Origin of the sequence: Microbacterium sp. KKR3/1, assembly GCF_021272365.1 — a bacterium.
GTDB classification, from domain to species: Bacteria; Actinomycetota; Actinomycetes; order Actinomycetales; family Microbacteriaceae; genus Microbacterium; species Microbacterium aurugineum.
In genome coordinates this window covers 505163-616351 of the sequence record NZ_JAJSDW010000002.1, presented here as the reverse complement: position 1 = coordinate 616351, position 111189 = coordinate 505163, and the positions used below count along the sequence as shown (strand labels likewise).

At 68.3% G+C, this 111189-nt stretch carries 120 protein-coding genes, 2 tRNA genes and 1 other RNA gene (1 of these 123 running past the window's edge); 20 read left to right on the top strand and 103 right to left on the bottom strand.

Translation table 11 applies throughout. The features are described 5' to 3' along the window. Positions 1-80: 80 nt before the first annotated feature. From LVJ59_RS14705 to ffs, 5 genes are all read right to left on the bottom strand, one after another. A complete protein-coding gene (locus tag LVJ59_RS14705) occupies positions 81-1301 on the bottom strand; it encodes an acetate/propionate family kinase (protein WP_131491391.1) in 1221 nt (406 codons plus the stop codon). After that, positions 1298-3415 carry a phosphate acetyltransferase gene (pta, locus tag LVJ59_RS14700; protein ID WP_232763588.1) on the bottom strand — a complete coding sequence of 706 codons (2118 nt, stop codon included), beginning with the start codon at positions 3413-3415 and terminating at the stop codon, positions 1298-1300. Before pta ends, LVJ59_RS14705 begins: the two co-directional genes overlap by 4 nt. A gap of 64 nt (positions 3416-3479) precedes the next feature. Then, a complete protein-coding gene (locus LVJ59_RS14695; protein ID WP_232763587.1) occupies positions 3480-4178 on the bottom strand; it encodes a hypothetical protein in 699 nt (232 codons plus the stop codon). After that, entirely contained in the window at positions 4175-4783 is a 609-nt protein-coding gene (locus tag LVJ59_RS14690) for a rhomboid family intramembrane serine protease (RefSeq protein ID WP_047522167.1), read from the bottom strand. Before LVJ59_RS14690 ends, LVJ59_RS14695 begins: the two co-directional genes overlap by 4 nt. 62 nt (positions 4784-4845) lie before the next feature. After that, positions 4846-4942: signal recognition particle sRNA small type (ffs, locus tag LVJ59_RS14685), an RNA gene on the bottom strand. A 173-nt stretch (positions 4943-5115) separates the two neighbouring features. On the opposite strand from ffs, the gene LVJ59_RS14680 reads away from it, so the two are divergent. The 3 genes from LVJ59_RS14680 to LVJ59_RS14670 are packed head-to-tail and all read left to right on the top strand — an operon-like array spanning position 5116 to position 9561. Further along, entirely contained in the window at positions 5116-6105 is a 990-nt protein-coding gene (locus tag LVJ59_RS14680; RefSeq protein ID WP_047522165.1) for a MoxR family ATPase, read from the top strand. Between the two features lie 11 nt (positions 6106-6116). After that, positions 6117-7307 carry a DUF58 domain-containing protein gene (locus LVJ59_RS14675; protein ID WP_232763586.1) on the top strand — a complete coding sequence of 397 codons (1191 nt, stop codon included), beginning with the start codon at positions 6117-6119 and terminating at the stop codon, positions 7305-7307. Then, entirely contained in the window at positions 7294-9561 is a 2268-nt protein-coding gene (locus LVJ59_RS14670; protein WP_232763585.1) for a DUF3488 and transglutaminase-like domain-containing protein, read from the top strand. Before LVJ59_RS14675 ends, LVJ59_RS14670 begins: the two co-directional genes overlap by 14 nt. A 33-nt stretch (positions 9562-9594) precedes the next feature. On the opposite strand, the gene LVJ59_RS14665 is transcribed toward LVJ59_RS14670, so the two are convergent. From LVJ59_RS14665 to LVJ59_RS14620, 13 genes are all read right to left on the bottom strand, one after another. Further along, the gene (locus LVJ59_RS14665; protein WP_232763584.1) at positions 9595-10485 is read right to left on the bottom strand and encodes a rhodanese-related sulfurtransferase; all 891 of its coding nucleotides are present in this window, start codon (positions 10483-10485) and stop codon (positions 9595-9597) included. A 58-nt stretch (positions 10486-10543) separates the two neighbouring features. After that, entirely contained in the window at positions 10544-11272 is a 729-nt protein-coding gene (locus LVJ59_RS14660) for a hypothetical protein (RefSeq protein ID WP_232763583.1), read from the bottom strand. Continuing rightward, positions 11269-11997: an ABC transporter permease gene (locus LVJ59_RS14655; RefSeq protein WP_232763582.1), complete on the bottom strand. Its 729-nt coding sequence runs from the start codon at positions 11995-11997 to the stop codon at positions 11269-11271. The genes LVJ59_RS14660 and LVJ59_RS14655 overlap by 4 nt, the downstream gene beginning before the upstream one ends. Then, positions 11994-12710, bottom strand: a complete 717-nt coding sequence (locus LVJ59_RS14650; RefSeq protein ID WP_131491384.1) for an ATP-binding cassette domain-containing protein — start codon at positions 12708-12710, stop codon at positions 11994-11996. The genes LVJ59_RS14655 and LVJ59_RS14650 overlap by 4 nt, the downstream gene beginning before the upstream one ends. After that, entirely contained in the window at positions 12703-14352 is a 1650-nt protein-coding gene (gene mpaP / locus LVJ59_RS14645) for a daptide biosynthesis intramembrane metalloprotease (RefSeq protein ID WP_232763581.1), read from the bottom strand. Before mpaP ends, LVJ59_RS14650 begins: the two co-directional genes overlap by 8 nt. Before the next feature lie 31 nt (positions 14353-14383). Continuing rightward, positions 14384-15223: a daptide-type RiPP biosynthesis methyltransferase gene (mpaM, locus tag LVJ59_RS14640; RefSeq protein ID WP_232763580.1), complete on the bottom strand. Its 840-nt coding sequence runs from the start codon at positions 15221-15223 to the stop codon at positions 14384-14386. Between the two features lie 64 nt (positions 15224-15287). Further along, a complete protein-coding gene (gene mpaA3, locus LVJ59_RS18135) occupies positions 15288-15407 on the bottom strand; it encodes an MpaA3 family daptide-type RiPP (RefSeq protein ID WP_308191516.1) in 120 nt (39 codons plus the stop codon). A 34-nt stretch (positions 15408-15441) separates the two neighbouring features. Then, the gene (gene mpaA2 / locus LVJ59_RS18000) at positions 15442-15567 is read right to left on the bottom strand and encodes an MpaA2 family daptide-type RiPP (protein WP_261812218.1); all 126 of its coding nucleotides are present in this window, start codon (positions 15565-15567) and stop codon (positions 15442-15444) included. Between the two features lie 42 nt (positions 15568-15609). After that, positions 15610-15744: an MpaA1 family daptide-type RiPP gene (gene mpaA1, locus LVJ59_RS17995; RefSeq protein WP_261812217.1), complete on the bottom strand. Its 135-nt coding sequence runs from the start codon at positions 15742-15744 to the stop codon at positions 15610-15612. Positions 15745-15748: 4 nt separating this feature from the next. Further along, entirely contained in the window at positions 15749-16933 is a 1185-nt protein-coding gene (gene mpaC, locus LVJ59_RS14635) for a daptide-type RiPP biosynthesis dehydogenase (protein WP_232763579.1), read from the bottom strand. Then, the gene (gene mpaD, locus LVJ59_RS14630; RefSeq protein WP_232763619.1) at positions 16930-18183 is read right to left on the bottom strand and encodes a daptide-type RiPP biosynthesis aminotransferase; all 1254 of its coding nucleotides are present in this window, start codon (positions 18181-18183) and stop codon (positions 16930-16932) included. Before mpaD ends, mpaC begins: the two co-directional genes overlap by 4 nt. 2 nt (positions 18184-18185) lie before the next feature. Further along, positions 18186-19235, bottom strand: coding sequence for a daptide biosynthesis RiPP recognition protein (mpaB, locus tag LVJ59_RS14625; RefSeq protein ID WP_269816950.1), 1050 nt, complete (start codon positions 19233-19235; stop codon positions 18186-18188). Then, entirely contained in the window at positions 19235-19957 is a 723-nt protein-coding gene (locus LVJ59_RS14620; protein ID WP_153242748.1) for a hypothetical protein, read from the bottom strand. Before LVJ59_RS14620 ends, mpaB begins: the two co-directional genes overlap by 1 nt. A 192-nt stretch (positions 19958-20149) precedes the next feature. Here LVJ59_RS14620 and LVJ59_RS14615 point away from each other — a divergent pair. Then, positions 20150-20237, top strand: a tRNA-Ser gene (locus tag LVJ59_RS14615). Between the two features lie 164 nt (positions 20238-20401). Here LVJ59_RS14615 and LVJ59_RS14610 read toward each other — a convergent pair. From LVJ59_RS14610 to LVJ59_RS14575, 8 genes are all read right to left on the bottom strand, one after another. After that, entirely contained in the window at positions 20402-21004 is a 603-nt protein-coding gene (locus LVJ59_RS14610; protein WP_232763577.1) for a GNAT family N-acetyltransferase, read from the bottom strand. A 28-nt stretch (positions 21005-21032) separates the two neighbouring features. Next, the gene (locus tag LVJ59_RS14605) at positions 21033-21662 is read right to left on the bottom strand and encodes a phosphatase PAP2 family protein (RefSeq protein WP_232763576.1); all 630 of its coding nucleotides are present in this window, start codon (positions 21660-21662) and stop codon (positions 21033-21035) included. A gap of 31 nt (positions 21663-21693) precedes the next feature. Then, positions 21694-23082 (bottom strand): multidrug effflux MFS transporter, encoded by a 1389-nt coding sequence (locus LVJ59_RS14600; protein WP_232763575.1) that lies wholly within the window; start codon positions 23080-23082, stop codon positions 21694-21696. 127 nt (positions 23083-23209) lie between these two features. After that, a complete protein-coding gene (locus LVJ59_RS14595; RefSeq protein ID WP_232763574.1) occupies positions 23210-24376 on the bottom strand; it encodes a cystathionine gamma-synthase in 1167 nt (388 codons plus the stop codon). Positions 24377-24449: 73 nt separating this feature from the next. Next, on the bottom strand, positions 24450-25826 hold the full coding sequence (locus LVJ59_RS14590; RefSeq protein ID WP_232763573.1) for a cystathionine beta-synthase: 1377 nt from the start codon (positions 25824-25826) through the stop codon (positions 24450-24452). A 98-nt stretch (positions 25827-25924) separates the two neighbouring features. Then, positions 25925-26887, bottom strand: coding sequence for a carbohydrate ABC transporter permease (locus LVJ59_RS14585; RefSeq protein ID WP_134352039.1), 963 nt, complete (start codon positions 26885-26887; stop codon positions 25925-25927). Next, a complete protein-coding gene (locus LVJ59_RS14580; RefSeq protein ID WP_232763572.1) occupies positions 26884-28023 on the bottom strand; it encodes a carbohydrate ABC transporter permease in 1140 nt (379 codons plus the stop codon). The genes LVJ59_RS14585 and LVJ59_RS14580 overlap by 4 nt, the downstream gene beginning before the upstream one ends. A 102-nt stretch (positions 28024-28125) precedes the next feature. After that, the gene (locus LVJ59_RS14575; RefSeq protein ID WP_232763571.1) at positions 28126-29442 is read right to left on the bottom strand and encodes an ABC transporter substrate-binding protein; all 1317 of its coding nucleotides are present in this window, start codon (positions 29440-29442) and stop codon (positions 28126-28128) included. 285 nt (positions 29443-29727) lie between these two features. On the opposite strand from LVJ59_RS14575, the gene LVJ59_RS14570 reads away from it, so the two are divergent. After that, positions 29728-30732 (top strand): LacI family DNA-binding transcriptional regulator, encoded by a 1005-nt coding sequence (locus LVJ59_RS14570; protein WP_232763570.1) that lies wholly within the window; start codon positions 29728-29730, stop codon positions 30730-30732. A gap of 77 nt (positions 30733-30809) precedes the next feature. Here LVJ59_RS14570 and rplL read toward each other — a convergent pair whose 3' ends face one another. The 3 genes from rplL to LVJ59_RS14555 form a co-directional block, all read right to left on the bottom strand. After that, positions 30810-31193 carry a 50S ribosomal protein L7/L12 gene (gene rplL / locus LVJ59_RS14565; RefSeq protein ID WP_017829128.1) on the bottom strand — a complete coding sequence of 128 codons (384 nt, stop codon included), beginning with the start codon at positions 31191-31193 and terminating at the stop codon, positions 30810-30812. A gap of 48 nt (positions 31194-31241) precedes the next feature. Then, positions 31242-31730: a 50S ribosomal protein L10 gene (gene rplJ / locus LVJ59_RS14560; RefSeq protein WP_017829129.1), complete on the bottom strand. Its 489-nt coding sequence runs from the start codon at positions 31728-31730 to the stop codon at positions 31242-31244. Between the two features lie 360 nt (positions 31731-32090). Further along, entirely contained in the window at positions 32091-33074 is a 984-nt protein-coding gene (locus LVJ59_RS14555; RefSeq protein WP_232763569.1) for a hypothetical protein, read from the bottom strand. A 308-nt stretch (positions 33075-33382) separates the two neighbouring features. Between LVJ59_RS14555 and LVJ59_RS14550 the strand changes: the two genes are divergently transcribed. Beyond that, positions 33383-34063, top strand: a complete 681-nt coding sequence (locus tag LVJ59_RS14550) for a YqaJ viral recombinase family protein (protein ID WP_232763568.1) — start codon at positions 33383-33385, stop codon at positions 34061-34063. Between the two features lie 37 nt (positions 34064-34100). Here LVJ59_RS14550 and LVJ59_RS14545 read toward each other — a convergent pair whose 3' ends face one another. From LVJ59_RS14545 to LVJ59_RS14525, 5 genes are read right to left on the bottom strand one after another with little or no spacing between them, the layout of a single operon-like run. Then, entirely contained in the window at positions 34101-34595 is a 495-nt protein-coding gene (locus LVJ59_RS14545; protein WP_232763567.1) for a hypothetical protein, read from the bottom strand. Beyond that, positions 34592-35224 carry a hypothetical protein gene (locus LVJ59_RS14540; RefSeq protein WP_232763566.1) on the bottom strand — a complete coding sequence of 211 codons (633 nt, stop codon included), beginning with the start codon at positions 35222-35224 and terminating at the stop codon, positions 34592-34594. Before LVJ59_RS14540 ends, LVJ59_RS14545 begins: the two co-directional genes overlap by 4 nt. Then, a complete protein-coding gene (locus LVJ59_RS14535; protein WP_232763565.1) occupies positions 35221-35847 on the bottom strand; it encodes a signal peptidase I in 627 nt (208 codons plus the stop codon). Before LVJ59_RS14535 ends, LVJ59_RS14540 begins: the two co-directional genes overlap by 4 nt. Then, positions 35844-36461, bottom strand: a complete 618-nt coding sequence (locus LVJ59_RS14530; RefSeq protein WP_232763564.1) for a SipW-dependent-type signal peptide-containing protein — start codon at positions 36459-36461, stop codon at positions 35844-35846. Before LVJ59_RS14530 ends, LVJ59_RS14535 begins: the two co-directional genes overlap by 4 nt. 8 nt (positions 36462-36469) lie before the next feature. Next, positions 36470-37096 carry a SipW-dependent-type signal peptide-containing protein gene (locus tag LVJ59_RS14525; protein WP_134352053.1) on the bottom strand — a complete coding sequence of 209 codons (627 nt, stop codon included), beginning with the start codon at positions 37094-37096 and terminating at the stop codon, positions 36470-36472. A 274-nt stretch (positions 37097-37370) separates the two neighbouring features. Here LVJ59_RS14525 and LVJ59_RS14520 point away from each other — a divergent pair, with 274 nt between their 5' ends. Then, the gene (locus tag LVJ59_RS14520; protein ID WP_232763563.1) at positions 37371-39092 is read left to right on the top strand and encodes an MDR family MFS transporter; all 1722 of its coding nucleotides are present in this window, start codon (positions 37371-37373) and stop codon (positions 39090-39092) included. Beyond that, positions 39079-39567: a MarR family winged helix-turn-helix transcriptional regulator gene (locus LVJ59_RS14515; protein ID WP_232763562.1), complete on the top strand. Its 489-nt coding sequence runs from the start codon at positions 39079-39081 to the stop codon at positions 39565-39567. The genes LVJ59_RS14520 and LVJ59_RS14515 overlap by 14 nt, the downstream gene beginning before the upstream one ends. Here LVJ59_RS14515 and LVJ59_RS14510 read toward each other — a convergent pair. Then, complete coding sequence (locus LVJ59_RS14510) at positions 39506-40450, bottom strand: LysR family transcriptional regulator ArgP (RefSeq protein WP_232763561.1); 945 nt, start codon at positions 40448-40450, stop codon at positions 39506-39508. The genes LVJ59_RS14515 and LVJ59_RS14510 overlap by 62 nt on opposite strands. Before the next feature lie 70 nt (positions 40451-40520). On the opposite strand from LVJ59_RS14510, the gene LVJ59_RS14505 reads away from it, so the two are divergent. After that, positions 40521-41183, top strand: a complete 663-nt coding sequence (locus tag LVJ59_RS14505) for a LysE/ArgO family amino acid transporter (protein WP_232763560.1) — start codon at positions 40521-40523, stop codon at positions 41181-41183. Between the two features lie 6 nt (positions 41184-41189). Here LVJ59_RS14505 and LVJ59_RS14500 read toward each other — a convergent pair whose 3' ends face one another. The 9 genes from LVJ59_RS14500 to LVJ59_RS14460 all read right to left on the bottom strand — a co-directional run bounded on the left by LVJ59_RS14500 (position 41190) and on the right by LVJ59_RS14460 (position 46999). Further along, complete coding sequence (locus LVJ59_RS14500) at positions 41190-41546, bottom strand: DUF1801 domain-containing protein (RefSeq protein WP_232763559.1); 357 nt, start codon at positions 41544-41546, stop codon at positions 41190-41192. 39 nt (positions 41547-41585) lie between these two features. Next, positions 41586-42389, bottom strand: coding sequence for an amino acid ABC transporter ATP-binding protein (locus LVJ59_RS14495; protein ID WP_047522872.1), 804 nt, complete (start codon positions 42387-42389; stop codon positions 41586-41588). Beyond that, positions 42376-43041 carry an amino acid ABC transporter permease gene (locus tag LVJ59_RS14490; RefSeq protein WP_047522873.1) on the bottom strand — a complete coding sequence of 222 codons (666 nt, stop codon included), beginning with the start codon at positions 43039-43041 and terminating at the stop codon, positions 42376-42378. Before LVJ59_RS14490 ends, LVJ59_RS14495 begins: the two co-directional genes overlap by 14 nt. A 3-nt stretch (positions 43042-43044) precedes the next feature. Continuing rightward, a complete protein-coding gene (locus LVJ59_RS14485; RefSeq protein ID WP_232763558.1) occupies positions 43045-43866 on the bottom strand; it encodes an amino acid ABC transporter substrate-binding protein in 822 nt (273 codons plus the stop codon). 186 nt (positions 43867-44052) lie between these two features. After that, positions 44053-44742: a 50S ribosomal protein L1 gene (gene rplA / locus LVJ59_RS14480; protein ID WP_047522875.1), complete on the bottom strand. Its 690-nt coding sequence runs from the start codon at positions 44740-44742 to the stop codon at positions 44053-44055. An 11-nt stretch (positions 44743-44753) separates the two neighbouring features. Beyond that, positions 44754-45185, bottom strand: coding sequence for a 50S ribosomal protein L11 (rplK, locus tag LVJ59_RS14475; RefSeq protein ID WP_033106100.1), 432 nt, complete (start codon positions 45183-45185; stop codon positions 44754-44756). Positions 45186-45536: 351 nt separating this feature from the next. Beyond that, the gene (gene nusG / locus LVJ59_RS14470) at positions 45537-46571 is read right to left on the bottom strand and encodes a transcription termination/antitermination protein NusG (protein WP_232763557.1); all 1035 of its coding nucleotides are present in this window, start codon (positions 46569-46571) and stop codon (positions 45537-45539) included. A 42-nt stretch (positions 46572-46613) separates the two neighbouring features. Continuing rightward, a complete protein-coding gene (secE, locus tag LVJ59_RS14465) occupies positions 46614-46886 on the bottom strand; it encodes a preprotein translocase subunit SecE (protein WP_017201518.1) in 273 nt (90 codons plus the stop codon). A 40-nt stretch (positions 46887-46926) separates the two neighbouring features. After that, positions 46927-46999 (bottom strand) — tRNA-Trp (locus tag LVJ59_RS14460). A 195-nt stretch (positions 47000-47194) separates the two neighbouring features. Between LVJ59_RS14460 and LVJ59_RS14455 the strand changes: the two genes are divergently transcribed. Both LVJ59_RS14455 and LVJ59_RS14450 read left to right on the top strand, forming a co-directional pair. Continuing rightward, positions 47195-49018, top strand: a complete 1824-nt coding sequence (locus tag LVJ59_RS14455) for an HSP90 family protein (RefSeq protein WP_232763556.1) — start codon at positions 47195-47197, stop codon at positions 49016-49018. A gap of 23 nt (positions 49019-49041) precedes the next feature. Next, a complete protein-coding gene (locus LVJ59_RS14450; RefSeq protein ID WP_232763555.1) occupies positions 49042-51846 on the top strand; it encodes a hypothetical protein in 2805 nt (934 codons plus the stop codon). A gap of 8 nt (positions 51847-51854) precedes the next feature. On the opposite strand, the gene poxB is transcribed toward LVJ59_RS14450, so the two are convergent. The 8 genes from poxB to gabT form a co-directional block, all read right to left on the bottom strand. Next, complete coding sequence (poxB, locus tag LVJ59_RS14445) at positions 51855-53579, bottom strand: ubiquinone-dependent pyruvate dehydrogenase (RefSeq protein WP_134352067.1); 1725 nt, start codon at positions 53577-53579, stop codon at positions 51855-51857. A gap of 182 nt (positions 53580-53761) precedes the next feature. Next, a complete protein-coding gene (locus LVJ59_RS14440) occupies positions 53762-54199 on the bottom strand; it encodes a pyridoxamine 5'-phosphate oxidase family protein (RefSeq protein WP_047522352.1) in 438 nt (145 codons plus the stop codon). A 112-nt stretch (positions 54200-54311) separates the two neighbouring features. Then, positions 54312-55676 (bottom strand): NAD-dependent succinate-semialdehyde dehydrogenase, encoded by a 1365-nt coding sequence (locus tag LVJ59_RS14435; protein ID WP_232763554.1) that lies wholly within the window; start codon positions 55674-55676, stop codon positions 54312-54314. Between the two features lie 58 nt (positions 55677-55734). Next, positions 55735-57201, bottom strand: a complete 1467-nt coding sequence (locus LVJ59_RS14430) for an NAD-dependent succinate-semialdehyde dehydrogenase (protein WP_232763553.1) — start codon at positions 57199-57201, stop codon at positions 55735-55737. A gap of 22 nt (positions 57202-57223) precedes the next feature. Beyond that, positions 57224-58771: an APC family permease gene (locus LVJ59_RS14425; protein WP_131494318.1), complete on the bottom strand. Its 1548-nt coding sequence runs from the start codon at positions 58769-58771 to the stop codon at positions 57224-57226. Beyond that, entirely contained in the window at positions 58771-59655 is an 885-nt protein-coding gene (locus LVJ59_RS14420; protein ID WP_232763552.1) for a universal stress protein, read from the bottom strand. The genes LVJ59_RS14425 and LVJ59_RS14420 overlap by 1 nt, the downstream gene beginning before the upstream one ends. Continuing rightward, positions 59655-61037 (bottom strand): NAD(P)/FAD-dependent oxidoreductase, encoded by a 1383-nt coding sequence (locus LVJ59_RS14415; RefSeq protein ID WP_232763551.1) that lies wholly within the window; start codon positions 61035-61037, stop codon positions 59655-59657. Before LVJ59_RS14415 ends, LVJ59_RS14420 begins: the two co-directional genes overlap by 1 nt. A gap of 105 nt (positions 61038-61142) precedes the next feature. Next, positions 61143-62510, bottom strand: a complete 1368-nt coding sequence (gene gabT, locus LVJ59_RS14410) for a 4-aminobutyrate--2-oxoglutarate transaminase (protein ID WP_052193443.1) — start codon at positions 62508-62510, stop codon at positions 61143-61145. Positions 62511-62608: 98 nt separating this feature from the next. Here gabT and LVJ59_RS14405 point away from each other — a divergent pair, with 98 nt between their 5' ends. Further along, positions 62609-64117 carry a PucR family transcriptional regulator gene (locus tag LVJ59_RS14405; RefSeq protein WP_232763550.1) on the top strand — a complete coding sequence of 503 codons (1509 nt, stop codon included), beginning with the start codon at positions 62609-62611 and terminating at the stop codon, positions 64115-64117. A 75-nt stretch (positions 64118-64192) separates the two neighbouring features. Here the strand turns inward: LVJ59_RS14405 and LVJ59_RS14400 are convergent, their stop codons facing one another. Both LVJ59_RS14400 and LVJ59_RS14395 read right to left on the bottom strand, forming a co-directional pair. Beyond that, complete coding sequence (locus LVJ59_RS14400; RefSeq protein ID WP_232763549.1) at positions 64193-64600, bottom strand: riboflavin kinase; 408 nt, start codon at positions 64598-64600, stop codon at positions 64193-64195. Next, a complete protein-coding gene (locus tag LVJ59_RS14395; RefSeq protein ID WP_232763548.1) occupies positions 64597-65106 on the bottom strand; it encodes a flavin reductase family protein in 510 nt (169 codons plus the stop codon). The genes LVJ59_RS14400 and LVJ59_RS14395 overlap by 4 nt, the downstream gene beginning before the upstream one ends. 103 nt (positions 65107-65209) lie before the next feature. Between LVJ59_RS14395 and LVJ59_RS14390 the strand changes: the two genes are divergently transcribed. Next, entirely contained in the window at positions 65210-65809 is a 600-nt protein-coding gene (locus LVJ59_RS14390) for a PadR family transcriptional regulator (protein WP_047522369.1), read from the top strand. A gap of 4 nt (positions 65810-65813) precedes the next feature. Here LVJ59_RS14390 and LVJ59_RS14385 read toward each other — a convergent pair whose 3' ends face one another. The 6 genes from LVJ59_RS14385 to LVJ59_RS14360 all read right to left on the bottom strand — a co-directional run bounded on the left by LVJ59_RS14385 (position 65814) and on the right by LVJ59_RS14360 (position 72481). After that, the gene (locus LVJ59_RS14385) at positions 65814-66698 is read right to left on the bottom strand and encodes a ribokinase (RefSeq protein ID WP_232763547.1); all 885 of its coding nucleotides are present in this window, start codon (positions 66696-66698) and stop codon (positions 65814-65816) included. After that, positions 66691-68070, bottom strand: a complete 1380-nt coding sequence (locus LVJ59_RS14380; protein WP_232763546.1) for an NtaA/DmoA family FMN-dependent monooxygenase — start codon at positions 68068-68070, stop codon at positions 66691-66693. Before LVJ59_RS14380 ends, LVJ59_RS14385 begins: the two co-directional genes overlap by 8 nt. 113 nt (positions 68071-68183) lie before the next feature. Next, positions 68184-69032, bottom strand: a complete 849-nt coding sequence (locus LVJ59_RS14375; protein ID WP_047522375.1) for an ABC transporter permease — start codon at positions 69030-69032, stop codon at positions 68184-68186. Beyond that, positions 69025-69837, bottom strand: coding sequence for an ABC transporter ATP-binding protein (locus LVJ59_RS14370; RefSeq protein WP_131494303.1), 813 nt, complete (start codon positions 69835-69837; stop codon positions 69025-69027). The genes LVJ59_RS14375 and LVJ59_RS14370 overlap by 8 nt, the downstream gene beginning before the upstream one ends. Further along, positions 69822-70925, bottom strand: coding sequence for an ABC transporter substrate-binding protein (locus LVJ59_RS14365; RefSeq protein WP_131494301.1), 1104 nt, complete (start codon positions 70923-70925; stop codon positions 69822-69824). The genes LVJ59_RS14370 and LVJ59_RS14365 overlap by 16 nt, the downstream gene beginning before the upstream one ends. Before the next feature lie 113 nt (positions 70926-71038). Further along, a complete protein-coding gene (locus LVJ59_RS14360) occupies positions 71039-72481 on the bottom strand; it encodes a helix-turn-helix domain-containing protein (protein WP_232763545.1) in 1443 nt (480 codons plus the stop codon). A gap of 238 nt (positions 72482-72719) precedes the next feature. Between LVJ59_RS14360 and aceA the strand changes: the two genes are divergently transcribed. Continuing rightward, positions 72720-74045 carry an isocitrate lyase gene (gene aceA / locus LVJ59_RS14355; RefSeq protein WP_232763544.1) on the top strand — a complete coding sequence of 442 codons (1326 nt, stop codon included), beginning with the start codon at positions 72720-72722 and terminating at the stop codon, positions 74043-74045. Positions 74046-74188: 143 nt separating this feature from the next. Continuing rightward, complete coding sequence (aceB, locus tag LVJ59_RS14350) at positions 74189-75859, top strand: malate synthase A (RefSeq protein WP_232763543.1); 1671 nt, start codon at positions 74189-74191, stop codon at positions 75857-75859. Between the two features lie 139 nt (positions 75860-75998). Here the strand turns inward: aceB and LVJ59_RS14345 are convergent, their stop codons facing one another. Beyond that, positions 75999-76997: an aldo/keto reductase gene (locus LVJ59_RS14345; RefSeq protein ID WP_232763542.1), complete on the bottom strand. Its 999-nt coding sequence runs from the start codon at positions 76995-76997 to the stop codon at positions 75999-76001. Positions 76998-77065: 68 nt separating this feature from the next. Between LVJ59_RS14345 and LVJ59_RS14340 the strand changes: the two genes are divergently transcribed. Next, the gene (locus LVJ59_RS14340) at positions 77066-78520 is read left to right on the top strand and encodes a PLP-dependent aminotransferase family protein (protein WP_232763541.1); all 1455 of its coding nucleotides are present in this window, start codon (positions 77066-77068) and stop codon (positions 78518-78520) included. 13 nt (positions 78521-78533) lie between these two features. On the opposite strand, the gene LVJ59_RS14335 is transcribed toward LVJ59_RS14340, so the two are convergent. Then, positions 78534-79052 carry an Lrp/AsnC family transcriptional regulator gene (locus LVJ59_RS14335; RefSeq protein ID WP_131492339.1) on the bottom strand — a complete coding sequence of 173 codons (519 nt, stop codon included), beginning with the start codon at positions 79050-79052 and terminating at the stop codon, positions 78534-78536. A gap of 105 nt (positions 79053-79157) precedes the next feature. On the opposite strand from LVJ59_RS14335, the gene ald reads away from it, so the two are divergent. Together ald and LVJ59_RS14325 are read left to right on the top strand one after the other, a co-directional pair. Beyond that, positions 79158-80252 carry an alanine dehydrogenase gene (gene ald, locus LVJ59_RS14330; protein WP_232763540.1) on the top strand — a complete coding sequence of 365 codons (1095 nt, stop codon included), beginning with the start codon at positions 79158-79160 and terminating at the stop codon, positions 80250-80252. Between the two features lie 81 nt (positions 80253-80333). Beyond that, on the top strand, positions 80334-81533 hold the full coding sequence (locus LVJ59_RS14325) for a pyridoxal phosphate-dependent aminotransferase (protein WP_131492341.1): 1200 nt from the start codon (positions 80334-80336) through the stop codon (positions 81531-81533). Between the two features lie 132 nt (positions 81534-81665). Here LVJ59_RS14325 and LVJ59_RS14320 read toward each other — a convergent pair whose 3' ends face one another. The 8 genes from LVJ59_RS14320 to LVJ59_RS14285 are packed head-to-tail and all read right to left on the bottom strand — an operon-like array spanning position 81666 to position 88034. Next, positions 81666-82067, bottom strand: a complete 402-nt coding sequence (locus tag LVJ59_RS14320) for a VOC family protein (protein ID WP_047524843.1) — start codon at positions 82065-82067, stop codon at positions 81666-81668. 30 nt (positions 82068-82097) lie between these two features. Beyond that, positions 82098-83231 (bottom strand): UDP-N-acetylmuramate dehydrogenase, encoded by a 1134-nt coding sequence (locus LVJ59_RS14315; protein WP_232763539.1) that lies wholly within the window; start codon positions 83229-83231, stop codon positions 82098-82100. A gap of 13 nt (positions 83232-83244) precedes the next feature. Then, a complete protein-coding gene (locus LVJ59_RS14310) occupies positions 83245-83643 on the bottom strand; it encodes a MaoC/PaaZ C-terminal domain-containing protein (protein ID WP_047524845.1) in 399 nt (132 codons plus the stop codon). Continuing rightward, positions 83643-84110, bottom strand: coding sequence for a MaoC family dehydratase N-terminal domain-containing protein (locus tag LVJ59_RS14305; RefSeq protein WP_047524846.1), 468 nt, complete (start codon positions 84108-84110; stop codon positions 83643-83645). Before LVJ59_RS14305 ends, LVJ59_RS14310 begins: the two co-directional genes overlap by 1 nt. Positions 84111-84139: 29 nt before the next feature. Then, complete coding sequence (locus tag LVJ59_RS14300) at positions 84140-84937, bottom strand: sulfite exporter TauE/SafE family protein (RefSeq protein ID WP_047524847.1); 798 nt, start codon at positions 84935-84937, stop codon at positions 84140-84142. 37 nt (positions 84938-84974) lie between these two features. Further along, positions 84975-86522 carry a tripartite tricarboxylate transporter permease gene (locus LVJ59_RS14295; protein ID WP_232763538.1) on the bottom strand — a complete coding sequence of 516 codons (1548 nt, stop codon included), beginning with the start codon at positions 86520-86522 and terminating at the stop codon, positions 84975-84977. Beyond that, on the bottom strand, positions 86522-87013 hold the full coding sequence (locus LVJ59_RS14290) for a tripartite tricarboxylate transporter TctB family protein (protein WP_232763537.1): 492 nt from the start codon (positions 87011-87013) through the stop codon (positions 86522-86524). Before LVJ59_RS14290 ends, LVJ59_RS14295 begins: the two co-directional genes overlap by 1 nt. A gap of 1 nt (position 87014) precedes the next feature. Next, the gene (locus tag LVJ59_RS14285) at positions 87015-88034 is read right to left on the bottom strand and encodes a tripartite tricarboxylate transporter substrate binding protein (RefSeq protein WP_232763536.1); all 1020 of its coding nucleotides are present in this window, start codon (positions 88032-88034) and stop codon (positions 87015-87017) included. 163 nt (positions 88035-88197) lie between these two features. Between LVJ59_RS14285 and LVJ59_RS14280 the strand changes: the two genes are divergently transcribed. Beyond that, complete coding sequence (locus tag LVJ59_RS14280) at positions 88198-89418, top strand: PAS domain-containing protein (protein ID WP_232763535.1); 1221 nt, start codon at positions 88198-88200, stop codon at positions 89416-89418. Between the two features lie 88 nt (positions 89419-89506). Further along, positions 89507-91081, top strand: coding sequence for an AMP-binding protein (locus tag LVJ59_RS14275; RefSeq protein ID WP_232763534.1), 1575 nt, complete (start codon positions 89507-89509; stop codon positions 91079-91081). Between the two features lie 66 nt (positions 91082-91147). Here the strand turns inward: LVJ59_RS14275 and rplQ are convergent, their stop codons facing one another. The 33 genes from rplQ to fusA all read right to left on the bottom strand — a co-directional run. Next, the gene (gene rplQ, locus LVJ59_RS14270; RefSeq protein ID WP_232763533.1) at positions 91148-91705 is read right to left on the bottom strand and encodes a 50S ribosomal protein L17; all 558 of its coding nucleotides are present in this window, start codon (positions 91703-91705) and stop codon (positions 91148-91150) included. Positions 91706-91738: 33 nt separating this feature from the next. Continuing rightward, complete coding sequence (locus LVJ59_RS14265) at positions 91739-92728, bottom strand: DNA-directed RNA polymerase subunit alpha (RefSeq protein ID WP_047524097.1); 990 nt, start codon at positions 92726-92728, stop codon at positions 91739-91741. A gap of 133 nt (positions 92729-92861) precedes the next feature. Then, complete coding sequence (gene rpsK / locus LVJ59_RS14260; protein ID WP_017829189.1) at positions 92862-93260, bottom strand: 30S ribosomal protein S11; 399 nt, start codon at positions 93258-93260, stop codon at positions 92862-92864. A gap of 31 nt (positions 93261-93291) precedes the next feature. Further along, positions 93292-93666: a 30S ribosomal protein S13 gene (gene rpsM, locus LVJ59_RS14255; protein ID WP_047524098.1), complete on the bottom strand. Its 375-nt coding sequence runs from the start codon at positions 93664-93666 to the stop codon at positions 93292-93294. Between the two features lie 148 nt (positions 93667-93814). Further along, on the bottom strand, positions 93815-93931 hold the full coding sequence (rpmJ, locus tag LVJ59_RS14250; RefSeq protein WP_005050492.1) for a 50S ribosomal protein L36: 117 nt from the start codon (positions 93929-93931) through the stop codon (positions 93815-93817). Positions 93932-93995: 64 nt separating this feature from the next. Beyond that, positions 93996-94217, bottom strand: coding sequence for a translation initiation factor IF-1 (gene infA / locus LVJ59_RS14245; protein ID WP_017201569.1), 222 nt, complete (start codon positions 94215-94217; stop codon positions 93996-93998). A 164-nt stretch (positions 94218-94381) separates the two neighbouring features. Next, the gene (locus LVJ59_RS14240; RefSeq protein ID WP_232763532.1) at positions 94382-95047 is read right to left on the bottom strand and encodes a thioredoxin domain-containing protein; all 666 of its coding nucleotides are present in this window, start codon (positions 95045-95047) and stop codon (positions 94382-94384) included. Next, complete coding sequence (map, locus tag LVJ59_RS14235; protein ID WP_232763531.1) at positions 95047-95898, bottom strand: type I methionyl aminopeptidase; 852 nt, start codon at positions 95896-95898, stop codon at positions 95047-95049. The genes LVJ59_RS14240 and map overlap by 1 nt, the downstream gene beginning before the upstream one ends. 1 nt (position 95899) lies before the next feature. After that, positions 95900-96505 (bottom strand): adenylate kinase, encoded by a 606-nt coding sequence (locus LVJ59_RS14230; RefSeq protein ID WP_047524100.1) that lies wholly within the window; start codon positions 96503-96505, stop codon positions 95900-95902. After that, a complete protein-coding gene (gene secY / locus LVJ59_RS14225) occupies positions 96502-97824 on the bottom strand; it encodes a preprotein translocase subunit SecY (RefSeq protein ID WP_047524101.1) in 1323 nt (440 codons plus the stop codon). Before secY ends, LVJ59_RS14230 begins: the two co-directional genes overlap by 4 nt. A gap of 183 nt (positions 97825-98007) precedes the next feature. Next, complete coding sequence (gene rplO, locus LVJ59_RS14220; RefSeq protein WP_052193795.1) at positions 98008-98643, bottom strand: 50S ribosomal protein L15; 636 nt, start codon at positions 98641-98643, stop codon at positions 98008-98010. Beyond that, positions 98643-98828: a 50S ribosomal protein L30 gene (gene rpmD, locus LVJ59_RS14215; protein WP_017201575.1), complete on the bottom strand. Its 186-nt coding sequence runs from the start codon at positions 98826-98828 to the stop codon at positions 98643-98645. Before rpmD ends, rplO begins: the two co-directional genes overlap by 1 nt. Beyond that, positions 98828-99505 (bottom strand): 30S ribosomal protein S5, encoded by a 678-nt coding sequence (rpsE, locus tag LVJ59_RS14210; protein WP_269406194.1) that lies wholly within the window; start codon positions 99503-99505, stop codon positions 98828-98830. Before rpsE ends, rpmD begins: the two co-directional genes overlap by 1 nt. Positions 99506-99525: 20 nt before the next feature. Next, positions 99526-99885 carry a 50S ribosomal protein L18 gene (gene rplR, locus LVJ59_RS14205; protein WP_017201578.1) on the bottom strand — a complete coding sequence of 120 codons (360 nt, stop codon included), beginning with the start codon at positions 99883-99885 and terminating at the stop codon, positions 99526-99528. Positions 99886-99887: 2 nt separating this feature from the next. Then, positions 99888-100424, bottom strand: a complete 537-nt coding sequence (gene rplF, locus LVJ59_RS14200) for a 50S ribosomal protein L6 (RefSeq protein ID WP_047524102.1) — start codon at positions 100422-100424, stop codon at positions 99888-99890. Positions 100425-100430: 6 nt separating this feature from the next. Further along, the gene (gene rpsH, locus LVJ59_RS14195) at positions 100431-100829 is read right to left on the bottom strand and encodes a 30S ribosomal protein S8 (protein ID WP_047524103.1); all 399 of its coding nucleotides are present in this window, start codon (positions 100827-100829) and stop codon (positions 100431-100433) included. 132 nt (positions 100830-100961) lie between these two features. Continuing rightward, a complete protein-coding gene (gene rplE / locus LVJ59_RS14190) occupies positions 100962-101552 on the bottom strand; it encodes a 50S ribosomal protein L5 (RefSeq protein WP_047524104.1) in 591 nt (196 codons plus the stop codon). Further along, positions 101552-101911 (bottom strand): 50S ribosomal protein L24, encoded by a 360-nt coding sequence (gene rplX / locus LVJ59_RS14185; RefSeq protein WP_047524105.1) that lies wholly within the window; start codon positions 101909-101911, stop codon positions 101552-101554. Before rplX ends, rplE begins: the two co-directional genes overlap by 1 nt. Before the next feature lie 2 nt (positions 101912-101913). After that, positions 101914-102282, bottom strand: coding sequence for a 50S ribosomal protein L14 (gene rplN / locus LVJ59_RS14180; protein WP_017201583.1), 369 nt, complete (start codon positions 102280-102282; stop codon positions 101914-101916). Continuing rightward, a complete protein-coding gene (gene rpsQ, locus LVJ59_RS17990) occupies positions 102279-102611 on the bottom strand; it encodes a 30S ribosomal protein S17 (RefSeq protein WP_047524106.1) in 333 nt (110 codons plus the stop codon). The genes rplN and rpsQ overlap by 4 nt, the downstream gene beginning before the upstream one ends. Next, positions 102611-102928 (bottom strand): 50S ribosomal protein L29, encoded by a 318-nt coding sequence (rpmC, locus tag LVJ59_RS17985; protein WP_017829202.1) that lies wholly within the window; start codon positions 102926-102928, stop codon positions 102611-102613. The genes rpsQ and rpmC overlap by 1 nt, the downstream gene beginning before the upstream one ends. Beyond that, positions 102928-103347, bottom strand: a complete 420-nt coding sequence (rplP, locus tag LVJ59_RS14165) for a 50S ribosomal protein L16 (RefSeq protein WP_047524107.1) — start codon at positions 103345-103347, stop codon at positions 102928-102930. The genes rpmC and rplP overlap by 1 nt, the downstream gene beginning before the upstream one ends. Then, complete coding sequence (rpsC, locus tag LVJ59_RS14160; RefSeq protein ID WP_017201587.1) at positions 103347-104102, bottom strand: 30S ribosomal protein S3; 756 nt, start codon at positions 104100-104102, stop codon at positions 103347-103349. Before rpsC ends, rplP begins: the two co-directional genes overlap by 1 nt. Continuing rightward, positions 104102-104500: a 50S ribosomal protein L22 gene (gene rplV / locus LVJ59_RS14155; RefSeq protein WP_021201121.1), complete on the bottom strand. Its 399-nt coding sequence runs from the start codon at positions 104498-104500 to the stop codon at positions 104102-104104. The genes rpsC and rplV overlap by 1 nt, the downstream gene beginning before the upstream one ends. Then, entirely contained in the window at positions 104500-104781 is a 282-nt protein-coding gene (gene rpsS / locus LVJ59_RS14150; protein ID WP_017829205.1) for a 30S ribosomal protein S19, read from the bottom strand. Before rpsS ends, rplV begins: the two co-directional genes overlap by 1 nt. A 12-nt stretch (positions 104782-104793) precedes the next feature. Continuing rightward, complete coding sequence (rplB, locus tag LVJ59_RS14145; RefSeq protein WP_017201590.1) at positions 104794-105633, bottom strand: 50S ribosomal protein L2; 840 nt, start codon at positions 105631-105633, stop codon at positions 104794-104796. 20 nt (positions 105634-105653) lie between these two features. Further along, positions 105654-105977, bottom strand: a complete 324-nt coding sequence (gene rplW / locus LVJ59_RS14140) for a 50S ribosomal protein L23 (RefSeq protein ID WP_017829206.1) — start codon at positions 105975-105977, stop codon at positions 105654-105656. Continuing rightward, complete coding sequence (rplD, locus tag LVJ59_RS14135) at positions 105974-106636, bottom strand: 50S ribosomal protein L4 (RefSeq protein WP_047524108.1); 663 nt, start codon at positions 106634-106636, stop codon at positions 105974-105976. Before rplD ends, rplW begins: the two co-directional genes overlap by 4 nt. Positions 106637-106638: 2 nt before the next feature. Beyond that, positions 106639-107298 (bottom strand): 50S ribosomal protein L3, encoded by a 660-nt coding sequence (gene rplC / locus LVJ59_RS14130; protein WP_047524109.1) that lies wholly within the window; start codon positions 107296-107298, stop codon positions 106639-106641. A gap of 8 nt (positions 107299-107306) precedes the next feature. Beyond that, on the bottom strand, positions 107307-107615 hold the full coding sequence (gene rpsJ, locus LVJ59_RS14125) for a 30S ribosomal protein S10 (protein WP_017201594.1): 309 nt from the start codon (positions 107613-107615) through the stop codon (positions 107307-107309). A gap of 835 nt (positions 107616-108450) precedes the next feature. Then, positions 108451-108663, bottom strand: a complete 213-nt coding sequence (locus LVJ59_RS14120; RefSeq protein WP_021201124.1) for a hypothetical protein — start codon at positions 108661-108663, stop codon at positions 108451-108453. A 150-nt stretch (positions 108664-108813) separates the two neighbouring features. Next, entirely contained in the window at positions 108814-110004 is a 1191-nt protein-coding gene (tuf, locus tag LVJ59_RS14115; RefSeq protein ID WP_047524110.1) for an elongation factor Tu, read from the bottom strand. A 169-nt stretch (positions 110005-110173) separates the two neighbouring features. Beyond that, a protein-coding gene (gene fusA / locus LVJ59_RS14110; RefSeq protein ID WP_308191515.1) for an elongation factor G crosses the window boundary here: on the bottom strand, positions 110174-111189 show its final stretch. The gene runs 1099 nt beyond the window's last position; only the last 1016 of its 2115 coding nucleotides appear in the window; its start codon lies beyond the right edge, outside the window; its stop codon occupies positions 110174-110176.

Genomic DNA, 111189 nt, shown 5'->3' with positions numbered 1-111189 from the left:
GATCAGCGGGCCGGCACCTCTCCGTGCCACCGCTCAAGCGTAATGCGGCATCGCGTCACGGGGTAACCCCCGCGAGCGGATCAGAGGAGCTCGGCCGTCTGCCTGGCGATCTGCAGTTCCTCATCGGTCGGCACGACGAGCACCGTCACCGCGGAGGCGTCCGTGGAGATCCGTCGGATGCCGCGCTCACGAGCGTCGTTCCTCGCCGGATCGATCTCGACGCCCGCGAAACCGAGCGTCGCCAGCGCAGCGGCCCGCACCGGCGCGGCGTTCTCGCCCACACCGGCCGTGAACGAGATGACGTCCACTCCGCCGAGCTGTGCGATGTACGCCCCGGCGTAAGCCCGCAGGCGGTGCACGTATACGTCGAAGGCGAGCACGGCGGACTCGTCTCCGGCATCCACACCGGCGAGGATGTCGCGCATGTCGCTGCGGCCGGCGAGTCCGGCGAGACCGCTGCGGGTGTTGAGCAGCGAGTCGAGGTCGTCGATCGAGTACCCGGCACGGCGGGAGAGGTGGACGAGGGCCGCCGGATCGATGTCTCCCGACCGCGTGCCCATCACCAGGCCCTCGAGCGGGGTGAGCCCCATCGACGTCTCCACCGAGCGCCCGCCCTCGATCGCGGTCACGGAGGCGCCGTTGCCGAGGTGGAAGACGAGCTGCCGGAGCTCGGCGAGGTCGCGCCCGAGGAACGCCGCCGCCGCCTCGCTCACGTACTGGTGACTCGTGCCGTGGAAGCCGTATCGCCGCACCCGATGCTCGGCGGCGAGCGCTGCGTCGATCGCATAGGTGTACGCGGCGGGCGGAAGCGTCTGATGGAACGCGGTGTCGAACACGGCCACGTGCGGAACCTGATCGAACACGGCGCGTGCGGCCTGGATCCCGGCGAGGTTCGCGGGGTTGTGCAGGGGGGCGAGCACCGCGAGCTCGTCGATCTGACGCTCCACGTCGGCGTCGATCAGGGTCGGGGCGTAGAAGCGCGCACCGCCGTGGACCACGCGGTGTCCGACCGCGACGGGGCGACGCTCGTCGAGCGAGGGCCCGTGCGCGGCGAACTGCTCCCGCATCACCTCGAAGGCGGCAGCGTGATCGGCGATCGGCTGCTCGCTGCGGTACGTCGCGTCGAGCATCGTCGGCACGGCGGCGGCGTCCACGGCGGGGCGGACGGTGTGCGCAACGGGACTGGACTCCTGCCCGATGCGCTCGATCAGTCCGCTCGCGAGCAGGTCCTCCTGTTCGATGTCGATCAGGCTGTACTTCAGCGACGACGACCCGCTGTTGATCACCAGGATCGCGCTCATGCCCCATCTCCCTGCGCCTGGATCGCCGTGATCGCGACCGTGTTGACGATGTCATCGACGAGCGCGCCGCGGGACAGGTCGTTGATGGGCTTGTTGAGCCCCTGGAGCACCGGTCCGATGGCGACGGCTCCTGCTGAGCGCTGTACGGCCTTGTACGTGTTGTTGCCGGTGTTGAGGTCGGGGAACACGAACACGGTCGCCCGCCCGGCGACCGCCGAGTCCGGGAGCTTGGCCTTGGCCACCGCCGCATCCGCCGCCGCGTCGTACTGGATCGGCCCTTCGACCGGGAGCTCGGGGGCACGCTCGCGGACGAGCGCGGTCGCGGCGCGCACCTTGTCGACGTCGGCCCCGGAGCCGGACTCCCCGGTCGAGTACGACAGCATGGCCACGCGCGGATCGATGCCGAACTGGCGGGCGGTCTCGGCGGAGGAGATCGCGATGTCGGCGAGCTGCGCGCTCGTCGGATCGGGGATCACCGCGCAGTCTCCGTAGACGAGCACACGATCGGCGAGCGCCATGAGGAAGACGCTGGAGACCACGTTCACGCCCGGCTTGGTCTTGATGATCTCGAACGACGGACGGATCGTGTGCGCCGTGGTGTGCGCCGCGCCGGAGACCATGCCGTCGGCCAGACCGAGATGCACCATCATCGTGCCGAAGTACGACACGTCGGTCACCGTGTCCGCCGCTTGGGCGAGGGTGATGCCCTTGTGCGCCCGCAGCCGTGCGTACTCGGCGGCGAACCTCTCGACCAGTTCAGGGTCGGTGGGGCTCAGCACCTGGGCCGCCGCGATGTCGATGCCCAGCTCGACGGCGCGGGCACGGACGGCCGCCTCGTCGCCGAGGATCGTCAGATCCGCGACCTCCCTCGCGAGAAGCGTCGCCGCGGCCCGCAGGATGCGGTCGTCGTCGCCCTCGGGGAGGACGATGCGACGGCGATGTGCGCGTGCACGCTCGATGAGGCCGTACTGGAACATCAGCGGGGTCACCACGTGTGCCTCGGCGAGCCCGAGCTGCTCGGTCAGCTCCACGATGTCGACGTGCGCCTGGAACAGGCCGAGCGCGCGGTCGTAGCGGCTGCGCGAATCCACGGAGAGGCGCCCGCGGGTGCTCATCACACGCACGGCGGTGTCGTAGGTGCCCAGATCGGTCGTGATGATCGGCACCGACGACGCGAAGCCGTCGAGCAGGCGCACGATCTGCTCGGGAAGAGGGAACGGGCCGTTCAGGATGATGCCGGCGATGCGTGGGAAGGTGCCGGACGCATCGGCGAGCAGGGCGGCCAGCAGCACCTCGGTGCGGTCGGCCGGGATCACCACGACCGCCTCCTCGGTGAGCCGCGGCAGCACGTTGACCATCGACATGCCGGCGACGACGATCGTCAGCGCCTCCCTGGTCAACCGGTCCTCGTCGCCCGTGAACAGCGTGCCGTCGACGGCGGTGAGGATGTCACGGATCGACGGGGCCACGAGCGCACGGTCCTCGGGGATCGCCCACACCGGCGTGTGGTCCTCGGGGAGCACGGCGTGGACCGCGTCGATGACGGCGTCCAGCGCATCGGGGTCGGCACGGTTCACCGCGACGGCGAACAACTCCGCACGCTCCTCCGAGAGCTCGGACAGCGCGAGTGCGGCGATCTGTCCGATCGCCGCGGCCTCACGGGCGGTCGTGGTGCCGAGCTGTTCGGCCTGGCGCTGCTGATCGCGACCGCTGAGCACGAGCAGCACGGGGACACCGAGGTTGGCGGCGATCCGCGCGTTGAACCCGAGCTCGGCGGGGCTCGCGACATCCGTGTAGTCGCTGCCGATGACGACGACGGAATCGCACTGCGCCTCGACGGACTTGAACCGCGCGACGATCGTCGACAGCGCGCTCTCCGGGTCGGAGCGCACATCGTCGTACGTCACGCCGATGCAGTCCTCGTAATCGAGGTGTACGCCGTCGTGGGCGAGCAACAGTTCGAGGATCTCGTCGCGCTCGGTCGTGGATCGCGCGATCGGGCGGAACACCCCCACCCGCGGCGAGACGCGCATCAGGGCGTCGAGCGCCCCGAGGGCGATCGTCGACTTGCCGGTATGACCTTCGGCCGAGGTGATGTAGATGCTCCGCGCCACGAGCCCAGCTTAGGCGCGGCGTTCGGGAAGCCGCCGGGGAAACCGCCGGGAGAAACGCGGGGGCTCACTCGCACGGACCGGACAGTGCGTCGACGACGGCGGCGGCATCTTCCTGGAAGCGCGCGTAGTAGTCGCGATCGGTGTTGATCTGCACCCGGTGGATCGCGTGCGAGGGCTCCAGCTCCTGCCATCCGGGCAGGCGGCCCAGCCGGTCGTAGAACAGCGTCGCCGCGGTCTGCGGATCCATGCGCTGCTCGACGCTCCCCCACCACTCCTGCTGCTGGAAGAGTCCGATGCTGGTCGTGCGCGATCCGTCGGGGTTGGTGAACCCGCTCGTCTCCCAGTCGCCGTAGTCGATGTTGCGCAGGCTGCTCTCGCCCATCGCCGTCATCACTCCGAGGATCTGTCCGTCGCGGCGGAACCCGAGGTCGCCCGCCGTACGGATGATCGTCGCGGCGTTGTCGAGCTGTTCCCCGCTCCAGCCGCGGATGCCCGCCTCGGGGAACGTCCGGGGTTCGTCGAGGCAGATCGGGGCGGGATCACGGGCGAGTCCCAGCGGGATCAGCGCGAGCAGTCCCCCGAGGACGACGACCGCCGCGGCGGAGAGCAGCACCCGTTGCAGGATCTTCCTCCGGCGCGCCCGGATCGCGGCACGTCTGCGCGCGCCGGTCTTGCGTCGCCGCGTCGCGCTCTTGCGGCTCTTCGCGGTCTTCTTCGTCGCCGCTCGACCTTTCGGCCGGGAGGCCGTGCGCCCCGGGGTCATGTCGCCACGCTGCCGCGCGCCGTGCGGGGGCGACCGGCGAACGCAGCCACACCCCCGCCGATCGCGCCGAACAGGTGACCCTGCCAGGAGATGCCCTCTGCGGCACCGAACACTCCGGCCACCATCGAGCCGCCGTACAGCGCGATCACGACCAGAGCGATCACGGCGTAGAGGATGCGGTGGGCGACGCGTCCGGGGGCGAACACCCGCATCACGACGTAGCCGAAGTAGCCGAACACGAGCCCGGAGGCGCCGACCGTCAGCGTCCCCGGAGCGTTCACGACCCAGGTCCCGATGCCGCCCACGATCGCGACGATGGCTGTGACGGCCCAGAACCTGCGGGCACCTTCGACGGCGACCAGGCATCCGAGCACCAGGAAGGGCACCGAGTTCGCGATGAGGTGCTGCCAGTTCGCATGCAGGAGCGGACCGAGCACGATGCCGCCCAGACCCGAGACATCCCAGGACCTCAGGCCGAAACCGGTGAACGACCCCGGAAGGACCGCATCGGCGAACTGCACGATCCACATCGCGACGAGGAGCAGCACCGGCGAGGCGAATCGGCCGAGCGGATGCTGCGCCTTCGGAGGCGGGGAGACGGTCACCGGACGATTGTCTCAGGTGCAGCTGACGTTCGAGTGGGCGTCACGACAGGGCACCCGCACATGAAAAAGACTCTCCGCGCACCCAGCAGAGCCCGGTTACCCTTGCTGCGTTTCCGCCCTGGGGGAATTGGCCTGGATGCTGTCACGCGGAGAGCCGTCAACCATCCTAACCCGAGCACGTGGGGTGCGACGACACCGCTCGAGCGCTCGACGGACCGGCTGGGTCACGGACGCCGCCGCCGCCCTCTCAGGGGAAGCTTCCAGAGCGGGGACCGCGCCGCCGGGTTACGATCGAGTAACGCGCACCGCAGCGCCGATGTGAGAGGGAACGCATGCCAGAGAACGCCCCCCTGATCCCGGTGATGATCGATGCCGAACGGTTCGCCGCGCAGACCTCTGCGATCCTCGGCTCCATCGGACGGGTCATCGACGGGAAGCCGGACGCCGTGCGCAGCGCCCTCGTCTGCCTCCTCGCCGAAGGGCACCTGCTCATCGAAGACGTCCCCGGTGTGGGCAAGACGATGCTCGCGCGTGCCCTCGCCGCGAGCGTGGACGCGACCGTGCGCCGCATCCAGTTCACGCCCGACCTGCTGCCCGGCGACGTCACGGGTGTCTCGGTCTACAACCCGGTCGACCAGGAGTTCGAGTTCAAGCGCGGCGCGGTCTTCGCGCACATCGTGATCGCCGATGAGATCAACCGCTCCTCCCCCAAGACGCAGTCGGCCCTGCTCGAAGCGATGGAGGAGGGGCAGGTCACCGTCGACGGGTCGACCCACATGCTGCCGACACCGTTCCTGGTGGTGGCGACCCAGAACCCGCTCGAGATGGAGGGGACGTATGCGCTCCCCGAGGCACAGCGCGACCGCTTCATGATGCGCATCTCGATGGGGTACCCGGACGCGGAGGCCGAGACACTCATGCTCCGTCAGCGCGATGTGGTGAACCCGCTCGCCGCGGTGTCGCCCGTCGCCGACGCGACCGCCATCTCCCAGCTCATCGCCTGGGCGCGCTCGGTCCATGTCGCCCCCGCGCTGGAGGAGTACACGGTCGCCCTCGCACAGGCGACCCGCTCCGACCCGAACCTTCACCTCGGTGCCAGTCCGCGGGCGACCCTGCAGCTGATCCGCGCCGCGAAGGTGTGGGCGGCATTGGACGGCCGCGACTACGTCATCCCCGACGACATCACGGCCCTGCTCATCCCGGTCCTCGCCCACCGGCTGCTGCCGGCGCGTGGTGCCCACCGTGCGGGCGCACAGCCCGTCGAGGCCGCACTCACCCAGATCGTCGAGCGGGTGCGCGTCCCCGTCGCGACGCGTTCCTGATCGGGTCGATCATGCGAAGACGCCGACCTCTCACCGGCCGTGGAGCCGGCGCGCTCGTCGCCGCCCTGTGCTGCGTGATCGCCGCCAACGTCTTCGGCACCCGCATCCTGCTCTACATCGGGCTGCTCCTGGCCGCCCTCACGCTCTTCTCGCTCCTCGCCGTCCGCCTGCCCCGCCGCTCGGGGACGGTCACGCGTCAGATCTCCACCGATCTGCTCACCGTGTCGGAGACGTCGCGCGTGACGGTGCGGATCTCGCTCCGCGCGCTGCGGGTGCCGCACGGGCTGTGGCACGACATCCTCCCCGCGGCGGTCGCCGGCGATTCCGGCGGTGAATATCCCCCCGAGTCGGGTCAGCTGACGTACCCGATCACCGGTGTGCGACGGGGTGTCTGGCCGCTCGGCCCGCTGATGCTGCGCACCGTCGATCCGTTCGGCCTCGCACAGCGCGAGCAAGCGTTCGGCGAGACCCGCAGCATCACCGTCGTCCCCGAGGTCTTCGCCCTCGCCCCGCTGGCCGTGCGCGTCGGAGCCGCCGGCGGAACCGCGCACACCTCGTCGACGCGCCTCGGGCAGGGCAGCGACAACCTCTCGCCGCGGGGGTACATCCCCGGAGACTCGATGCGCCGCATCCACTGGCGTGCGACCGCCCACCGCGGACAGCTCATGGTGCGCCAGGAGGAGGAGGAATCCAGCCCCGACGCGGTCGTCGTCCTCGATCGCAGTGCGGGCCGCTGGGATGCGCCCGGCGCCGATGCCGACCCGGCCTTCGAAACCGCCGTGTCGCTCTGCGCCTCCGCGGCCGTGCACCTCGCCTCCGAGGGGTACAGCGTCGACGTGATCGACAGCGCCGGCACGCTGCTCGGTGCGCTCCGCGGGCACGAGGACGATCGCGACGGACTGCTGGTGGCTCTCGCGATGGTCGCCCCCAGGGGTGAGAGCCGTGATCTGGCGGCACTCATCGGCGGCACCCCGCCCGGGCCTCTGGTCTTCATCACCGGTCGGCTCGATGAGGAGGACGCCGCCCGGCTGCGTCCGGCCGGCGCCGCCGCGCCGATGCTGTTCAGCACGGAGCTACTCCCGGGCGCCGCGGAGGCTGCCACTCCGCACGGATGGACGGTGGCGACGCTCGGGCCCGTCATCGCGGACGCGTGGGAGGACGCCGTCTCGGCGCGGATCGGAGTCGGCGATGTTCCGCGCTGAGCAGCGCCCGAAGGCGACCACGCCCCCCGCGCACACGGCGCCGACGTGGCACCGCGACGAGGAGGAGCCGACCGGTGTCGTCGGTCCCGGTGTGCTGGCCGCGACGGCGACGATCGTGGCGATGTGGCCGTACACCTCGGTGATCTCCCCCGGAGCGTGGTCTTCTTCGGTCCTCATCGTGATCCTCGCCGTGGCGGGTGGGGGCATGCTCCTGCGGCGACTGCTGCGCCGACGGACAGCCTGGCTCCGGGACGCCGGGACGTTCCTCGGTCAGATCATCGTCGCGGTCGCGATGGTGACCCTGCTGGTGGCCGGCGATACCGCGCTCTTCGGCGTGTTTCCGACACCGACGACCTTCGCCGTGTTCGGCACTCTCGGAGCTGCGGCCCTCGAAGCGATCGTGTTCGGCTCCGCGCCGTTGGATGCCTCGCCGGCTCTCACCGCCGCCATGGCCTCCGGCTTCGCGGGCGTCGCGCTCCTGGTCGATCACCTGGTGGCGCATCGCTCCGCGGTGCTGGCGACCCTGCTGACAGGGATCGTCGGCGCCGTGCCGATGATCATCACCCTCGGCGACACGAACGTCGTGTGGTTCGTGCTGTTCGCCCTCGTCGCACTCTTCCTGTTCCGTTACACCGCGAGGCGGCATCCGGAATCCCCCCGCAGGTCCTCGCTCTCGGTCGCCGTCGGTGTCGGAGCCGCCGCTCTGGTCACGACCCTGGTGATCGCTCCCGCACTACCGGTCGCGACGAGCATGGCGGGCACCGGCGTCGGGGTCACGGTCGATGCCTCGTTGCGTCTGGGCGATGATCTGCGTCAGCCCAATCCGGTCGAAGTGCTGACCATCGCGGCGAAGACCGACGTGGCCCCCTATCTGCGGCTGACGACACTCTCCCGATTCGACGGCCGGGTGTGGCAGCCGGACCGGGGCGATCTGCAGTCGCAGGACGACGGGTTCGGCACTCCGGAGTGGGGACCGGAGATCGCGACGGAGGAGGAGAACACGTCCATCCGCGTGCTCCGCATGTCGAGTTCGTGGCTGCCGGTCCCCTACCCGGCGACCGACGTGCAGGGGCTCAGCGGCTCGTGGCGGGTGTCCCCCCTCAACCGCACCCTCTTCTCCCGCAGCGCCGACGCGGTGGGGAACGACTACACCGTCACCTCCTCCCGCCTCGTTCCGACGCTCGAGCAGATCCGTGCGATCGATGCGGCATCGCCCGTGGTCGATCCCGACGCCGAGCCGGTGGAGCTGCCCGAGATCATCGCGGAGCGTGCCGCCGAGGTGACGGCCGCCGCGAGCACCGACTACGACCGGCTGATCGCCCTGCAGAACTGGTTCCGCTCGCAGTTCGCGTACTCGCTGGAGACGCCGGTGGAAGAAGGCTTCGACGGCACCGGCGCCGAAGCCGTGGCGCAGTTCCTCGACGTGCGATCGGGGTACTGCGTGCACTTCGCAGGGGCGTTCGCGCTCATGGCGGAGAGCCTGGGGATGCAGGTGCGCATCGTCGTCGGCTATCTTCCCGGCTCGCTCACCGACGAGAAGCGCGGCAGCGAATCGGTCTTCTCCGTGACCAGCGATCAGCTGCATTCCTGGCCGGAGGTGCTCTTCCCCGGTATCGGCTGGGTGCCGTTCGAGCCCACCGCATCCTTGGGCGTGCCCACCGCGTTCCGTGCGGGAGTGACGCAGGGCGGCGAGTCCGGATCACCCGCCACCCCCGCACCGACCACGGCCCCGCAGAGCGAGGAGACCTCGGGACCGGAGATCGACCGTGCGGACGCCGGGGGCGACTCGGCCGACGGCGCCGCGCAGCGTCGTCTCGATCCGACGCCGGTCGTGCTCATCGCTTTCGGCGCCGTGGCGCTGCTCCTGGTACCGGCACTGATCCGCATCATCGAGCGTCGCAGACGATTCACACAGGCGAGGCGCGGCGATCCCGCGGCAGCCTGGGCCGAGCTCCGCGACACCCTGATCGACCTGCAGCTGCCGGTCTCCGACGCCGACACCCCGCGGGTCCGTGCTGCCAGCCTGGTGCGCGACCGTCGTGTCGACGCGGAGACGATGCGACGACTGACGCATGCAGTCGAGCAGACGAACTACGCGCGATCGGCCGAGCTGCAGACGGATCTCACCGAACCGCTCAGCGAGGTGCTGCAGGCATTGCGCCGGAGTGTGGATGGGCCGACGCGTGTGCGGGCGACGCTGCTGCCCCGGTCACTGTACGCTCCCCGCGCCGCGGAACCCGAGGTCGCCGTCTGAGCATGCCCGCACGCGGGCGAGTCTCCTGAGCGGTCACGCGGCATGGGCCGTGCAGGGCACGGCCACGCAGGTCTCGCACACCACGAACTGCGAGCGGCACGACAGGTCGGGGCAGTTCGCGGTGCGCTTGGTCGGCACCCCGCACCCGACGCACTCCCCGATGACGCGCGCATGGTCCGAGAAGTCGACCGAACCGCGGCCGTCGAACACGTAGAGCGATCCGTCCCACAGCCCGTCGTCGCCGTACTTCTCGCCGTAGCGGACGATGCCGCCCTCGAGCTGGTACACCTCGCCGAAGCCGCGCGCCGTCATCAGGCTCGACAGCACCTCGCAGCGGATGCCGCCGGTGCAGTAGGTGACGACGGGTTTGCCCTTGAGATCGTCGTAGGCACCGGAGTCGAGCAGTCTCACGAAGTCCCTGGTCGTCTCGGTGTCGGGCACGACCGCGCCGCGGAACCTCCCGATCTGCGCCTCGAGGGCGTTCCGGCCGTCGAAGAAGACCACCTCGTCTCCGCGCTCGTCGATCAGTCCGTGCAGCTCTTCGGGCGTCAGTCGGGTGCCTCCGCCGACGACCCCGTGCTCATCGACGCGCAGTTCACCGGGCGCACCGAAGGAGACGATCTCGTCGCGCACCTTCACGCTGAGCTTGGGGAAATCGAGGCTGCGCCCCTCAGCATCCAGCCCCGTCCCCTCACTCCATTTGATGTCCGCATCGGCGAACGGGCCGTAGGAGCGGAACGATCGCAGCCACTTCTTCAACACGCCGATGTCGCCGCCGAGGGTGCCGTTGATCCCGTCCTTCGAGATGAGCAGGCGCCCACGCAGGCCGAGCGCCTCGCCGAGGTCGCGTTGCCAGACACGGACGGCCTCGGGATCGGCGAGGGGCGTGAACGCGTAGAAGAGGACGATCTTGGGGGTTGCCACCTAGGGATCCTACGTCGTCACCCCGAGCGGTTCCGAACCCCGGTGCGGCTCGAGACCGCTACGTCACGTCGCGTTTCAAGAAGGTGACTCCCCCCGCGACGAGAGCCGCCAGCATCCATCCGACGACGACCGGCACAGAGCCACCGGGTCCGTCGGCTGGCGACACCCCCACAGCCGTGACGTCGAACCCGAAAGCGTCGAGCAGCGCGATCAGCGGGAAGCCGTGGGCAGCGGCGCTCCAGAACATCGCGACGAGGACGGCGCTGCCCAGAGACATCGACGCGACGAAGAGCGCCACGAGATGGTTCTGGACGACGATGCCCACCCCCAGTCCCCAGAGGCCGGCGCCTGCGCCGACGGCCAGTGCGGATCCCACCGATGCCCAGCCCACCGGGACACCGCCCATCGCGACGGCCAGCGCGATGTGGCCACCGGCGAGTCCCGCGAGAGCGACGACGGCGCCGCCGAGAGCAGACCCGAGTGTCCGGCTGAGCAGCGTCGCCCACCGGGGTTGCAGCATCAGCCGCTGCGCGACGACGCCATCCCGCCGGTCGACGGTGTAGCGGAAGGAACCGTAGACCGCCGCCAGCACCGCACCATAGGTCGCGAGCACCGCGCTGAACGGCGCACTGAGTGCGGCGCGGACCTCGGCCGGTGCCTCGACGAGCTCCGCAGGAACGCTCGTCGCCATCGAAGTCGACAACACGAAGGCGGCCGCGACCACCCAGAGGAGGACGATGTCGCCGGTCACACCGCGCGCGTGGGCTCGGAGCGCGCGGACGATCATCCCACCCTCCTGCGACCACCGGTGCACGCCACCGCGACCAGCCCTGCGGTCCACGCGAGTGCGACGACGAGCGCCGGGCCGAACTCGAGCAGGCGGCCCTGATACCCGGGCACGCCCAATGCCGCGAGCGCCAACCCGGGCGAGAACTTCGCCACCTCCGGCACCGTGCGCAGCAGTGCGAGTTCCCCCACCATCGGCAGGACGAGGACGAGGAAGGCCGTCGCGTAATAGTTGCGGGTGATCCAGCCGATGGAGCCCCCGATGAGCGCACCGAGCACGCCGCCGACCAGAGCTCCCGCGCAGAGGCGCCACCCGTCCGGCGGCAGAGTGAGCGACAGACCGCTCCGGCTCAAGAAGACGGCGACACCCGTGGTCCACACGACGAAGAGGCCGACGGACAGGGCGAGCGCGACGAGGACGCCCGCGACGAGCTTTCCGGCGAACGCACGCCGGAATCCGACGCTGGTGAGGGTCCGGTCCATCGAGCCGTAGTAGTACTCACGAGTGACGCCGTACGCGCCGACGAACGCCGCGGAGACCGCCGACCAGGCGAGAGGTTCCAGGAGACGAGTGGTCCCCGCGGCGGAATCGAGGCCGGCCACGTCGAGGCGCGATCCGTCGGAGAACAGCACGAAGGCGGGCAGGAGGAACGCGACGAGGTACACGGCGAGGAGGGAAAGCCCGCTCACGGAGCGCAGGGCCTCGCTCTGGATCGCGCCCCTCATACCGGCACTTCCTCGACGAGTTCGAAGTACTTGCTCTCCAGGGAGTCGCCATTGCTCGTGACCAGGTCGCCGAGTCGTCCGGCGAAGAGTGCTCGCCGTTTGATGACCACGACCTCATCCACGATGTGTTCGAGTTCGGACAGCTGATGACTGGCGACCAGCACGGTGCCGCCGCGTTCGGCGAAGCGGCGGAGGAACCTGCGCAGCCAGCGGATCCCGTCGGGGTCCAGACCGTTCGCCGGTTCGTCGAGGATGAGCGTGGGCGGCGCCCCGATGAGGGCGGCGGCCAGGCCGAGCCGCTGAGCCATCCCCGTCGAGAACGTCTTCACGCGACGACGCGCGTCGGCGGTGAGCCCGACCTCCTCGAGGACCTCGTCGGTCCGGCCGCGCGGCGCACCGGCCGCGAGCCGACAGATCTCCAGGTGCCGCCGTGCAGTGATGCCCGCCTCGAAACCGAAGCCGTCCATGTGCACACCGACGTGCGATGCGGGGTTGTCGAGCGCCGAGAACGGAACACCGTCGATGAGGCTCTCGCCGCTCGTCGGCCGGAGCAAGCCGACGATCGTGCGCAGCGTCGTCGATTTGCCCGCGCCGTTCGGCCCCAGGAGCCCGACGATCGTCCCGCGCGGCACGACGAAGGACAGGTCTTCGACGGCGGTCCGGCGGCCGTACCTCTTCGTGAGGCCTCGGACCTCGATCGCATGTTCAGTCATCTTCCTGCCTCTCGTGCTTCTGGTCCAGAAGGGCGGACAACGGCGACACCACGCCGGTCGCCCAGAGCGTCTGCCACAGACTCCTCGTGCCGAGCGCGACCTGCGCCCGTCCGGTCGGCGGCGTGCTCCCGCCGCCGTCGTCCACGTCGACGCCGGCGATGACCGTTGCGGGGACGTCCACGCCGTCCGCCGCGACGGGGACGAGCACCGCCCAGGGGACCTCCGTCGGCATCGGCGGCTCCGGCCCGATGGTCCCCCCGGCGACCCGCGAGCTCGCGAGGAGCCCGGCGCTCATCAGCTCGACCGGGGCTCCGTCCGGCACCTCCGCCTCGGCGGCGGTGCCCGGCTGCACGAGGAGCACACGGTCACCGCGGGTGACGAAACCGTACGTCGCCGTCACCGGCAGCGGGATCACGGCGCCCACGACCACGATGCTCGCGATCAGCGTCGCGCCGACGGCGAAGAAGCGGAGCCGGGAGACGCCCGACCGAAGGACGCGGCGCAGCGCCCTCGAGAGGATCACGATGCCGACGAGCACCACGGCAGCTTCCAGGACGACGACGAGGACCCCCAGCACCGGTCCGCCTCCGGCGAGCGCTCGCACCACGCGGGAGACCGCGAACAGCACGAGCGCGATCGGGGCGACGAGACAGGCGAGACCGAACGGCACGCTCCACCACCGATCGAGGCTCCGTGCGGTCCGCGGACCGCCGAACAGGATCCGGGTCAGGAAGTCCACTCCGTCGTGAATCGTCCGGTCCCGGAGGTTCGGTTCGTCGAGCGCACTCATGAGCGCGATGTAGCCGTCGAATCGCACGAACGGAATCAGGTTGACCAGCACGATCGCGACGCAGGACACGGCGAGGAGCAACAGCGCCTGGTGGATCAGAGGGTCCGGAAGGACGAGCGCGGCGAGGAGGGCGACCGCGGCGGCGACGGCGTGCACGGCCGGCCCGGCGAGCGCGACCGCGACACGTTGCCAACGGTCGGAGAGGCGCCAGCCGTCGGTCACATCGACGAAGAAGGCGGGGGTGAGGTAGTAGAGCATGAAACCCGCGCGGCGCGGTTCGCCGCCGAACCGTGTGAGCGCGAGCCCATGAGCGCTCTCGTGGAGCAGCGTCATGACGGACAATGCGATGACGACGCCCACGAGTCCGGGCAACGACACCGGCATGGTCAGAACGTCCCACACCTCACCTGTCTGCAGGGCCGCAGCGCCGAAGCCGAGGCAGAGCACCACCAGAAGGGATGCCAGAACCCCTCGGCGTGAGAGCGGGACGATCAGGCGATTCCAGCGGTCGAAGAACGCGGGTGCACGCAGCGTCGCGAACTGCAGCGTGAACGGGGGCCGATAGGTGACTCTGCCGGGCGGGGGCTTCGTGTCACCGGCCAGGAGCCCGCGGGCGCGGAAGCGCTGGATGAGCAGGAGGAAGTCCTCCCGCGGCTCGGATGCGGCGAAGCGCGTGTGCAGGTCGCGGAGCGTGGTCTCGCCGTCCATCGCCGTCAGCAGATCGACGACGGCCCGCGAGACCCTCGACGAGGGCACCCCCAGCAGCAGCGCGATCCACACCCCGGCCTCCCCCACTTCCTCGAACACGACACCGGGGGCGAGTAGCGGACGATCCTCGGCCGTGAGCGGCACCGGGGCGCGAGAGTCTCGCCGCCGAGCGAAACTAGGCGGTGTCATCGTCACGCGCCCGATCCCGGGTTCCGACCCACGTCGTCGTGAGGAGAAGGATGTCCGCTCCGGGGTGCGTCCGCACGGACGAGACGGCAGGTTCAGCGAAACCGGCGTCCACGAGCTCGCTGGAGAGGAACTCGTGGCTGAGCACACGCAGCCGACTCGTGAGCACGCGCACGTCGCCGCCCGCCACGACATCGGCGAGGCGCACCCAGTTGACCAGGCGAGCCCCGCCGTCCTCCTCCATCTGCTGCGAGAACAGATAGGTCTCCTCGCCGCCGGGTCCGGGACCGGGCCCGGGGACACGGATCTCCTGCTCGCTCGGCACCGTCAGGCTCTCCGCTGCGGCGCCTCCGGCGACGGAGAAGGCGAAGACCCCTCCCGGCGCGAGGTGGCGTCGCACACTCGCGTACAGGCGCGCCCTCCCCTCCCTGTCCAACAAGGTGATGGAGGTCGCACCGAGGACCACGAGGTCGTACGGACGCGGCAGGCTGAAGTCGCGCATGTCGGCGATCACGCAGTCGAGCCTCGGATGGTCGGGCAGGGCACGACGAAGGTGCGAGAGCATGTCGTCGGAGAGATCGAGCGCGGTCACCGATCGGCCGGAGCGCACCAGCGGGATCGTCAGCCTCCCGCTGCCGGCGGCCACATCGAGGACCGGACCCGCGGCTTCTCTCGCGAGCGCCAGCACCTCTCGGATCTCCGCGGCATCGGCGCCGACCAGTCGCTCGTAGAAGTCGGTCCCCTCGCCCGTGTACAGGTCCTGTTCCCGAGGGACCGCACCCGCCCGGTCGAGTCGCGCCGCGATGGCTTCGGTTATCGTTCCTGACATTCACCACACCTCTCCGCGGGAGTGAGGGGGTGCGGGCGCGCGGAACCGCCCGCACCCCGACCGGTCACGTCGCGATCGCCGCGGCACCGCCGACGATGGCGATGATGTAGCTGACGTGCTCCCACCACTCGAGTGGCGCGTCGATTCGTTCGAGTTCCTGGAACTCCAGCAGATCAGTCTGCATTTCGTACCTCCTTCATCACGTGGCGATGCGCTTCCTAGGTCAGCGCGAGAATTCCGATGATGACGCCGACAGCGAAGCCCCGCACGAAATCATCGGTGTTGTTCAGAGCGTCCATCGCCTCGAGTTCAGTGAATTCGAGCCTCTGCACTTCGGTGTTCATACCTCTCTCCTTCCTCGTCTCGATCTCCGTCGGGCGACGGGATCACGTCGCAGCGGCAGCGCCGATCCCGATGAGGATCAGCGCACTGATGGCGCCCTGATAGAAGCTCTCCCAGCTGGGAGCCTCCATGTCGTCCAGCTCCTGGAACCGGAGTCGCTCTTCCACGTCCTTGATCATCTCTTCACCTCCTCTGCACGGCAGTCGAGGGCCGGCGTTGATCGCCGGCACACGGATCGCTCCACCGGGAACCGCGGAGGACCTCACGGATGTCGTCGGCGACGAGGCCGGTGAGCATCGGGCGGCGATCTCCCCACGACGCCTCGGTGGACATCGAGATGCGGCCGACCTCCCGCGTGGTCGGTCGCGACGGAAGCGGGATATCCCAGCGCTCGAGGAGGGCGGCGATACCCGCGGCCGGTTCGAGAGGCAATGCCACCCCGCTCGCGACCCGCGACCAGAAGTCCTCGAGACTCTGCCGATCTCCCCAGCGGGTGTCACCCGCGCAGATACGACGCCAGACCGCGGCGATCACCGCTGCCGTGGCGACCATCTTGCGAGTCCTGAGCACGAAGGCCACTTCGTTCGCGACATACCAATGGCGAGCGCTGTAGGGATCCTGTCCGCGCAGAGCCGCACCACGTTGGGTCGCTGCGCTCAACCGTGCGAGGCGCAACCGCCCCGCAGACGAGCCGGCGTCCTGGGTGGCGGTCTCGAGGAGGGCTCTCCCGAGGATGACGGCCTCGCTGTTCCCCCGGGCGCTTCGTCGCGAACTCGTCGACGTACCGGCAAGACGCAGGAATGCCTCCAGCGCTCCCTCACGGACGGCGCCGTACGTGAGGGACTCCAGGCTGCGTGGATCGATGACGGCATGACGGGGTCTGAGCGAGCGTCCGACGATGAGCCGATAGCCGTTCCCGTTCTTGAGGATGCCGACGCTGTTCGTCTCCGACGAGGTGCCCAAAGTCGTCGGCACAGCGATGATCTCCACGGGCGGCGGCGCATCCGGCAGCACGGTCAGCGCGGACCTCTCCGCATGACCGATGGCATAGTCGAAGACCTTCCCCGGAGCGAGCGCGAGCGCGGCGATCTTGCTGGCGTCGAGCACGCTGCCCCCGCCGACGGCCACGATGACCTCGGGCGACCGACGAACGATGTGCCGCGCGATCCTGGAGACCGACGCGACATCCACCGACGGCGCGTCCACCGTGATGGTCCTCACCGCAGACCCGGCCCGGAAGGGAACCGTGACCGCCGAGTCCGCGATCACGAGGACCTCTCGTCCCGCGATGAGGTGCGTCATCACCTGATGCGCGACGCCGGGGCCGTGCCACAGGGTCGGGACGCGTCCGGTGAAGTGCGCGGTCATGCTGCCGCTTCCTGCACTCGCGCGAGGCCGGAGCGCACGGCGGCTTCCACCGTGCGGAGCTCCTCCGAGGTGAATCCGTAGGCCGGGATCAGCTCGATGGAGCTGGGGCCGGGCTGCACCAGGACGCCGTGGTCGGCGATGGCGGAGACCACACGGAGAACCTCGGAGGAGGACAGCCGGCGCTCATCGTGGTGTCGGAGCCCCATCCCCACGAAACAGCCCCGCCCCGTGACCTCCGTGATCAATCCGTCGGACTTCAGCGCCGTCGCCAGACGGAACAGCTCGGCCCCGAGTGCCTTCGTCGTCGTCTCCACGTCGATCCGACGCAGTTCCTCGAGCACCGCGGTGATGGCCGCCGCGCACACCGGCGTTCCCGCCTGCGTCTCCCCGTGGACGAAGGTCCACCCGCCTCGCGCGAACTCGGAGGCGACACGGGGACCCACGAGGATCGCGGCTGCACCCGTCGCGCCGTTCGTCAGTGCTTTCGAGAGGAGGAGCACGTCGGGAGCGGCCGGCCACTCGTCGGTGGCGAGCATCGCGCCGGTGCGCCCGAATCCCGTCGCGACCTCGTCGGCCACGAGCAGGAACCCGTATTCCTCGCGCAGCAGCACGAGGCGATCGATGAACGCCTCGGTCAGGGCATATGCGCCACTGCCCAGGACGGGCTCCACGACGACCGAGGCGACTCGGGACCCTTCCCGCTTCAACAGAGTGGCGAGCTCTTCACCGTCATCGCTGGACGAGACGTGCCGCACCGACCTGCGATCGACCGAGTAGACGGATTGCAGGAGGTCGTCTCCGCTGAGCGCGTGGCTGCCGTACATCGTGCCGTGGTAGCTGCCTTTCAGCCCGACGATGAGGGATCGGGATCCTGCGCCCTTCTGCGCCCAGTACTGTCGTGCGAGCTTCATGGCGGCATCGTTCGCGGCGCCGCCCGAGGTGGAGAAGATGACGCGGCTGTACCTGGTCGGGTCCGCGAGGTCGAGAAGACCTTCCGCGGCGGCTTCGGCATACCGATGCGACGCGCGGAACAGGGTCAGGTACGACGCATCGTGTGTGGCTCTGGCCACGGCCTCGCCGACGACCGGATTCCCGTACCCGAGAGGAACGTTCCAGAGCCCGCTCGTCGCGCACAGGCGTGTGGATCCGTCGGCGAACTCGATGCGATGTCCCGCGGCGCGGACGGCGACGCGATCGGGAGGGAAGGTCGCATCCGCGGGGAGCATCGAGCTCCACACGGCGTTCGGCACGCTCAACGCCGGATACCGTTCGCCGGGCGAGCGAGGCCCGCTCGGGTACCGAAGCGGATGTTGAGGATGGTGACGGCCTCGAGGCACAGGGCTCGCGCGTCGGCCACGGAGCCGCCCAGCTGCCGAGCCACGCGCTCCGCTGCGACCTCCGGCGTCGTGGACGTCTGCGTGACGGCGACCACCTGCGCGGCCACCGGGGACAGCAGCTGTCGACGCAACGTCCGCGTGTCTGCGAGGACGAAGCCGTCCGCGGTCTCGATCAGGAACGGATCCGCGGCCCAGGGATCGGCATCCGCGAGGCCGTCGTCGACGAGCGCCCACCCGAACCCCGAGATGCGGGCTTCGCCGTTGGCCAGGCGGAGCATCTTCACGAGGTCCGTCGCGCAGAGGTATCGCGTCGTCCCCTCGCGCAGCGTCCGATCGGCGACGAACGCCTCTCGAGGCACCGATCCTCCCAAGGCCACGGCCCGGGGTCGCGGCACGGCGAGCACGGCGGGCAGCTCGTCGACGGTTCCGAGGGGATCGCCCTGGACCCCGACGCTGACGGCGCCGTCCGCCCGCACTCTGATCGCGCTCGGGGTCGCGAGCTCGCCCGGTTCCGTGAGTGCGCCGCGGTCCGCCAGGAGGACTCGCGGATCGATCAGTGCCGAGGGAAACACGCCCGTCCGTCGCGCGAGCTCGGCATCGTCGAGGAGAGCCTGCCAGCTGACCGCGTCGAAGAGGCTGAGAGCGGTCGGCCCGGTGAACTGCAGGAATGCCGCAGCGACGTAGTCCTGGAGTTCGACGCCGCGCTCACCGAAGAACAACTCATCCCCGATGTCCTGCAGCGCGCCGGTGTACCGAACGACACGGGCCGGGCCGGCACAGGGCCTGCTCCCCTCGGGCAGAAGAATCACATCGTCTCGTCCTGCTGCGCCTGCGACACGATCCGCCTGCGCGCCGCTTTCGACCAGGAACACCCGCGCGTACCGGTCCGGCATCCCGGTGATCCACTCCCGGAGCGCCCGGGCTCCGACCAGGTCCGCCCCGGGCCCGCGGTGTGCGTCGCGCATCAGACGCGGTCCCGTCGACTCGCCGTCACGAGCGACACGTACAACTCGATCCACGGCCGATCGTCGAGATCCGCCTCGAGGACCCGCGGGTCCACGATGCGCGCGAATGCTCGACCACGACCGGCGTTCTCGGTGGCCACGGCCTCGATGTCTGCGCGCCCGTCGCCCACCCGTCCGAGCAGGAGTCCGTCAGGGCCGTCCCGGTACTCGCCGTCCGCGGTCACGTGCACGCGCACCAGAGAATCCGGTACCGGATACGCGCGGGTGAACGACGCGGCGGAATCCAGCAGCAGAGCACCGTCGAGGAGCCGTTCGGCGAAGATGCCGGTCGCCCGGGCCGTGTCGGCATCACGGAGGAATGCAGCGAGTCCTTCCGCAGACCCTTGTCGGACGACCGTGAGCCCGCCGCGGAAGCGGAAGCGACCGGCGAGGTAGTCCTGCAGCTGGAACGCGTGGCGCCCGCCGAAGCTCATCTCGTCGCCGGGCGCGTGAAGCGCCCCGGCGAACGGGACGACCCGAGGATCCACTTTCGGGAGGGACCCTGCAGGGACGAAGATCACATCGTCGCGTTCGGCGAGCGCCCGCACCTCGTCGAGGTGCACTGCGGACTCGAGGAAGAACACCGCGCACCCCGGAATCGCGCGCTCCGCGGTCACGTACTGCTCGAAGGCCGCCACCGTGCGGTGACTGTCCGGTCGTGCCGTGGTCGAGCTGGCGCGCATAATCTCCCCCAGTAGCGTCGGATGCGGTACGGCGTTGTTCCGTCCTCATCTGAGGCTATTGAGCACTCACACAACTAGCAATATATTCCATACGCGTCATATTGGTCATGACAGGATCGCATGCTGGGCGTCGTCACAGCGCTCTGTCACGTCGCGCTCCGCCGATCGGATAGGATGGACAGGTTGTTCCTTGGTGACGTGTCCGAGCGGCCGAAGGAGCACGCTTGGAAAGCGTGTGTTGTGCAAGCAACCGCGGGTTCGAATCCCGCCGTCACCGCCACACATGAAAGAGCCTCCGCGTCAGCGGGGGCTCTTTCATGTTTACCCGGATGCGGGGATTCGGGGAGGAGCGAGCGCAGTGAGCACCGGAGTCCCGCCGTCACCGCCACACGCGAAAGAGCCTCCGCGCCAGCGGAGGCTCTTTCGTTCATCCGGATGCGGCGTTCAGGCGTCGAAGCGCACGCCGTAGGTCTGTCCGCCCGGTTCCGCCGGGAGTCGCGTCATTCCGAGCCGTTCGTAGAACGCGGCGGCCCCCGCGTTGTTCGGGTCGATGCCCAAGTGCAGACCCTGGATGCCCCGACGCGTCAGCTCGGCGAACAGGGTCTCGATGAGGGCACGGCCGAGCCCTTGTCCCTGCGTCTCCGGAAGAAGGTCGATGTGCAGGTGGGCCGGGTGGTCTGCGGCATTCGGCTCGATGCCGGGCGCGCGACTGTAGCCGTAGTCGACCATCCGATCCTCGCGGGTGACCACCTCGGCCGGCCGGGGGTACCGCTCCTGACGCGTCGGCCACCACTCATCGCGGAACCAGGTGTAGAAGGCGTCGGTGTCGTCGGTCGCCACGATGTAGCCGATCGTGCGCCCGTCGTCGCTCTCGACCACCCAGGAGAGGTCCGGATGCCGCTCGGCGTAGGGGACCGCGAACAGGTCTCCCCAGAGCGCATCGTCGGAGAGCACCCCGGTCGCATCGACGCCGGCGTCAGCCGTCTTCACGCAGATCTCGTACAGCGCGGCGCGGTCGGTGGGGCGGTAGGGACGGATGCGCGACACGAAGGACTCCTCTGGACGACGGGCCCGTTCAGCCTATCGGCGCCGCGACCTCGGACCTCGGTTGCCGCACCCACGGGAGCAGCCACGCGGCCAGGACCAGGACCACCCCGGCGCCGACGAGCGCGCCGCCGAGCGTGTCGCTGGCCCAGTGCACCGACAGGAAGGTGCGCGAGAGTGCCATCGCGAGCACCCACAGCACGCCGAGGACCGCTGTCCAGACCCGCGGGAACAGCACCCAGACCACGAGCGCGATCGTCGCGGCGTTCGCCGTGTGGCCCGAGGGGAAGGAGCCGTAGTCGCTCACCACCAGCATGTCGTCGGGGCGGGCCCGCCCGAAGAGCAGCTTGAGCAGTTGCACCGCACCGGCACTCGCGGCGAAGCAGAGGGCGGCGAACGCCGCAGCCCGCCATCGGCGAGCGAGCACGAGAGCGATGATGGTCAGCAGCGGCACCGCGAAGATCGCCACCCAGCCGCCGCCGATCCAGTTCAGGACGAGGGCGAAGTCGACCATGCCGTCGGCACGGGCTGCGGCGATCATCTCGTTCCACCACCGGTCGAACCCCGGCGTCTCCGGATACGCGAACACGACCAGCGCACCGAGCGCCGTTGCGAGCGCGAGGAGGCCCACTCCCCACCACAGCAGCATCCGCCTGTCCATCGTCCTATTCTGTCGGACGATGCCTGGGCACTCAGGGAGTGAGCATCCCCACGGTGCGCGGACGCACGATGAACCACAGCGACAGGACACCGATCGCCGCACAACCGACCATCACGGAGGCCATGGTCGTCGCCGTGATCCCGGCGTCGTGCGAGAGCCAGCCCGCGAGCGGCGAGATGAGCCCCGCCACTCCGAAGTTCGTCGCCCCGATGATGGATGCCGCCGTCCCCGCAGCTTTGCCGTGCCGGTCGAGCGCCAGCACCTGCACGTTGGGGAACGTGAAACCGCACGCCGTCATGAAGACGAACAACGGGATCACCGTGCCCCATAGCCCGAGTCCGAGCTGGTCGGTGACGATGATCGCGACACCCGCCAGGAGCAGCACAGCGGTCGAGTAGGCCATGACCCACTGCGGTCCGAAGCGGGCGGCGAGCCGTGAGGCCGTCTGCACCCCGGCGACGACACCGAGCGAGTTCACGGCGAACAGCAGACCGTACTGCTGGGCGTCCAGCCCGTGGGTCACCTGGAAGAGGAACGGCGACGCCGAGAGGTACGAGAACAATCCGGAGAAGGTCATGCCGCCGATCACGAGCACGCCGAGGAAGACGCGATCAGAGAGCACCGAGCGGTAGCGCTGCGCCATCGTGGCGCCGCCGCCCTGCCGACGCGCGACCGGAAGCGTCTCCGGGATGAACAGGAGCGTGGACAGCAGCATCACGACGCCGTAGGCCGCGAGCACGCCGAAGATCCCCCGCCAGGGCATCAGGGTCAGCAACCAGGAGCCGATCAACGGTGCGATGACCGGTGCGACACCCGACACCAGCGCGAGACGCGAGAGCATGATGACCAGTCGCCGCCCGCCGAACAGGTCGCGCACGATCGCCATGGCCACCACTCCACCGGCGGCCGCTCCCACCCCCATCAGCACCCGAGCCGCGCTGAGCAGGCCGAGGTCCGGCGCGAGGGCCGCCCCCACGCTCGCGAGGACGTGCAGGGCGGTGACCACGATCAGCGGCACCCGGCGCCCGACCTTGTCGCTGAGGGGCCCGACGACGAGCTGACCCAGGGCGAAGCCGATCATCGTTCCGGTCAGGGTCAGCTGGATCGCGGCAGCCGTGGTCTGGAAGTCCTCCTCCAGCACCGGGAAGGCCGGGAGATAGAGGTCGATCGTGAACGGACCGAGCGCGGTCAGAGCTCCGAGCAGGACGATGTAGAGCGTCCGCCTGCCGAGGGAGATCGCATCTCCCGGGTGCAGCATGATCGGCGCCGTCGCGGGATTCGCGCCGAGGGTGCGGATCGCTCCGGTCGCCGTGGAGGTGCGGATGCTCCCGGTCGCGGTGCGCGCGGGCTGCGGAGTCTCTTCGGACTGCTGCTCCGACGAGGCGACGGGGATGGAGTCAGTGCGGGGCGCGTCGGACACGACGTCCTTCCAGAGTTCAGGGCTTTTGCGGATCGAATCGATTCGCCGCAGGAAGCCCCCATGCTAGCGCGTCCGTCTCCCCCGTCGCGGGATCAAATACGTCCCTCGCGACGACCCCGCAGGCACGTTACTGCTCCCGCACGCGCCTCACGCGCGCCAGCGCCTCGTCGAGGTCGGCGATCAGATCTCCGAGGTCTTCGATGCCGACGGAGAGCCGCACGACGTTCTCCGGGACGGCGAGCTCCGTTCCGCGCACCGACGCATGCGTCATGTCCGACGGATAGCCGATGAGCGACTCCACGCCGCCGAGCGACTCGGCGAGCTGGAACACCGAGGTGCTCTCGGCGAAGGCACGGGCAGCGTCGGCGCCGGCAGCGAGCCCGAGCGACAGCATGCCGCCGAAACCGCTCATCTGCGCGGCGGCGATCTCATGCCCGGGGTGCGAGGCGAGTCCCGGGAAGTACACCTGCGAGAACTCCGGCTTCGCCGCCGCCCACTCCGCGATCGCCTGCGCGTTCTCGGAATGCTGCCGCATGCGCAGCGCGAGTGTCTTGATGCCACGGGTCGTCAGCCACGCATCCATCGGCGCGGACACCGCACCCACGGCGAACTGCTGGAACTTGACCTGCTCGACGTAGCGGTCATCGCCGAACACGACCGCACCGCCGAGCACGTCGGAGTGCCCGCCCAGGTACTTCGTCGTGGAGTGCACGACCAGATCGGCACCGAGCGCGAGGGGCTGCTGCAGCGCAGGAGAGGCGAAGGTGTTGTCCACGACCACGATCGCACCGGCCGCGTGCGCGAGCTCGGTGATCACGGCGATGTCGACGATCTTCAGCAGAGGGTTGCTCGGCGTCTCCAGCCACACGATCTTCGTCTCCGGACGGATCGCGGCACGGAGCAGGTCCACGTCCGAGAGCTCGACCGTCGTCGTCTCCACACCCCAGGGAGCCAGCACCCGGGTGAGCAGACGGTAGGTGCCGCCGTACACCTCGTTCCCGAGCAGGACATGATCTCCGGGCTTCAGGATTCCCCGCAGCAGCGCGTCCTCCGCCGCGAGCCCCGAGGCGAAGGAGAGCGCGCTCACTCCGCCTTCGAGAGCCGCGAGCTGGGTCTCGAGGGAGGAACGCGTGGGGTTGCCCGCACGGTTGTACTCGTAACCCTCGCGGAAGCCGCCGATACCGTCCTGCACGTGCGTGGAGGACTGGTAGATCGGCGGGATGATCGCCCCCGTCGTCGGGTCGGCAGCTTGTCCTGCGTGGATGGCGCGGGTGGCGAAGGCGTGGTCGGACATGACCTCAGCCTACGTCCGCGCCCGGAGCCGCGGACGTCCCGTTACGCCACGGGTCGCCGCTCCGCGGAAGACGTCAACGGGACAGGTACGCGAGCAGGTCCTGGCGGGTCAGCACCGTGTGCGGCTTGCCGCCCTCCGTCACCAGCAGCGCGTCGGCCTCGGCGAGCGCGGCCCGCGCCTGTGCGACCGAGGCGTGGATGCCGACGAGCGGAAGCCGCTCCCCCACGTGCTCCCCCATGGCGTCGGTCGCGTTCGCCTCGCCACGGAACAGCAGGTCGAGCAGCCTCTTCTCGTCGACCGCGCCGAGCACCTCGCCCATCATGACGGGCGGCTCGGCGCTGAGCACGACCAACTGCGAGACGTCGTACTCGGTCATCATGCCGATCGCCTCGAGCACGGTGTCGGTCGGATGGGCGTGCACGAGGTCCGGGATCGCCGCTCTCCGTCTGTGCGGACGTGCCGCGAGCACGTCGGCGACGGTCTCCCCGTCCTCCACATCGCTGAACCCGTAGGAGCGCATCCATCCGTCGTTGAAGATCTTGCCCAGGTAGCCGCGGCCTCCGTCGGGCAGCAGCACGACCATGACGGCATCCGCCGGGAGGTCCCGTGCGACGCGCAGCGCACCGACCACCGCCATCCCGCTGGATCCGCCGACGAGGATGCCCTCCTCGCGGGCGAGGCGCCGCGTCATCGCGAAGGCATCGGCGTCGCCCACCGCGACGATCTCGTGCGGCACGGTGGGGTCGTAGGCGCCCGGCCAGATGTCCTCCCCCACGCCCTCGACGAGGTACGGCCGTCCGGTACCCCCGCTGTACACGCTGCCCTCCGGGTCGACACCGATGATCCGCACCCGGCCCTCCGAGATCTCCCGCAGGTAGCGACCGGTGCCCGTGATCGTGCCGCCCGTGCCGACCCCGGCGACGAAGTGCGTGACCCCGCCGTCGGTGTCGCGCCAGATCTCCGGACCCGTGGTCTCGTAGTGGCTGCGCGGGCCGTTCGGGTTCTCGTACTGGTTCGGCTTGAACGCGCCGGGGATCTCCCGCGCTAGCCGATCGCTCACGCTGTAATACGACTCCGGGCTGTCGGGTGCGACCGAGGTCGGCGTCACCACGACCTCCGCCCCGTACGCGCGCAGCACGTCGATCTTGTCCTCGCCCACCTTGTCGGGCAGCACGAACACGCAGGTATAGCCGCGCTGCTGGGCCACGAGCGCCAGACCCACACCGGTGTTGCCGCTGGTCGGTTCGACGATCGTCCCGCCCGGCTTCAGGTCGCCGGCGGCTTCGGCGGCGTCGATGATCCGCGCGGCGATCCGATCCTTCGACGAGCCGCCCGGGTTCAGGTACTCGAGCTTCACGAGGACCGTGCACGCGACGCCCTCGGTGACGTGACGGAGCTTCACGAGGGGCGTGTCGCCGACGAGGTCGACGATGGAGTCTGCGTACTTCATGCCTTCAGGGTAGACGCGCGGATGCCGCGGGCGGGGTTGTGTTTCTCCCGACCGCGGCATCCGTTCTCACGAAAGGCCCCTCTGTCTTCCGAAGTGTGTCAGCCCTTCGTCGATCCGGCCAGCAGGCCTCGGACGAAGTAGCGCTGGAGGGCGAAGAACACGATCAGCGGCACGATGATCGAGACGAAGGCGCCTGCCGTGAGCAGGTACCAGTCATTTCCTCGCGTGCCCGTGATCTCGGCCAACAGCTTCGTGATCGGCGCCGCGGCTCCGTCGGCGAACACCAGCGCCACGAGCAGGTCGTTCCAGACCCAGAGGAACTGGAAGATCGCGACCGAGGCGATCGCCGGCATCGTCAGCGGAAGCACCACACGGAAGAAGATCTGCCCGCGGGATGCACCGTCGACGCGTGCGGCCTCGATGATCTCGCCGGGGATCTCCGACATGAAGTTGTGCAGCAGGTAGATCGCCAGCGGAAGCGCGAACATCGAGTGCGCGATCCACACCTGCGCGTAGCCCTGGGACGCATCGAGCGGCAGTGTGACCTGCAGCCCGAAGAGGTTGAGCCCGCGGGAGAACGAACTCAGCAACGGCACCAGGGCCATCTGGATCGGCACGATCTGCAACGCGAACACGAAGATGAACAGCGCGTTGCGGCCCTTGAAGTCGATCCAGGCGAACGCGTAGGCCGCCATGGAAGCGATCATCAGCGGCACGATGGTCGCCGGGATCGTGATCGCGATCGAGTTGACGAACGACTCCAGGATGGTGAGCTGCGTCGTGCCGGACTGCAGCACGTCGACGTAGTTCTCGATCGTCACCTGCGGATCGGCGAAGAACGTCCACCATCCCGTGGTCTGGATCTGGTCCCGCGGCCGGAACGACGAGATGAACAGTCCGAGCGTCGGGATCGTCCACAGGAACGCGATGACGATGGACGCCACCGATGCCCACGGCCGCGACAGCTTCTTGCGAGTGCGGCCTGCGGCGCCCTCGAAACCGCCGCCGGTGGTGATCGCGCGCGTGCTGAGGGCGGCGTCTGACTTCACGGTGTCGGTCATCGGATCTCCCGCTGCTTCTTGATCTGGCGTGCGTTGTAGATCACGATCGGCAGCACCAGGATGAACAGGATGACGGAGAGCGCGGCACTGCGCCCCGCCTCGAACTTCGAGAACTGCGTGTACATCTCGTTCGCGAGAGTCGAGGTGCCGTAGTTACCGGCGGTCATCGTCCGCACGATGTCGAACACCTTCAGCGATGCGATCGAGATGGTCGTGAGGACCACGATGAGCGCGGGGCGGATCGCGGGGACGGTCACCGACACGAACCGCTGCCAGGCGTTCGCGCCGTCCAGCTCTGCCGCCTCCAGCAGTTCCGCCGGTACTCCCTTGATCGATGCCGACAGCACGACCATCGCGAAACCGGTCTGCACCCAGATGAGCACGACGATCAGGAACAGGTTGTTCCACGGCTCATTGAGCAGCCATTGCTGCGGCGTGCCCCCGAGCCACACGAGGATCTGGTTGAGGAGACCGATCTGCTCGTACTGCGGCCCGCGGTACTCGTAGATGAAGCGCCAGATGATGCTCGCCCCGACGAAGGAGATCGCCATCGGCATGAAGACCAGGACCTTGTAGATCTTCTCGCCGCGGGTGCGGTCGATGAACACGGCGTAGGCGAGGCCGACGATCGTGGAGATCGTCGGCACCAGGAGCACCCAGACGATCGTGTTGATCACGGCCGTGATGCCATCGGACTGCGTGAAGATCCACAGGTAGTTGTTCAGACCGACGAACTCCTTGCCCGAGGAATTCATGAACGACGAGAACATCGTCTGGATCGACGGCAGGACGAGGCCGACGAGCAGCAGCAGCAGCGCCGGAGCCATGAAGGCCACGAGCTGGATCAGATACCCCGCGCCATCGCGGGAGCGATAGTCGAGCCAGAAGAACAGAGCGCCGACGGCGACAGCCACTCCCATCGCCCAGTAATAGGAGTTGAAGAAGAACATCACCACGAGGGGGATGAGCAGGCACATCGCCAATCGGACGAAGGTGTAGAGCTTTCCCCTGCGCGGAGCGATGTCCACCAGGAGCAGGATGATCGCCACGACCACCGCGAAAGCGATGACCACGGCGACGGCCTGCAGGACCGGCGGGAGCGAGCCGATCCAACGGAAGAAATTAGTCGCGTTCACGGATTCCCCTTCATCACGCGGACCGGATCACCGGCGCGCACGTCGGTGTGCGCGCCGCGGGGGCTGAGGGGCCGCCCCGTGCGGGACGGCCCCTCCCCCGGATCAGCTGCTCGGCCAGCCGGTCTCGATCTGCGTGAGCACCTCATCGGTCGAGGTGCCGTTGACCCACGCGACCATGCCCTTCCAGAAGGTCCCGGCGCCGACGGCACCAGGCATCAGGTCGGACGCGTCGAAGCGGAAGGTCGTGTCCGGGTCCTGCAGGATCTTGATGGTCTCCTGGAGGATCGGGTCCTTCGCGTTCGCGGGGTCGAGTCCGTTGTTGGCGGACGTGACGCCACCGAGGCTGACGCGGCTGTTCGCCCACTCGGGGCTGGACAGGTACGCGAGCACCTTCTGGGTCGCCTCGGAGTCGCTGAACCCGCCGACGATCTCACCGGCACCGGTCACGGCCGTGTCACCCTCGGACTCACCCGGGAGCATGAACGCCCAGATGTCGCCGTCCTCAGCGATCTCCGTGCCCTCCGGGAAGAAGCCGGAGAGGAACGATGCCTGGTGGGTCAGTGCGCAGTCGCCCGCAGCGAGAGCAGGAGCGACATCACCGAATGCGGTCGAGTTGATCGAGCGCACGTCACCGAAACCGGCGTTCACGTTCGCCGGATTCAGCAGGATCTCACCCACGGAGTCGAACGCCGACTTGATCTGCGGGTCGGTGAACTTGACGTCGTTGGTGACCCACTGGTCGTAGACGTCCGGGCCGGACTGACGCAGCACGTAGTCCTCGACCCAGTCCGTTCCCGGCCAGCCGGTCGCCGTTCCGGACTCGAAACCGGCGCACCACGCGGGAGTACCGGTCGCCGTCTGGATCGTCTCGGTCAGCGCGGACATCTCGTCGAGCGTCTTCGGAACCTCGACGCCCCACTCCGCGAACTTCGCCGGCGAGTACCAGATCCAGCCCTTGACGTTGGCCATCAGCGGCGCCCCGTAGAAGGTGCCGTCGACGGTGCCGTAGTTCACCCAGTCCTCGGTCCAGTACTCGTTGGCGTTCTTCTCGACCTCTTCGGGAGCAGGCTTGAGGAAGTCGCGCTTGGCGAAGTCGGCGAACAGACCGGGCTGCGGGAAGATCGCGATGTCCGGCGGGTTCCCGCCCTGTGCGCGGGTACCGAGCTGCGTCTCGAAGTCCTGGCTGCCCTCGTACTTGATGGTGATGCCGTTCTCGTCGGCCCAGTCCTTCCAGGACTCCTGGAGGAGCTCCGCCTCCGAGTCGACGATCGTGCCGTAGATCGTGACAGTGGCGTCGCCACCATCACCACCGTCTGTGCCCGGCGCACCGCCGGGAGCCCCGCAGCCTGCGAGCGCGATGCCCGCGACCCCCAGCAGGGCGATCGGCGCGTAACGCCGGGAACGCTGTGACAGAGCCATGTGAATTCTCCTCTTCGAGTACAGGTTCCCTCCTGGTGCGACGCCACCCCGCGGCATCGTTAGGGAACCGATTCCAGGCCAACCTACTGTCCCTGTGCGCCCCCGCACAACACGCAAGGGTCACAAGCTCGCAACCATTCGGCGCACGGAACCTCCGGGCTTGGGAGCGCTCCCTCACCTCGGGCCTGGAACCGGTTCCTTTTTCCCCGCCCGCGGGCTACGCTGACACCCGGCGCGCGCTACGCCGCCGCCCACGAAACCGCGTGATCAGGTCGAGGAGGACCGATGAGCACGATCGCGGATGTCGCGTCGCGTGCCGGGGTGTCGAAGGCCACAGCGAGCCGCGCCCTGAGCGGACGGGGCTATGTCTCGGACGAGACACGGACGCGCGTCGAGGTCGCCGCCCGCGAACTCGCCTACGTCGCGCACTCCTCCGCGACGAGTCTCGCGACGGGGCGGACGCAGACGGTCGGGATCGTCATGCCGCCCGTCGACCGCTGGTTCTTCGCCGAACTCCTCGCCGGGATCCAGGAGTCGCTGTTCGCCCTCGACTACGACCTCTCCCTCTACGGGGTGCCCGAAGGGTCGCAGACCAGGGAACGGCTGTTCGAGAACGTGCTGCCCGGCCGTCGTTTCGACGGGATCATCGCCGTCGGCATCCAGCCGAGCGCGCATGAGCTCGAGCGCCTGCAGCGCACCGGAAGACCGCTGGTGAGCGTCGGGCCTTACGGCGAGGGCTCGAGCGCGGTCTCGATCGATGATGCGGCGGCCGCACGCATCGCGACCGAGCATCTGATCGAGCTCGGCCACACCGAGATCGCCTTCGTCGGCGGCCCGACAGACGCGACGGGACGGAGCTTCGGCGACACGCGACGGCTCGACGGCTACCGCGACGCGCTGAGCGCCGCGGGACTCGCTTCGCACGCCCGGGTCGCGGGCACGGCCCCGACCATGCCCGGCGGCTACACCGCGGCGGCGGGGCTGCTCGGCGATCGGCGAAACCGACCGACCGCGATCGTGGGCGTGTGCGACGAGGCCGCCATCGGGGCGATCATCGCCGCCCGCCGCCTGGGCATCGCCGTACCCACCGAGCTCAGCGTCGTGGGTATCGACGACCACGAGCACGCGGACATGTTCGCCCTCACCACGATCGGGCAGTCCCCGAGGGAACAAGGCCACGAAGCCGTTCGCCTGCTGATGCAGCGGATCGAGCGACCGGACGCTCCGCTGGAACATGTGGCTGCCTCATCCGCCCTCGTGGTGCGCAACTCGACCGCTCCCCCGCGCTGACGGCGGCCACGCGCGGCCCGGAACGCACGAAGGCCCCGGGCGAACCCGGGGCCTTCGCAGAAAACGCTGAAGCGTGATTACTTGAGGGTAACCGTCGCGCCGGCCTCTTCGAGAGCAGCCTTGGCCTTCTCGGCGGTCTCCTTGTTGGCGCCCTCGAGGACGGCCTTCGGGGCACCGTCGACGACAGCCTTGGCCTCGCCGAGACCCAGCGAGGTGAGCTCGCGGACGGTCTTGATGACCTGGATCTTCTTGTCGCCAGCGGCCTCGAGGATGACGTCGAAGGAGTCCTTCTCTTCCTCAGCCTCTGCAGCGCCTGCGCCACCCGCAGCGCCGGCAACGGCGACGGGAGCAGCAGCGGTGACCTCGAACTTCTCCTCGAACGCCTTCACGAACTCGTTGAGCTCGATGAGGGTCAGGCCGGCGAACTGCTCGAGCAGTTCCTCGGTGGAAAGCTTCGCCATGATGTATCTCCTAGATAGATGGGGTTTGTAGACGAGATCGCAGGTCGCTTACGCGGCCTCTGCGGTCTCCAGCTTTTCGCGAAGAGCGTCGATGGTGGCGGCAGCCTTGCCCATCGTCGCCTTCATCATGCCCGCAGCCTTCGCCAGCAGAACCTCACGGCTCTCGAGCGCGGCGTACTTGTTGACCTCGTCCGCGGTGAGGGCGTTGCCCTCGAAGATGCCGGACTTGATCACGAGAAGCGGGTTGGCCTTGGCGAAGTCACGCAGAGCCTTGGCGGTGGCGACGAAGTCACCGTGCACGAACGCGACAGCCGACGGACCCTTGAGGTCGTCGTCCAGCGCGGAGATGCCAGCCTTGTTGGCGGCGATCTTGGTCAGCGTGTTCTTCACCACGGCGTACTCAGCGTCCTGACGGATGCTGTTGCGCAGCTCCTTGAGCTGGGCAACCGTCAGACCGCGGTACTCGGTCAGCAGAACGGCAGTCGAGTTCTCGAATGACTTCGTGAGCTCGGCGACCGATGCATCCTTCTGCGCCATGGTCACTCCTTGGTGTGTACGAGGCGCCGCACGGTGGTGGGGCGCCGACCTGGACCACCTGCATAGAAAAAGCTCCGGCGCAAGCGCACAGAGCTTTGGAAAGTTCGTGTCCTGCGCGGGCCCCTGCTGTGCAGAGCTTCGATCGTTGTGCGCATGTGCTCACGACGATGACCAGCGGTCTTCGGTTACGACAACTGTACCCGACGCATCCCCCTCCCCCAAATCCACTCCCCCCTCCTCCTCCTCCCGGTCCCCGAATGCCGGTCTCCGAATGCCGACACCCCCGCTGAGCGCCGAGGCCCCTCCTGCGCCCCGCGAACCCGACGGGGTCTCGGCGGCGTGCGGGGGCGTCGACGCGGGCTACCCGGGAGGGCGGATGCCGTACGCGGAGAGCGTGGCGCCGAGCGCATCCGGGGAGGCGATGTCGGACGACCCCCACCGGACCATCCGCCATCCGGTCACCCCTCGAATCGCGTCTTCCCGGCGCTTCTCCTCGAGCACGACCTCCTCGACGCTCCGTCCTCGGCGAAGAATGGCGTTGCGGTACTTGTCCTCTCCGTCGAACTCGCCGAAACAGTGCGAGCGACGGAACCCGAAATCGACCCAGTAGTCCTCCCCTCCCGGCCCGCGCACGTGCACCTGCAGCTCGGGCGCCGCGAAGCCGAGCCTGTGCAGCTGCAGACGGCTGACGCTCTCACCCGGCAGCTGTGCGCGTCCGTCGGCGAACTCGATCACCCGTCGCGCCCGGCGCACGCCCCGCGAGTGCGAGCGGAGCGCTCGCACCATCATCCGTGCCCGCCAGCCCTCGACCGCCACGGAGTCCTGGACCTGACCCGAGACGGCCTCGCGACGGAGTGCGGCATCCGCGGCGGACAACCCGACCTCCTCGCGGCTCGAGCAGGCCAGGTCGAGGATCGTGCGGTCGAGCGACGTGCACCTGATGCCATCGACGTCGACGACCCCCGCGGGAGGAACCTCGACGTCGTGCCACATCACCCCGGACCGGGTCCTCCCATGCCGGGCCCCGGCGATGACCGCGTGGACCTTCCGGGGCGCCAGCCGATACAACGGAAGGCCGTGCAGGACCGCGGCGGACGGCCCCCAGAACACCGGCCCCGGACCATCGGAGTTGAGAGCGGTCGCAACCACTTCGACGAGATGACGCCCCTCGTTCCAGAGCCCATCCCATCGGTCGGCCTCGATGTAGCGACCCCGGCGCACTCGGCGGAGGGACCCCGCAGCGACACGCGATCCGATCTCCCGTTCCGCGTGCCCCTTCACGAGCAACTCGCCCCGCGTTCTGAGGAGCGAGCGGACGTCGGTGACATCGATCCTGTTCGGCATCCCGTCATCGTGAGGCCTCCGACGCCCCCTGCCATCGTCGCTCACAGGGTCGATCCCAGGTCTCGAGGTCGACCGATTGGTGCAGGAAGAGTCGCAACCGCCCCACACCCCCTCTGACCGTCCGCACCTCCGCTGAATCGCGCAAGCATGCGGGGGCGCGGACGAGCAGAGGGGGCGTCGACCGAAACGGGGAGGGACGGGAGGGACGGGGAGGGAGGGAGGGACGGGAGGGGAGGGACGGGGCGGAGGCGGGAGGGAGGACGGCGTGTGGGAGGGGAAGGGTCGGCGAGCGGGGTTAGGGTCGAAGGGTGACCCCGGAACTCGCTGCACGCATCGTCGCGGACTCTCGCGATCGCGTGGCATGGATGCGGGCTCGCTCGCGCGGGATCACGGCCACCGACGTCGCCGGACTCACCTCCGAGAGGTCGATCGCCCGGGCTGCGGACTCGAAACTCGGCGGCGGCCCACGCTTCGGCGGCAACGCGTACACCGACCACGGTCGCCGGCGCGAACCCGAGATCGCCGCCTGGGTCGCCGCGACCCACGGCATCCTCCCCTCCTCCGCCCTCTTCCGCGCCGAGGTCGAGCACCGCCACCTCGCCACGCCCGACGGCATCGCGGTCGACGCCGAGGGCCGCGTGAAACTCGCCGAGATCAAGACGACGAACAAGGCGTTCCGCGGGATCCCGCGCACCTACCTGCGCCAGGTGTGGTGGCAGCAGCACGTGCTCGGCGCCGAGCGGACGCTGTTCGTGTGGGAGGAGCACGTCGACTTCGCCCCGATCCACGACGAGCCCCGGTGCGTGTGGATCGACCGGGACGACCGTGAGATCGCCAAGCTCGTCGGCCTCGCGACCGATCTCATCGACGAGCTCTATCGGCGCACGACCGGCCAACAGGTCCCGAGTCGGACCGCGGACCCTGCGGTGAGCCGCCGCGAGCAGCTGCGCGAACGAGACGCCTTCCGCGCGCTGGCCCTCGCCGACTGACGCTCGCCGACCCCTGCGCGGGAGAGCAGGGCCCGGCTCAGGTGCAGGTGTTGTTGCCGCCGAGCCCGAGCAGTCCGCCCACGGACAGGGAGCGCGTCGCCGCCGGTGAGACCCACGATGTTCCGGGGTAGATGGTCTCGACCCTCACTGTGTTGGTCGAGCCCAGGAGGCTTCCCAGGAGCGTGTTCAGCAATCCGGAACTGATCGTCGACGAGTACGTGTAGGGGCCGGTCCCGGTCTGCGAGACGTTCGCGTTGTCCACGATGACGCCGTTGATGGAGAAGCGCTGTTGGAGCTTCACGGCGGGCGATGTCCACGTGATCGTGAACCCGGTGAAGGTCCCGAGGAAACTCGTCACCGTGCAGGATGCGACCACCGGGGTCGGGAGGGTTGCCGCGGTGAAGGCTCCCGCGCCGTACTCGCTGTCGGTGAACCTCGCCTCGGTCGAATCCACCGGCGGGAACGACGCGACTCCGACCAGGATCGCGACGCCGACCGCTCCCGCGAGGATCCGCCGCCGCCCGCCTCTCATGGCAGCTCTCCGAGTTCTGTCTCCGCCCGACGCCGGCGTGTGACGGCGAGCGCGCCGCCCCACACCGCGAGGAGCACACCGCCGACGACCGCCCAGCGGGCCCCTGGCGCGGGACCGGTGCTCGCGAGGCCACCCCCGGGCCCCACGTCCGCGGTCTCCCCCGCACCCGTCGCGACCACACGGATGTCAGTGCTGCCCGCACCGTCGGCGGGGTCGAGAGTGATGGAGAGCCGCAGGTGGGCGGTGTCGGTGTCCGTGATCTCCGCGAGCGGCACCACGGCACCGTCCCGCGGAATCCGCCACTCCGTTCGGAGCGCCGTCTCCGACCCCGGGCATCCTGCATCGCCCCAGGCCCGCGAGCAGGTGGAGATGTCGACCAGCAGTCGGGCCGTGCCGGTCGCACTCACACCGATCCGCACGACACCGGGGTCGGGAGCATCCGCGCTCACGGCGACGTCCCATCGCACGGGCGCCCCGGGAAGCAGGCCGGCAGCGGCATCCCAGTCCGCCACCGAGACCAGGCGGAGCACCTCCCCCTGGATGACCTGCGTGGTCGGAGCCGCCCAGGCAGCGCTCGGCGTCACGACCGCGGCGGCCGCGATCGCCATGATCACGATGGCACGCCTCATCCGCCCCTCCCGCCCGCACCGACACGACCACTCTGATCCGCACGAGGACGCGTGCGGGGCCAGAAAGCCCAGATGACCAGCGTCGTCGCCGCCAGGGTCAGCGTGCCGAGCACGACGGGGTTGCCCATGCCGGCGATCAGCGTCGCGACTCCGGGGACTGAGAACAGGACGATCCGCGCGCTGGAGACCGTGTACGGGAAGGGATCCTCCGAGGCGTTCGCATCTCCGCGCATCGTGATGATCCGCTCTTCCGGCACGACACCGGGTGCGACGGTCGTGACGCGGTGCGTCACCGGAAGCTCTCCCGCGCGGTCCACGGTCACGACGTCTCCGACCTCGATCTCACTCGCCGGGATCCGCTGCACCACCGCCACGGAACCGGCGGGGATCGTGGGCGACATCGACCCCGTCCGGAACATGATCAGGGTGATCTGCGCCGTGAACGCGAGCACCACGAGGACGATGCAGATCACGCCCGCCAGGGCGGCGAGCCAGAGGAGCACATCGCCGACCATCCGACCGGGCCGGGGTCGGACACGTGCCGGGGTCCGGACGTCGGCGCCGTCGTCCGCGCGAATCCCTTCCGCCTGCGCGCGCGCACTGCGCCGGGTCAGCTGCGTCACGACGACGTCCCCTGGATGTGCCAGGTCTGCGTCATCGTGAGCCCCTGCGCGGCGTTGAGCGCGGTGGTCGGCAGCGTGACGGCGATGCAGTAGTTGACCTGCGCGGCACCGTTGGCGCTCACCGCCTGGGTCGAGGCGCCTCCTGCCGTGAGGGCGGAGCCGTCGGTCACGACGGAGGTTCCCGCGGCGTACGTCGTCGCATTGCACGCGGTCCCGGCGATCGTGCGCACCCCATAGGTCAGATGCGCTGCCAACCCGGTGCCACCGGGGGTCCCGGCCGTGAACTGCAGGGTCCCCGCCACCGACGGGTTAGCGGTCTTCACGCTGAGCAGCGCATAGGTCGTCGTCCCCGGCGCCATCGCGGTGGGCGGAAGCTGGAAGCTCAGAGTGGATGCCGTGCCGGTGGTCGCGTGGCTGGAGAACGTCGCCCCATCCGCAGCACCGACGATGTCGAACCGTCCGGCGGTGAACGTCGCTGCGCCGTACTCCGAGTCGTTCCAGGCGGCGAGGGTCGCGGCCGCGCCGACGCCGAGCACCAGTCCGCCCGCGAGGAGGGCCCGGATGCGACGGGAGCGCAGTCGCCGCTTCTCCCGCATCTCTCTGCGGGTGACCATCAGAGGACTCAGTTCGTCGACGTCGCCGTGAACTTCCACGTGGCGTCGGTCACCAGTGAGGGTTCGAGGTCGGCGTCCGCGGTCACCTTGATGCACAGCTGCACGTCGACGCCGGGATCGATCGCGGTCGCCCCGGGAGCGAGCGCCACCGCGGTCACCCCGGTCTGCGCGTCGAGGGTGGCGCCCGTCGCGATCGGCGTGCCGACAGCGGTCGTGGCGTCGCAGGTGTCCCCGGGTGCGAGCTGATAGATCTGATACGACAAGTGGTCCGAGTTGGAGGTGCCTGCGGCGTCTGCCGTGGTGCCGTCGGCCTCGAGATCGGCCGCACTCGTCGTCCCCGCCGCCAACCGCACCCAGAAGCCGGCGTAGACCGAGTCGGTGGGCGACATGTTGTCGACGACCCCCGCCGGCAGGCTGAAGGCCAGCGTCGCCGCCGCGTCTCCGTCGTCGGTGTTGTGATCGCTGAACGTCGTGCCGTCCGTCGATCCCTCCAGGTTGAAAGCGCCGGCGGTGAAGGTGCCGTTGGCGAACTCGGAGTCGTTCCACGCGGCGAGCGTGACGGCGACGCCCACTCCGAGGACGAGTCCGCCTGCCAGGACCGCGAGAACCTTGCGCTGTGTCTCTTTGCTAGCCATCGGTGTCCCCCTCAGGAATCAGGCGATCGCGTGGATGTCCGAGAACGGCTGCCCCTCAGAAGCCCCGCATCCCCGCTGTGCCCTCATCCTCATCCACGCCTCCGAACAGGACAAGGCGATTTCGCGCATGCTCCGCGCTCATCGCGCGCAGTCCCTCCGCGGTCGAAGATGGTTGACGTAAATCAACGATCGACGTATAGTTGACCCAGTTCAACCATCTCGTTCGCGCCAGAGCCGTCGCCGCATCCCCGTTCACGACAGCGAAAGGTCCCGCATGACCACGGACTCCCCCGTCAAGATGACGCACCGGCAGGTGCTCGAGGCCCTCACCGGGCTCCTTCTGGGCATGTTCGTCTCGATGATCGCGACGACGGTGGTGTCCACCTCGATGCCGGTCATCGTCCACGACCTCGGCGGAGACCAGGCCGCCTACACCTGGGTCATCACCGCGACGCTCCTCACCACGGCGATCTCCACACCGATCTGGGGCAAGCTCGCCGATCTGTTCAACCGCAAGCTGCTGATCCAGCTCGCCCTCGTCATCTTCGTGGGTGCGACGGCCGCCGCCGGGTTCGCGCAGGACACGAACACGCTCATCGCGTTCCGCGCCATCCAGGGCATCGGCGGTGGCGGACTGGCCGCCCTCAGCCAGGTCATCATGGCCGACATCATCAGTCCGCGTGAGCGCGGCCGCTACATGGGCCTGTTCGGCGCCGTGATGGCCGTCGCGACCGTGGGCGGCCCCCTGCTCGGCGGGTGGATCACCGACGTCGCGAACTGGCGCTGGAACTTCTTCGTCGCGCTCCCCTTCGCCGTCGCCGCCCTGATCATCCTGCAGAAGACGCTGCGCATCAGCACCGAGCGCACGCGCAAGGTCTCGATCGACTACGTCGGCATCGTGCTGCTTTCGGCCGCCGTCTCGCTCATCCTCATCTGGATCACCAACGCAGGCTCGACCTTCGACTGGTGGGGCACCGAGACCGTGCTGATGGTGGGTGGGGCGATCATCGCGACCATCGCGTTCATCATCGTCGAGCTCAAGGTGCGCGAGCCGCTCATCCCGCTCACGCTGTTCCGCGGCCGCACGTTCACCCTGTCGGTGCTGGCATCGATCTCCATCGGCGTCGCGATGTTCGGAACCTCGGTCTACCTCGCGCAGTACATGCAGCTGTCGCGCGGCGCCACCCCCACCGAGGCCGGACTGATGACGCTGCCGATGATGGCCGGCCTGCTCATCTCCTCGATGGTCGTCGGTCAGCTGGTGACCCGCTTCGGCAAGTGGAAGGGGTACCTGATCCTCGGCTCGGTGCTGCTGATCGCGGGCTCCGTGATGCTGTCGACGCTGCACTACGACACGAACTTCATCCTCGTCTCGATCTACATGTTCGTGATGGGCGCGGGCGTCGGCATGACGATGCAGAACCTCGTCCTCATCGTCCAGAACGTCGCGAAGCCGAGCGAGATGGGCGTCTCCAGCTCCGGAGTGACGTTCTTCCGCAGCCTCGGGGGCACGATCGGCGTTTCCGTCATGGGCGCCGTGCTCGCGAACAGCCTCACCGGACTGTTCTCCGACGGCAAGGAGCGCATCGGCGCGGCGATCGCGAAGCTCGGGGACAAGGGCGCCGAGGTCGCCGCACAGCTCTCGTCCGGCACTCTTCCCCAGGTCCGGCTGCTCCCCGAGCCGGTGCGCTCGATCATCGAGGACTTCTACGCGCAGGCCATCTCGCACGCGTTCCTGATCGGCATCCCGCTCGCGGTGATCAGCCTGATCGCGATCCTGTTCCTTCCAAACCGTCCGCTCACCACGATGACGACCTCCGAGCGCGCACGGGCGGATGCCTCCGAAAAGCAGACGCTCGACGGTTCCGTGGAGGATGCCGCAGACGTCGCGATCGCCGACGCGGAGGCGCTTTCCGGAGCATCCACCGGTTCCGTGACCGTGATCAGCCGATCCGGCGACGACCGCGGCGATACGGCATCCGATGCCGGCCGCTGACGAGGTGCTCGACACTCCGGAGGCGCGGGCCGAGGCGGTCCGCGCCCTCGAAGCGGAGTTCGGCGAACTGATCACGCACTTCCGTCGTGTGATCACCGAGAACGCCAACCGGGTGAGCCCCGGGATGCTGCCCGGGGCCTACAAGATCTTCACCACGATCGCGCGCTGCGAGATGGTGACGGTGTCGACCCTGTCCGAGCGGATGCTGACCGACAAGGGGCAGGTCAGCCGGACGGTGCGGGAGCTGGAGGAGCTCGGCCTGATCGAGCGCTCGGCGGATCCCACCGACGGCCGTTCGTTCCTGCTGCAGCTGACGGCGATGGGTGCACAGCGCCTCGCTGCCGCCCGGCTTCCGCAGGAGGGCCGGTTGCTCGAGACACTCGCGGAGTGGAGCCTCGCCGACATCGGGAGCCTCACCCGGCTGCTGCACGCCCTGGCCTCCGGGGCGGCTCCGGACGAGAAGCCGGCTGCGTGACCCCGGTGCCGCCGAGCACACGGCGGGCCTCGGCGGCGACCTCCCCGGCGATGGTGTCGAGCAGTTCCGAGCGCAGGTTCCACTGCTGCCAGTAGAGCTCGACGCGCAGAGTCGGCCCACCCAGCGGAACCAGGCCCGGTCGCTCTTGGAGCAGCGGGACCATTCCCCAGCCGAGGCCCAGACCGACCGCGAGCGCGTAGTCGTTCGAGGCGGGGACGTAGTGCCGTGGCACGCCCTCCTGCCCGACCGACATCGCACGCAGCCACTCGTGCTGCAACGTGTCTCGACGGTCGAAGTCCACGAAGGGGGCCGACCCCAACGCCTCCGTCGTGACCCCCTCGGGGAACCAACGCGCCGCGAACCCCGGCTCCGCCATCGCCCGGTATTCGAGCACCCCGAGCGGCGACACCGAGCACCCGGCGACGGGAGCCGCCTCGCTGGTGACCGCAGCCATCACGGTGCCCGACTCCAGCAATCTGGCGGTGAAGTTCTGATCATCACGATGCAGATCGAAGTCGATGTCATGCCCGGCGGACAGACGCGCGAGCGGAGCGAGGAACCACGTCGCCATCGAGTCGGCGTTCACGGCCAGCGGGATGCTGATGCGACGCGTCCCGCCGGCCTCGTCGATGCCCACGCCGAGCAGAGCATCGTGTTCGAGCAGGGCGACCTGTCGCGCCAGCCGCACGACCGCTTCTCCCGCCTCCGTCACCCGCGCGGGCTTGGCGCGCACGAGCAGGATGCGGCCGAGCTGCTGCTCGAGCATCTTCAGCCGCTGACTCACCGCGGACGGCGTGATCCGCAGGCGTCTCGATGCGGCGTCCAACGTCCCCTCATCGACGATCGCGGCGAGGGTGGTGGCCAATTCCGGGTCGATCCTCACATTACGGATACTAATGGTTCTGAAGAAACCATCGCTTCCTCTCATGTCCAACGGTTCCTAGGCTGAACCCGTGCTCACCGTCCTCGCCGGGCTCGGACTCGGACTCTCTCTCATCGTCGCCATCGGCGCGCAGAACGTCTTCGTACTGCGTCAAGGGATCCGCCGGGAGCACGTGCTCGCCGTCGTGATCATCTGCGCCGCCTCCGACGCCGCCCTGATCGTCGCCGGGGTGGCGGGGCTGGGCTTCGTCCTCTCGGCGGCCCCATGGCTCGTGGCCGTGGCCCGGTGGGCGGGCGCACTGTTCCTGCTGACCTACGGCGTCCTCGCCGCACGTCGTGCGTGGCGCGGCGGCGAGGAGCTCCGGGTGGACGGGACGGAAGCCGTGGATCCGAGCGCACCGCTCCCCCACAGCGCGACGCCGACGCTCGTCCGCCCACGACTGGCACCGGTCGTCCTGACGACCCTCGCGCTCACATGGCTCAATCCGCACGTGTACCTCGACACGGTTCTGATGCTGGGATCGATCGCGGCCACGCACGGCGACGACCGCTGGCTGTTCGCCGGCGGAGCGATCGCCGCGAGCATCCTGTGGTTCACCGCGCTCGGCTTCGGCGCGCGCTATCTCGGACGCTGGCTGCGCACCCCGCTCTCCTGGCGCATCCTCGATGCCGTGATCGCCGTGGTGATGATCACGATCGCGGTCAGCCTCGTGCTTCCGGTGCTTGGGGGCTGACTGCGTTCACGCTCCGTCGATCTGTGCGAGCCGCGCCCGCACGAGGCTCTCGAGCACCGCGGTCAGGATCGGATGCTCGGGCTGGAATCGGATGGTGCCCTTGTCGACGCTGATCCCGGGACTGCCCTCGAGCAGGCCCGCGACCGCCGCGACCGCGTCCGGGCTGAACGGGTAGATGCCGATGTGCTTCTTGGCGCGCATCACCGAGAGGAGTGCCTTGCCGCGGTGCACGAGTGCCGGCATGCCGTATCCCTTGCCCTGCTCCGCATCCGGAACCTCCCGGCGGGCGACCGCGTAGACCCGGTCGATCGCCTCACGATCCGCGGGGTCGAGTTCAGCGAGGTAATCGTCGATGGTGCCCATCACGTCATCCTTCCAGCCGTCGCCCGCGACCGCGAGTGGTCAGGCGCCGTCGAGCGGGCGCAGGATGCGCGTGAGGAAACGCTGCGTGCGCTCGTGCTTCGGCGCGCGGAAGAGCTCGGCGGGAGGCCCCTGTTCGACGACCACCCCGCCGTCCATGAACAGCACATGATCCGCGGCCTCGCGGGCGAAGCTCAGCTCGTGGGTCACGACCGCCATCGTCCAGTTCTCGTCCGCGAGCTCCTTGATGACCAGGAGCACCTCGCCCACCAGTTCCGGGTCGAGCGCGCTGGTCGGCTCGTCGAACAGCAGCAGGTCGGGCTTGAGGGCGAGTGCACGCACGATGCCCACCCGTTGCTGCTGCCCACCCGAGAGCTGATGCGGACGCGCATCGGCCTTGTCGCTCAGCCCCACCCTGTCGAGCAGCACGAGCGCCTCGGCGACGACCTCGGCCTTGGGGCGCCCCTGCACCCGCCACGGCCCCTCGATGACGTTCTCGAGCACGGTGAGATGCGGGAAGAGGTTGTGATGCTGGAACACCATCGCGGAGCGGTCCCGGAGCGCGAGCCGCTTGCGTTTCTGCTCCCGCGTCGACGGCTTCGCCGACGGGGCGAAGTCGAGGTCGGGGCCGCCCGCGACCACGATCGTGCCGGCATCCGGGGTCTCGAGTCCGTTGAGCGCTCGCAGGACGGTGGTCTTGCCGGAACCGCTGGGGCCGATGAGCACGACGACCTCGCCGCGGTGCAGCGTCAGATCGATGCCCCGCAGCACCTCATTGTCGCCGAAGCTCTTGCGGAGGCCGCGGGCGGTGAGAAGGGCGTCGGTGGTGTTCTCAGTGGGCGACACGGCTGTCAAGCCTCCTCTCGAGGGCGCTCTGTCCGAAGGAGAGCACCAGGCAGAACACCCAGTAGACCAGCGCGGCCGCGAGGTACACCACCATGAACTCGAGGGTCGTCGCGGCGATCTGCTGCGCCACCTTGAACAGTTCCGTGACCAGGATCAGCGAGGTGAGAGAGGTGTCCTTGACGAGGGAGATGAAGGTGTTCGACAGCGGCGGCACCGACACCCGCGCCGCCTGGGGCAGGATGATGCGCGTGAGCGTCCGCGTGCGATTCATGCCGACCGTGTACGCGGCCTCCCACTGCCCCTTCGGGACGGAGAGGATCGCCGCACGCACGACCTCGGCACCGTAGCCGCCGACGTTGAGCGACAGTGCGATGATCGCGCTCGGCCACGGGTCCAGCGTGATCCCTACCGACGGCATGCCGTAGAAGATCACGAACAGCTGCACGAGCATGGGCGTGCCCCGGATCACGGAGATGTAGAAGCGCGCGACCCCCGCGACCACCGGATTCACAGAGATCCGCATGAGCGCGACACCGACCGCGATCGCGAGTCCCAGCGCGAACGACAGCAACGCGAGCGGCACCGTCGCCGTCAGACCCGCCCAGGCGATCGGCCCGAGCGCATCGAGGAACAGCTGCCAGGGACTCTCCATCGGCTACTTCGTGACGTCTTCGCCGAAGTACTTGTCGCTGATCTCGGCCAGGGTGCCGTCGGCGCGGAGCTCCTCGAGCGCGCCGTCGACGGCCTCGACCAGCGCTTCCTTGTCTTTGGCGAAGACGAAGGCCTGGGTGCCGGCCTCGTCCGTCTCGGCCGCGATCTTCAGGCCGGTGGGGCTGTTGGTGGTCTCGTAGTCGAGGAAGGTCAGCTTGTCGTTGACCGTCGCATCCACACGCCCCTGGCGCAGCAGCTCGACGGCTTGAGCCCAGCCCTCGACCGCTTCGACCTTGGCCCCCGAATCCGTGGCCAGCTCATACCAGTTGCTCGTGAGCGACTGCGCGGTGGACTTGCCGTCGAGGTCAGCGAAGGACGAGATCGAGTCGTCGTCGTCCGCCACCACGATGACGCCGGGCGAGACCGTGTACGGCGTGCTGAAGAGGTACTTCGCCTCGCGCTCGTCGTTGACCGACACCTGGTTCGCGATGACGTCGAACCGTCCCGCATCCAGCCCGGCGAAGATCGCATCCCACTGCGTCTCCTGGAACTTCACCTCGAGGCCCAGCTTGTCGGCGACGGCCTGGATGATCTCCACGTCGAAGCCCGTGAGGTCGCCAGCGCCGCCGTCGTCGTGGAAGCTGAAGGGCCGATAGGTGCCTTCGGTCGCGACCGTGAGCGTGCCCTCCTGCACCAGCCCGAAGTCGGCGTTCGCGGATCCGTCTCCGCCGCCCGGAGTACTCGCGGGGGTGCTCGACCCGCTGCAGGCGGTGAGCACCGCGGCAGCGGCGACGAGTGCGGTGACGGCGATGAGACGACGGGACATGGACCCTCCTGGGGTGTGAAGCGCGGTGCGAGTTTACGTGACCGGCGCGGGAACTTCCTCACAGTACGCGGGGGCCGGCGGTTTCCCTCATCCGATGACGTTTCGTTTCACCGCGCACGCCGGGCCGGGTGCAGGGACGCGAAAACGCCCCCGGGCGAACCCGGGGGCGTTCTCTGCGAGTCAGACTCAGATGGCGTTGACGTCCAGCGGGATGCCGGGGCCGAACGTGGTCGACACGGCGCCCTTCTGGATGTAACGGCCCTTCGAGCTCGACGGCTTGAGGCGGACGATCTCCTCGAGCGCCGCGCCGATGTTCTCGCCCAGCTGCTCTGCGGTGAAGGAGGCCTTGCCGACGACGAAGTGCACGTTGGCGTGCTTGTCGACGCGGAACTCGATCTTTCCGCCCTTGATCTCCTCGACGGCCTTGGCCGGGTTCGGGGTCACGGTGCCGGTCTTCGGGTTCGGCATCAGACCGCGCGGTCCGAGCACCTTTCCGAGACGACCGACCTGGCCCATGAGCTCCGGGGTGGAGACCGCGGCGTCGAAGTTGGTCCAGCCGTCGGCGACCTTCTGGATGAGCTCGGCGCCGCCGACCTCATCCGCACCTGCGGCGATCGCTGCCTCGGCCGCGGGGCCGGTGGCGAAGACGATGACGCGGGCGGTCTTACCGGTGCCGTGGGGCAGGATGACGGTGCCGCGCACCATCTGGTCCGCCTTGCGGGGGTCGACAGCGAGCTTCAGCGCGACCTCGACGGTCGAGTCGAACTTCGACGAGCCGGTCTCCTTCGCGAGGGCGACGGCCTCGGCCGGGGTGTAGAAACGGTCTGCCTCGATCTTCTCGGCGGCAGCCTTGTAAGCCTTGGACTTGGTAGCCATGATTATTCTCCTCAGCCCTCGACCGTGATGCCCATGGAACGGGCGGTGCCGGCGATGATCGAGATAGCGGCCTCGACGTCGTTCGCGTTCAGGTCGGCCTGCTTGGTCTCTGCGATCTGACGGACCTGGTCCTTGGTGATCTTCGCGACCTTGACGGTGTGCGGGGTCGAAGAACCCTTCGCGACGCCAGCGGCCTTCTTGATGAGCTCCGCGGCGGGCGGGGTCTTCAGGATGAACGTGAAGCTGCGGTCCTCGTAGACGGTGATCTCGACGGGGATGACGTTGCCGCGCTGCGACTCGGTCGCGGCGTTGTACGCCTTGCAGAACTCCATGATGTTGACGCCATGCTGACCGAGCGCGGGGCCGATCGGCGGCGCCGGGTTGGCTGCACCGGCGTTGATCTGAAGCTTGATCAGGCCGGTCACCTTCTTCTTCGGTGCCATTCTCTTTCCTTTCATCGAATCGGATGCCGGAGCATCCGCTTCTCCCACAGATCCGGCGTTTCCGAACCGTGGTCGTCTCTGCGCACGCCGAAGCGGCACACAAACCACACAATCCTACCTCATCCCCCGCCCCCTCCCGTCCCGTTCCAGCCCCCGGATCGCCCCCCGCCCCTCCCATTCCAGCCGGTTGCGGGATCAAAACCGTTCCTCGCGGAGGGTTCCCGGGCGCGTTTTTGATCCCGCATCGGACGGGGGGCGGGAGGACGCGAGGACGCGAGGACGGGAGGACGCGAGAACGCGAGAACGGCCGCCCCCGGAAGGGGACGGCCGTTCTCGTGAAGGATGTGTGCGTCAGACCATCTTGGTGACCTGGTCGAACGACAGCTCGACCGGGGTCTCGCGCTCGAAGAGGGAGACGAGGACCGTGAGCTTGCCGCTCTCGGGCTTGATCTCGCTGATCGAACCGGGAAGCCCCGCGAACGAGCCTTCCTTGATCGTGATGGTCTCGCCGACCTCGAAGTCGACCTCGGCGGGGAGCGGACGAGCGACGGCGACGCCGCCCTTCGACGCGATGTTCTTGGCCGTGGGGACGTCCTTGACCTCGACGAGCGACTTCAACATGTTGAAGGCCTCTTCGAAGCGCAGCGGCGTCGGGTTGTGAGCGTTGCCCACGAAGCCGGTGACACCCGGGGTGTGACGCACGACCGACCAGGTGTCTTCCGTGAGCTCCATGCGCACCAGCACGTAGCCGGGGATGCGCACGCGGGTGACCATCTTGCGCTGGCCGTTCTTGATCTCGACCACGTCTTCCATCGGGACCTCGACCTGGTAAATCTCGTCCTCGACCTCGAGCGTCGACTTGCGCTGCTCGATGTTGGCCTTCACCTTGCGCTCGAAACCGGCGTAGGAGTGGATGACGTACCACTTGCCGGGGAGCATGCGCAGGTCCATACGGAAGGCCTCGTACGGGTCTTCTTCCGCACCCTCGTCCGCCGAGGAGTCCTCGTCGCTCTGGACTTCATCGGCACCGACCTCGGGACCGTCGTAGGGGGTGACCTCTTCGGCCGCAGCCGCGTCGTGGTCGGCGGCCTCTTCGGCCACAGATTCGTTGAGGACCTCAGCGGCAGCCTCAGACTCTGCCGCTTCGTCCAGGTTGAGAGCGTCGTTCACGATCGCGTCCGCCTCCGGGTCGTCGATGTCGATGTCGATGTCTTCCGTGCCGTCTTCTTCGCCGTCTTCGCCTTCGACGTGGACCGCGACGTGCTCGGCCGAGGTGACCGAGAGCTCCTCCGCGGCGAGGACGTTGCCCTCCTGGGCCTCGTCCTCCTCGCTGGACTGCTCTGCGGCGGTCGCCCAGTCGGCGTCGTCGGAATATCGTTCAGACACGTTGCTTCTTCTCCATAGCTGCGGCGTGAGCCGCGGGGGTCATCAGCCAGGGATTCCGAACACCCAGTGCGTCACGAATGCGAACAGCGTGTCCAAGCCGTAGACGATGCCCATGACGATGATCACGAAGACGAGCACGACACCGGTGAACTTGAACAGCTCCTTGCGAGTCGGGGTGACGACCTTGCGGAGCTCGGCGATGACCTGGCGGATGAACAGGGCGATGCTCCCGAAGAACCGGGAGAAGGGGTTGCCCTTCTTCTCGCGGGTGGCGCCGGCCGCGACGACCTCGCCGCGCGGTTCGTCCTGATCCATCCTGAATGTACCTTTCGTGTGTCAGCGTTGCGCTGACGCGCAGGGCGGACAGGAATCGAACCTGCAACCTGCGGTTTTGGAGACCGCTGCTCTGCCAATTGAGCTACCGCCCTAGAGACCGGGAGGTCTCGGGGTGTTCTCCCCATTCTGCCGCCGTGACCGTGGTCGGGAGACCCCAGGCATGGCGAAAGAATGCAGACAACAACTGCCCCACAAGCATACGGCATCGATCCGGTCGCGCCGAACCGGGATCGCGATGGCGTGTTCTTGTTAGGCTCGGCGAGCGTGTGCAGGAGGAGGGAGCGCCGGTGAGCGCTGAAGTGCAGCAGTTCCAGGTGGATCTGCGCGGAGTCGTCGATCTGCTCAGTCGACACATCTACTCCAGCCCCCGGGTGTACCTGCGGGAGCTTCTGCAGAACGCCCGCGACGCGATCACGGCGCGTCGCGAGGTCGACGGCGGGGGCGGACGCATCCGGATCACTCCGCTGACCGCCGAGAGCGGCGAGTTCGTGCTGCGCGACGACGGCGTGGGGCTCACCGCGACCGAGGTCGCCGATCTGCTCGCGACCGTCGGCCGAAGCTCCAAGCGCGACATCTTCGACCTGCCGCGCAGCGACTACCTCGGACAGTTCGGCATCGGACTGCTGAGCTGCTTCATGGTCGCCGACGCGATCGTCATCCGCTCCCGCAGCGCCCGCGGCGGGGCCTCCGTGGAGTGGACGGGAAGCGCGGACGGCACGTTCCAGGTGACCGAGATCGACGAGGAGCTGCCGATCGGCACCAGCGTGCATCTCGTCCCGCGCTTCGACGCCGGAGACCTGCTGCGCCCGGCCAGCGTGCACGAGCTGGCGACGACGTTCGGGGAGTTCCTGCCGGTGCGGGTCACGATCGACACCGCCTCCGGCGACATCGACATCACCCGGGATGCGCCGTTCCTCGAGGCCGCGCAGGACCCGGAGGCCGCCGTGAGCTACGGACGCGACCTCCTCGGGGCCGGCCCTCTCGATGTCATCGAGCTGAGCGAGCCGGCCACCGGCACCCGCGGCCTCGCCTACGTGCTGCCCTACGCCCCGCCTCCCGGTGCACGTCAGGCGACGCGCATGTATCTGGGACGGATGCTGCTCTCCGAGCGCGTCGACGACGTGCTGCCCGAGTGGGCCTTCTTCGTCCGCGCCGTGGTGGATTCCACCGGGCTCGCACCCACCGCGAGCCGGGAGTCGCTCGTCGAGGACGACGCCCTGGAGCGCGTGCGCGAGCAGCTCGGCGCCGGCATCCGCCGCTGGGTGCTCGAGCTCGGACTGAGCGAGCCGCACCGCCTGGCGCAGTTCGTCGCCGTGCACGAGGTCGGGCTGAAGTCGCTCGTCCGCCACGACGAGGAGTTGGCCCGTTTCATCTCCCGCTGGCTGACCGTCGAGACGACGCACGGCACCCTCCGGATCGGCGACCTCGTCGAGCGTCACCCGCACATCCGGTACGCGAACACCGTGGACGAGTTCCGCCAGGTGGCCGGCATCTCCCCCGGCGGCGAGGTACTGGTCAACGGAGGGTATCTCTACGACGCCGATCTGATCCGGATGCTTCCCGACCTGTACCCGCACGTCACGGTCGAGCAGGTCGATGTGACCGCCGAGCTGGACCGCCTCGATCCTCCGCCTCTCGACGACCGCGATGCCGCCGTCGCGCTGGAGGCCCGCGCCGAGGCCGTGCTCACGGCATCCGGATGTTCCGTGGTGGTGCGCTCCATCGACCGCCCCGACCTCGCAGGGCTCTACGTCGCCGACCCCGAGGTGCTGCGCGCGATCGACCGCGGCCGCACCAAGGGCGTCACCGGGGCGCTCTGGGGCGGGGTGCTGGACCGCATCGACCGGACGCTGTCGTCCGGACGCCAGGAAGATCTCCGTGCGCGTCTGTGCCTGAACTGGTCGAACCGTGTCGTCCGCGCGCTGGTGCGCGTGCGCGACGATGCCGTGTTCGCCCGCACGGTGCAGCTCCTCTACATCCAGGCACTGCTCGCGGGGCACCATCCGCTCGCCGACGCCGACCGCGCACTCATGACGAGTGCGCTCGCCGATCTCGTCTCGCTCTCGGCCGGCCTCGAAGGGGATCAGATCCCCTTCGAGGACGTCCGCTGACTCTCCATCGAAGGGTTCCGTCCATGGCACGTCCGAAGAAGCGCTTCCAGCAGCTGATCGAGGAGATCGATCGCACGCCCTGGGGCCCCGCCGAGCAGGCCCTCGTCGCGGAAGCCGTGGCGTTGGCGGTCGAGGTCGGCGACGAGCGCCTCGAGTACGAGGCGCGGATGCGGCAGACGGCTTCGGCCAACATGGGCGGCGCGACCGACGTGATGCTGAACTCGTTCGCGTGGTGCCTCGCGCACCATGATGCGGATCCGCAGCGGTTCCCCGCCGACCTCGACAACGGCGGCGCTGACCTGATGTGGCAGTTCAAGTGGATGGCCTCCTCGTTGCGGTCCTCGCCCGCGTTCTCGCAGGAGCAGATCGCCGCCGTGCTGGACGATATGGAGGCGCACTACCGCGCCGCCGGACTCGGCCTGAGCGGCGTGCTCACCGCACGCTTCGAGGATGCCTGGGACGCCGGTCGCATGGACGATGCCGAGGCGCTGCGCGTGCAGCTCGAGGCCACTCCCCGCGACGACCACAGTCACTGCGACGCCTGCGGTCGCAGTCAGGTCGCCGGTTTCTATGCGGACACCGACCGCGACGACGAGGCGATCCAGCTGGTCGAGGAGATGATCGAGGGCGGCTTCTCCTGCGGCGAGGAGCCGGAGCATGCGCTCTCCCGGGCCCTGCTCCCCTACCTCCGCGCCGGACGCCCGGCGGAAGCGAAGACCGCCCACCTGCGCAGCTACCGCCTGGCGAAGGACAACCCGGACAACCTCCGCATCGTGGCCAACAACATCGTCTTCGCCGCGATCACGGGCAACGAGGCGCGGGCACTCGCCATGGTGGAGAAGCACATCGCCTGGCTGGCGCACGACGGACTGAACGTCGACGCGCATTTCGCCGCCCTCGCCGCCCTCGCCGTGGCCCTGGACCGGGTCACCGCCGCGGGGCACGGCGACACCCCCGTGCGCGGTGCGGACGCTCCCTCCCTCGTCCCGTTCTTCGGCGAGCACGACGGTCCATGGAGCGCGACCGACCTCGCTGCGGCGGCCTGGTCCGCCGCAGAGCGGATCGGCGCCGCGTTCGACGAGCGGGACGGGACCCGGGGACACGCCCGCAGTCTGGACCGGATGCGCGCCCTCGCCACGGAGCAGTACGACGTGCCGATCCGCTCGGATGCGTTCGTCGCCCCGACCCCGTCCGCCGCCCCGGTGGATGCGGACGGCTGGTTCGAGCGCGCGATGCAGCTCGCCCAGTTCGGGGCCGAACACGAGACCCTCGACGCTCTTCCCCGGGCTCTCGCGGTGGAGGAACCCGACAAGCGCGCCCAGCTGCTGTCGATGCGTCTGGGCATCCTGATCGCCCTCGACCGCGCCGAGGAGGCCCTGCAGCTGCTGCCCGAGCGCATCGCCGCGCTCCGGGCCGCCGGACGCGAGGAGCAAGCCGCACTGGAGGAACGCCTGGAGCTCGCGACCTTCGGGCTGAACACCCCCGAGACGACCGCCGCGCTGGAAGAGGCGATCTCCGACGCGGCTTCGGCCTCGCTTCCCGCCTGGTCGCGCGGTGACCTCGCGATCAGCCGCGCCGCACTGCACCTGCAGGCCGGCGAGGCGGATGCGGCACTGGATCTCGCAGAGGTCGCCGCCCGCTCGTTCGCCGAGGCCGAGGACGTTCGCCTCTCGAACACCACGACCCTGCTGGCGATCTCGGCGGTGCTCAGCAAGGGCGACCTGGAACCGGCGATCACATTGCTCGACGGCTTCCTCGCCCAGGAAGACCTCAGCATCGGACACCGGGCACAGGCCCTGCAGATCAGGGCGCGGGTGCGTGGCGGCACCGACAACTACGTCGAAGGCGCCACGGATGCAGACGAGGTCTGCCGGCTGCTCGCCGAGCTGGGAGCGACCCGCGCGCTCGGCGATGCGCACCTGCTCGCCGGGGCCCTCTGGGAGGACGCGGAAGAGCCCGAGAAGGCCGTTTCGCGCTACCGTCTCGCGTCGCGGATCGCTGGAGAGGCCGGGGGCGACTCCACCGGTGTCGACTTCCGTCTCGCGCGCGCCATGCTGCGGGTCGGGGATGCGGAGGAAGCGGCGGAGCTGTTCGGCGATGTGCTGCAGCGGGAGGAGAACGCGGAGGTGGCCGCCGGCTCCCGCGCGATGACGGCATCGATGCTGGCCCGCGCCCTGGGCGCGGCCGGTGAGTTCGGCCAGGCCGTCGGGGCGCACGGCTACGCCTCCGAACTGTTCGGCCAGGCTGAAGAGCACGCCGATCAGGCGATGTCGATGACCGAGCAGGCCAAGATCCTCGCACGCTTCGACGAACAGGAGGACGCGATCGGGCTGCTGGAGGCGGCCGCCGAGATCGTGCGCCGCGCACCCGACGCCGTCGGAGCGCTGACCGAGGTGCTGCACAGTCTCGGGCAGGCGTACGGCGGTCGTGGTGACGAGCGGGCGTTCGCGCTCTTCGACGAGGTCGCCGCGCTCGCGCAGCAGCACGAGGCGGAGTGGCTCCTCGCCGATGTCACGGATTCGCGCGGTCGCGCTCTCGCCGAGCTCGGCCGGATCGACGAGGCGGTCGCGGCCGCGCTCACCGCCGCCGACGGGTTCGCCGCGCTCGGAGACCTGGGCTCTGCAGGGAGCTCTGAGCTGTTCGCCGGACGCGTGCTCGCCGGAAACGACAGGTCAGCCGATGCAGTACCCGTCTACCGCAGTGCGATCGAGCACGCCGCCGGCCACCCTCCACTGCTGCAGGTGGCCGCACTCGAACTCGGCAACGTCTTCGAGTCGCTCGGTCGGCACGGTGAAGCCGCCGAGATCCGTTCGCACCTGGAGAGCTGAGCGCCCGCTCAGAAGAACTGGCGCCAGTTCGCCCTGGCGAGATCGAGGAGCTCGTCCCCGCGCCCGGACATCACCGTGCGGATCGCGTACAGCGCGAAGCCCTTGACCTGGGCTGCCTCGATCGCGGGCGGCATCGACAGCTCCTGCCGTTCCGTCACCACGTCCAACAGGGCGGGGCCGTCGTGGGCGAGCACCTCGCGCACGGCCTCCGGCAGATCCTCGCTGCGCTCCACACGACGGGCGAAGATCCCCATCGCCTCGGCGATCGCGGCGAAGCTGGGGTTCTCCAATCCGGTCCCGTACGTCACGAAGCCCGCGGCCTTCATCTCGAGCTCCACGAAGTTCAGCGACGAGTTGTTGACCACGATGGTCTTCACGGGCAGTTCGTTCTGCGTCAGGGTCAGCAGCTCACCGAGCATCATCGAGAGACCACCGTCACCCGCGAGGGCCACGACCTGTCGGTCGGGGTGGGCCACCTGCGCCCCGATCCCGTGCATCAGCGCATTGGCCATCGAGCCGTGCGTGAACGAACCGATCAGCCGGCGGTCCTGGGTCATCGACAGGTAGCGGGCCGCCCACACGGTCGGCGACCCCACGTCGGCCGTGAAGATCGCGTCGTCGGTCGCGTACTCGTCCAGGAGCCGAGCCAGATACTGCGGATGGATGGGGCGGTCGCCCTTCGCGGGCACCGCCAGCTCGTCGAGCTTCTTGCGTGTCTTGCGATAGTGGGCGGTGGCGTCATCGAGGTGGCTCCGGTCGTCCTTGCGTGCCAGACGCGGCAGCAGGGCATCGGCGGTCGCGCGCACGTCACCGACCAGCCCCAGATCGAGGGGATGCCGCTTCCCGAGCTGTGCACCCCGGATGTCGACCTGGATCGTCTTCGCACCGTCCGGATAGAACTGCTCGTAGGGGAAGTCGCTGCCCAGCACGAGCAGGGCGTCGGCGGCCTCCATCGCGCGGAACCCGGAGGCGAAGCCCAGAAGCCCCGTCATCCCGACGTCGAAGGGGTTGTCGTACTCGATGAACTCCTTGCCGCGGAGGGCGTGCACGATCGGCGCGCCGAGCGTGTCGGCGAGGGCTATGACCTCGTCGTGGGCGCCCTCCACACCGGCACCCGCAAGGATCGTGACGCTGTTCGCCGCGTTCAGCAGCGTCGCCGCCTTCTCAAGCTCCGCAGCGCTCGGCACGATCACGGGGTGGCTGCGCTCGATCACGACGGCGCGATCGTCGGCGATGTCAGCGAGGGCGACGTCCCCCGGGATCACGAGCACCGCGACGCCGCGCTCCTCGATCGCGGCGCGCATGGCGATCTCCAGCAGGCGCGGCATCTGTGCGGGATCGGCGACGTACTCGACGTACACGCTGCACTCGCGGAAGAGCTCCTGCGGATGCGTCTCCTGGAAGTACCCCGTGCCGATCTCGGTGGTGGGGATCTGCGCGGCGATGGCGAGCACCGGCACACGCGAGCGGTTCGCATCGTACAGTCCGTTGATGAGGTGCAGGTTGCCCGGTCCGCAGGATCCTGCGACGACCGCGAGCTCTCCCGTCGTGGCGGCATCCGCAGCGGCGGCGAACGCGGCGGACTCCTCATGGCGCACGTGCACCCATCGGATCGTGCCGTCCTTGCGCAGGGCGTCCGTGAAGCCGTTCAGCGAGTCCCCGGGGATGCCGTAGACCCGGTCGATCCCATTGGCGTGCAGAGTCTTGACGATGTTCTCAGCGACGTTGGCCATGCTTCGACCCTACGCCCGGGCACCCACACGAAGGAGATCTCATGCTCTGAAGGAGCGAATGCTGTCTTCGCTCCTTCAGAACGGGAGATCTCCTTCAGAGCGTGAGTTCTCCTCCAGGATGTGAGATCTCCTTCAGGACGGGAGATCTCCTTCGGGACACGCGCCGCGCAGTGCCGGTGCGGTCAGTACTCCTGGGGACCGTCGCGCTCCGGCTCGGCACTGCGGCGGAACGCCCGCCCCGAGACCGAGGTCGGGGCGATGCGCACGAAGACACGCTTGAGGGTGGGGATCCAGGGCCGAAGCCCCGCGGCCTCCGCCCGCTGCACGTCGGCATCCGACTCCAGTGCGGTGGCGTACCCGCGGATGATCACGCTCCAGGCATCCGTGTCGGTGTGGTCGTCGACCTCGAACAACACGTCGGTGTTGACGGTCAGCTCGAACAGCTTGCTGCCCGGCGCGGTGCGGAACAGGATGCCTTCGCCGTCGACCACGTAGTTCACCGGGAAGATATCGATCGTGTCGCCCACATGGGTGACGAGTCGTCCCAGTTCCTGCGTGCCGAGCAGCTCCCAGCTCCGGTCCGAGGTCAGGGTCTCGATGGGGTCGGTGTGCGCGCTCATGCCGCCATTGTCTCCCACTCGATGTCTTCACCGACAGGCCATTCGTCACGCGTTTCGATGACCGCACGCGAACGGCCCCTCGCGGTCTGCGAGGGGCCGTCCATCGTGGCGCTCAGCCGATGCGGATGAGCTTCTTGTTGACGAACTCGTCGGCGGCCAGGTGGCCCAGCTCGCGGGCCGTGCCGCTGCGCTTGACACCGCCGAAGGGCAGCTCGGGGCTGTCAGCCAGCACGAGGTTGACGTAGACCATGCCCGCCTCGATCTTGTCGGCGACGCGCTCGGCCTGCTCGGCATCCGTCGTGAAGACGTACGAGCCGAGCCCGAACGTGGTGTCGTTCGCGAGCTCGACCGCAGCGTCCTCATCCGCCACACGGTAGACGACGGCAGCGGGTCCGAAGAGCTCCTCGCGGTACACGTTCATCTCGGGCGTCACGTCGGCCAGCACGGTCGGAGCGAAGAACGTGCCCTCGCGCGTTCCGCCGGTGAGCAGGGTCGCCCCCTGCTCGATGGCCTGGTCGATCTGCTTCTGCAGGGTGACCGCGGCCGTCTCGGAGGACACCGGACCGAGGACCGTGTCGTCGAGCATGGGGTCGGTCGCCTCGACCGCCGCCATCGCTGCCGTGAACTTCTCGACGAAGGCGTCGTACAGCCCGTCCACCACGATGAACCGCTTCGCGCCGTTGCAGGCCTGTCCGTTGTTGTCCAGACGAGCATCGACGCCGGCCTGCACGGTGGCGTCGAGGTCGTCGGTGGAGAGCACGATGAACGGGTCGGAGCCACCCAGCTCCAGCGCGACCTTCTTGAGGTTGCGGCCGGCGATCTCGGCGACGGCGGCGCCGGCGCGCTCGGAGCCGGTGAGCGAGACACCCTGCACGCGCGGGTCGGCGATCATCGTCGCGATCTGCTCGTTCGTCGCGAGCACGTTCTGGTAGGCGCCCTTCGGGAAGCCGGCATCGTGGTAGATCTTCTCGATCGCGGTCGAGGACTCCGGGCACTGCGGCGCCGGCTTCAGCAAGATCGTGTTGCCGACGATCAGGTTCGGGGCGGCGAAGCGGACGATCTGGTACGCCGGGAAGTTCCACGGCATGATGCCGATGAGCGGCCCGAGCGAGGAGCGGCGGATGACGGCCGAGCCCTCCCCCAGGATCGCGATCGGCTGGTCCGCCATGATCGACTCCGCCTGATCGGCGTAGTAGTCGGCGATGTCCGCGGCGAAGTCGACCTCGCCGAGCGCGGCCTCACGGGGCTTCCCCATCTCGCGCACGAAGATGTCGGCGAGCTCTTCCCGTCGCTCGCGGTGCAGCTCGGCAGCGCGGTGCAGGAGCGCGGCGCGCTCGGCGACGGTCGACGAGCGCGACCACTCGCGGTGGGCGTCGTCGGCGGCGGCGACGGCCTCCTCGATCTGGGCGTCGGTGAAGGTGTCGAAGGACGCCAGCGTCTCTCCGGTGGCGGGGTTGATGACGGCGTAGTCGGTCATGACATGTCCTCTCGTGTGGTGGGGCGGGACCCGACGGCGCGGGCCCCGCGCATCGGAATCAGGAGACCGGGATCAGCGTGTACTTGGTGGACAGGTACTCGTGGATGCCCTCGAACCCGCCCTCGCGGCCGACGCCGGACTGCTTGACGCCGCCGAAGGGGGCAGCTGCGTTGGAGACCACGCCCACGTTGAGACCCATCATGCCGGTCTCGAGCTTGTCGATCATCCGCTGTCCGCGCTGCAGGTTCTCGGTGAAGACGTACGAGACGAGCCCGTACTCCGTGTCGTTCGCGAGGTGCACGGCTTCATCCTCGGTCTCGAAGGTCGCGATGGCGAGCACCGGTCCGAAGATCTCCTCGCGGAGGATCGCGCTCCCGGCGACGACATCGGTGAGCACGGTGGGTTCGTAGAACGTGCCCGTGCCCTCGACGGCCTTGCCACCCGCGAGGAGGGTCGCACCGCGTCCGACCGCGTCGTCGACGAGCTCGCCGGCCTTGGCGACGGCATCCGCGTCGATGAGCGGACCGATCGCGACGCCGTCCTCCGTGCCCCGACCGATCTTCATGCTGTTGACACGTTCGGTCACGCGCTTCGCGAACTCGCCCGCGACGTCCTTGTGCACGATGAAACGGTTGGCCGCGGTGCAGGCCTGTCCGATGTTGCGGAACTTCGCGGCGAGCGCCCCGTCCACCGCCTTGTCGAGGTCGGCGTCGTCGAACACCACGAACGGCGCGTTGCCTCCGAGCTCCATCGACACGCGCAGCACGCCCTCCGCCGCCTGAGCGATCAGCTTGCGGCCGACTTCGGTCGAACCGGTGAACGACAGCTTGCGCAGACGCGGGTCGGCGATGATGGGTGCCGAGAGCGCGCTGGACTTCGACGTCTGCACGACGTTGACCACGCCCGCGGGCAGTCCGGCCTTCTCCAGCAGCGAGACGAAGAAGATCGTGGTGAGCGGCGTGAGTGCCGGGGGCTTGATCACGACAGTGCAGCCGGCGGCGAGCGCGGGGGCGATCTTGCGCGTCGCCATGGCGAAGGGGAAGTTCCACGGCGTCACGAAGAAGGACGGTCCGACCGGGCGCTGCGACACGACCATGTGGCCGGTGCCCTCCGGGTTGATGCCATATCGGCCGCTGATGCGCACGGCTTCCTCGCTGAACCACCGCAGGAACTCGCCGCCGTAGCCGACCTCACCCCGGGCCTCGGCGAGCGGCTTGCCCATCTCGAGGGTCATGAGCAGGGCGAGATCCTCCTTGTGCTCCTGCACGAGGTCGAACGCCCGACGAAGGATCTCGCTGCGCACGCGAGGAGCCGTCGCAGCCCAGTCGTCCTGAGCAGCGACCGCGGCGTCGAGCGCACGGATGCCGTCTTCGGGCGTCGCGTCGGCGATGGTGCGGATCACGGCACCGGTCGCGGGGTCCTGCACGTCGAAGGTGCCGCCGGTCTCGCCGTCGATCCACTGACCGCCGATGAAGAGACCGGTGGGGATGCTGTCGAGGAGGGCCTGTTCGGTCTGGGTGCTCATGATTCTCTTTCTGTGAGGAGGGCTAGGAGCGCGGGCGCCGGCTGGGCGGTGCGTCGATGCTCAGCGTCTGTCCGCGGAAGAACGCGGGCCGTCGGACCGCGTTCCAGATCATGACGACGATGCCGACGACGATGATCAGCATCCCGAGGATGAAGACGATGCCGACGCCGCCGATCTGCGAACCGGACCCGTAGGCGGGGTCCATCGAGTCGATCAGCGTGGTGAAGAACAGCACCGCGAGGATCGCTCCGCCGACGAGCGGGAACAGGAACGTGAAGAAGAAGTTCCGCGTCGAGTCGAACCACTGCTTGCGGAAGTACCAGACGCACGCGAAGGCGGTGATCCCGTAGTAGAAGCAGATCATCATGCCGAGCGTGAGGATGGTGTCCCACAGCGTGTCCTCGCTGACCACGCGCATGACGGCGTAGAAGGCCGATGCCACGATCGCCGAGACGATCGTCGCGTACCCGGGCGTGAAGAAGCGCGGGCTGACCTTCGCGAACGACTTGGGCAGCGCGCCGTAGTGCCCCATCGCGAGCAGCGTGCGCGCCGGTCCCACGAACGTCGACTGCAGCGACGAGGCCGAGCTGGTGAGCACGGCGAGCGAGACAAGGAACGCGAGCGGACCGAGGATCGGGCCGGAGAGGTGGAAGAAGACGTTCTCCTGGATGTCCTCGTTGCCGAGTCCCAGCGCACCGGTTCCGACGCCGGCGAACATGATCATCGCGACGGCGAGCAGCAGGTACAGCGAGACGATCGTGAGCACCGTGAGGGTGGCCGCACGCCCCGGGGTCTTCTCGGGATCCTTGGTCTCCTCGTTCATGGTGAGCGTGACGTCCCAGCCCCAGAAGATGAAGATCGAGAGCGAGAGGCCGGCCGCGATCGCGCTGAACGACGAGATCGCGAAGGGGTTGAACCAGTTGAGATCGAACGGCTGGTAGTCGAAGCCGTTGCCGGCGACGGCCTGGACGATCGCCGAGATCGCGAAGAAGACGAGGACGAGGATCTGGAAGCTCACCAGCCAGTACTGCAGCTTCTGCGTCGTCTGCATATCGCGGTACGAGACCCAGGTCGCGCCGAGCATGAACAGCAGGCACACGCTGATGTTGATCCACGTGACGCTCGCCAGCCCGGCGATGTCCGGATTGCCGGTGATCTGCGAGATCAGCAGGAACAGGAAGTCGACCGCGATGCCGGCGAGGTTCGACAGCACCAGGATCGTGGCGACCACCAGGCCCCAGCCTGCCATCCAGCCGACCCACGGCCCGAAGGCGCGGGCAGCCCACGTGAACGAGGTGCCGGAGTCGGGCATCCGGTTGTTCAGCTCGCGATAGCCGAAGGCGACCAGGAGCATCGGGATGAACCCGACGAGGATGATGGCGGGGATCTGCGACCCCACCGTGGACGCGACCGGGCCGACGGCCGCGGTGAACGTGTATGCGGGCGCGATGCACGAGATGCCGATCACGACCGCGCCGATGAGGCCGACCGTTCCGGCGCTCAGGCCCTTCGTGGAGATACCGGTGGTGACACCGGATTCGGGCTCCGTCGCCCGGTTGGTGCTGCTCATCAGCGTTCTCCTGCCTCGTTGCGGGTGCGCGGGACGACGATCATGGGGACGGGGAGCTCGTGCAGCATCTTCGCTGCCGTGGACCCCAGGAAGAGACGACGGGGCTGGGCCAGGCGGCTGGAGCCGACGAGGACGACCTCCCCGGGAAGCCAGTGGAGCTGCGCGACGGCATCCTCGACGGAGTCGCCCGGTGCCTTCTCGACCGCGGCGGTGCGACCGTCCGGCAGCAGCTCCGTCGCCACCGCCAGCACCTCCTGCGCGTGCGTGTCGCCGACCGTGCGGATCGCGCCCGTGTCGAGCCCCGGAGGCACGTCGAACGGCACGAGGGACACGAGTCGGAGATCGACACCGCTGTCGCCGGCGATGGCTACGGCCTCGTCGAGAAGGGCATCGGCGCCCGGCCGCGAGCCGACCGCGACGGTGACGCGCGGGATCACGTGGTCGTCCTGCTGCGCGGTCCCCACGGGGGCGAGGGCCACCGGGATGGTCGACGAGTGCAGGAGCTCGGAGGCGACGCTGCCGAGACGGTGGCGTCCGAAGATGCCACCACCCGCTGCGCCGATCACGATGACCCTGGCGCCGAACTCCTCACCGGCGGCGATCAGTCCTTCGGCGAACGACTCGGAGAAGCGCACGTGACCGCTGCGGGTCAGCTCCTGCGGAAGGCTGACCACGGCCTCGCCGAGCCACTTCTTGGCCTGCGCCCTGATGTGCTCTTCGTAGGCCCGCTCCGGCGGCACCGCGGCGTTGCGGGTGCCCTCGTTGGGAAGCACGATCACCAGGTGCAGCGTCGCGCCGAGGCTGCGGGCGAGCCGCGCACCGAGGGCGGCAGCATCCGCTCCCGCATCCGTCGCCGTGTACCCCACGACGACCGAGCCGCTCATCAGCCGACGCTCTCTGCGGAGCCGTTCTCACGGCTTGCTTCGACGATGTTCGAGGCGACCAGGTGCCCCATCCGGATCGCGCCGTCCACGTGCTGGTACCCGGCACCGGCGATGTCGCTGCAGGCGAAGTGGATCGGGCCGACGGGGGTGCGGAGATCAGCGCCGTACCGGTGCAGGCCGCCCATGTCGAAGCTCGCGGCATAGGCGCCGCGCGTCCATTCCTCACTGCCCCAGTCGCTCTCGTAGTAGACGACCGGGTTCTTGGCCTCGGGACCGTAGTAGTGCGACAGCGACTCGAGGATGCGCTCCTTGCGCTCCTCGGCCGAGAGCTCGAAGACCCCGTCGGCGTTGGCGTCGGACACGAAGCCGACCAGGGTGCCGCGCTCATCGCCGTGGTTCGTGTTGTCATAGGCCTCGTGCGAGAGCTCGTACGGGCTGAACGCGGTGCCACTGAGGCCCTGCTCGCGCCAGAACGGACGGTCGTAGACCGCGTGCACCTTGATGACGAAGCCCATCGAGAGGTGCTGGTGCAGCTGATGCTGGCGGCGCGGCAGCGGCGGCACGAACGAGATGCGGCTGTACAGCACCGGCGCGTGGGCGAGGATCGCGTGGCGGGCACGGACCGTGAGGTCGTCGGTGGTGGCGACGACGCCGGCATCCGACCACTCGAGGCTGCGCACGGGCTGGTTGAGGAGCACATCGTCGCCCAGACGCTCGGCGAGACGCAGCGGCACCTGCTGGAGCCCGCCGACGACCCGCTTGTCGAGGATGAAATCGGCATCCACGAGGTTCGAATAGGAACCGGCGGACGAGGCCATCAGCAGCGACTGGAGCAGGGAGAACGCGTGCGTCGGCTTGGTGAGCATCGCGGATCCCGTGGCGAAGGCCAGGTTCCGCACGGCCTCGTCATCGTCGGTCTGGTGACGCAGCCACGCGTCCCAGGTGATGGAGTCCCAGTCGGCGGCGCTCGGGTGCGCCCAGGGACGATCCGGGTCGATCTCGGCGACGAGCGCATCCAGGATGTCGGTGATCCGAGCGATCTCCGCCTCGGTCTCCGGGGCGACGGGGAACATCTCGCCGGTGAAGCGGTGCACCTGCCCATCGGGTCCGATGTAGACGCTGTCCCCTTCGCGGTAGCGGCTGTAGGTCTCGAGCCCCAGCTCCTCGATCGCGTCCTTGAGTGCATCCTGATCGGGCGAGACCCACTGGCCGCCGATCTCGAGCATGGCGCCGTCGATGACGTCGGTCCACAGTCGTCCGCCGACGCGGTCGCGGGCTTCCAGCACGGCGACCGACAGGCCGGCCTTCCGGAGGTCGTTCGCCGCCGTGAGCCCTGCGGCTCCGGCACCGACGATCAGTACATCGCGGGTGATCTCAGACATCTGCAACTCCTTCGTTGGGAAGTAGTGCCGGTCGCGACCCGAAATCCCCCGATTGGGGTCGCGACCGGACAGGGGGTCAGGCCACGCGGCAGCGCGGCCTGCACATCATTCCGTGGCCGCGGCGAGGGCGGCGGCCACGACGTCGAGGCCTTCGTTCAGCAGGTCGTCGCCGATCGAGAGCGGAGGAAGGAAGCGGATGACGTTGCCGTAGGTTCCGCAGGTGAGGACGATGACGCCCTGCGCGATGCAGGCCTTGGCGACCGCGGCCGTGAGAGCGGCGTTCGGTGCCTTGGTCTCGGGGTCGACGAACTCGGCCGCGATCATCGCACCGTGGCCACGGATGTCGCCGATGCGAGGGTCGCTCTCCTGGATCGCGGTGAGGCGGTCCGTGAGGATCGTGCCGATCTCCCGGGCACGCTCGATCACCCCGTCGTTCTCGAACACGTCGATCGACGCGAGCGCCGCGGCGCACGCGATCGGGTTCCCGCCGTAGGTGCCGCCCAGACCACCGGAGTGCGAGGCGTCCATGATCTCCGCGCGGCCGGTGACGGCGGCGAGCGGAAGACCGCCGGCGATCCCCTTGGCGGTGGTGATCAGGTCGGGCTCGATGCCGAAGATCTCGCTCGCGAACATGTGCCCCGTGCGGGCGAATCCGGTCTGCACCTCGTCGGCGATGAAGACGACGCCGTTCGCGCGGCACCAGTCGACGATCGCCGGCAGGAAGCCGTCGGCGGGGACGATGAAGCCGCCCTCGCCCTGGATCGGCTCGATGATGACCGCGGCCAGGTTGTCGGCGCCGATCTGCTTCTCGAGCTGGAGGATCACGCGGGCAGCGGCCTCGCCACCCTCGAGCCCGTCACGGAACGGGTACGACATCGGCGCGCGGTAGACCTCGGGGGCGAACGGGCCGAACCCGCTCTTGTAGGGCATCGACTTGGCGGTGAGCGCCATGGTCAGGTTGGTGCGGCCGTGGTAGCCGTGGTCGAAGGCGACGACCGCCTGGCGACCGGTGTGCTTGCGGGCGATCTTGATGGCGTTCTCGACCGCCTCCGCTCCCGAATTGAACAGGGCGCTCTTCTTGGCGAATCCACCGGGGGTGACGCGGTTGAGTGCTTCAGCGACGTCGACGTACGACTCGTAGGGCGAGATCATGAAGCAGGTGTGGGTGAACTGCGCGGCCTGGGCGGCGACGGCGGCGGCGACCTTCGGGTGCGCGTTGCCGACCGTGGTCACGGCGATGCCCGAGCCGAGGTCGATGAGGGAGTTCCCGTCGGCATCGACGACGACTCCGCCGCCGGCCGCGACGGCGGCGATCGGCACGGTGTGACCGACACCCGCTGCCACGGCATCCGCCTTGCGCGCGAGCACCTCGGCCGAGCGGGGCCCGGGGAGGTCCGTGACCAGACGACGCTCCTGCGGGAGGTCGGGTCCGCCGAGAGGGACTGCGGGGGCTGCGGTGTCGAGGAGTGCCATGTTCGCGAGCGTACGGCGGTGCCGAAGACCCCCGCACTCACCGAGACGTACAATCTGATGAGAGAATTCGCCACGTTGTACATGCGGGAGGACGCGCCGTGCCCACAACCGAGCAGCCGACACTGCGCGCCCTGCTGCGTCGCCGCGATCTCGGACTCGCACTCGTCCCCCGCGAGGCCGAGCTGGCGGACGGAGCTCTCGACCGTCCCCTGCGCTGGGTGCACAGTTCGGACCTGGCCGATCCGACACCGTTCCTCTCGGAAGACCTCGCCCTGCTGACCACCGGCACACAGTTCGACGAGGCCGTCGGCATCGACACCTACGTCGGTCGCCTCGCCGATCGGGGTGTCCTCGGACTCGGTTTCGGCACCGAGGTGCACCGCTCGGGCGTTCCGGACGAGCTGGTCGCCGCCTGCGCCACGCACGGCATGCCGCTGTTCACCGTGCCGTACCGCACACCGTTCATCGCGGTCGCCCGTGCCCACTCCGAGGCGATCGCCGCGCAGGCCTATGCCCGCCGATCCTGGGCGCTGGACACACAGCGCGCCCTCGCCCTCGCCGCCCTGCGTCCGAGCGGACTCGATGCGACGATCGCGGAACTCGGACGACGGCTCGAGGTCTGGGCGGGGATGTTCGACGCCGCGGGAACGGTCGTCGCCTCCCACCCCCGAGACCGCCTCGACACCGAGGTGCGCGACGCCCTGGGCGAGCGGGTGATGGAGATCCTCACCCGTGGGCTCGAAGCCGGGCAGTCGCTGGTCCTCGGCGAGCACACGTTCATGCTGTTCACCGTCGGTCGCGGCGGGCATCTGCGCGGGGTGATCGCCCTCGCCATCGACGCGCTGGACCCGGAAGCACGGTCGGTCGTGACATCGGTGATCGCGATGGCCGGACTCGCGATGGAGCAGAGCGAACAGCTCGCACGGAGCCGTCGACGCCTGCATGCACAGCTCCTCGGCTCGCTCCTCGCCGACGATCCGGGCTTGGCCAGAAGAGTGCTGGGAAGCATGCCGCCCGCTCCTGTGGTCGTGGCCGTCGCCGCTGATGCCCCGGCCGGCCCGCTCGCGGACTGGTGGGAGCGGAACCGGGTCGAGCACGGCACCGCCGTCTTCCTGGCCGAGTCCGAGGACGGCGTGACGATGTGTCTCTCCGTCGGCGATGAGTCCCTGCTCGATGAGGCGGCCGCGCGCTTCGGCATCCGCATCGGCGTCTCCGAGCCCGAGGGGTACGGCTCCTTCTCCCGGGCGCACGCTCAGGCACTCACCGCACTGCGGCAACAGGGCACCCACGGCGTCGCACGCTATGCCGACACCGTCGGTTCCCGCATCCTCACCGCACTCGCGACGGATGAGGCACGCCTGGTCGCGGAATCACGCCTCGCACCGATCCGTGAACACGATGCCCGCACCGGTGCCGAGCTCGAGCGCTCGCTGCGCACCTGGTTGGAGCACGACGCCAAGGCCGAATCCGCCGCGATCGCACTCGGGGTGCATCGGCACACGCTGCGCACCCGCATCGCCCATGCGGGTGCGCTGCTCGACATCGATCTGTCGACCTTCCCCGCGCGCGCCGAGCTCTGGACGATCCTGCAGACTGCTCGCGACTAACCTCGGCGAGTCACTCCGGTCGCAGTTCGTGCCGCCAATCCGGCGCATTTCCGAGAGAGAGTGCGATCGGAACGATCAGCCGGGACCGATCGGCGGCGCGCCCAGCACGGACCGGCAGCGGACCACGTCGTCCGCGGTCTGGGCGATCAGGTCGTCGACGCGGTCGAACCGGAGCGTCGGACGCAGCAGCGCGATCAGGGTCACATCCAATCGTCGGCCGTACAGGTCGATGTCCGCGTCGTGCAGATGCACCTCGACCCGCCGCTCACGGTCGCCGTCGAAGGTCGGGTTCGCTCCGACGCTGACGCTCGCCGCCCAGGGATGCGCGGCTCCATCGATCCGGACCCATGCCGCGTAGATGCCGTCGTCGGGGAGGCTGTCGTCCGCAAGCTCCAGGTTCGCCGTCGGGAAGCCGAGCTCCCGTCCCCGACCGTCCCCGGGGACGACGAGGCCGGCGATCGCCCCGAGCGGCTGAGCGCTCACGCGCTCTCGGGGGCGGCGATGGCGCGATAGCGGCTCTGGTGGAAGACGAGGGGCTCGACGTCGTCGAACAGCGTGAGATCGGCGATCTCGTACAGCGCGATCTCGTGATCCCCGCCGTCGAATGTGCTGTGCAGGCGGCCGGTGAGCCAGAGCGCGGCATCCGAGATGAGCACGGCCCCACCGTCGGTGCGCTGCCACTCGTGACCGCCGAACCGGTCTCCCTCACGCGCCGACAGCGAACGACTGAGCGGCTCGTGGTGCGCGGCCAGCACACTCATGCCGAGCTCGGGGACCTCGCGCAGCACCGGCCAGGTCTTCGAGGTGCGCGCCGCGCTGATGGCGACGAGCGCCGGTTCGAGCGAGATCGACGTGAAGGAGTTGACCGCCATCCCCACAGCCCGATCGTCGATGTGCGCAGCGAGGGCGACGACGCCGGTCGGGTATACCGAGAACGCCCGGCGGAGGGCGAGGTCGCGCGGGAGGGCTTCGGTCACGGCAGACGTCATTTCGGCTTCCTTTCGTTAATCAACTTTGACTAATTTCGATAATAGGCAACTTTGATCATGCAAACAACCGGAATCTTGGACCCCAGCCGTTAGCATGAGGGGCATGTCGACCACCCGCCTCGTCGTCCTCGGCGCCGTGAAGCAGTTCCAACCCGTACACGGGTACTTCCTCCGCCGAGAGCTCATGACATGGCATGTCGACGAGTGGGCGCACATCCAGCCCGGATCCATCTACAACGCCCTGCGCGCCCTCGAGGTCGACGGCTACATCGCCGAGAGCGGCACCGAGGCCGAGGGCAAGCGCCCCGCGCGCACGACCTATCGCATCACACCGTCCGGCGAGGTCGAGCTCCAGCGAATGCTGCGGGAGAACCTCTGGAACGTCGCCGCCTTCGACACCCAGGCCATCATGACCGTCGCCTCGTTCATGTTCGTGCTGAGCCGGCAGGAGGTCATCGCCGGCCTCGAACATCGCCTCATCAAGAGCGACGCGATCATCACCCAGAACGGCTTCGACGTGCAGGACACGCTGCGCTCCGAGACGACCCCGAAGTATGTGCGCGAGATCTTCGACCTCTCCACCGCCCGCCTCACTGCCGAGAAGCAGTGGCTGCTCGACCTGCTGGAGCGCCTCCGCGGCGGCGAATACACCTTCGCCGGCGAGACGGTGAGCACGGACGACGACGCCGCCCGCACGGAGTAGCGACTCAGCGCGAGGCGACGAGCGTCGCGATCGACTCGGCGGACAAGGCCGCGGTGGTCGCGCCGCGGTGCTGGGCCACGATGGCTCCAGCCGCGGAGGCGCCGATCAGGGCTTCCTCGATCCCGTCGCCGCGGGCGAGGGCCGCGGCCAGGGCCCCGCAGAACGCGTCGCCGGCCCCGGTCGTGTCGACCGGGTCGATCCGGAAGGCCTCGGTGTGCAGGGGGTCGCGCCCCGCGCGGTGGAGGACCACTCCCCCGGCGCCCTGGGTGAGCACGATGGTCCGTGCACCCGCCGCATGCATCCGGTCGATACCGCCGAGCTCGGCGCACTCCGTCTCGTTCACCACCAGAACATCGACATCGGGGAGCATCTCGACCGCCGCAGGGTGGGCGGGCGCGGCGTTGAGGATCGTCAACGCGCCGGCCATCCGTCCCGCATGCAGCGCGGCGGACACGCTCGCGGCCGGTACCTCCAGCTGGGCGAGCACGACCGCTGCGCCCTCGATCCCGGCGATCGCATCGTCCGCGTCGAGCTCGGCGTTCGCACCGGCGGCCACGATGATGCTGTTGTCTCCGTCAGCGAAGGCCAGCACGTGGGCAACCCCGGTGGGAGCTGCGGCGCTGCGGCGCAGGACAGTCGTCACGCCGGCGTCCGACAGCGTCCGCTCGAGCACGTCAGCAGCCTCGTCCTGCCCGACGACGGCGCAGAACCGTGTGGGAGAGCCGCTGCGCGCGGAGGAGACGGCCTGATTCAAGCCCTTCCCTCCGGAGAAGCGTCCGCCGGCTCGACCGAGCAGGGTCTCACCGACGAGCGGGGGGCGCGAGACCTCGACGACCAGGTCGAGGTTCGCGCTCCCCACCACGGCGACACCGGTGCGGGTGTCAGACACGCGACATCGTCCGCCGGTACTGCGAGCCCGTGTGCGAGTCGGCGAGCGCAGGAGTGGGCGTGCCGATCAGACGCTCGCGCAGCGACTGCGACTCGGACGAGGGGTCGACCACCGCACCGCGCTCCTTGAGGATCGGCAGCACGTGCTCGATGAAGTCGACGGTCGAGGCCGGCGGGATGACGGGGGCGAACAGGAAGCCGTCGAGGTCGGCGCCGTCGGCGAGCTCGATCATCCGGTCCGCCACCTGCTCGGGGGTGCCCACGATCGGGCGGGCGCCGACGCCGTGCGCGTGCCAGTCGCCGAGCACGTCGCCCACGGTCTTGTCAGCGAAGCGGGCCACCTGTGTCTGCGACAGCTCGGTGCTCAGCTCCGACATCGGGGTGCTCGGCGCGTAGGCCGAGAGGTCGAGCCCGGTGAACCAGGCGTACGAGGCGACCGTGACGTCGGGGTTCTGCGCATCGGCGACCTCGGCGTACTTGCGCTGCGCCTCCTCCTCCGTGCTGCCGACGATCGCGGCGAACGCCGACATGATCTTCACCTCGTCGGCCGCGCGGCCGTTCTTCACCGCCTCCTCACGGATCGCGGCGGAGTGGGCGCGGAGCTGCTCGACCGAGCCGCTGCCGACGAAGATCGCCTCCCCGTGCTTGCCTCCGAACTCGCGGCCTGCGGGTGACGCACCGGCCTGGAACAGCACCGGAGTGCCCTGCGGCGAGCGCGAGGTGTTGCCGTAGCCGTGCGAGCGGAAGTAGGGGCCGTCGTGCGCGATGCGGTGCACCTTGGACGGATCGGCGAAGCGGCCGGACTTGTCGCGCTCCAGCGCGCCCTCCTCCCAGGCCTGCTCCCACAGCTTGTACACGACCTGCATGAAGTCGTCGGCCATGAGGTAGCGCTCGTCGTGGCCGACCATCGGCACACCGAAGCCCTGCACCGCGGTGTCGGCGGTGCCCGTGGTGACGACGTTCCAGCCGATGCGTCCGCCGGAGAGGATGTCGAGCGTCGCCATGCGGCGCGCGAAGGCATAGGGCGGCTCGAGCAACGTCGACCCCGTGGCGACGAGTCCCAGTCGCGTGGTCTCGGGGATGAGGGCGGCGAGGATGATCGCGGGGTCGAGGCGCGGCAGGTCCAGACCCTCCACCGAGCAGATGTCGGGACGCTCGCCGGCGACGTCGGCCCAGCCCCAGGCATCCGCGAGGAAGAGGAAGTCGAACCCGGCGTCCTCGACCATGCGCGCGGTGTCGCGCCAGTACTCGAGCTTGTCGAACAGGTAGCGCCCGTTGTCGGGGTGTCGCCAGGTCGCCGTACCGGAGTCGTTCGCCTGGGCGTTCTCGAAGAGGCCGAGACGCAGCGGCTTGACGGTGTTCTGATCGGTCATGTGCGGGTGCCTTCCTTGTGGGTGGTTCTGGTCGTTCTGAGGTGGTTCCGGGCACGCCGGAGGAACCCCGGGACGAGTCGGGGGCTCCCGTCCCGGGATGAGGGGGTGCGGCGTCAGCCCTTGGCGGTGACCTCGCCATCGCTCCACCAGAGCACACGCTTGCGCACCAGGGCGAGGACGATGATCAGCAGCACACCGAGCAGACACAGCAGGGCGATGCTGGCCCAGGTGACGGGCAGGTTCGCCTGCGCGGCCGAGGTGGTCACGAGCGAACCGAGGCCGGCCTGCTGACCTGCCGCCACGAACTCGGCGACCGCCGCGCCGACGACCGCGAGCGGCAGGGCGATGCGGAGCCCCGCGAACACGTAGGGCATGCTGCCGGGGAAGCGCAGCTCGCGGAAGATCTCCCACCGAGAGGCGTGCAGCGTCTTGAAGACGTCGAGCGCCTTCTGGTCGACATCACGCAGACCGGCGAGCGAGTTCACCAGCATCGGGAAGAAGACCACGAGCCCGGTCACGATGAATTTCGGGACCATCCCGAAGCCGAAGGCCACGACCAGCGCCGGGGCGATCGCCACGATCGGCGTCACCATCACGATGATCACGAGCGGCATCACAGCCCGTTCGATGATCTGGAACTCCGCCATCACCACCGCCAGCAGGAAGCCGGCGAGGATGCCTGCGGCGGCACCGACCACGACCTCGAGCAGGGTGACGAGGAAGTTCGACCAGTACATGCCGGCATCGTCGACGAGACTCCCGCCGATCGCCTCGAGTGTCGGAAGCACATACGGGTTGGTCCAGGCCACGATCTGCCACAGCAGTGCGGCGATCACGAAGGTGATCAGGGTGGGACCCCACGACCCCCAGCGCAGCCACGGCGGGACGCCCCGGCGCGGCTGCGCCTTCAGGCGGGCGGTCGCGAGGGTCGCGGTGGTGTCTCTCATCGTCAGCTCAGACATGGGCCTTCTCCGTCTGCGCGCGCAGCGCACCGCGCACGACTGCCTCCAGCTCGCGGAACTCGTCCGTCGCATAGGCCTCCTCGGTGCGCGGCCGCGGGAGGTCGACGTCGATCACCTGGGCGATGCGCCCGGGGTGGGCGGCCATCACCACGATGCGGTCGGAGAGCATGATCGCCTCCGGCACGGAGTGCGTGACGAACATGACGGCCTTCCGGTTGGACTGCCAGAACTCCAGCAGGGCGATGCGCTGCAGGTCCCGGTTCATCTCGTCGAGGGCCGAGAACGGCTCGTCCATCAACATGATGGCGGGGTCGAACACGAAGGCCCTGGCGATCGCGGCACGCTGCTGCATGCCGCCGGACAACTGCCCGGGGTACTTCGTCATGGCCTGGCCGAGACCGAACGTCGACAGCAGCTCCGCCGGGTCGCGCAGAGCTCTTCCGGCGTTCGCCTTGGCGTTGATGCGTACCGGGAGCTCGACGTTCTCGCGCACGGTCTTCCACGGCAGCAGCGCGGGCGACTGCGGCACGAGGCCGATCTTCTTGTCCCGCGATGCCGCCGTGACGCTCTCACCGTCGATCGTGACCGTGCCGGAATCGGCCTCGAGGAGACCGGCGACGACCTTGAGCAGCGTGGACTTGCCGCAGCCGCTCGGGCCGATCACCGACACGAACTCGCCCATGCCGATCGTGAGGTTCACGTCGTCGAGCACCGTGACCTCGGCGCCGTCGACGCCGAACGACTTCGAGACGTTCCTGACCTCGACGCCCGTGCCCTGTGCGACCGACATCACTTCGCCGGCCATGTCAGAGTGTCGCCGTCGTAGAGGTCGGCGACCAGGTCGGCGTCCATCATGTCGGCGATCGCGGGCAGGTCCTTGACGCCGCCGTACTTCTTCACGAGGGCGTACTCGGGCTCCCACATGGACTCGTTCTGCACGCCGGGGTTACCGCCGGCGCTCTCCCGGACCCATGCGGACTCCACTTCCCACGTGCGGGCGAGCTGATCGCGCGGGAACGCGGCGCCCTGATTGTTGTCCTCGGCCAGCTTCGCGAGCGTGTCGATGCAGGCATCCGACTCGTCCAGGCAGTACTGCAGCGCCTTGAGACTCGCCCGCATGAAGTCCGCGGCGACCTCGCGGTGCTCGTCGAGGAAGCGAGAGTTGACCTCCATCACGTTGTACGTGCCCTCGACGCCGAGGTCGGAGGGGAGGAACTCGCTGAACGGCAGGCCCTGCGCCTTGAGCGACTGCGGCTGGTTGGACGCGTAGCCGACGATGGCGTCGACCTGCTCACGCACGACGACGGTCGGGTCGTAGTTGGTCATCTTGACCATCTCGACCTTCGACACGTCGACACCGGCCTCATCGAGCATGGCCGAGGCGATCGGGGTCAGGTTGATGAAGTATCCGAGCGATCCACCCTCGAGGTCGGTGAGGCTCTCGAGCTTCTCGTTGCCGAAGATCGAGAACGGCGGGGTGGTGCCGTAGGTCGCGACCGCTGTGAGGTTCTTGCTGTTCGCCGCTGCCAGCATCACATCGGATGCGGAGCCGAGAGCGGTGAACTGCGCCTGGCCGGATGCCACGAGCTGCTGCCCGTTCGCACCGGAGGCGTTGATCTCCACGTCCAGGCAGAGATCGTCGAAGTAGCCCAGCTCCTCGGCGAGGAACACGTCGAGCTGCCCGGCGCTGGCGGAATAGCCGTAACCGGAGATGTAGGTGATGGTGCCGGCATCCTGATTCCGCTTGCAGGCGTCGGTGTCGCTCGCACTCGTGGGGGCGGTATCGCCGCCTGGCGTCTGCGCGGAGCATGCTCCGAGCGTCAGCGTGGCGGCGAGAACGCACGTCAGGGTGGCAGTGATGCGGAATCGGGTTTCCGCAGAGGAAGTAGCCATGAGGGTCCCTTCTCGGCCGTTCGTCGTTGATGGCTCGATGAAAGTAACATAGTCAAGATTGACTAAGCAAGATCGAACTAACTTTTGACGAACCGCGCGAGGGCGGCAAGGACTCAGCGAGGGGCGTGGGCCTCCAGGAACTCGTACACGTCGGTCGTGTCGACTCCGGGGAAAGACCCGGTCGGCAGGGTCGCCAGCAGGGTGCGCGGAGTCTTCACATTGGGCCAGGAGTTCTCGCGCCAGCGCTCCTCCAGCTCGGCGGGCGCTCGACGACAGCACACCTCGACCGAGTGTTTCGAGACGCCGCGGTGCGAGGTGTCGCGCCCCACGAACCACCGCGTGTCATCGAAGCGCACGCCCACGCTGACCGAGTGCAGTCCCTCGCTCGACGCCTCGACCCGCGCGGTGCACCAGTACGTCCCGTTGCCGGTATCGGTGTACTGGTAGTACGGGTTGAAGCGGTCGTCCTCGTCGAACACCACTCGCGACGTCCACTTGCGGCAGCACATCTGCCCCTCGATCGCCCCGAGACGGTCGGTGGGGAAGTTCACGTCGTCGTTCTCGTACGCCTTCGTGATCGTGCCCGACTCGTGCACCTTGAGGAAGTGCACCGGGATGTCGAGATGCCGCGTCGCGAGGTTCGTGAAGCGATGCGCCGCCGTCTCGTACGACACCGAGTACGCGTCACGCAGATCCTCGATCGAGATCGCCCGCCGCTGCTTGGCGTCTTTCAGCGCCGGGACCACGTGCGCCTCGGGGATGAGGAGCGCACCGGTGAGGTAGTTGGTCTCGACGCGCTGCCGCAGGAACTCGGCGTAGCTGCGCGGCTCGGAGTGCCCGAGGATGCGGCTCGACAGCGCCTGCAGCACCGCGGTGCGGGCATCCCCCTTGGCCGGCACGCTGCTGGACAGGTACAGCCTTCCGTTCGCGAGGTCCGCGACGCTGCGGGTGGTCTGCGGCAGGTCGGGCGCGTAGTGCAGCGTGAACCCGAGGTACGCCGCGATCTCGGAGGCGGTGCGCTGGGTGAGGGGGCCACCGGGGTGCCCGACGGCGGTGAGGATCTCCGCGGCCTTAGCCTCGAGGTCGGCGAAGTGGTTGTCCTGACGACGCATCAGGTGCCGCAGCTCCACGTTCGCCCGCCGAGCCTCCTCCGGCGTGGCGGCCCGCTCGTCCCTGAGCCGGTCGATCTCGCCGTGCAGCGCCAGCAGCGCCTTCAACGCGTCGGTCGGCAGGCTCTTCGCGATCCGAAACGGCTCGATGCCGAGGGCCTGGAACGTCTGCCCCTTCATCGCCCGCTCCAGCGCGATCTCGATCGCGCTGCGTTCGTCGAGCGGCTCCCCCTCCAGCAGCGCGTCGATGGTGACGCCGAGCGCGCGGGCGATCGTCTGCAGCTGCGTGAGCTTCGGCTCTCGCTTGCCGGTCTCGATCATCGACATCTGACTGGGGGCGCGATCGACCGCCGAGGCGAGGTCGTCGAGCGTCATCCCTCGCGCGGTGCGCAACTGTCGGATGCGTCGACCGATCGTGAGGGCGTCGGTCTCTTCTGCGGTATCCATCCCACTCCTCTTTTGCTCGCACCCCGTGCGGGATCAGAAACGCCCCTCCACGAGGCACTTCCGGCGCGTTTTTGCACTTCGACCGCCGATGGTCGGAGTGCAAGTGGAGGCGATTCTGTCACAGAAGCAGAAGAATGACGAAACTTCTGCGTGGAATCGGTCATTCAGATGCCTGAACTTCACGCACAGTGGAACCACGCCACACCGGCACCGCAGCCGGATCCACCGAGGAGACACCATGACGAACACCGCCCACAACCCGACGCCCCGCCCCGCCGGTCTGCGAGCCGGCGACCAGGTTCAGACGGCCGCCGAACTCCAGGAGATCTGGGACACCGATCCCCGCTGGGACGGCGTCGAGCGCACGTACTCGGCGGAGGACGTCATCCGCATCCGGGGTTCGGTCCGCGAAGAGGCCACGCTCGCCCACCGAGGCGCCGACAACCTCTGGAACCTCCTGCACACCGAGGACTACGTCCGGGCACTCGGCGCCTACACGGGCGGCCAGGCCGTGCAGCAGGTGCGGGCCGGTCTCAAGGCCATCTACCTCTCCGGATGGCAGGTCGCCGCCGATGGCAACCTGGCCGGACAGACCTACCCCGACCAGTCGCTCTACCCCGCGAACTCGGTGCCGGCCGTCGTGCGCCGCATCAACAACGCGCTCCTGCGTCAGGACCAGCTCGAGCACGCGGAGGGCGAGACCACCCAGGACTGGCTCGCCCCGATCGTCGCCGACGCGGAGGCCGGCTTCGGCGGACCCCTCAACGCCTACGAGCTCGCGCAGTCGCTCATCCAGTCCGGTGCCGCCGGCATCCACTGGGAGGACCAGCTGGCCAGCGAGAAGAAGTGCGGCCACCTCGGCGGCAAGGTGCTCGTGCCCACCCAGCAGCACATCCGCACTCTGAACGCCGCACGTCTCGCGGCCGACGTGGCAGGCGTCCCGACCGTGATCATCGCCCGCACGGACGCCCTCGCCGCCGACCTGCTCACCAGTGACGTCGACGAGCGCGACCAGGAGTTCACCACCGGCGAGCGCACCACCGAGGGGTTCTACCGGATCCGCCCCGGCCTGGAGTCGGTCATCAGCCGCGGCCTCGCCTTCGCTCCCTACGCCGATCTGTTGTGGGTCGAGACGGGCGAGCCCGACATCCAGCTCGCCCGGGACTTCGCCGCGGCCATCCACGCACAGTTCCCCGGTAAGCTCCTGGCCTACAACTGCTCGCCGAGCTTCAACTGGAAGAAGCACCTCTCGGACGCCGAGATCGCGACGTTCCAGCAGGAGTTGGCAGACCTGGGCTACAAGTTCCAGTTCATCACCCTGGCCGGCTTCCACGCCCTGAACCACTCGATGTTCGACCTCGCCCGCGGCTACGCCGATCGCGCCATGAGCGCCTACGTGGAGCTGCAGGAAGCCGAGTTCGCCGCCGAAGCCCACGGCTACACCGCCACCAAGCACCAGCGCGAGGCGGGCACCGGATACTTCGACGTCATCTCCACCGCGCTCAACCCCGAAAGCGCGACCCTCGCCCTGGCCGGCTCCACCGAGGCCGCACAGTTCCACTGATCCGTCAGCCGATGCCGCCTCCGTCGAGGCCCCCTCTCCCCGTCGAGACCCCCGCCCTCCCACGCGAGCCGGAGGGGGTGTCGACGACAGGAGGGGGCGTCGACCTTCTCTCGGCATCCCCGCAACGCAAAGGACCCACGATCATGACCACGCCCACCGCTCCCCCGACCACCGCTCCCCCGACCACGGGCCCGATCCAGACGACCCAGCTGGGCCCTGCGATCGAGGTCACCGGCCCCCTCCGCGAGCGCTACGAGGAGATCCTGACGCCCGAGGCGATCGCCTTCCTGACCGAACTGCACCACCGGTTCGCCGCCCGTCGCCATGACAGACTCGCCGACCGGATGCGTCGGCGCTTCGAGATCGGCAACGGACACGACCCGCGCTTCCGCGAGGACACGGCACACATCCGGGAAGACCGTGACTGGCGTGTCGCCGGCGCAGGACCCGGTCTCGAGGACCGGCGCGTCGAGATCACCGGCCCGACCGACCCGAAGATGACGATCAACGCGCTCAACTCCGGCGCACGCGTGTGGCTCGCCGACCAGGAGGATGCCACGAGCCCGACCTGGAAGAACGTGATCGAGGGGCAGCTCTCACTGCGCGACGCCATCCGCGGCGAGCTGTCGTTCACCTCCCCGGAAGGCAAGGAGTACCGCGTCACGGCGGAGCGCACCCCCACGATCGTGATGCGCCCGCGCGGATGGCACCTGCCGGAGAATCACATCGCGTTCACCGACCGTGCGGGTCGTCGCACCTCGGCGTCCGGCTCCCTCGTCGACTTCGGGCTGTACTTCCTGCACAACGCTCAGGCGCTGATCGAGAGCGGCCGCGGACCGTACTTCTACATCGCCAAGCTCGAGTCGAGCGAGGAGGCGAAGCTGTGGGACGACGTCTTCTCCTTCAGCGAGGAGTACATCGGCATCCCGCACGGCACCATCCGCGCGACCGTGCTGATCGAGACGCTGCCCGCCGCGTTCGAGATGGACGAGATCCTCTACGAGCTGCGCGACCACTGCGCGGGGCTGAACGCCGGGCGGTGGGACTACATCTTCTCGATCATCAAGAACTACCGGGGTCGCGGCGCGCGGTTCGTGCTCCCCGACCGCAGCGAGGTCACGATGACGGTGCCGTTCATGCGGGCGTACACCGACCTGCTCGTGCAGACCTGCCACAAGCGGGGAGCCTTTGCGATCGGCGGCATGAGCGCGTTCATCCCGAACCGTCGTGACCCCGAGGTGACGGCGCGTGCCATCGAGAAGGTCACCGCCGACAAGAAGCGCGAGGCGGGCGACGGCTTCGACGGCACCTGGGTCGCGCACCCCGACCTGATCCCCACGGCGCAGGCGGAGTTCGACGCCGTCCTGGGCGTTCGTCCGAATCAGGTCGACCGTCAGCGCGACGATGTGCACGTGGAGGCGCGCGATCTGCTCGACCTGCACATCGGACGGCCGATCACCGCGCAGGGTGTGCGGGACAACGTCTCGGTCGCCATCCGCTACCTCGAAGCCTGGCTGCGCGGACTGGGCGCCGTGGCCATCGACAACCTGATGGAGGATGCCGCGACCGCGGAGATCAGCCGTTCGCAGGTGTGGCAGTGGATCCACCAGGACCGCACCACCGAGGACGGCACCCCCATCACCGCCGAGTACGTCGAGGGACTGATCGCGCAGGTGCTGGCTCAGGCGACGCGCAGCCACGGCGACCGCTTCGACGATGCGGCGGAGATCTTCCGTGAGGTCGCGCTGCGGGAGGAGTTCCCGACCTTCCTCACACTCGGTGCCTACAGCCGGTTCCTGGTCGACGAGGACTGAGCGATAGACGAAGAGCCCTCGGGGTCGCGGCGGACACCGCACCCGGGGGCTCTTCCCGGTCCCGAGCCGGGCCGATCGGGCGGGCTGACCGGGAAGGCTTGGCCGGGAGCGCGGTACGGCGCCTGACTCGCGAGCCTGCTCAGCGAGCCTCGCCCGGCTCGGCGTCGAGGCGTTCGCGGATCTCCGCGTCCAGCACGAGATCCGCCGCACCCAACGCCTCCTCCAACTGGGCGAGCGACGACACCCCGACGACCGGGATCACCGGCACCTGTGCACCGAGGAGCCACGCCAGGGCGACCTGGTTCGGTGTCGCGCCGATCTCCCCGGCGACCTCGTGCAGCAGCGCACGGCGAGCATGACTGGACGGATGATCGACGCCGCCCCACAGCGGCTTGTCGAGACGCGCGATCCCTCCCTGATGCAGCGGTGAGTACACAGTGACGGCGAGCGGCGGACGCTCGGCGGTGCCGGTGGAGGCCGCGTAGTCGAGCAGCCCGGGGGTGACGAAGTTGTTCCGCCCGAGGCGTGGCGCGGGGTACAGGTAGCTGTACTGCTGCTGCACTACGCCGTAGGGCGCGATGCCGAGTCGCCGCGCTTCCTCTCGCGCCTCCACCACCCTCCAGGTCGGGACGTTGGAGATGCCGGTGATGCCGACGAGGCCCTCCGCCTGAAGTTCGCCGAACGCGCCGACCGTCTCAGCGAGCGGAACCTCGCTGTCGTCCACGTGCCCGTACAGCACGTCGATGTGATCGATGCCCAGGTGCCGTGCGCTCTCGGGAGCCTGCCGTCGGATGACCTCGGCGGAGAGCCCCTCGAAGTTCGTCGGCGGGGTGTTCGACAGGGGCTTGGACGGATCCTTCTGCGCGGCGCCGAGTTTGGTGGCGATGCGCAGCGCGTCACGGTTGCCGCGGTCACCCATCCAGCGCCCGAGCAGATCCTCGCTGTCGCGACCGGTGCCGTTGCCCCAGAGGCTGTAGTTGTTGGCGGTGTCGATGAACGTGCCGCCCGCCTCGACGAAGCGGTCGAGGATCGCACGCGCGGTGGCCTCATCGGTGCGGGTGCCGAAGTTCATGGCCCCCAGGCACAGGGTCGAGACGTCGAACGAGGTACGGCCGTCGGAGAGGGTGCGGTATTGCATGGAGGTCCTTTCTCGGGGGATGGCTCCACGCTAGAGACCAATCGGCTCGGGGATACACTCCAATCACGATGCAGAACACCAGACCGATTCTCGCGTGGGAGACCCTCCTCGACCTGGGCGCCGAGAGCGGGTCTTCCGTGCGCCTGCCGCTACGGGATCGGGTGGAGTCAGCCGTACGCCGAGCGATCGACGAGGGACGACTCTCCCCCGGAGCCGCGGTGCCGCCGAGCCGGGCCCTGGCGGAGACGCTGGGAGTCTCACGGTGGGTGGTGACCGAGGCCTACGGGCAGCTCGTCGCCGAGGGCGTGCTGGAAGCGCGGACCGGGTCCGCGACGAGGGTCGCCGAACGGCCGGTGATGCCGAACGCCGCCCGCCTCCCCGATCGTCCGTGGCCGCGCGACCTCGCACCGAGACCCGCAGAGGCCCCCGCGTCACCCATCCGCTACGACCTGCGCCCGGGCATCCCCGACCTCCGCTCCACTCCTCGATCACGGTGGGCGGCAGCCGTGCGCGCCGGTCTCGCCGACCTCCCCGATCGCGACCTCATCGCCGCGCATCCCTTCGGATACGCTCCCGCCCGCGCCGCCGTCGCCGCCTACCTCGCCCGATCGCGCCATGCGGATGCCGAACCCGATCGCGTCTCGATCACCCACGGCGCGACCGACGGCATGGACATCCTCACGCGGGAACTGCACGGGCGCGGGCACCGGACGATCCTGGTGGAGGACCCGAGCTGGCCACGACTGCGCGCGGTCGCCGAACACAACGGACTGCGTCCGGTGCCTGTCCCGGTCGATGACGACGGCGTCGACACCGAGATGCTCGCCGCCCTCGCCGCTCGCACGGGCGCACGTGCCGCGCTCGTGACTCCGGCGCACCAGTTCCCGCTCGGAGCCGCGCTCGCGCCCGCCCGTCGCGAGCAGCTGGTCCGCTGGGCGCGGGAGTGCGCGGGGCTGGTCATCGAAGACGACTACGACGCCGAGTTCCGCTACGACCGGCGTCCTGTCCCCGCGCTGCAGCGACTCGCGCCCGACAGCGTCGTGCTGATCGGTTCGCTGTCGAAATCGGTCTCGCCCGCGCTGGGCCTCGGGTGGATGGTGCTGCCGCCGGGCCTCACCCCCGCGCCGTCCCCGAGTGCGCCGTCACTGATCGATCAGGCCGCCCTCGCGCACTTCCTCACCCAGGGTGACTTCGAGCGACACCTGCGATCTTCGCGCACACGGTTCCGTCGTCGGAGGCAACGGCTGCTCGACGCGCTCACGGCCGAGCTCCCTGAGCTGCGGGTGTCGGGCATCGCCGCCGGCATGCACCTGGTGCTGACATTGCCGACCCACGCCCGTGCGTCCGCCGTGGTCGACGCCGGGTCCGCCGAGGGGCTCGCGCTCACCCCGCTGCACCGCTACACCGACGCGGCCGATCCTCCGGATGCGCTCGTCCTCGGGTACGGAAACCTCGATGATGCACTCGTCGAGGAGGCGGTGGCTCGCTTGGCGGCGGTCCTGGACTCCCCGCTCGTCCGCTGACGACTCACTCCGCTCAGTGGAACGACGCGGCCACCGAGTTGCGGTGATAGTCGAACACGATGCTGGTGCGGGTGGAGGCGACGCTGCTCTGGGCCGACAGATGCTCGAGCACGAACTCCCGCATCTCCGATGAGTCGGCGACCGCGATGTGCAGGAGGAAGTCGTCGTCACCGCCGAGGAAGAACACCTGGATCACGGGCGGGAGGACACGCACCCGGTCCGCGAACTCGACGATGCTCTCCCGGCGACCGCTCGGACGCAGGGTCACCCCGATGATCGCCTGGAGCCCGGCCCCCAGCTTCCGCTCGTCCACGCTCGCGTGGAACCCGGTGATCACCCCCCGATCGATCAGCGCGCGCAACCGCGTGTGGGCCGTCGACGGTGCGACCCCGAGCCGAGCGGCGAGCTCCGCATTCGTCATCCGTCCGTCGGCGGTGAGCAGCTGCACGATCCTCGCGTCGATCGCATCGAGCGCGGGCGCCCGAACGCTGTTCGGCCCCGGGGCGTCAGAAGGCATCTCCATACGAAGCATTATTCAGGATTTCGGGCATCGACGAATAGTCTTCAGTGATTCTGTTGATCTGGCGATGTTTCTGCGATCCTGGGTCGGTCACCTCATCACACCCCTGGAGGATCAATGAAGATCGGCGTCCCCACCGAGGTCAAGAACAACGAGAACCGCGTCGCCCTCACCCCGGCCGGCGCCGATCGGCTGGTCCACGAAGGCCACCGCGTGCTCGTGCAGACCGGCGCAGGGCTCGGCTCCGGCATCACGGACGAGACCTACCGCGCCGCCGGCGCCGAGATCGTCGCGACCGCCGCCGAGGCCTGGGGCGAAGCCGATCTGCTGCTCAAGGTCAAGGAGCCGATCGCCCAGGAGTACGGCTTCCTGCGGCCCGACCTCACGCTCTTCACCTACCTCCACCTCGCCGCCGACCGCGCGCTGACCACCGCGCTCGTGGATGCCGGGACGACGGCCGTCGCCTACGAGACCGTGCAGCTGCCCGACCGCAGCCTGCCGCTGCTCGTGCCGATGAGCGAGATCGCCGGACGACTCTCCGTGGTCATGGGCTCGCACTCGCTGCTCCGCTCGCAAGGTGGTCGCGGAATGCTGCTCGGTGGCATCGCCGGCACCCCTCGCGCCAAGACCGTCGTGATCGGAGGCGGCGTCGCCGGTGAGCATGCCGCCGCGAACGCCCTCGGACTCGGCTCGAACGTGACCGTGATCGATGTCTCCCTCCCGCGCCTGCGCGAGCTCGAGCACCGCTACGGCGGCGCGCTGGAGACCCGCGCCTCGAGCCGCTACGACATCGCCGAAGAGCTCAGGACCGCCGACCTCGTGATCGGATCCGTGCTGATCCCCGGCGCCGCTGCCCCCAAACTCGTCACCGACGACATGGTCGCCGCGATGAAGCCGGGATCCGTGCTCGTCGACATCGCGATCGATCAGGGCGGATGCTTCGAGGGCTCGCGCCCGACCACTCACGACGACCCCACGTTCGCCGTGCACGACTCGATCTACTACTGCGTCGCGAACATGCCCGGCGCGGTTCCCGAGACCGCGACCCGTGCGCTGACCAACGCGACGCTGCCCTACGTCTCGGCGATCGCCGGCAAGGGCTGGGAGCGTGCCGCGTCCGAGGATGCCGCGCTCGCGAAGGGACTGAACGTCCAGAACGGGCACATCACCCTCCCCGCCGTCGCGCAGGCGCACGGCTTCCCGACGGACTGACCTTCCAGACCCGAAAGAACCTCGGATCTTGGCGACATCCCACACCTCGCGCGCCGCATCGACCCGAGTACGCTCGTAGTCGTGACCGAACGCGCTCCTCTCTCCCGCAAGCTGTCCGCCATCGCCGAATCCGCGACCCTCAAGGTCGACGCCAAGGCCAAGGCCCTCAAGGCCGAGGGCAAGGACGTCATCTCCTACGCCGCAGGCGAGCCCGATTTCGCGACGCCGCAGTTCATCGTGGACGCCGCCGCGGAGGCACTCGCCGACCCCGCGAGCTACCGGTACACGCCCGCTCCCGGCTTGCCTGCGCTGCGTGAGGCGATCGCCGCGAAGACCCTGCGCGACTCCGGCCTGGAGGTTTCCCCCAGCCAGGTCATCGTGACGAACGGTGGCAAGCAGTCCGTCTACCAGGCGTTCCAGGCCGTCGTGAACCCCGGCGACGAGGTGCTGCTCCCCGCGCCGTACTGGACCACGTACCCCGAGGCCATCCGTCTCGCCGACGGCACCCCGGTCGAGGTCTTCGCCGGCGCCGACCAGGACTACAAGGTCACGGTCGAGCAGCTCGAGGCCGCGCGCACCGCACGAACCACCGTGCTCGTCTTCGTGTCGCCGTCGAACCCGACCGGATCGGTGTACACCGCGAAAGAGACGCGTGCCATCGGACAGTGGGCGCTTGAGCACGGCATCTGGATCATCAGTGACGAGATCTACCAGAACCTCACCTATGAAGGTGTCAAGGCCACCTCGATCGTCGAGGCGGTGCCCGAGGTCGCCGGTCAGACGATCCTCGTCAACGGGGTCGCGAAGACCTACGCCATGACCGGGTGGAGGGTGGGCTGGATGGTCGGCCCGACCGACGCCATCAAGATCGCCGGGAACCTGCAGTCGCACCTCACCAGCAACGTGAACAACGTCGCGCAGAAGGCTGCCATCGCCGCGCTCAACGGTCCGCAGACCGAAGCCGAGCAGTTCCGCGAGGCCTTCGACCGCCGCCGTCGCCTCATCGTGTCGGAGCTGTCGAAGATCGACGGCCTCGTCGTCCCGAACCCCCTCGGCGCGTTCTACGTCTACCCCGACGTGCAGGGCCTGCTCGGTCGGACCTGGCGCGGCGTCACGCCGACCACCTCGCTCGAGCTCGCCGACCTCATCCTCGACGAGGCCGAGGTCGCGGTCGTGCCCGGCGAGGCCTTCGGTCCCTCCGGCTACATCCGCATGTCCTATGCGCTCGGCGACGACCAGCTGCTCGAGGGCGTGCAGCGCCTCCAGCGCCTGTTCGCCTGACGCGGTCCCGCTCCGTCCGGTCCCGCTCCGACCGGTCCCGCTCCGTCGGCCGAGACCCCCGCTGACCGTCGAGACCCCCTCGCAGCCGCGGTGCTGCGAGGGGGTCTCGACGTGTGGCGGGGGTCTCGGCGGTCAGTCCTCGGGATGGAAGCCGATCAGCCAGCGGATGCCGTAGCGGTCGACGAGCGTGCCGTCGTAGTCACCCCAGGGGCGCTTCTGCAAGGCGTCGAGCACTCGCCCGTCGGCGGCGAGCTTGTCGAACCACTCGGTGAGGGTCAGAGCGTCGGCCGTGCCGAGGAGCGACAGGAACATGCCGCCCATCTGGACGGCGTCGTCGTCGGCACCGGCATCCGCGCCGGCGAGCTCGACGAGTCCGCTCAGCTGCCCGTGCGCGACCGCATCGCCCGGGCCGTCATGACGCCCGGCTGCGGCGTAGTCGAACAGCTGCAGGTCACCCCCGAACACGCCCTGGTAGTGATGGAGCGCCTCTGCGGCGTTGCCGGGGAACAGCAGGTACGGGATCAGTCCGCTCATGCCGCGAGTGTATCCGCGACCGTCGAGGTCCTACAGGTCGACGCCCACCAGCACGGGCTCCGGCTGCAGCACGAGACCGAACTCGGCGTGCACCCTGCTCTGGATGAACCGTGCGAGCTCGGAGACCTCTGCCGCCGTCGCACCACCGCGGTTGGTCAGGGCGAGCGCGTGCTTCGTCGACACCGATGCGCGTGAGCGCGGGAGCTTGAACCCCTTGCGGATGCCGGCCTGTTCGATCAGCCAGGCCGCGCTCACCTTGACATCGGAGACGGTCGCGGGCTTCGACGGCGGAACCTGCCCGTCGTAGGCGGCGAGGGGGATCACGGTCACCGCATCGAGGTCCGGGGCGACCGGCCAGCGCGGGCACTCGGGCGGCAGCGACCTGGCCACCGCCGCGGTCACGATGGCGTTCTGGAAGAAGGATCCGACGCCGTGCGTGTCAGGATCCGCATCGTCCAGGATCATCCCCTTCGACGCACGGGTGGCGAGGATCCGCTCCCTGACCCAGCTGAGCGGGACCGGCGTCTCGTCGACGAGCCCGAGCGCACGCCGCAACTGCTCGCCGCGGACCACGCGCTCCCCAGCGATCAGCAGGTCGACGGTCACCGTGAGGATCACGGCGCGACGCTGCGGCACGCTTCCGTGGTGATGCTTGAGCACCGAAGTACGGAAGCCGAGGCCCAGGTCGGCCGCTGGAACGGTCGAGATCTCGCCAGTCGACTCGTCGATCAACTCGACCTCGACCAGCGTCTCCTGGATCTCCTGCCCGTACGCGCCGATGTTCTGCACGGGGGCGGCGCCGACGGTGCCCGGGATTCCGCTCATCGCCTCGAGTCCCGCGTAGCCGCGGGCCACCGCGTAGGCGACCAGGTCGTCCCAGCCGTGTCCGGCCTGCGCGCGCAGACGGATGCGACCCGGGTGCGGGGAGGGAAGCTCTTCGATGCCCTCCGTACGCACTCGGATCACGGTGCCTTCGAAGGGCTCGTCGCCGACGAACAGGTTGGAGCCGCCGCCGAGGACGAACCACTCGTCGCCGTGCGCCCACGTCTCACGAAGGGACTCGACGAGACCCTCGGTCGTCGTCGCCTCGAACATCCGCTCCGGCGCTGCGCCCGTGCGGAGCGTCGTCAGCTCCGCCAGACGGACCGGCTCGATCTCCCGCATCAGACCGCCCTCATCAGACGGCGACGCGCAGCTGCGCCTTGACGAGCACGGTGGTCTCGCCGAACGTGACCTTGAGGTCGATGCGTGCGACCTGCTCGTCGACCGCACCGACGGTCGCGACGACCTTCACGTCCGCACCGTCGACCGGGTCGACGACGACCGGCTTGGTGAAGCGCACGCCGTAGTCGAGGATCCGCGTCGCGGGGTCGAGGGCCGCGACGACGACCGAGGACGCGATGCCCATCGTGAGCATGCCGTGGGCGAGGACGCCCGGGAGCCCGACGGACGCCGCCACATCGTCGCGGTAGTGGATGGGGTTGAAGTCTCCGGATGCTCCCGCGTAGCGCACGAGCGATTCGCGGGTGAGGTGCACGGTACGCTCGGCGATCACGTCTCCGACGGTGTAGCCCATCAGACGGCCTCCCCTTCATCCGTGCTGTCCGCGCCGACCAGCAGCACGCTGGTCGCGGTCACGACGTGGGCACCCGCGGGGTCGGTGATCTCCGCCTCGCTGGTGATCATCGCGTTGCCCCCCATCATCCGGATGCCGGTCACGCGCAGCTGTGCGGTGAGCTCGTCGCCCGCGACGATGGGCCGCGTGTACGTGAAGCGCTGCTCCGCGTGGATGGTGCGCGCGAGTACGATGCCCGAGTCCTCCTGCCCCAGCAGCTGCTGGAGCGTGAGGTCCTGGATGACCATCGCGAAGGTCGGCGGCGCCACCACGTCGGAGAAGCCCGCCGCGCGGGCCGCCTTGACGTCGGTGTGCTGCGGAGCGTCGGCGAAGACGGCACGCGCGAACTCGCGCACCTTCTCACGGCCGACGAGGTACGGGGCCGTCGGCGGGAACTCCCGGCCGACCAGTTCTTGGTTCACTGCCACCCCTCGATCCTACCGAGGCCACCTCTCGGTCAGGCGCGCTTACGTCCTCTGACCGCCTTGATCGCCATCTGCACGGCGATCACCACGAGATATGCCGCGAACAGCATGTTGCCGAGGGTCGGATCGACGATCGTCGCCAACCACGCCCCGAGCGCGGTCGTGGTGCACGCGGAGACGCCGATGAGCAGCGCGGCGAGCAGGTCAACATTGCGGTTGCGCAGATTCCCCACCGTGCCCGAGATCGCCGTCGGGATCATCATGAGCAGCGAGGTGCCCTTCGCGACGAGGTCGCTGGTGCCGAAGGCGAGCATCAGCACGGGGACGACGATGACGCCGCCACCCACCCCGATCAGACCGGCGAGGATGCCGGTGCCGATACCGACGCCGACCAGGGCGATTCCGGTCAGCCAGGTGAGCTCGAACGCGGCGTCGCGCGAGGGGATGACGAGGAAGAGACTGACGATCACGACGAGGAGGAAGCCGACGAAGCCCCAGCGCAGGGCTGTCTGCGAGATGCGCGGCAGCAGGCGCGTACCGATCTGCGCGCCGAGCACGGCCCCGGCCGCGAGGATGATGGCGGGGATCCAGGCGACGGATCCGGTCGTGGCGTATGAGATGACGCCGACGCTGGCCGTCGGGACGATCGCCGCGAGCGAGGTTCCGGCCGCGAGGCGCTGGTCGAAGTGGAGCAGAAGGACCAGCAGCGGGACGATGACCGTGCCGCCGCCGACGCCGAAGAGGCCGGAGAGGAGACCGGCGAGAAGGCCGATCCCGATGAACGTGATGTAGGCGCGAGGCCCTCGTGCCCTGGCCTGTACGTCACTCACCGGATCAGCCTACTCCCGGCCTCCTCCCGTCCCGAACTCAGACCTCCGAGTCCGCCTTGATCGGCACGGCGATCGACTCGGTGAGCGCCTGCTCGTAGCGACGCTGCCGACGACGCAACCACAGCCCACCGATGATCAGCAGAGCGAGCACCCCGTAGGCGATGGCTGCGAACGGCTGCATCACCAACGTGCTCAGGTCTCCCTGGCTCAGTTGCAACGCCTTGCGCAGCTGCTCCTCGGCCATCGGCCCCAGGATCATCCCGACCACGAGCGGCGCCACCGGGTATCCGTACCTGCGCATGAAGTATCCGAGGATGCCGACGATGAGCAGGATCAGGATGTCGGTCGGGGAGCTGTGCAGCGCGTACGCCCCGAAGACGGCGAACAGCAGGATCCCCGCGTACAGGTACGGCCGCGGGATCTGCAGCAGCTTCACCCACATGCCCACGAGCGGCAGGTTGAGCACGATCAGGATGACGTTGCCGATGTAGAGGCTCGCGATCAGCGCCCACACCAGGTTCGACTGGTTCTCGAACAGCAGGGGTCCCGGTTGGATGCCGTACGACTGGAACGCCGTGAGGATGATCGCCGCGGTCGCAGTCGTCGGCAGCCCGAGTGTGAGCAGAGGCACGAGCACACCGGCGGCAGCCGCGTTGTTCGCGGACTCCGGCCCGGCGACGCCCTCGATGGCACCTCGTCCGAACTCCTCGCGGTGCTTCGACAGCTTGCGTTCGGTCGCGTACGAGAGGAACGTCGCGACGTCCGCGCCGCCGGCGGGGATCGTGCCGATCGGGAAGCCAATCGCCGTTCCCCGCAACCACGGCTTCCACGACCGGCGCCAGTCCGCCTTCGTCATCCACGAGCGCCAGCCCCGGGTGACCGGGATGACGTCGACGCCGCCGTGACGTAGCCGTGCGGCGATGTAGAACGTCTCCCCCACGGCGAACAGTCCGACCGCGACCAGCACGATGTCGACGCCGTCGGACAGCGCCGGGATCCCCAGCGTGTAGCGCTGCTGCCCCGAGAGCCAGTCGGTGCCGACGAGTCCGAGGAACAGCCCGACGCCGAGCGAGAGCATCCCCCGGGAGATCGAGCTGCCGATCAGCGCACCCACCGTGATGAACGCGATGACGATGAGGGCGACGTAGTCGGCCGGTCCGAGGTTCACCGCGAACTGTGCGAGCAGGGGCGCCAGCAGGGTCAACCCCAACGTGGCGAGCGTCCCGGCGATGAACGAGCCGATGGCCGCGGTGGCGAGTGCGGCTGCGCCCCGGCCCATCCTGGCCATCCTGTTGCCTTCGATCGCGGTGACGATCGACGCCGACTCCCCCGGGGTGTTGAGCAGGATGCTCGTCGTCGAGCCGCCGTACATGCCGCCGTAGTAGATGCCCGCGAAGGTGATCAACGCCGCCGCGGGGTCCAGCGTGTACGTCAGGGGAAGCAGCAGGGCGACCGTCATGGCGGGACCGATCCCCGGCAGCACGCCGACCGCGGTACCGACGAAGACGCCGAGGAACGCGAAGGCGAGGTATTCGGGTTGCAGCGCCGTCGCGAAGCCTTCGAGGAGCAGCGTCCAGCTGTCCATCAGAACATCCTTCCGAGCCAGCCGAGGGCAGGACCCCACGGGAGCGAGAGACCGAGCAGGCCGCCGAAGGCGATCTGAATCACGACCGCGACCACGATCCCGATCAGGAAGGCCATCCACCAGCGCTTCGCGGCGAGGGACCAGGCGACGCCGCCGAACAGGAGGGCGGCGGCCGGCGCCCAGCCGAGCGGCTCGATCAGCAGGAGGTGCGCGACCACCAGACCCACCAGCTTGGCGAGCGTCACCCAGTCGGTCGGCAGTGTGGTGTCGACGTCCTCCGCCTCCTCGGCACCGCCGCGCTCACCGCGCAGCACGCCGATCAGCACGGCGACTGCAGAGGCGAGCAGGATGACCGACACGAAGATCGGGAACACGGTGGGGCCGGCCTTCATGCCGACGGGGACATGGATCAGGAAGATGCCGACGACGGCGAAGACGCCGAGCGCGACCATGATGCCGGCGAACACGAGTTCGCCGAGGGGGACCCTCATGTCACTGCACCAGCCCGATGTTCTTCAGCGTCGCCGTGACCTCCTCGATGTTGCCCGTGAGGAACTCGTCGAACTCGTCTCCGACCAGGAAGGCGTCGGTCCAGCCCTTCGTCTCCAGCTGTTCGGTCCACGCCGCCGATTCGTGCAGCTCGGTGATGACGCGCACGAGCTCGTCCTTGGCGCCGTCGGAGATGCCTCCGGGGGCGATCACACCACGCCAGTTGGTGAGGACGACGTCGTACCCCTCTTCGGTGATGGTCGGGACGTCGGGGAGCTGTTCGACCGGCTCCTCGCTGGATACGGCGAGCGCCTTGAGCGCACCGCTCTCGACATGCTGGGCGAACTCGCCCACGCCCGAGATGCCCGCGGACACCTTGCCCCCGATCAGCAGCGGCACCGCCTCACCACCACCGGAGTTGGGGGTGTAGTTGAGCTTCTCGGCGATCTCCGCGTCGTCGAGGCCCGCTTCTTCGAGCATGAGCCCGGCGAGGATGTGGTCGGCGCCGCCCGCCGACCCGCCGGTGATCGTGACCGACTGCCCGTTGTCGACGATGTCCTCCACCAGGTCCTCGAGCGTGTCGTACTTCGAGTCGGCGGGGACCACCACGACGAGGGGCTCATCCGTGAGCCGGGCGATCGGTGTCGTGTCCTCGATGCGCACGGCCGAGGCGTTCGTCTCGACAGCTCCGACCATCACGAGGCCCATCACCATGAGCGTGTTCGGGTTCTTCTCGTTGGCCAGCTGCGCCAGGCCCACGGTGCCGCCGGCTCCACCGACGTTCGTGACGGGCGCAGAGCTGACGATGTCGTCCTCCGTGAGCACCTGGGACAGCGCACGACCGGTCTGGTCCCATCCGCCACCCGGATCGGCCGGGACCACGATCGAGACGTCGGTGACCGCGGCGGCCTCGGCGTCCCCACCACCGCCGTCGTCCGTCGGTGCGCTGCCTCCGGCGCAGGACGTGAGGGTGAGTGCGGCCACCGCCATGGCGGCCAGGACTCCGATGCGTGCGTGCTTCATGTGCGCTCCTCCTTGAGCGTTCGTGGTGCTGTGCGTCCACCCTGCGAGCCGGAGAGCCCTCGCTCAAGCTTCGGAAACCATTGGTCGGAGTTTCGAAACTATTGGTCGAGGACCGTGCCGTCCCTCGCGCGCACGGCCCGCCGTCTGGGGCGACAATGGTCAGGTGGCCTCAAAGATGACGCTCCGCATGCAGCTGCTCGTGCTGCAGGCGCTGATCGTGTTCCTGGTGACCCTCGCGACCGGCATCGTCGCCGGGGCGTTCCAGGAGCAAGCGCTCCGCGAGGCCTACAAGGACCGGATGCAGGCCGTCGCCCAGTCGATCGCAGCCCTCCCCGCCGTCCTCGCCGCGTTCGACGACGTTGAGCCGTCGACAGCGATCCAGCCCATCGCCGAGGTCATCCGCGAGGCGTCCGATCTCGCCTACGTGGTCGTCGCCAACGAGGAGGGCATCCGCTACTCCCACCCGAATCCGGACCGCATCGGAGAGACCGTCTCCACCGACCCCTCCATCCCCCTCTCCGGCGAGGTGTACGTCGGCACGCAGACCGGCACGCTAGGCACGTCCTGGCGAGTCAAGGTGCCCATCCGCGACGACCATGACGAGGTGATCGGCACGGCGTCCGTCGGCATCCTCGAATCCGAGCTGAATGAGGAGTTCACGTCCAACCTCGCCTGGCTGATCTCCGCCATGCTCGCCGCGGCGGTTCTCGGGGTCTTCGGATCCGCGTGGGTCACCTCGGTCATCCGACGGCGCATCTACCGTCTCGAGCCCCACCAGATCGCCGCACTCGTGAAGAACCAGGAGACGACGCTGCACGGCCTCAGCGAGGGCGTGATCACCGTCGACGACGAGGGCCGGATCACGCTCGTCAACGACGCAGCGGCGCGGTTCCTCGACCGCGATGCCGCCGAACTCGACGGCTCCCCCGCTGCCGACGTGCTCGGCGAAGAGCTGACCACGGTGCTGCGCGAGGGCGAGTCCGCCGGACGGCCGGTGATCGTCGGCTCCCACGTGCTGGTCGCCCGCAGCACCGGTAGCGAGGGCGAGGACGGCGGGATCGGGGCGACGCTGCTGCTGCGCGACCACACCGAGCTCCACGATGTCGTGCGCAGAGTCGAGGCGGCCGATGCGATCATCGCCTTCCGTCAGCGCTTCGGCATCCCCAAGGGGCTCAGCGCCGAGACGCTCGACCGGGTGTCCGCCGCCCTCGCTGCGCGTCCCGACGCATCCGCCACCGAGATCGGCGCGGATCTCGACATCTCGCGGGTGAGCGCACGACGCTACCTCGAGCATCTCGCGAGCTCCGGACGCGCGGTCCGCGCACTCGACTACGCGACCAAGGGTCGCCCCGGCACGCGCTACCGCGTGAACGGGACGATCTGAATCTTCCCCTGGGACGCAGTGCCGTTGTATGCGACACTGGATCGCACTCGACGACGCCGTCAGCACACCCAGGATCGAAGGAGATCTCATGGTTCGCAGCACCTACCCCGATGTGGAGATCCCCGAGGTCTCCATCCACGAATTCCTCTTCGGAGGTCTCGGCGAGGAGGAGCTCGACACGATCGCTCTCGTCGACGGAGTGAGCGGGGCGACCACCACCTACCGACAGCTCGTAGGCCAGATCGACCTCTTCGCCGGTGCCCTCGCCGCTCGCGGAGTCGGTGTCGGGACCACGATCGGAGTCCTCTGCCCCAACGTCCCCGCGTTCGCCACGGTGTTCCACGGCATCCTCCGCGCCGGAGCAACCGCGACGACGATCAACTCCCTCTACACCGCAGAGGAGATCGCGAATCAGCTCACCGACGCCGGGGCGACATGGCTCGTGACGGTGTCTCCGCTGCTGCCCGGCGCCTCGGCTGCCGCGGAGAAGCTCGGTTTCGCGGCCGACCACCTCATCGTGCTCGACGGCGCCGAGGGGCACCCGTCGCTTCCGGCGCTGCTGGGCGAAGGCCACCCGGCGCCGGACGTGTCGTTCGACCCGGCGACGCACCTGGCCGTGCTGCCGTACTCCTCCGGCACGACCGGTCGCCCGAAGGGTGTCATGCTCACCCACCGGAACCTCGTCGCCAACGTGTCGCAGTGCCGTCCGGTCCTGGGCGTCGAGGCGAGCGATCGCGTGCTGGCCGTGCTCCCCTTCTTCCACATCTACGGAATGACGGTGTTGCTCAACTTCGCGCTACGGCAGCGCGCGGGCCTCGTCACGATGCCCAGGTTCGACCTGCCGGAGTTCCTCCGCATCATCGCGGAACACCGGACGACCTGGGTGTTCGTCGCTCCCCCGATCGCGGTCGCGCTGGCGAAGCATCCGATCGTCGACCAGTACGACCTCTCCGCCGTGAAGGTGATCTTCTCCGGAGCCGCCCCGCTCGACGGGGCCCTGGCCTCGGCGGTGGCGAACCGTCTCGGCTGCACTGTCACGCAGGGCTACGGCATGACCGAGACGAGTCCGGCGGTGAACCTCATCTCCGAGACCCGTGACGACATCGATCGTTCCGCCATCGGCCCGCTCGTGCCCAACACCGAAGCACGCCTGGTCGACCCGGACTCCGGCGAGGACGTGGCCATACCGGCCGAGGGTGCCAGCGAGCCGGGTGAGCTGTGGGTGCGCGGACCGCAAGTGATGGTCGGCTACCTCAACCGCCCCGACGCCACGGCCGAGATGCTCGACGCCGAGGGCTGGCTGCACACCGGAGACGTCGCGACCGTCACCCAGGACGGCATCTACCGCATCGTCGACCGGCTCAAGGAACTCATCAAGTACAAGGGCTACCAGGTCGCACCGGCCGTCCTCGAGGCGGTGCTGCTCGAGCATCCCGCCATCGCCGATGCTGCTGTCATCGGCGCGCTCGACGCCGACGGTCAGGAGGTCCCGAAGGCCTTCGTGGTTCGACAGCCGGACGCCGACCTCGATGCGGAGGCCGTTATGGCGCATGTCGCCGCCCACGTCGCGCCGCATGAGAAGGTGCGACAGGTCGAGTTCATCGAGGTGATCCCGAAATCGAGCTCCGGAAAGATCCTCCGCAAGGATCTGCGTGCACGCTGACCGGCCCGGAAACGAAGAAGCCCGCCACCCCGAATGGGGCGGCGGGCTTCTTCGTGAGCGAAGTGCTTACTCGGACTTCTTCTCGACAGCGTCCTCGGCGGCAGCCTCGGCGGCTTCGCCCTCGGCCTGCGACTCGGCACCGGCGTCGGCGGCGTCCTCGGCGGGAGCCTCCTCAGTGGGAGTCTCCTCGACGACCTCAGCCGGCTCCTCGACCTTTTCGGTCTTCGGCGCTGCGGCCTTCTTGGTCGACTTCGCCTTCGGGGTGACGGGCTCGAGGACGAGCTCGATCACGGCCATCGGAGCGTTGTCGCCCTTACGGTTGCCGACCTTCGTGATGCGGGTGTAGCCACCCTCGCGCTCGGCGACGAGCGGCGCGATCTCGGAGAAAAGGATGTGCACGACTTCCTTGTCACCGATGACCGACAGCACGCGACGACGCGCGTGCAGGTCGCCACGCTTGGCGAAGGTGATCAGACGCTCAGCGAGGGGACGAAGGCGCTTCGCCTTGGTCTCGGTCGTCTTGATCGACTTGTGGGTGTAGAGCGCCGCCGCGAGGTTGGCAAGCATGAGGCGCTCGTGTGCGGGGCCGCCTCCGAGGCGGGGACCCTTAGTGGGCTTGGGCATAATCGTCTAACTCCTGGTCAGAAAGGTCGGGTATCAGAAGGACTCGTCTTCGCTGCCGCCGTAGAAGTGGGAGCCGTCGAAACCGGGCACCGAATCCTTGAGCGACAGACCGAGCGAGATGAGCTTGTCGCGCACCTCGTCGACCGACTTCTGGCCGAAATTGCGGATGTTCATGAGCTGCGTCTCCGACAGGGCGACGAGCTCAGAAACGGTGTTGATGCCCTCACGCTTCAGGCAGTTGTACGAGCGGACCGACAGGTCGAGGTCCTCGATCGGCATCGACAGCTCGCTGGAGTTCACAGCCTCCACCGGCGCCGGGCCGATCTCGATGCCCTCGGCCTCGACGTTCAGCTCGCGGGCGAGACCGAACAGCTCGGTGAGCGTCTTGGCAGCCGAAGCGACAGCGTCGCGGGGGCTGATCGCCGACTTGGTCTCGACGTCCAGGACGAGCTTGTCGAAGTCGGTGCGCTCCCCGGCACGGGTCGCGTCGACGCGGTAGCTGACCTTGAGGACCGGCGAGTAGATCGAGTCGATCGGGATCTGACCGGCCTCGGCGTACTCGTTGCGGTTCTGTGTCGCGGAGACGTAGCCACGGCCACGCTCGATCGTGAGCTCGAGCTCGAACTTCGCGGTGTCGTTGAGCGTCGCGATGACCAGCTCGGGGTTGTGCACCTCGACACCGGCCGGAGCCGAGATGTCGGCGGCGGTGACTTCGCCCGCTCCGGTCTTGCGCAGGTACGCGGTGATGGGCTCATCGCGCTCCGAGGAGACGACGAGCTGCTTGATGTTGAGGATGATCTCGGTGACATCCTCCTTCACGCCGGGGATGGTGCTGAACTCGTGCAGCACGCCGTCGATGCGAACGCTGGTGACAGCAGCACCGGGGATCGACGACAGCAGGCTGCGGCGCAGCGCGTTGCCGATCGTGTAACCGAAGCCGGGCTCCAGAGGCTCGATGATGAACCGGCTACGGTTCTCGACGATCTTTTCCTCGGTCAGTGTGGGACGCTGTGCAATAAGCACTCTGTGTTCCTTTCGATCACATGCCCGCTATATGACATGTGGTGGGGTGAGGTCTTGAGTTGTGGAAGTCGATGCCCGTACGCGGGCGTCGAGCCGCTCGGACCATGGAGGGCCGAGCGGCTCGAAGCGCGTATCAGACGCGGCGACGCTTCGGCGGGCGGCAACCGTTGTGCGCCTGCGGAGTGACGTCCTGGATCGAACCCACCTCGAGGCCGGCGGCCTGCAGCGAGCGGATCGCCGTCTCGCGGCCGGAGCCCGGACCCTTCACGAGGACGTCGACCTTCTTGACACCGTGCTCCGCGGCCTGACGGGCTGCGGACTCGGCTGCCATGCCGGCGGCGTACGGGGTCGACTTGCGGGAGCCCTTGAAGCCCACGCCACCCGACGATGCCCAGGCGATGACGGCGCCGGACGGGTCGGTGATCGAAACGATGGTGTTGTTGAACGTCGACTTGATGTGGGCCTGGCCCAGCGCGATGTTCTTCTTTTCCTTGCGGCGCGGCTTGCGCGCGGCGGCCTTGGGTGCAGCCATGAAAATGTTCTCCTAGTCCCTGGGGCCGCGCTTAGCGGGCCTTCTTCTTGCCTGCGACGGTGCGCTTCGGGCCCTTGCGGGTACGGGCGTTGGTCTTGGTGCGCTGACCACGGACCGGGAGACCACGACGGTGGCGGATGCCCTCGTAGGAGCCGATCTCGACCTTGCGGCGGATGTCTGCGGCGACCTCGCGGCGCAGGTCACCCTCCACCTTGTAGTTGCCTTCGATGTAGTCGCGGAGGGCGATCAGCTGGTCGTCGCTGAGGTCCTTCACGCGGATGCTCTCGTCGATCTCCGTCGCCTTGAGGATCTCGACCGAGCGGGTACGGCCGACGCCGTAGATGTAGGTAAGGGCGATCACCACGCGCTTGTCGCGCGGGATGTCAACGCCGGCAAGACGTGCCATGCGGTTCTCCTGGGTGTTGTGGAGGTGTGGGACAGGATCGGTGCCCGGGCCTCCGCCCGAGGTGTCCCCCGCTTCCGCGGGTTCTGATCCTGCCGTCGTGTGTGTTCAGTTGTGAGATGTGCGTGAGCGATGCCGCACAGCGAGGGACTCAGCCCTGGCGCTGCTTGTGACGCGGGTTGCTCTTGCAGATCACCATGACGCGGCCGTGACGGCGGATCACCTTGCAGTGATCGCAGATGGGCTTGACGCTGGGGTTGACCTTCATGATGTTTCCTGTTCGCTGTCTTCGTACCGCCCCGGACAGGGGCAGGCCGTTACTTCTCGACCGATCAGCGGTAGCGGTAGACGATACGGCCGCGGGTCAGGTCGTAGGGGCTGAGCTCCACGACCACACGGTCCTCGGGAATGATACGGATGTAGTTCTGCCGCATCTTGCCGGAGATCGTTGCAAGGACCTTGTGTCCGTTGCTGAGCTCAACGCGGAACATCGCGTTGGGCAGAGCCTCGGAGATCACGCCCTCGATCTCGATGACACCGTCTTTCTTAGCCATAGCCTCGCTGACGCTTCTGCAGATCGGTCGATCTGCGGTGGGTGAATGGGTTGTGGTGCTGCACCGACGGACACGCCGAATCAAGGCACAAAGCACCAAAGATCTATGTTAGACGCTCGATTACCATCCGGCAACTCGGGCGTCCGGGGCGCGAAGCCGACCGGTCAGCCGATCAGCTGCTCCATCTTGGAGATGTCCCCGGCCTGGAGGTCGAGACGCTCGCCGTTGACCTCGATGGTCGGCGTCCCGGCGATCTCGTGGGCCTTCGCCTGCGCCGCACCGAACTTGCGGTACGTCTCGTCGGTGATGCAGGAAACCGCGTCATCCGCACCGACCTGTGTCGCGAAACCGGCGATCTGGTCGTTCGTGAGACCGGAGGAGTTCTCCGCCGGCTGGTTCTCGAACAGCGTCTTCGCGAAATCGAGGTACAGGTCAGGGTTCGACTCCGCGACGCAGAAGGCCGCACCGGCGGAGCGCGACGAGAAGTCCGTGCCCTGCGAGAAACGGTCGAGGATCGCGATCGGGTGGTACTCGAGCGTGATGCGCCCGTCTGCGGCAGCCGCCTCCAGCTGCTCTCCGTACTGTTCCTCGAAGCTCTTGCAGATGGGGCACTGGAAGTCCAGGAACACCGCGACGGTGTCTTCACCGTCCCCGAAGGAGATCGCCCCCGTCTCCGGGTCGAACGTGTCATTGGCACTGGGTGCGGCGCCGGGCGAGGTCGCCTGGTTGTTGAGGAACACCACGAGTCCACCGATCGCCACCAGCACCACGACCACGGCGATGGAGACGCCGATCGCGAACCAGTTGGTGTTGCTCTTCGCCGCTGCCATTACTTTCCGATCTCTCGAGGCTCGACCCCGAACGGGGCGAGTCCGGCTCTTCCACCATCGGGCGCCGTCAGCACCCAGATACCTCCATCATGCAGGGCGACGCTATGTTCCCAATGGGAGCCGTCGGTTCCGTCGACGGTCGTGACGGTCCAGTCATCCTCTTCGATGAAGGTCGCTTCTCCGCCGGCGGTGACCATCGGCTCGATCGCGAGCACGAGTCCCGGTTTGACGTCTTCCCCGCGATCGGGTGTGCGGTAGTTGAAGACGCTGGGGGCCTCGTGCATCTTGCGCCCGATGCCGTGACCGACGTACTCGCGAAGGATGCCGTACGGCTCACCGGAGACCGCGGAAGGGCCCTGCGCCTCGATGTACCCCTGGATGGCCGCACCGATCTCATCGATCGACGACGCGGATGCCATGGCGGCGATTCCGGCCCACATCGAGCCCTCCGTGACGCGGGAGAGCTCCTCGCGCTGTGCGACCAGTTCGGGCCGCTCCGGATCGGGCACCACGACGGTGATGGCACTGTCGCCGTTCCATCCCTGGAACTGCGCACCGCAGTCGACGGAGACGATGTCCCCCGGCTGCAGCACCCGCTCCCCCGGGATGCCGTGGACGACCTGCTCATTCACCGAGATGCAGGTGGTGTGGTGGTAGCCGCGCACGAGTTGGAAGTTGGACTCCGCACCGCGTGACAGGATCGCGCGGTTCGCGACGGTGTCGAGCTCCAGCGTGGTGATGCCGGCCTTGATCATCGGGCGGACGGCGTCGAGTGCTGCGGCGGTGATGAGCCCGGGCTCGACCATGGCTCGCAGTTGAGCCGGGGTCTTGTAGATCGACCGGCGGAACATCTCAGGAGGCGGAGGCCGCGAGACGCAGACCGCGCGCGGCCAGAGCATCCGCGATGCGCTCGGTGATCTCGTCGAGGGAGCCGACACCGTCGATGCGGTCGACGATGCCCTTGGCGCCGTAGACCTCGAGGATCGGCGCGGTCTCGCGCTCGTAGATGTCGAGGCGGTGGCCGATGGCCTCCGGGGTGTCATCCGAACGTCCCTGCTCGGTCGCGCGCAGGGACAGACGCGACAGGCTCTCCTCGCGCGGCACGTCGAGGAGGATGACGGCGTCGAGGGCCTCCCCCCGCTCCGCGAGGAACGACTCCAGGTGAGCGACCTGCGCGGTGTTGCGCGGGTACCCGTCGAGCAGGAAGCCCTGCGCGGCGTCGGGCTGCGAAAGCCGGTCGCGCACGATCTCGCTCGTCAGCTCGTCCGGAACGAGGTCGCCCTTGTCGAGGATCGCTGTGACCTGCTGGCCGAGGGGCGTGCCCTCCTTGATGTTCGCGCGGAAGATGTCACCGGTCGACACGACCGGGATGCCGTAGGACTCGGCGATGCGCACGCCCTGCGTGCCCTTTCCGGAGCCCTGCGGGCCGACGATGAGAAGACGTGCGGATGCTGTCATCGGAGAAGCCCTTCATAGTGACGCTGCTGGAGCTGCGCATCGATCTGCTTGACCGTCTCGAGACCGACACCGACGATGATCAGGATCGACGCGCCACCGAACGGGAAGTTCTGGTTGGCGCCGACCGTGGCCAGCGCGATCAGCGGGATGAGCGCGATCAGACCGAGGTACAGCGAGCCGGGAAGCGTGATGCGGGTGAGCACGTAGTCGAGGTACTCGGCCGTGGGACGCCCTGCACGGATGCCCGGGATGAAGCCGCCGTACTTCTTCATGTTGTCCGCGACCTCGACCGGGTTGAACGTGATCGCCACGTAGAAGTAGGTGAAGCCGATGATCAGCAGGAAGTACGCGGCCATGTAGACCGGGCTGTTGCCCGTCGTGAAGTTCGCGCTGATCCACGAGACCCAGGCGGGCGGCGTCGAGCCGTCCTGTGGGGTGTTGAACTGAGCGATGAGCGCAGGGATGTACAGCAGCGACGACGCGAAGATCACGGGGATCACACCCGCCATGTTGACCTTGATCGGGATGTAGGTGTTCGTCCCGCCGTAGGTGCGGCGACCGACCATGCGCTTGGCGTACTGGACGGGGATCCTTCGCTGGGATTGCTCGACGAAGACGACGAGCCCCATCACGACGATTCCGACGAGCAGCACCAGGAGGAAGACCTCGAAGCCCTTGGTCTGCCAGATGAGCCCCATGGCGCCGGGGAACGTCGCGGCGATCGAGGTGAAGATGAGCAGGGACATGCCGTTGCCGATGCCGCGCTCGGTGACGAGCTCGGCGAACCACATGATCAGACCGGTACCGGCCGTCATCGCCATGATGATGAGCAGCTGCGCCCACCACACGTCGTTGGTCAGGAGCTGCTGGCAGGCGGCGAGATCTGTCGTCCCGAAGAGCTGACCGCTGCGCGCGACCGTGACGAGAGTCGTCGACTGGAGCAGCGCGAGAGCGATCGTGAGGTAGCGCGTGTACTGGGTCAGGCGGGCCTGACCGGCCTGGCCTTCCTTGTGCAGCGCCTCGAAGTGCGGGATGACCACGCGCAGGAGCTGCGTGATGATCGTCGCGGTGATGTACGGCATGACACCGAGCGCGAAGATCGACAGCTGCAGCAGCGCGCCACCGGAGAAGAGGTTGACCAGTCCGAGCAGACCATCGGTGCCCGCGTTGGCGGCGAGACACTCTTCGACGTTCGGGAAGTTCACGAACGGTGCCGGGACGTTGGAGCCGAGCCGGTAGATCGCGATGATGGCGAGGGTGAAACCGATCTTCCGACGCAGGTCGGGGGTGCGGAAGATCCGCGCGATGGCGCTAAACAAGGACGTTCCTCCTGAAAAGGTTGCCGATTCCCGAAGGACGGCTGAAAGACCAGGGTAACGCAAACCGGGCTTCCCGGAATTCGCCACCGATACCAGGCCCGCCGGATGCGGCCCCAGAGCGAGGTCTCGGAGTGTGAAACCACAAGAGGGGCCGGAGAATCTCCGGCCCCTCTTGCACTGCGGTTACTTGACGGATCCGCCCGCCGCGACGATCTTCTGCTCGGCGGAACCCGAGACCTTGTCGACCGAAACGGTGAGCTTGACGGCGATGTCGCCGTTACCGAGAACCTTGACCTTCTCGTTCTTGCGAACGGCACCCTTGGCGACCAGGTCGCCCACGGTGACGTCGCCACCCTTGGGGTACAGCTCCGCGAGCTTCTCCAGGTTCACGACCTGGTACTCCACGCGGAACGGGTTCTTGAACCCGCGCAGCTTCGGGGTGCGCATGTGCAGCGGCATCTGCCCACCCTCGAAGCCGACGCGAACGGTGTTACGCGCCTTGGTGCCCTTGGTACCACGACCAGCGGTCTTACCCTTGGAGCCCTCACCACGGCCGACGCGAGTCTTGGCGGTGTTGGATCCGGGGACGGGACGCAGGTGGTGCACCTTCAGCACGCCGGGGCGGGACGCCGGGGCGTCCTTCGCGGGCGCAGCCTTCTTGGCAGCCGGCTTCTTGGCGGGAGCCTCAGCCTTGGCGTCGGCTGCTGCGCTCTTGGCCGGAGCCTTCTTCGCAGCAGGCTTCTTCTCGGCGGCAGCCTTGGGAGCTGCAGCCTTCTTCGGGGCCTTCTCAGCCTCGACGGCCTCGTTCTTCTCAGCCATTAGTCGATCTCCTCAACCTTGACGAGGTGGGCGACGGTCTTGACGTAACCGCGCGTCTGCGCGTCGTCGGGGCGGACGGTGGTGTCACCGATCCGCTTGAGACCGAGGCTGCGCAGCGTGTCGCGCTGGTTCTGCTTCTCGCTCACCTTGGACTTGATCTGCGTGACCTTCAGTCGCGCGGCCATCAGGCACCTACCTTCTGTGCGGCGATGGCCTCGGCCTCGGCGCGGACGAGACGCGCAGGGGCGACCTGGTCGAACTCGAGGCCACGACGTGCGGCGACCGCACGAGGCTCCTCGAGCTGCTTCAGGGCGGTGACCGTCGCGTGCACGATGTTGATCGTGTTCGACGAGCCGAGCGACTTCGACAGCACGTCGTGGATACCGGCGCACTCGAGCACGGCGCGGACCGGACCACCGGCGATGACACCGGTACCGGCAGCGGCCGGGCGGAGCAGGACCACACCAGCGGCGGCCTCACCCTGCACGGGGTGCGGGATGGTGCTGCCGACGCGCGGAACGCGGAAGAAGTTGCGCTTGGCCTCTTCGACACCCTTCGAGATGGCCAGGGGGACCTCACGGGCCTTGCCGTAGCCGACGCCGACCAGACCGTTGCCGTCACCGACGACCACGAGAGCGGTGAAGCTGAAGCGACGACCACCCTTCACGACCTTCGAGACACGGTTGATGGTGACGACGCGCTCCAGGAACTGGTTGTCACCACGGTCGCGCGAGTTGCGGTCGCGGCCACCCTGGTTGCGGTCACCACGGCCACCACGGCGGCCGTCGCGCTGATCGCGAGTCGGCTCTGCCTGCGTGGTGCCTGCAGCCGTCTCGGAAGTGGCAGCAGCCGCTTCGGTCACTTCGTTCTCCTTGTTGTCACTCACAGTGCCAGACCCCCCTCACGGGCGCCGTCGGCGATGGCGGCGACACGACCGGCGTAGCGGTTGCCGCCACGGTCGAACACTGCCTCGGAAACGCCTGCGGCCTTCGCGCGCTCGGCGAGGAGCTCGCCGACCTTGCGGGCCTTGGCGGTCTTGTCACCCTCGAGCGAGCGCAGGTCGGTCTCGAGCGTCGAAGCCGACGCGACCGTGTGACCCTTGCTGTCGTCGACCAGCTGCACGAAGACGTGGCGGGCCGAACGGTTGACGACGAGACGCGGACGCGCCTCGGTGCCGACGACCTTCTTGCGAAGGCGGGCGTGACGACGCGCGCGGGCGTCAGACTTTGACTTGAGAGCCATGGTTACTTACCACTCTTTCCGGCCTTGCGACGCACGTTCTCGCCGGCGTAGCGCACACCCTTGCCCTTGTACGGCTCAGGCTTGCGGATCTTGCGGATGTTCGCAGCTGCCTCACCGACAGCCTGCTTGTCGATCCCGCTGACGGTGAGCTTGGTGGTGCCCTCGACCGTGAGCGTGATGCCGGCGGGCGGGTCGACCAGGACCGGGTGCGAGAAGCCGAGGGCGAACTCGACCGAGCTCCCCTTCTGCTGCACGCGGTAACCGGTGCCGACGACCTCGAGACCCTTGGTGTATCCCTGGGTCACGCCGATGATGTTGTTGTTGATGAGCGTGCGGGTCAGGCCGTGAAGCGACCGCGACTCGCGCTCGTCGTCGGGACGGGAGACCAGAACCTGGTTCTCCTCGACCGCGACCTCGATGGGGCTGGCCACCGTGAGGGTGAGCTCACCCTTGGGGCCCTTCACCGCGACCTCACGGCCGTCGACCGAAACGGTCACGCCCGCAGGAACGTCGATGGGAAGTCGTCCAATACGCGACATTTCGAATTACCACACGTAGGCGAGAACTTCTCCGCCCACGCCCTTCTGCTCAGCCTGACGGTCGGTGAGAAGACCGGAGGAAGTGGACAGGATGGCCACGCCGAGGCCGCCGAGGACCGTGGGCAGCTCGGTCGACTTCGCGTAGACGCGGAGACCGGGCTTCGAGACGCGCTTGATGCCGGCGATGGAGCGCTCACGGTTGGGACCGTACTTCAGCGTCAGCGTGAGGTTCTTCCCGACGCGAGCGTCAGAGGTCTCCCAACCGGCGATGTAGCCCTCCTGCTGGAGGATCTCAGCGATGTGCGTCTTGAGCTTGCTCGACGGCAGGGTCACGGAATCGTGGTGCGCCGAGTTCGCGTTGCGCAGACGGGTCAGCAGATCTGCGACCGGGTCTGTCATTGTCATTGTTGTTTTCCTTTGTTCATGAGGTTCCGGCTGCCGTTACACGACAGACGGCCTGCGATGACACGCAATTTTCAATTGTACGTGCACATCGACGGGCTCAGTGACACGAGACCACTGAGCCCGTCAAGGGTGTTACGCCTGTGCGTCTTCCGAGCGGAACGGGAAGCCGAGGTGGCGGAGCAGTGCCCGACCCTCGTCATCCGTCTTCGCGGTGGTGACGACGGTGATGTCGAAACCGCGAACCCGGTCGATCTTGTCCTGATCGATCTCGTGGAACACGCTCTGCTCCTGGAGACCGAAGGTGTAGTTGCCGTTGCCGTCGAACTGCTTGGCCGAGAGACCGCGGAAGTCGCGGATACGGGGCAGAGCGAGCGAGACGAGGCGGTCGACGAACTCCCACGCGCGGTCGCCACGGAGGGTGACGTGCGCGCCGATGGCCTGACCCTCACGCAGCTTGAACTGCGCGATGGACTTGCGGGCCTTCGTGACGATCGGCTTCTGGCCGGTGATCTTGGTGAGGTCGTCGACCGCGCCATCGATCACCTTGCTGTCGCGAGCTGCCTCGCCGACACCGGTGTTCACGACGACCTTGACCAGTCCGGGGATCTGCATGACGTTCGAGTAACCGAACTCTTCCTGCATCGCCTTCTTGATCTCGGTGTTGTACTTCTGCTTCAGGCGCGGCTGGATCTTGCCAGCCGGCGCGGCAGTGTCGGTGCTCATCAGAGGTCCTTACCGCTCTTCTTCGCGTAGCGCACGCGGACGGTGCGCTTCACGCCGTCCTTCGTCTGCTCCTCGACCCGGTGGCCGACCTTGGTCGGCTTCTTGGTCGAGGGGTCGACGAGTGCGACGTTCGAGATGTGGATGGAGGCTTCGACGGTCTCGAGGCCTCCGGTCTTGGTGCCACGCTGCGTCTGTCCGACGCGGGTGTGCTTGGTGACGTAGTTCACGCCTTCGACGATGACGCGGTTCTTGTCGGAAAGGACGTCGAGGACCTTGCCCTGCTTACCGCGGTCGCCGCCACGCTCCTGCGTGGCGCCCGTGATGACCTGAACCAGGTCACCCTTCTTGATCTTCGCCATGATTAGATGACCTCCGGCGCCAGCGAGACGATCTTCATGAACTTCTTGTCACGAAGCTCACGACCGACCGGTCCGAAGATACGGGTGCCGCGGGGCTCCCCGTCGTTCTTCAGGATCACGGCGGCGTTCTCGTCGAACTTGATGTAGGAGCCGTCCGGACGACGGACCTCCTTCTTGGTGCGGACGATGACCGCCTTGACGACGTCGCCCTTCTTGACGTTGCCACCGGGGATCGCGTCCTTGACGGTCGCGACGATGGTGTCGCCGAGGCCCGCGTAGCGGCGCTTCGAGCCACCGAGAACGCGGATCGTGAGCAGCTCCTTGGCGCCGGTGTTGTCGGCGACCTTGAGTCGGGATTCCTGCTGGATCACTTGGCCTTCTCCAGAATCTCCACCAGGCGCCAGCGCTTCGTGGCGCTGAGCGGGCGGGTCTCGTTGATCAGGACCAGGTCGCCGATGCCGGCGGTGTTCGCCTCATCGTGCGCCTTGACCTTCGAGGTGCGGCGGATGACCTTGCCGTAAAGCGGGTGCTTCACGCGGTCCTCGACCTCGACCACGATGGTCTTGTCCATCTTGTCGCTGACGACGTAGCCGCGACGCGCCTTGCGGTAACCGCGTGCAGCGGTGTCGCGGACGTCGTGCTCGGACGACTCGTGTCCTGCGGCCTGCGTCTCCGCAGTCGCTTCCTTCTTGGTGGCCATCACTCAGCCTCTTCCTTCACGGCGTCGTCGGCGGAGTCCGCCTTCTTCGCCTTCGACTTGGTCGCCTTCTTGGCCGGAGCCTCGACCGGAGCGGGCGTCGCACGGATGCCCAGCTCGCGTTCGCGGATCACGGTGTAGAGACGCGCGATGTCGCGCTTGACGGCGCGGATGCGGCCGTGGCTCTCCAGCTGGCCGGTGGCCGACTGGAAACGGAGGTTGAACAGCTCCTCCTTGGCCTTGCGCAGCTCCTCGACGAGGCGCTGGTCTTCGAATGTGTCGAGCTCTGCCGGGGCGAGCTCCTTGGTGCCGATCGCCATTACGCGTCGCCCTCCTCGCGCTTGATGATGCGTGCCTTGAGCGGCAGCTTGTGAATTGCTCGGGTCAGAGCTTCGCGAGCGAGCTGCTCGTCGACACCCGCGACCTCGAAGAGGACACGGCCCGGCTTGACGTTGGCGACCCACCACTCGGGGGAACCCTTACCGGAACCCATGCGGGTCTCGGCAGGCTTCTTCGTGAGCGGACGGTCGGGGTAGATGTTGATCCACACCTTTCCACCACGCTTGATGTGACGGGTCATCGCGATACGAGCGGACTCGATCTGACGGTTCGTCACGTAAGCGGGCGAAAGCGCCTGGATACCGTACTCGCCGAAGGAGACCTTCGTGCCGCCGGTGGCCTGACCCGAGCGCCCGGGGTGGTGCTGCTTGCGGAACTTGACCTTACGGGGGATGAGCATTATGCCGACGCTCCTTCTGCGACAGGTGCCTCGTTGCGCGGGGCACGGCGGCGGTCGCCACCACGGTCGTCACGACGAGCCTTGGGTGCGTTGGCCTGCTCGCGAGCGAGCTCCTTCGCGGTCAGGTCGCCCTTGTAGATCCAGACCTTCACGCCGATGCGGCCGAAGGTGGTCTTCGCCTCGTAGAAGCCATAGTCGATGTTCGCGCGCAGCGTGTGCAGCGGCACACGACCCTCGCGGTAGAACTCCGAACGGCTCATCTCGGCGCCGCCGAGGCGGCCGGAGACCTGAATACGGATGCCCTTGGCGCCGGCGCGCTGAGCGCCCTGCAGACCCTTGCGCATCGCACGACGGAACGCCACACGAGCAGAGAGCTGCTCGGCGATGCCCTGCGCGACGAGCTGAGCGTCGGCCTCGGGGTTCTTGACCTCGAGGATGTTCAGCTGGATCTGCTTGCCCGAGAGCTTCTCGAGGTCGCCGCGGATGCGCTCGGCCTCGGCTCCACGACGACCGATCACGATGCCCGGACGGGCGGTGTGGATGTCGACGCGGACGCGGTCACGGGTGCGCTCGATCTCGATGTTCGAGACACCGGCGCGGTCGAGCTGCGTCTTGAGCAGGTTGCGGATCTTGATGTCCTCGGCAACGTAGTCGGCGTAACGCTGCCCCGGCTTCGTCGAGTCAGAGAACCAACGCGAGACGTGGTCCGTCGTGATGCCGAGACGGAAGCCGTACGGGTTTACCTTCTGTCCCATTACTTGCTCGCCTTCTTGTTGCTGTCGCCCGTGGCGGCCGGAGCTGCCTCAGGCGTCGAGAGCACGACCGTGATGTGGCTCGTGCGCTTCTTGATCTGGAAAGCGCGACCCTGTGCACGGGGCTGGAAACGCTTGAGCGTCGTGCCCTCGTCGACGTACGCGTTCGCCACGTACAGGTCCTGCTCGTCGAGGAATTCGCCGTCGCGATCCGCCTTCACCTGCGCGTTGGCCATGGCCGACGCGACAAGCTTGTAGATCGGCTCGCTGGCGCTCTGCTGCGCGAACTTCAGGATGGCGAGAGCCTCCTGAGCCTGCTTGCCCTTGATGAGCGCGACGACACGGCGAGCCTTCTGAGGGGTCACGCGGATGTGTCGCACGCGTGCGATCGATTCGACCATTAGCGGCGCCGCCCCTTCTTGTCGTCCTTCTCGTGACCGCGGAAGGTGCGGGTGGGCGCGAACTCGCCCAGCTTGTGACCGACCATGGTCTCGGACACGAACACAGGGATGTGCTTGCGTCCGTCGTGGACCGCGATCGTGTGACCCAGCATGGCCGGGATGATCATGGACCGACGGGACCAGGTCTTGATGACGTTCTTGGTGCCGGCTTCGTTCTGCACGACCACCTTGCGAAGCAGGTGATCGTCGACGAAGGGGCCCTTCTTAAGACTGCGAGGCATCTTCTCTTACTCCTACTTGCGCTTCTTGCCGGCGTTACGACGACGCACGATGTACTTGTCGCTTTCCTTGTTGGCGTGACGGGTACGACCCTCCGCCTGGCCCCACGGGGAGACGGGGTGACGACCACCGGAGGTCTTACCCTCACCACCACCGTGCGGGTGGTCGACCGGGTTCATCGCGACACCACGGACCGTCGGGCGGACGCCCTTCCAGCGCATACGGCCGGCCTTGCCCCAGTTGATGTTCGACTGCTCGGCGTTGCCGACCTCGCCGATGGTCGCGCGGCAGCGCGCATCGACGTTGCGGATCTCGCCCGAGGGGAGACGCAGCTGGGCGTAGGGGCCGTCCTTGGCGACGAGACGGACGGATGCACCGGCCGAACGTGCCATCTTCGCGCCGCCGCCGGGGCGGAGCTCGATCGCGTGGATGACGGTACCGGTGGGGATGTTCTTCAGCGGGAGGTTGTTACCCGGCTTGATGTCAGCCCCGGCACCCGACTCGACGATGTCGCCCTGCTTCAGCTTCGCCGGAGCGAGGATGTAGCGCTTCTCACCGTCGAAGTAGTGCAGCAGCGCGATGCGCGCGGTGCGGTTGGGGTCGTACTCGATGTGAGCGACCTTGGCGTTGACGCCGTCCTTGTCATTGCGACGGAAGTCGATGACGCGGTACTGGCGCTTGTGGCCACCACCGATGTGACGGGTCGTGATGCGGCCCTGGTTGTTGCGACCACCGGTCTTCGAGAGCGGGCGCAGCAGCGACTTCTCCGGCGTCGATCGAGTGATCTCGGCGAAGTCAGCCACCGACGAGCCGCGACGGCCCGGGGTCGTGGGCTTGTACTTGCGAATAGCCATGATTGTCCTTATCCCCCGGATCAGCCGATTGCCGTGAAGATGTCGATGGTGCCCGACTTCAGGGTGACGATGGCGCGCTTGGTGTCCTTGCGCTTGCCGGTTCCGAAGCGGGTGCGGCGAGCCTTGCCGACGCGGTTGAGGGTGTTGACCCCTGCGACCTTGACGCCGAAGATCTTCTCGATAGCGAGCTTGATCTCGGTCTTCGAAGCGCGCGGGTCGACGAGGAAGGTGTACTTTCCTTCATCGATGAGCCCGTAGCTCTTCTCGGACACGACCGGCTTCAGGATGATGTCGCGCGGGTCCTTGTTCAGGGCCGTCTGGAGAACAGATGCCTGCTCGCTCATGCGGAGACCTCCTGGTTGGCGCCGGACTTGGAGGCGATGAAGCCCTCGAGCGCGGCCTGGGTGAAGACGATGTCGTCGGAGACGAGCACGTCGTATGCGTTGAGCTGGTCGAACGTCAGCACGTGCAGGTTCGACAGGTTGCGGATGCTCTTCAGCGTCACGTCGTCGCCCCGCTCGATGACGACGAGCACGTTCTTCGACGAGACGACGTTGGTGAGGAAGCTCACCGCGGTCTTGGTCGAGGGCGTGCCGTCGATCCCGAAGGAGTCGATGGCGTGGATGCGGTCTCCGCGGAAGCGGTCGCTGAGCGCGCCCAGCAGGGCGGCGGCGATCATCTTCTTGGGGGTGCGCTGCGAGTAGTCACGCGGCTTCGGGCCGTGGACGATGCCACCACCGGTCATGTGCGGCGCGCGGATGGAACCCTGACGGGCGTTACCCGTGCCCTTCTGCTTGAAGGGCTTGCGGCCGGCACCGGAGACCTCGCCACGACGCTTGGTCGAGTGCGTGCCCTGGCGTGCCGCCGCGAGCTGCGCGACGACGACCTGGTGGATGAGCGGGATGTTCGTCTTGGCGTCGAACAGTGCGGCGGGAAGCTCGATGGAGCCTGCCTTCTTGCCGTCTGCCTTGAGGACGTCGAGCGCGAGAGTGGAGTCAGCCATGATCAGGCACCCTTCACTGCGTTGCGGACATAGACGATGCGACCACGAGCACCGGGGACGGCGCCCTTGACGAGCATGAGTCCCTTCTCGATGTCGATGGCGTGCACCGTGAGGTTGAGGACGGTCACGCGCTCGCCACCCATACGGCCGGCCATGCGCATGCCCTTGAAGACGCGGCTCGGGGTCGACGATGCGCCGATGGAGCCGGGCTTGCGGTGGTTGCGGTGTGCACCGTGCGAAGCCGAGACGCCCTTGAAGTTGTGGCGCTTCATGACACCGGCGAAGCCCTTGCCCTTGCTCGTGCCGACGACGTCGACGAGCTGGCCTGCCTCGAAGGTGCCGTCGACCGTGAGCTCCTGGCCCAGGGTGTAGTCGCCGGCGTCCGCGGTGCGGATCTCGGTGACGTGACGACGCGGCGTGACGCCGGCTGCCTCGAAGTGAGCGGAGAGCGGCTTGTTCACCTTGCGGGGGTCGATCTGGCCGTAGGCGATCTGCACGGCGTTGTAGCCGTCCTTCTCGGGGGTACGGACCTGGGTGACCACGTTCGGTGCCAGCTCGATGACGGTGACGGGAACGAGCTTGCCGCTCTCGTTCCAGACCTGGGTCATGCCGAGCTTCGTGCCGAGCATGCCCTTGGAAACCTTGGAATTGATGTCAGCCATGTCGAACCTCAGAGCTTGATCTCGATGTTGACATCGGCCGGCAGGTCGAGACGCATCAGCGAGTCGACAGCCTTGGGCGTCGGGTCGACGATGTCGATCAGACGCTTGTGGGTGCGCATCTCGAAGTGCTCGCGGCTGTCCTTGTACTTGTGGGGCGACCGGATGACGCACACGACGTTCTTCTCGGTCGGAAGGGGCACGGGGCCGACGACGGTTGCGCCCGCACGGGTCACGGTGTCGACGATCTTGCGTGCGGACGTGTCGATGACCTCGTGGTCATACGACTTCAGGCGAATGCGGATCTTCTGTCCCGCCATTGTCTGCTCTCTCTCTTTAGGCGTCTTACCGTCCGGGACCGGGTGGCCCTGGGGCATTGGACGCACGTCGGCGCTGTTCGCGCCTCGGCACGAGAACGGCTCTCACGAGTCGATCTGCTGCACCACTGTTCTTCTGTCAGCCGGAAGCCGTGAGGCGACCGGATGCCGACCTTCCACCGCGCACGGCGGAACCCTTCATGATGAGGGGGTGTCGGGGTGTGTTCTGCTACCCGCGGCCTAGAACCCTGCGCCGTCCCGGAGGAGGCGCCGTCTATGCACTGCCCTGGCAGTGATCCGTTGCACGCACAGCGGCAACGGAATATCGAACCTGTCTATTCTGCCACGGCCGATTTCACTTCTGCAAACCCGGGCGTGTCGCGGTCGTCTCGGGGCCCCTCAGCCGCGCAGCGGAGACCTCAGATCGCAGGAGATAGCGGGGCGAGGCATCCCCATGCCTCGCCCCGCTTGGGGAGGGCGTTCAGTGCGAGGGGGCACACCGAACGCGAGTAGCCCGGCGTGAAGGGACGCCGAGCTCCTCGACCGAGGGCGCGGCGGAAGACCCGCCGCGCAGGCAGGGAGACGCTCAGGCGCAGTGACTGCGCGCGTCGCACGATGATCCCCAAGATCGCATATCCCCAGTTTGGACGCGGATGACCGCGTGTTCCCGGAAACCGAACCCCTTCGGCTTCCATGACCGCAAGATCCCCAGGCGGTCGAGACGATCCTACTCGATGCAGGAGTGAATCCGCCACATTTGACACCGGGTCTCACCGCCCGGCACCGAAAAGCGGCGCCCCACCACCGGTGGGGCGCCGCTCAGCGACGACGGGCGAGGCTACTCGTTGCCGACGGCCTTGTCCGCGCCGTCCCGGATCTCGTCGATCTTGTCCGCCGCGCCGGGTGCGATCTTCTTCGCGAAGTCGGCGACACCGTCGAGCACCTTGTCGCTGATGTCCTCCGCCTGCTCGCTCTTCACGGCTTCGGCGATCTTGTCCTTGTTCTGCTCGTAGAGGTCCTTGCCCTTGTTCACGGCGTCCTCGATACCCATGTGACTCCCCTTCTGAGACGTGTGCGGTCGTCCGATCGGGGCGACCACACTCATTGTGCATGTCCACCCCGCCGAAGGGAACCCTCGCCCCCCGTCCACGACAAAGGGGCCGGACCCGAAGGCCCGACCCCTTTGCGAGGAAGCAGATGCTTACTTGATGATCTTCGTGACCGTACCGGCGCCGACGGTGCGTCCACCCTCACGGATGGCGAAGCCGAGGCCCTCCTCCATGGCGATCGGCTGGATCAGCTCGACCGTCATGTCGGTGGTGTCGCCGGGCATGACCATCTCGGTGCCCTCGGGCAGCGAGATGACGCCGGTGACGTCGGTGGTGCGGAAGTAGAACTGCGGGCGGTAGTTCGTGTAGAACGGGTTGTGACGGCCACCCTCGTCCTTCGACAGGATGTACGCGGTGCCCTCGAAGTCGGTGTGCGGCGTGACCGAACCCGGCTTGACGATGACCTGACCGCGCTCGACGTCTTCACGCTTGGTACCGCGGAGCAGCAGACCACAGTTCTCGCCGGCCCAGGCCTCGTCGAGCTGCTTGTGGAACATCTCGATACCCGTGACCGTGGTCTTGACAGTCGGACGGAGTCCGACGATCTCGACCTCGGAGTTGATGGCCAGCGTGCCACGCTCGGCGCGACCCGTGACGACGGTTCCACGACCGGTGATCGTGAAGACGTCCTCGACGGGCATCAGGAACGGCTTGTCGCGGTCACGCTCCGGGTCCGGAACGCTGTCGTCGACGGCCTGCATCAGGTCCAGGATCGCCTGGACCCACTTCTCGTCGCCCTCGAGGGCCTTGAGAGCGGAGACGCGGACGACAGGAGCGTCCTCGTCGAAGCCCTGGCCGGCGAGCAGCTCGCGGACCTCGAGCTCGACGAGCTCCAGGATCTCCTCGTCGTCGACCATGTCGGACTTGTTCAGCGCGACGAGCAGGTAGGGAACGCCGACCTGCTTGGCGAGCAGCACGTGCTCACGCGTCTGAGCCATCGGGCCGTCGGTGGCGGCGACCACGAGGATCGCGCCGTCCATCTGAGCCGCACCGGTGATCATGTTCTTGACGTAGTCGGCGTGGCCGGGAGCGTCGACGTGCGCGTAGTGGCGCTTCGGGGTCTCGTACTCGATGTGCGAGATGTTGATGGTGATACCACGCTGGCGCTCTTCCGGCGCCGAGTCGATGGAAGCGAAGTCACGCTGCACGTTGGTGTCGGACGGGTACTTGTCAGCAAGCACCTTCGAGATCGCTGCGGAGAGCGTGGTCTTGCCGTGGTCGACGTGACCGATCGTTCCGATGTTGACGTGCGGCTTGGTCCGCTCGAACTTGGCCTTAGCCACTGGGTCCTCCTCAGGACGTCGTTGTAGAGGTGACCGGGCACTGGTTTGCGACCGGTTCTCTACGGGTTAGGTTCTCAGTTTAGTAGAGAGGGAATGTGAAGTTGTAGGTGACCTGGGAACCCCGCGGCGCTTCGCCGTGCTCGGCGCCGCGGGGAACCCAGAAGGGTGATTACTCGCCCTTGGTCTTCTGGACGATCTCGTCCGCCACCGCGCGGGGAACCTCAGCGTAGCTGTGGAACTCCATCGAGTAGACGGCGCGGCCCGAGGTCTTCGAGCGCAGGTCGCCGATGTAGCCGAACATCTCGGACAGCGGCACCTGAGCGCGGACGACCTTGACGCCGGCGGCGTCTTCCATCGACTGGATCTGGCCACGGCGCGAGTTCAGGTCACCGATGACGTCGCCCATGTACTCCTCCGGAGTACGGACCTCGACGGCCATCAGCGGCTCGAGCAGCACGGGGTTGGCACGGCGAGCGGCCTCCTTGAAGCCCATGGAGCCCGCGATCTTGAACGCCATCTCCGAGGAGTCGACGTCGTGCGCTGCACCATCGACGATGGTCGCCTTGACGCCGACCATCGGGTAGCCCGCGAGCACACCGACGTTCATCGCGTCCTGGAAACCAGCATCGATCGAGCCGATGTACTCACGAGGGATGCGACCACCGGTGACGGCGTTCACGAACTCGTAAGTCGTCTCGGAGTCGAGCTCGAGCGGCTCGATGTTGAACTGGATCTTCGCGAACTGTCCAGAACCACCGGTCTGCTTCTTGTGCGTGTAGTCGTGCTTCTCGACGGCCTTGCGGATCGTCTCACGGTACGCGACCTGCGGCTTGCCGACGTTCGCCTCGACGCGGAACTCGCGCTTCATGCGGTCGACGAGGATGTCGAGGTGCAGCTCGCCCATGCCCTTGATGGTCGTCTGACCGGTCTCGGGGTTGAGCTCCGTGCGGAAGGTCGGGTCCTCCTCAGCGAGCTTCTGGATCGCGAGACCCAGCTTCTCCTGGTCGGCCTTGGTCTTCGGCTCGATCGCGACCTCGATCACGGGCTCCGGGAACGTCATCGACTCGAGGACGACCGGAGCTGCCGGGTCGGCGAGGGTGTCACCGGTGGTGGTGTCCTTCAGGCCGATGACCGCGTAGATGTTGCCGGCGGTCAGCGAGTCGACGGGGTTCTCCTTGTTGGCGT

Coding starts and splice junctions, on each gene's coding strand:
- LVJ59_RS14705 (WP_131491391.1), bottom strand. CDS start 1,301: ATGAGCGCGATCCTGGTGATCAACAGCGGGTCGTCGTCGCTGAAGTAC.
- LVJ59_RS14695 (WP_232763587.1), bottom strand. CDS start 4,178: ATGACCCCGGGGCGCACGGCCTCCCGGCCGAAAGGTCGAGCGGCGACG.
- LVJ59_RS14680 (WP_047522165.1), top strand. CDS start 5,116: ATGCCAGAGAACGCCCCCCTGATCCCGGTGATGATCGATGCCGAACGG.
- LVJ59_RS14675 (WP_232763586.1), top strand. CDS start 6,117: ATGCGAAGACGCCGACCTCTCACCGGCCGTGGAGCCGGCGCGCTCGTC.
- LVJ59_RS14670 (WP_232763585.1), top strand. CDS start 7,294: ATGTTCCGCGCTGAGCAGCGCCCGAAGGCGACCACGCCCCCCGCGCAC.
- LVJ59_RS14660 (WP_232763583.1), bottom strand. CDS start 11,272: ATGATCGTCCGCGCGCTCCGAGCCCACGCGCGCGGTGTGACCGGCGAC.
- LVJ59_RS14655 (WP_232763582.1), bottom strand. CDS start 11,997: ATGAGGGGCGCGATCCAGAGCGAGGCCCTGCGCTCCGTGAGCGGGCTT.
- LVJ59_RS14650 (WP_131491384.1), bottom strand. CDS start 12,710: ATGACTGAACATGCGATCGAGGTCCGAGGCCTCACGAAGAGGTACGGC.
- mpaM (WP_232763580.1), bottom strand. CDS start 15,223: ATGTCAGGAACGATAACCGAAGCCATCGCGGCGCGACTCGACCGGGCG.
- mpaA3 (WP_308191516.1), bottom strand. CDS start 15,407: ATGCAGACTGATCTGCTGGAGTTCCAGGAACTCGAACGAATCGACGCG.
- mpaA2 (WP_261812218.1), bottom strand. CDS start 15,567: ATGAACACCGAAGTGCAGAGGCTCGAATTCACTGAACTCGAGGCGATG.
- mpaA1 (WP_261812217.1), bottom strand. CDS start 15,744: ATGATCAAGGACGTGGAAGAGCGACTCCGGTTCCAGGAGCTGGACGAC.
- mpaC (WP_232763579.1), bottom strand. CDS start 16,933: ATGACCGCGCACTTCACCGGACGCGTCCCGACCCTGTGGCACGGCCCC.
- mpaB (WP_269816950.1), bottom strand. CDS start 19,235: ATGCGCGACGCACACCGCGGGCCCGGGGCGGACCTGGTCGGAGCCCGG.
- LVJ59_RS14620 (WP_153242748.1), bottom strand. CDS start 19,957: ATGCGCGCCAGCTCGACCACGGCACGACCGGACAGTCACCGCACGGTG.
- LVJ59_RS14605 (WP_232763576.1), bottom strand. CDS start 21,662: ATGGACAGGCGGATGCTGCTGTGGTGGGGAGTGGGCCTCCTCGCGCTC.
- LVJ59_RS14595 (WP_232763574.1), bottom strand. CDS start 24,376: ATGTCCGACCACGCCTTCGCCACCCGCGCCATCCACGCAGGACAAGCT.
- LVJ59_RS14590 (WP_232763573.1), bottom strand. CDS start 25,826: ATGAAGTACGCAGACTCCATCGTCGACCTCGTCGGCGACACGCCCCTC.
- LVJ59_RS14585 (WP_134352039.1), bottom strand. CDS start 26,887: ATGACCGACACCGTGAAGTCAGACGCCGCCCTCAGCACGCGCGCGATC.
- LVJ59_RS14575 (WP_232763571.1), bottom strand. CDS start 29,442: ATGGCTCTGTCACAGCGTTCCCGGCGTTACGCGCCGATCGCCCTGCTG.
- LVJ59_RS14570 (WP_232763570.1), top strand. CDS start 29,728: ATGAGCACGATCGCGGATGTCGCGTCGCGTGCCGGGGTGTCGAAGGCC.
- rplL (WP_017829128.1), bottom strand. CDS start 31,193: ATGGCGAAGCTTTCCACCGAGGAACTGCTCGAGCAGTTCGCCGGCCTG.
- rplJ (WP_017829129.1), bottom strand. CDS start 31,730: ATGGCGCAGAAGGATGCATCGGTCGCCGAGCTCACGAAGTCATTCGAG.
- LVJ59_RS14555 (WP_232763569.1), bottom strand. CDS start 33,074: ATGCCGAACAGGATCGATGTCACCGACGTCCGCTCGCTCCTCAGAACG.
- LVJ59_RS14545 (WP_232763567.1), bottom strand. CDS start 34,595: ATGAGAGGCGGGCGGCGGCGGATCCTCGCGGGAGCGGTCGGCGTCGCG.
- LVJ59_RS14540 (WP_232763566.1), bottom strand. CDS start 35,224: ATGAGGCGTGCCATCGTGATCATGGCGATCGCGGCCGCCGCGGTCGTG.
- LVJ59_RS14530 (WP_232763564.1), bottom strand. CDS start 36,461: ATGGTCACCCGCAGAGAGATGCGGGAGAAGCGGCGACTGCGCTCCCGT.
- LVJ59_RS14525 (WP_134352053.1), bottom strand. CDS start 37,096: ATGGCTAGCAAAGAGACACAGCGCAAGGTTCTCGCGGTCCTGGCAGGC.
- LVJ59_RS14520 (WP_232763563.1), top strand. CDS start 37,371: ATGACCACGGACTCCCCCGTCAAGATGACGCACCGGCAGGTGCTCGAG.
- LVJ59_RS14515 (WP_232763562.1), top strand. CDS start 39,079: ATGCCGGCCGCTGACGAGGTGCTCGACACTCCGGAGGCGCGGGCCGAG.
- LVJ59_RS14500 (WP_232763559.1), bottom strand. CDS start 41,546: ATGGGCACCATCGACGATTACCTCGCTGAACTCGACCCCGCGGATCGT.
- LVJ59_RS14490 (WP_047522873.1), bottom strand. CDS start 43,041: ATGGAGAGTCCCTGGCAGCTGTTCCTCGATGCGCTCGGGCCGATCGCC.
- LVJ59_RS14485 (WP_232763558.1), bottom strand. CDS start 43,866: ATGTCCCGTCGTCTCATCGCCGTCACCGCACTCGTCGCCGCTGCCGCG.
- rplA (WP_047522875.1), bottom strand. CDS start 44,742: ATGGCTACCAAGTCCAAGGCTTACAAGGCTGCCGCCGAGAAGATCGAG.
- rplK (WP_033106100.1), bottom strand. CDS start 45,185: ATGGCACCGAAGAAGAAGGTGACCGGCCTGATCAAGCTTCAGATCAAC.
- secE (WP_017201518.1), bottom strand. CDS start 46,886: ATGGATCAGGACGAACCGCGCGGCGAGGTCGTCGCGGCCGGCGCCACC.
- LVJ59_RS14450 (WP_232763555.1), top strand. CDS start 49,042: ATGGCACGTCCGAAGAAGCGCTTCCAGCAGCTGATCGAGGAGATCGAT.
- poxB (WP_134352067.1), bottom strand. CDS start 53,579: ATGGCCAACGTCGCTGAGAACATCGTCAAGACTCTGCACGCCAATGGG.
- LVJ59_RS14440 (WP_047522352.1), bottom strand. CDS start 54,199: ATGAGCGCGCACACCGACCCCATCGAGACCCTGACCTCGGACCGGAGC.
- LVJ59_RS14435 (WP_232763554.1), bottom strand. CDS start 55,676: ATGACCGACTACGCCGTCATCAACCCCGCCACCGGAGAGACGCTGGCG.
- LVJ59_RS14430 (WP_232763553.1), bottom strand. CDS start 57,201: ATGAGCACCCAGACCGAACAGGCCCTCCTCGACAGCATCCCCACCGGT.
- LVJ59_RS14425 (WP_131494318.1), bottom strand. CDS start 58,771: ATGAGCAGCACCAACCGGGCGACGGAGCCCGAATCCGGTGTCACCACC.
- LVJ59_RS14420 (WP_232763552.1), bottom strand. CDS start 59,655: ATGAGCGGCTCGGTCGTCGTGGGGTACACGGCGACGGATGCGGGAGCG.
- LVJ59_RS14415 (WP_232763551.1), bottom strand. CDS start 61,037: ATGTCTGAGATCACCCGCGATGTACTGATCGTCGGTGCCGGAGCCGCA.
- gabT (WP_052193443.1), bottom strand. CDS start 62,510: ATGGCACTCCTCGACACCGCAGCCCCCGCAGTCCCTCTCGGCGGACCC.
- LVJ59_RS14395 (WP_232763548.1), bottom strand. CDS start 65,106: ATGACGTCTGCCGTGACCGAAGCCCTCCCGCGCGACCTCGCCCTCCGC.
- LVJ59_RS14390 (WP_047522369.1), top strand. CDS start 65,210: ATGTCGACCACCCGCCTCGTCGTCCTCGGCGCCGTGAAGCAGTTCCAA.
- LVJ59_RS14380 (WP_232763546.1), bottom strand. CDS start 68,070: ATGACCGATCAGAACACCGTCAAGCCGCTGCGTCTCGGCCTCTTCGAG.
- LVJ59_RS14375 (WP_047522375.1), bottom strand. CDS start 69,032: ATGTCTGAGCTGACGATGAGAGACACCACCGCGACCCTCGCGACCGCC.
- LVJ59_RS14370 (WP_131494303.1), bottom strand. CDS start 69,837: ATGGCCGGCGAAGTGATGTCGGTCGCACAGGGCACGGGCGTCGAGGTC.
- LVJ59_RS14365 (WP_131494301.1), bottom strand. CDS start 70,925: ATGGCTACTTCCTCTGCGGAAACCCGATTCCGCATCACTGCCACCCTG.
- LVJ59_RS14360 (WP_232763545.1), bottom strand. CDS start 72,481: ATGGATACCGCAGAAGAGACCGACGCCCTCACGATCGGTCGACGCATC.
- aceA (WP_232763544.1), top strand. CDS start 72,720: ATGACGAACACCGCCCACAACCCGACGCCCCGCCCCGCCGGTCTGCGA.
- aceB (WP_232763543.1), top strand. CDS start 74,189: ATGACCACGCCCACCGCTCCCCCGACCACCGCTCCCCCGACCACGGGC.
- LVJ59_RS14345 (WP_232763542.1), bottom strand. CDS start 76,997: ATGCAATACCGCACCCTCTCCGACGGCCGTACCTCGTTCGACGTCTCG.
- LVJ59_RS14340 (WP_232763541.1), top strand. CDS start 77,066: ATGCAGAACACCAGACCGATTCTCGCGTGGGAGACCCTCCTCGACCTG.
- LVJ59_RS14335 (WP_131492339.1), bottom strand. CDS start 79,052: ATGCTTCGTATGGAGATGCCTTCTGACGCCCCGGGGCCGAACAGCGTT.
- ald (WP_232763540.1), top strand. CDS start 79,158: ATGAAGATCGGCGTCCCCACCGAGGTCAAGAACAACGAGAACCGCGTC.
- LVJ59_RS14320 (WP_047524843.1), bottom strand. CDS start 82,067: ATGAGCGGACTGATCCCGTACCTGCTGTTCCCCGGCAACGCCGCAGAG.
- LVJ59_RS14315 (WP_232763539.1), bottom strand. CDS start 83,231: ATGCGGGAGATCGAGCCGGTCCGTCTGGCGGAGCTGACGACGCTCCGC.
- LVJ59_RS14310 (WP_047524845.1), bottom strand. CDS start 83,643: ATGGGCTACACCGTCGGAGACGTGATCGCCGAGCGTACCGTGCACCTC.
- LVJ59_RS14295 (WP_232763538.1), bottom strand. CDS start 86,522: ATGGACAGCTGGACGCTGCTCCTCGAAGGCTTCGCGACGGCGCTGCAA.
- LVJ59_RS14290 (WP_232763537.1), bottom strand. CDS start 87,013: ATGAGGGTCCCCCTCGGCGAACTCGTGTTCGCCGGCATCATGGTCGCG.
- LVJ59_RS14285 (WP_232763536.1), bottom strand. CDS start 88,034: ATGAAGCACGCACGCATCGGAGTCCTGGCCGCCATGGCGGTGGCCGCA.
- LVJ59_RS14275 (WP_232763534.1), top strand. CDS start 89,507: ATGGTTCGCAGCACCTACCCCGATGTGGAGATCCCCGAGGTCTCCATC.
- rplQ (WP_232763533.1), bottom strand. CDS start 91,705: ATGCCCAAGCCCACTAAGGGTCCCCGCCTCGGAGGCGGCCCCGCACAC.
- rpsK (WP_017829189.1), bottom strand. CDS start 93,260: ATGGCTGCACCCAAGGCCGCCGCGCGCAAGCCGCGCCGCAAGGAAAAG.
- rpsM (WP_047524098.1), bottom strand. CDS start 93,666: ATGGCACGTCTTGCCGGCGTTGACATCCCGCGCGACAAGCGCGTGGTG.
- rpmJ (WP_005050492.1), bottom strand. CDS start 93,931: ATGAAGGTCAACCCCAGCGTCAAGCCCATCTGCGATCACTGCAAGGTG.
- infA (WP_017201569.1), bottom strand. CDS start 94,217: ATGGCTAAGAAAGACGGTGTCATCGAGATCGAGGGCGTGATCTCCGAG.
- LVJ59_RS14240 (WP_232763532.1), bottom strand. CDS start 95,047: ATGGCAGCGGCGAAGAGCAACACCAACTGGTTCGCGATCGGCGTCTCC.
- map (WP_232763531.1), bottom strand. CDS start 95,898: ATGTTCCGCCGGTCGATCTACAAGACCCCGGCTCAACTGCGAGCCATG.
- LVJ59_RS14230 (WP_047524100.1), bottom strand. CDS start 96,505: ATGACAGCATCCGCACGTCTTCTCATCGTCGGCCCGCAGGGCTCCGGA.
- rplO (WP_052193795.1), bottom strand. CDS start 98,643: ATGGCTGAGAAGAACGAGGCCGTCGAGGCTGAGAAGGCCCCGAAGAAG.
- rpmD (WP_017201575.1), bottom strand. CDS start 98,828: ATGGCCGCGCGACTGAAGGTCACGCAGATCAAGTCCAAGGTGAGCGAG.
- rplR (WP_017201578.1), bottom strand. CDS start 99,885: ATGGCTCTCAAGTCAAAGTCTGACGCCCGCGCGCGTCGTCACGCCCGC.
- rplF (WP_047524102.1), bottom strand. CDS start 100,424: ATGTCGCGTATTGGACGACTTCCCATCGACGTTCCTGCGGGCGTGACC.
- rpsH (WP_047524103.1), bottom strand. CDS start 100,829: ATGACAATGACAGACCCGGTCGCAGATCTGCTGACCCGTCTGCGCAAC.
- rplE (WP_047524104.1), bottom strand. CDS start 101,552: ATGAGCACCGACACTGCCGCGCCGGCTGGCAAGATCCAGCCGCGCCTG.
- rplX (WP_047524105.1), bottom strand. CDS start 101,911: ATGGCGAAGATCAAGAAGGGTGACCTGGTTCAGGTCATCACGGGCGCC.
- rpsQ (WP_047524106.1), bottom strand. CDS start 102,611: ATGGCCACCAAGAAGGAAGCGACTGCGGAGACGCAGGCCGCAGGACAC.
- rpmC (WP_017829202.1), bottom strand. CDS start 102,928: ATGGCGATCGGCACCAAGGAGCTCGCCCCGGCAGAGCTCGACACATTC.
- rplP (WP_047524107.1), bottom strand. CDS start 103,347: ATGCTCATCCCCCGTAAGGTCAAGTTCCGCAAGCAGCACCACCCCGGG.
- rpsC (WP_017201587.1), bottom strand. CDS start 104,102: ATGGGACAGAAGGTAAACCCGTACGGCTTCCGTCTCGGCATCACGACG.
- rplV (WP_021201121.1), bottom strand. CDS start 104,500: ATGGTCGAATCGATCGCACGCGTGCGACACATCCGCGTGACCCCTCAG.
- rpsS (WP_017829205.1), bottom strand. CDS start 104,781: ATGCCTCGCAGTCTTAAGAAGGGCCCCTTCGTCGACGATCACCTGCTT.
- rplB (WP_017201590.1), bottom strand. CDS start 105,633: ATGGCTATTCGCAAGTACAAGCCCACGACCCCGGGCCGTCGCGGCTCG.
- rplW (WP_017829206.1), bottom strand. CDS start 105,977: ATGAGCGAGCAGGCATCTGTTCTCCAGACGGCCCTGAACAAGGACCCG.
- rplD (WP_047524108.1), bottom strand. CDS start 106,636: ATGGCTGACTCCACTCTCGCGCTCGACGTCCTCAAGGCAGACGGCAAG.
- rplC (WP_047524109.1), bottom strand. CDS start 107,298: ATGGCTGACATCAATTCCAAGGTTTCCAAGGGCATGCTCGGCACGAAG.
- rpsJ (WP_017201594.1), bottom strand. CDS start 107,615: ATGGCGGGACAGAAGATCCGCATTCGCCTGAAGTCGTATGACCACGAG.
- LVJ59_RS14120 (WP_021201124.1), bottom strand. CDS start 108,663: ATGGGTATCGAGGACGCCGTGAACAAGGGCAAGGACCTCTACGAGCAG.